This window comes from Neosynechococcus sphagnicola sy1, from assembly GCF_000775285.1.
Taxonomy (GTDB): domain Bacteria; phylum Cyanobacteriota; class Cyanobacteriia; order Neosynechococcales; family Neosynechococcaceae; genus Neosynechococcus; species Neosynechococcus sphagnicola.
The window spans coordinates 1-115,343 of the sequence record NZ_JJML01000008.1 but is presented as its reverse complement, the minus strand read 5'-3'; the positions used below and the strand labels follow the sequence as shown (position 1 = coordinate 115,343).

Genomic DNA, 115,343 nt, shown 5'->3' with positions numbered 1-115,343 from the left:
TGCAATGCAGCCGTAGCGTTCCACCAGAGATTGTAAGGCCTGAAACGCCCAATCGGTGGGTTGGATATCTGAGAGTTGGGAAACAGAGGTTACCTGCGCCATGGGCTGGGTATCTGCCCACAACGACCCAATCGGTGCTGCCGTAGCAGAGGGGATGGGTGGAACGGGTGCCACCTGCAAGGGCTGGCTTGGCACTGAAGTAGCTACCGATGCGACTGGAGCTTCCATTGCAGCAGGAGCCACTGCATCACGTTCCGGGGTCGCCGCCCCACTGTCAGTTGCGGACAGGAGCAGGGTGCTGACCCCAAGCATTAATGGCGATACCAGAAAACAACACCGAAGGAAAAGACTCATAAAGTTACCTCACACCTCATAAAACACAAACAAATCTGCAATCTCACCCCTGTTCGGGAGTGCAACCATGGATGCTGACCTTGAGTGATGGTTGATCGCCTCCCTGGGGTCGCCAACATGGGAATGACAAAAATCATCATGCTTGAATTTGGCTATTTATCGCCCTGATCACCAGCCTCAGTTCCCAAAAAACAGTGCTGGGGAGGATTTGTCAAAAGACAATGGGTCAAACTACAGGGATCGGCGGCATGCCTGCAATGAAGGTAAGGGAACTGAGGGCAATTACGATCCCCCCTATGACATCGGTCGTATCAGTCCAGTCATCTCTCTACTTATTGATAATAATTGACAATAGATAACTTTAGAAGATATACTCTGTTCGTTTTGAATTTGTCAAGAATATCTCTCAATTAGGGAAAAGCTTGCGCGATCGCGAGGAATGTCATGATGTTGGGTCGTCCTTCCCCGGAAATAGGCAACCATTGGAATCGCAGACAACTGCTGAGAACGGGTCTTGCTGGGGTCGCGATCGCGGGAGGCATGGCAGCTTGTCAACGGCTGCAAACTAACTCCACGGTCAAGATTCCGGCACTTCCAACGGAGGCACCCCCGACTACTGGGATGATCAGTCCGCTGCAAATGCTGCGGGAGTTTGACTATGGCACTGTCAAGCAGGAACAGGGGCGGAGGATTCGAGAGTTTCGGATCACTGCTGGTACGGGAGTCCTGCAACTCAATAGTGTTGTGAGCTTTAATACCTGGAATTTTAACGGTCGGGTGCCGGGGCCAGCCCTGCGGGCGCGGTCAGGCGATCGCGTGCGGGTGATCTTTCTGAACCACGGGGGGCACTCTCACTCCCTCCATTTCCATGGTGTTCACCGAGCTGAGATGGATGGGGTGCGCCCGGTTCGCAATGGTAACGCCACCATTTATGAGTTTGATGCCGAGCCCTTTGGGGTACATCTCTACCACTGCCATGTTGCCCCCGTCAGTCGCCATATCAGTAAGGGATTGTATGGGCTATTTATTATTGACCCTCTCCAGGATCGTCCACCCGCCGATGAGTTAGTCCTGATTATGGCGGGATATGACCTCAACAACGATCAGCACAACGAGCTCTACGCCTTTAATGGGGTACCCAATTACTATATGCGCTACCCAATTCCCATCCAGCAGGATCAATTGGTGCGTCTCTATCTCCTGAATATGATTGAGTTCGATGTTGCAGCAACCTTCCACCTTCACGCCAACCTATTTCAGGTTTATCCCACGGGCAGAACCCTGATTCCTAGAGAGGAAACCGATGTGATTACCATGGGCACTGCCGAGCGACATATTCTGGAGTTTCAGTATCGATTTCCCGGTCGGTATATGTTTCATCCCCACCAAGACGCGATCGCTGAAGCAGGTTGTATGGGGGCTTTTCAGGTTGTGTCCTGACCGACAGCGACTGAGGCCAAGGGCTCAGAGATGGTCAATCCCAGCACCCTAGTACCCGACACTTAACGCCATAAGATTTTTAATTGCAATGACAAAGAAAATTTTTTGGCAGATATTGACAGTTTTTCCAGCAGACCCCACAATAATGTAGCAGCACTTAATAAGAATAATTAGCAATTATGTGAGAATCCTTTTAACCCAGATAGGAGCATTCATCACCGTAGCCCATTAAAACTTCCTGGCCTCCAATGGCTCCCCTTCTTTCCCCATCCCCTCGCCCATGATCACTCGTTTTTTTATGCTCTGATGATTGCAACCACCAGCTTGGTTGCCCTGGCTTCCTGCAGTTCGGCACCCCCCACTGCCGAGCGTCCATCTACTCCCGTTGCTAGCTCCACAACAATGCCGATGGCAGGCCATTCGAGTCACGGCCAACTGATTAATCTCAACACGGCAATTCTTTCAGCCTTGGACAAGCTAGAGGCAAAGCTTGGCATTCCCGCCCTCTCTAACCGCATTCAGGCGAGCCGTCCCTATGCCAGTATCGATGAACTGGTTTCCAAGCACGTCTTGACTCAAGCCCAATTTGACCAGATCAAAGATATGGTGACGGTCGAAGATATTGAACTCACGGGGGAAGCCAAAGATATTGACTATTTTGTCAAGCTGGGACTGATGAAGGGGCACCTGTTGGTGGCCAAAGAATTGTTGGATCTGGGCAAACCTCAGCAAGCTGAACCCCATATTGGCCACCCGGTGGAAGAAATCTATGTCGATGTGGAAGAACAACTCCAGGAGCGGGGGGTACCTGAGTTCAAAACTACATTGGTGCATTTACAGGACTTGGTGAAGTCTAAGCCCAATGATCCCCAGGTTGCGGTTCAGTATCAGGCTGCGATGAAGGCCGTTGACCAGGCGATCGCAGCCCTACCGATAGCACAACGCCAATCCCCAGTCTTGGTGCTGCAAGTGATCAATGGCTTATTAGATACCGCCAGTTCTGAATATACAGCTGCCATCTCTAACCATAAAATTACTGAGGCGATTGAATACCAAGATTCCCGAGGGTTTGTCACCTATGCCCAGATGTTGCTGACAGAAATTGCAGCCCCCCTGCAAAAAGCTAGCCCCCAAACCCAGGCCAAACTCCAAGCCCAGTTGACCGCCCTGGCAAAGACATGGCCAGCACCGCTGCCTCCGGCAACCCCAGTGCAGACACCCGAGGCTGTGACCAGTCAAATTAAGGCCCTTGAGCAAGTCAGCCAGACGGTCACAGCTGCTAAACCTGCGTCCTAACTCACCCTACTATTCATCCTCCCCCGCAATGAACTGGAGTGCCGCCCTACCTACCTTCGTCATTACCCTCCGAGAAGGGGTGGAAGCTGCCCTTGTCGTAGGCATTGTCCTTGCTTACCTGAAGCGAGTCGGTCGCAGTCAACTCCATCTCTGGGTTTGGGCGGGGGTGGGAGTAGGCATTGCCACCAGTGCCATGGTGGGGGTGGGCCTGAGTCAACTGGTGCAAGGCTTGGGTAGCGCCAGTCAACAATATGGCCCCGTGGTGGAGCCGTTGTTGGAGGGACTGTTCAGTGTCCTGGCGATCGCCCTGTTGACCTGGATGCTCGTTTGGATGACCCAACAGAGTCGCTTTCTTAAAAGTCAGGTGGAGGGCGCGGTTGGCAAATCCCTGCAACGGCAGACCCGGCAGTGGGGGATTTTTATCCTGATCTGGGTGGCGGTGCTGCGAGAAGGGTTTGAAGCTGTTTTGTTTATTACCGCCAAGCTCCAGGAAGGAGTGGTTCCGGCCCTAGGGGCGATCGCAGGGGTATCAGCGGCGGCAGTTATTGGCATTGCGCTCTTTAGGCTAGGTATTCGGATTGATATCCGGCAGTTTTTCTATGGCATGGGAATTCTGCTGCTACTGATTGTGGCTGGTCTCGTCGTCACAGCCCTAGGACTCTTTGACACCGCCCTTTCCACCCTGGCTCACCTGGATCGCAAGTCAGAAGCCCTGTGCTTTTTCTACGAACGGTTTTCTAAACAGCCCGCCTGCATTCTCGGTCCGATGGTCTGGAATACCAGCAAAATCCTGCCAGCGGATCGATTTCCAGGAATTCTTTTCAGCGCCTTCTTTGGTTACACCGATACCCTGTATGTTGTGCAGTTCATTGCCTACCTTGGCTTTCTCCTGGCAGCGGGGAGTCTCTATTTCCGGAGTCTGGGCAAAAGACCGGAGAGTGGCAGGCTGGTGCATCCCCGCGTGGAATAAAGGCTTCCGTCTAGATCAGCAATTGTGACTTTACCCGAGCAGCGTCAACACTCCCCACATCCCCAAGGTTGGAGGTAACAAGTTGGTTGAGAAGATGGTTACCTACAGCCCTGCCTACACCCTCGTCCCCACCTACGAATGCTTCAATCGGTGTACCTACTGTAACTTTCGCACCGATCCGGGGCAGAGTCCCTGGGTAACCCGAGCGCAGGCACAGCAAACCCTGGAAAGCTTACACCATCAAGGTGTGATTGAAATTCTGATCCTGAGTGGGGAAGTTCATCCCCAAAGTCCCCGCCGCCCTGCTTGGTTCCAGCATCTATATCAGCTCTGTGAACTCGCACTCTCCCTGGGGTTTCTCCCCCATACCAACGCTGGCCCCCTGCGTTACGACGAAATGGCTCGGATGCGAACGGTGAATGTCTCCATGGGGTTGATGCTGGAACAACTTACCCCCCACCTCCTGGCAACCGTGCATCGCCATGCCCCGAGTAAGCAACCAGAGCGACGGCTGCAACAACTCCACTGGGCAGGAGAACTCAAAATTCCCTTTACCACCGGGCTTCTTTTGGGGATTGGGGAAACTGACGATGATCGCCTAGAAACACTGACGGCGATCGCAGACATCCATCAACGCTGGGGGCATATCCAGGAAGTGATTCTGCAACCCCACAGTCCCGGACAACAACAATCCTGGCCGGGAGAGGCTTTTGGGGCAGAAAACCTCTTGGATCTGATTGCCATCGCCCGCGAGATCTTACCCGCAGACATTACCATCCAAGTCCCCCCCAATCTTGTAGAAGAGCCTACTCAGCTCCTAGCCTGTCTGGCCGCAGGTGCCAGAGATTTAGGCGGCATCAGCCCCCACGATGAAGTTAATCCCGACTATCCCCACCCACAACCAAAGTTACTCGGCGATCGTCTGGGGCAACAGGGATGGCACCTCACCCCCCGCTTACCAATTTACCCACAGTATGATGCTTGGCTGCCGCTGCCCTTGCAGAAACGGGTCAATGACCAGCGCCAAGCCCTGATCAGCTCCCATATTCTGGCTTTACATCCCGCAGCATCAGGGCAGCAACCGCCGCTTGGGGAGAAATTTCCCCCGCCAATAGCCGCACCACCTGATAAGAAATTGGCACAGTAATGTTGGGCTCAGAGGTCAACTGCATCAACACCCGACTGGTATTAATGCCCTCTGCGGTTCCTTGAAGATGGCTTAAAATTTGGGCCAGATCCTGACCCTGGGCGAGCTGGTACCCAATTTGATAATTACGACTCAAGGGGCTATTACAAGTTGCTAGCAAATCTCCTAAACCGGATAAGCCCTGGAAGGTAGCGGCCTGTGCTCCCCAATAGGTGCCAACTCGAATCATTTCCGCCAACCCCCGTGTCACCAAGGCGGCCTTGGCATTGGTTCCCAATTGCAGCCCATCACAAGTGCCCGCCGCGATCGCAATCACATTTTTCAGGGTGCCACCCAGTTCTACTCCCAAGGGATCTGGGTTGGTGTAAACCCGAAAACTGGTGGAAGTAAACGCGCTCTGCACCGTGGTTGCCGCTGCCATGTTGGTACTGGCGACCACGGTGGCAGCGGGGAGACCCTGCTGAATTTCCTTGGCTAAATTTGGGCCAGAGAGAACAACAACGCCCTGGTGGGGGAATGCTGCCTGCCAGAGTTGGGATGGGGTAACGAGGGCATGGGCATTGAAAGCAGGTGTCGGGAGATCCGCAATATCTAAGCCCTTGGTCGCCGTTACCAGGATCGTTTGGAGAGAGATCGTCCGTGACTGGAGTTCCTGAATCAGCGATCCGCACCCCCCCCCATGGCCACGGCTGAAACCACCAGATCGGCGCTGTCGAGGACACTGTCTAAGCTTTCAGGACTCCGACGCGACCATACCCTGACACAGTGACCATTTTGAGTTGCCAACCCCGCGAGGGTTGAACCCCAGGCACCGCCACCCAGCACTGTAATCGTCAAAGATCCGCCCGTCGAAGATTGGGCCTGTGGTTTCACCGGAGTCAACTCATCGGACATGGCAAAGTTTCGTCCCATCCCTTAGCGAGGATAGTTGACCATCAACTCCCGCACCTGCTCTGCATGGTAAGAACTCCGGGTCAGGGGGGAGGCCACTACCTGCAAAAAACCCAGGGACTCGCCCCATTGTTGCCAAGTTGCAAACTGTTCTGGGGGAATAAAATCCGTCACCGGGAGATGCTTAGCACTGGGTTGCAGGTACTGCCCAATGGTGAGAACATCACAGTTGACCCCGCGTAAATCCTGCATCACCGCTCGGACTTCAGCGTTGGTTTCCCCCAGACCGACCATAATCCCAGACTTAGCGTAAACAGCGGGAGCCAATTGCCGTGTCTGACGCAGTAGTTCCAGCGATCGCCCATAGTCTCCCTGGGGTCGTACCCGCCGATAGAGCCGGGGAACCGTTTCGGTATTGTGGTTTAAGACATCGGGTCGCGCCTGAAGAATGGTTGCTAGGGATTGCCAATTCCCACATAAATCTGGAATCAAGACCTCAATGGTGGTTTGGGGTGAGGTCGCCCGCACAGATTCAATACAACGGACAAACTGGGAAGCACCTCCGTCCGGCAGATCATCCCGATTCACAGCCGTGATGACCACATGATTCAACTTCAGCCGCTGCACCGCTGCTGCCAAACGCTGGGGTTCAGTGGCATCTGGCGGTTGAGGCTTTTTCTCAAAGTCAATATCACAGTAAGGACAGGCACGGGTACAAGCAGGTCCCATAATCAAAAAGGTTGCAGTTCCCAGGTTGAAGCATTCTCCAATATTGGGGCAAGAAGCCTCTTCACAAACAGTGTTTAGAGCCAAATCTCGGAGAATCTCTTTGACGCTCCCCACCCGCTCCCACTGAGGGGCTTTCACCCGTAACCATGCTGGCTTAACCGTCACGTTTCAGTCCTGGTATGTGAATGACCTCTGAATTATTGTACAAGCTTGCCCCTGCTTCCCCTTGAGACTGTCTTTCTAGGGGGCAGTTCTTGGAGATGCCTGATGCTGATGCTCCCTTCCCTCATCCCTGAAACACTTGGGGATAGGCTTGCCAAACTTGGGTCACAAACTGCATCAACTGCTGGTGAGTGCTGGCAGGCAAAATCGGACAAGACTTGTTTTGATACAGAACACAGAGGAGGGGTAAAACTTCTGTATCCAACGCCGATCGCATCAGTGCCGTCGGCCAGATCAGGTCAGCATCTTGGCGTAGATCATACATCTGAGCTTGACTCCCAGGCGCAGAGGGAATCGCTAGTAGCAAGGGTCGAACCCAACACATCGGTCGGGATTCTAGAGGCTGGACAACCTCTGCATACAGACAAACCCTAGCGTGCTCTAGGCAAACAATCTGGCGTGGTTGAAAATCAGACTCAAAATCCATCGGCGCGTCCTTGCAACCGTCGGGGGTGCTGTTGCCATTCTAGCGAAAGGACTTATAGGGTAAGTTGGAGAACCTGCTTGTCTGCCAGAATCGGCGGTTGAGCATCTGAGAAGTTTCTAAGCTACCTGAGGATCGCTATCTATGCGGAGCCCAGATGGTCGCTTGGGGCAGCAGCATCTTTGATAGTTGCATGATCGGGTGAAGCAGGATAGCTTACTCTCCGCCATCCGTAAAGATGATAAAGTCACTGCGAACCCAACCTGTAGCCTGGGACTGCAAATAGCGAATGTTACACCAGTTGAAATCGCTCCCCGAAGTGTCTTGATCTGATCCACAGCGGAGTCCTTCAACTTTGTCCCCTGGAAGCCCATAGTGAGGTGAACTGGAACGGATCGCGATCCACTCCCCCGATCCCTAGGATCAACTCTGATCAACGCACATTGCCGAATAGATATTTCTTCAATGGTTTGAAAGGATGACCTTCTGCTTCCGGATCCTGACTCCATCGATAAAATTCAATGAAATTTAAACGCAACCCGTGAATGGTGCCAGCCATCAGGCAGAGGACAAAGTTCATGGTATGACCGAGCAACAAAATCAAAAACGCTATCAGCATGCCAATTTCCCCGGTTTTCGCCATATCTCCTGCCAATTGGTTAAAGGTAACCGCCAGATAGGTACTCGATAGCCCAAGGGCAAATAAGCGGAGGTAACTCAGAACATCCCCAAAGATTTTAGAGATGTCGGTTAAGCCATGTAAACCTCCCAACAGCCAGTGCAGAATACCTTTGGGGGTAAGGGGCCCCGGATGGGTAAAGCAAAAGACGCTGACCAGACCCACTCCTAAGGCCCAGGAACCCACCATTGCCAATTGGGCTTCTGGTAACAGGAATCGAAATAACCAGGCACCGTATCCCCCCACAACCACCAGAATCCAGCCTAAGTGGACACCCACCGCAGGTCTTCCCCACTTTTGATAGACACTGATGGCATTGGCAATGCTGACATGGAGCGCCCCGATACCAATGGAAAAAGCCATGAGTTCGCTGAGTTTATCCAGGTCTGGCTTGAAAATGGCAATGTGATCGAGCCAACTGCCTTTCGCGGCCTCAATGCCAAAATACTCTCCAGCTAAGAGGCCATAGATGGTAGAACTGGCGGCTAGCGCAACCATCAACAGCCACAACTGCCGTTGACCCGATTGCAGCAAGCGGGGTCGCAGAAACAGGGCGATCGCCGTTAGCACCAGTCCATACCCCGCATCCGCCAGAATTAAGCCAAAGAATAGGACAAAACTGACGAAAACCATCGCCGATGGATCCCAGCCCCCGTAGGCGGGCATGCCATAAATCTGAATCAGGCTCTCCCCGGCAGCAAACCCGGAACGATTCTCCAAGTAAGTCGGAGGGGAGTCATCCGGGGAGGGAGTAGTGGTCTCTATGGCAAACCCTAGCTTTTCCCCTAGGGCCATGACTTCCGATAACCGATGGACGGGGCACCATCCTTGCAGGGCAAACAGTCCCGCTTCGTCATAGGTGTGGTGGGTGGCCTCTAGCAACTCGGTGGCATTGAGGGCATCCGTTAGGTAGTCCCGCAGGGCATTGGCAAAGCGAGTGGCACCAATGCGGCGCGTCTCCAGATTCTCCAGACTATCGTCCACATCTTCTAGCCGTTCCTGCAGTTGACCCAAGGAGCGATCTGGAAGCTGTAACGCCGGGAAGGGCAGGCTGGGAAGTTCCGGATGAATTACAACCACGTAGCGGTAGCGTGAGTCCTGCCTGACGACTTTGTAGGCATACTCAGTTTTGGCCAATTGTCGAAACTGGCGGAGGTTAAGTTGGTAAAAGAAAAATTGTAGTCCACCCAAGGCTTCTGGGTTCGGCAGGTGAAACTTTCCCCACACTTTGAGCTGACTAATTTGACCCACAAGGCGATCGCGCTCGTCCATGAGGGCTTCGCTGTCTGCCTTCAGCTTCAGGATGCGCTCGACCTGCTGCTGTGGATTGAAGTGTCCGAGATGGCGGGCGGGGCGCTGACTCTGGGGGCAGTCTTCTAGATATCGCACGGCTAACCGGGTATCTTTGAACGGATCAGGCAGCGGAGGATGGGTGTTCTCGGGGGTCAGATCAATCAGGTGCATGACCCCCAAAGACTGGAGTTCAGCGAGTACCTGAATTTTCTGATCCTCGGTACCGAGGATTGTGACCCGCTTTAAGGCTCCGATCGCCATGGCTAACCCTCTTCTGCAATAAACATCGGCTCTGTTGGATTCGACAGAGCGGCCTGATTGGCCACAAAGGCTTTTTCTAGTTTTGCTTTGGCCAACTTAGACCGTGCCACCGCCGTCCGTTCCGCATCAGACAGGAACAAGCGAATGGTTCGCATATTTTCTTTGGCATCTGGGATCAGAACTTTTTCAAACAGGTTAATTCGCTGGGTGACTTTCCGCAGTGCCTGGTCGATCAGGTGAACCCTTTCTTCGAGGACGCTAACTTCGAGCCGCATCCGCGCCACCTGTTGCAAGGCTTCCACCAGGGCATCCACCCAGGCTGGGGAACCCAGGCGGGTGTAAGGTCGCAGGTGAAAATGAATTTCCCCTAAGGCCGGAACTCTCAATCCTGCTAGGTTTTCCTGATGACGTTCCCACCCCACGAGGGTCACCAATCCAGACAGTTCCAGGGGGGTACTGCTCAACAACGCCACCCAATTCTGCAATTGCTGATGTTGCACTGCTAGTTTTTGCTGCGCCTTCCCCAGCTGCTGCCTTGCCCGATTGACTTCAAGCAGCAGCTGCGTCTTTTTCAGTTCTAAGGAAGGTAAAAACTTCTCGTAGATATCAATCTGATCTTTTTGAGCTTTCAGCGCCCCTTTGTTAAATGCAATCTTAGCCATTGTGTTTAGAGAGTTTGGGAAGGGGATGCAGCAGGTCGCCGAACGACATCGGCTTAAACAACCGTGGCCACCGGGGTTGACTCAACCCAGTCTGGATCAGCGGTATCCCTGATCTGTGAGACGACATCTTCCTCCTGGACAGGCAACGGATGGGGAAAATACTTGTTGATCAAATCTTCCTTCATCAGCAATTCATCTGGTTCAAAGCACTCTGCCATCGTCTTCCAACCCAGCTCTAAAGCTGCTTCTAAGGCAATGTTGACGTTAAAGTCCATGAACCGCTCTTTAAACAACTGCCCAAAGCGCAGCAGTTTTTGGTCGGCTTCACTTAACTCAAAGGCTAGGGATTGCTTCTTCTGGGCTTCCTTGGCCCCCGCATAGAGACGGATCATCGTATTGGCCACCGCCCCGTGATCTTCCCGGGTTTTTTTGCCGATCACCAATTGCTTCAGCCGCGACAGGGAGCCAAAGGGATCAATGATGCGATCGTGGAGATAAAACTGTCCTTCGGTGATGAAGCCCGTATTGTCAGGCACGGGGTGGGTGACATCATCTCCCGGCATGGTAGTCACCGTCAGAATTGTCACAGAACCCGCCCCTTTAAAGTCACAGGCGCGTTCGTAGCGAAACGCCAAGGTCGAGTATAGATCCCCCATATAGCCCCGGTTAGAGGGGATTTGATCCATGGCGATGCCAATTTCCTTGAGGCCATCTGCGTAGGCGGTCATATCAGTCATCAGCACCAGCACCCGCTTGCTATCTTCGACGGCAAAGCGTTCTGCCACCGCCAAGGCAATATCCGGGGTGAGAATCCGTTCGACCACCGCATCGGCGGCCAAGTTGACAAACATGACGGTGCGGGAGAACACCCCTTGGCTTTGAAAGGTGTTCGAAAAGTAATAGTAATCGTCAAAGGTCAAGCCCATACCCGCAAACACGATGATATCGGCATCGGCTTGAATGCCAATTCTCGCCAGAAGCTCGTTAAAGGGTTCCCCCGCCACGGTGAAGATGGGAATTTTCTGACTCTCCACCAGACAGTTAAAGACATCAATCATGGGAATGTTGGTGCGGATCAACCGACTAGCCAAGAGCCGCATCCAGGGATTGATCGAGGGACCGGCAATCTCGACCTGTTGATCCATGGATAAATCAGGTCCCCCATCGATCGGTTGCCCAGCTCCGTTAAACACCCGCCCCAAAATGTTGTCACTGAAAATCACCTGCATCGGGTGTCCCAGAAAGCGGACGGTGGCTCCCGTTGAGATTCCCTGACCGCCACTAAAAACTTGGAGGGAAACCAAATCTCCCTGTAATCGAATCACTTGAGCAGAGGAAACGGTTCCACTAGGGTTGCGGAGGAGGGCAAGTTCACCGTAGCGGATGCCCTTGGCTTTGATTTTAACGATGTCTCCGTTGATCTCTAGAATGCCCTTATGTTCAATCATTATGCCCTTACTCGGATTGAAGAAATTTAATGATCTATCAAAGCTGTGGGTGCAGGCAGTACTCGATGGCCATACATCCTAACCTTACTTGACAGCCTGAAGATTTAAGTAAGCCGACCCGGAGATCGCTTGGCTCAGGAGCCGTTCAATATCCTGGTGATATCGTTGATAGTCCACAGAGTCTAAGACAGAATAATTGAGGTTTTTGAACAAGCTGGTCAGCTTGACGAAGAAGTTATAAACCTCGGGTTTGCTGTCCAGCTTCAGCTCTGACTCAATGACTTTAAAGACTAAGGCAAAGCTGCGTACCTGACGAGCTTGCGGCGTAGAAGCGTCAGTCTCGTCAAAGGCATCTTGTTGTAGGTAAACCGTATCGAGAAACAGGGCTTTCTGGTAGAGAATGTAGTCTGTAAGCGGGATGCCTTCTTCCCCTGTGACTTGCATCATTTGATTGATGCTATCTCCAGTTCGCAGCAAGGCGAGACACTGCTTGACTTGACTGACCCAGTTAGGAGACAAATGGGCCTGGAAGTAGTCTGCCAGTTGATCTAAATAGCGAGACCAGGAGATCAGTGGCTCGATCGCCGGATAGGCACGCCGATAGGCACGGTTATAGGTCAGTCCCAAAAATACCTTGACGGTGGAGATCGTCGATTGGGTGACGGGTTCCTCAAAGTTGCCCCCTGCGGGAGAGACATTACCAATAATGCTCAAACTCCCGACGGAATTGTCTCGGGTTCGCAGCACACCAGCCCGTTCATACATCCCCTTAATGCGGGAATCCAGGTAGGCCGGAAAGGCTTCTTCCCCTGGTATTTCTTCTAACCGCCCCGAAATTTCCCGTAACGCCTGAGCCCATCGACTGGTGGAATCAGCCAACAGTAATACCTGTAACCCCATTTGGCGATAGTATTCCCCCAGGGTGATGCCGGTATAAATGGAGGCTTCTCTGGCGGCTACGGGCATACTGGAGGTGTTGCAAATAATCACGGTTCGCTCCATCAGGGGCCGTCCGGTTTGGGGATCGAGCAAGGTGGGAAACTCTGTCAAGGTTTCAACCACTTCCCCCGCGCGCTCTCCACAGGCCACAATAATGACGACATCCACCTCCGAATGCTTGGCAATCAGCTGTTGCAACACCGTTTTGCCTGCCCCAAAAGGCCCAGGGACACAGGCGGTTCCACCTTTGGCGAGGGGAAAGAAGGTGTCAATAATCCGAATTGTAGTCACCAGTGGTTCACTGGGATAGAGGCGTTCGACTAGCCGTTGATCTTGCATCCACTTGGTAAGGGGGCGTTTAACGGCCCACTGCTGCATCATCGATAGGTGGATCGAATGTCCCTGGTCATCGTGCAAATGGACGACGGGTTCTTCGATGCGAAAGCTGCCAGCTTGGGTAAAGGTCACCGTTAATGGCACGGACTGTTCAAACGGCACCATGATCTTGTGAGGTATCGGTCCCTCCATGACAACGCCCAATACATCCCCCGCTTGCACCCGATCTCCCACCTTAACGGAGGGATTAAAGGTCCAGCGGCGATGGCGGTCTAGCGGATCTAAGTAGACCCCTCGAGGCAGAAAGAATCCGTGGGTCTGGGCCAGATCAGCCAAGGGGTTTTGTAACCCATCAAACACACGACCTAACAAGCCAGGTCCCAATTCCACTGAGAGCAAACTGCCGGTGCAGCGGATGCGATCGCCGACGCGCACACCCTTGACATCCTCAAAGACCTGCATATCTGCCCGGTTGCCCTGAATGCGGATCACTTCTGCTTTGAGTTGCTGGTCACCGACCTGTAAGTATGCGACTTCGTTTTTGATCAGATAACCCTGCTCTAGCTCTAGCGTGACGACGTTGGCATTCACACCAACCACCCGCGAGTGAGCTTCACTACTGCCAGCAGTTTTAACGGGACTGACTTCACTAACCATCTCAGTGATTTCCAAACATTGCGTTGTTACAATCTATCGTGATTCGAGAGTGCCTAAGTTACCTGCAGCACTTCGTTGACTAGCTGATCAAAGCGTTCTTGCCCTGCAACTGCATCCACTTGGCTCCAACGACGGAGAATATCCCACTTGCCTAGGTAAGCAGCTACCGCCTCAAAGGTAAAGGGTTCCATTTGCACCAGATCCACAAAACACTGCCACCGTACCTGATCAACGCGGCGTTCTAGCTCTAGCACCTGTCCCTGTTCCAGGTGTTCTCGCACCTCTGGCAGCCACTGAAATCGTCCCGCCAAACTAAAATCGGGGTGTTGCCAGTTCCGCCGGATGTGGGCCGCAACTTCACCCGATGGCAAAATCGGCTCTTTGTTTGCCAGCCGTTGCCGAAGTGCCGAGACCACGACCAGGATATTGACATCGCTTTCCAGTAGGTTCTGGAGTTGAGGATGGATCAGCTGGCGTCTGACTTCCTCAATCAGCTGCACAACTTGGGAATCGCTATAACTCGTGATCGAGTAAAGTTGCTCGTGAAAGTTAATCATTGCCCCTAGCTGTTCTTGGTCTTCGAGGGACAATCCCCGGAGCCGAGACCTCAACACACTGCCACTAATGGGTAGCCGATTTAAATTAAAATCGTTGCTCAGAAACGGGAGGCTGGAGATCAAGCCGTAGTAGTGGAAGCTCATTCAGACGTAACCCTCTAACACAGCTCGGAAGCGAGGGAGCAAATACTGTTTCAGCAAGGTTGCCACCGCCTCATCGGTGAGATCGACGGTTACCTGCTCACCCTCAACGTGTACCTTAAATCCATGAAATATCTCATGACTGGGAACAAAATGGATGCCTTTCCCTAGGCCTTCCTGACTCAGGGATAAAATAAAGCTGGAGAGAGCAGCCTCGGTTGCAGATTCAGATCCAGGATTGGAGGAGAGCACCTCAAGGGGCTGATCGGGGGGGTATGGTTTGCAGCTGTCGCCCACAGATCTCCAGCAGCAGTTTCTGTAAAAACTCCTCTCGGTTAAACTCAGCACTGACTTGCCGACCTAAAACTTCCTGAAACAGCCCAGAAATTTGATTTTTCAGCGAAATCAAGACATCACGGGATGCTAAACGTAGCGCCTCCTGCCCCACAGTTTTGTTACGAATTGCTTCTTCACGGGCTTGTTTGCGAATCAACTCCGCTTCTTGTTGCGCTTCTGCTAATATTTTTCGAGATTTAGCATGAGCTTCTTCGACTAACTGGTTGGCCTGCTTTTGTCCGGCTGCTAGTCCTTGATCTTTGAGGCGATCGATCAAAGCCTGCACCCCTTGTTCTTTGGGTGGTTCTGGGGGGATGTCGCTGCGGTAGCTCATAGGGCTTCCTTTCTAGTCGGTTCTGAGGTAACTGGAGAAAACTTCACTCCATCAAGTTATACCAACTCTTTCGATGGTTGTGTTAGATCAAGTACCGACGACTTTCGCCTGCTCTTAACTGATCGCACCTCGGGGCAACTTTCCTGCAACGACAGTGTGACTTTCCTATGACATTTAAAAGGAACCCATAGGAGAAGAGTTGACTTAGTATCTAAATTTTCAAAATTGTGGTATAAGACCTAAGAATATATTTGAGAGATTCGGTGTTTTTCTCCTACAACAGCCGAAGCTTAACTTTTGTAGTAAACTCTCTCATGGTGACGAATCTAACTGCTGCTCCAATGCACGGTAGGGAACCTTGACTCTGATTTTCATCAGTGGGTTTAACCTTAAAGACAGGCGATCGTTTACTTTATAAGTAAATTCGTTTAATGATTTACTGATGTCAGAAATTGCCCACACTTTACTCATACATAGCGTTACATCAGTCTCACAAATAACCCTCTATATCTTCAACACGAGGCGGTGAATGGATCGAATTTTAATTGGCTTGGCTTACTTGGGATTATTTTCCACCGTTTCTTTAAGTGCGATCGGTAGCATTATTGGCTGCGCTAAAAGTGGCGTTGCTGCCATCGGAGCGATGCAGGAAACAGAAGCAGGGCACGGCAAATTTTTAGGGGTCGCAGCCCTGCCTTCGACCCACGCGATTCTCGGCATTGTTTTAATGTTTATTTTGCAGCAAAAAACGTCAGCTGAAACTGGAGCCGGGGTTTTTGCCATCGGTTTGTTTGCAGGGGTGGCGTTGCTGATGTGTGGTTCCTACCAGGGCAATTGCTGTGCCATGGCAATCAACGCCTCCAAGAGCAAGCCAGAAATTTTTGGTAAGTCTCTGGCACCTGCTGGCATTGTGGAAGGGTTTGCCGTATTTGTTTTCGTTATGGCGTTAGTTTTGAGTCAAAGTTTGATCATGGGATCAAAGTAGCCCTAGGTTCCTGAGTTATCCCAGATAGGTTCATCCTCGTCCCTGTGGTGTTGGTGCTCCAGCCGAGGAGTTCTCCAACGACCCGCTGCAGCAGCGGTGGATCGATCGAACGTCTGGGTATGATGGATTCATTTCCCGTTTTTTTCAACTTGAATGTCTTTAAAGTCCTCTCGATGGGTTCGGCTGGCGATCGCACTGCCCCTAGTCTTGTTGGCAGGAGATTTACTCCTAGATTGGGCGGTTTTGTTATGGATTGATAGCACCTGGTTTACTGAACTCGGATATTTCCAAGCTTGGCGGATTGGGTGGTTAGCACCCTGGATCGTTTGGCTGGTAGTTTGGGTGCTGCTGCTGCCGGTGATCGGTATTCCTATTCACCTGGCCTGGGTCGGAGAAAAGCAGGGTTGGCGACGGGGAATCGTCCTCCTCTTCAGTGCCGGCATGGCAGGGTTGGCTGCAACTCAATGGTTTACGATCCTGACCTGGCTGAACCAGGTACCCGTGGGTACCACTGAGCCGGTTTTTGGCCATGACATTGGCTTCTACCTCTTTAGCTTGCCGATGTGGCAGTTCCTCCAGGGGTGGTCTCTGGGTCTTGGGGTGCTGATTTTTGGGTTGGTGGGAGTGATTTACTATCGCCGATCTACCTTGTTAGCAATGCTGCCTGCCATTCCTGTCCTCATGGCGGCTCAACGCCACCTGTTATTCTTGGGGGGCGGTTTGTTTCTGCTCTTGGCATGGGGGCATTGGTTGAGCCGTTACAGTTTGCTTTACTCAACCCGTGGCTCTTTTGCCGGTGCCAACTATACCGATATTCAGTTTCAACTTCCCGCCAATACCTTTCTGGTCGGGGTCTGTATCGTCAGTGCGATCGCCTGCGGTTGGCTATCGATGCGCAAACCTAACTTAGTGGTGGTCAAAACTGCCACTGGCGACTCCTTACAGTGGGATTGGCGTCGTCTCTCTCCCCTCTTGGTGCTGTTAGCAGGGTATGGATTGAGTTCCTTTCTAGTGGGTGGGGTACTGCCGGCAGCCGTCCAGAAGCTCATTGTTTTACCAAATGAGTTAGAACGCGACCGTCCTTACATCGAAAAAAACTATTGAATTCACCCGCCAAGGCTTCAATTTAGGCCAGGTAGACATTCAGTCCTTCACCGTGGGTAATACCCTGAAGGCGGATGCCTTACAAAAGTATGCGGCGACGTTGAGGAATATTCGCCTTTGGGATAGTGAACCATTGCTCCAGGCCTATCGCCAATTGCAGGAAATTCGCCCTTACTACCAGTTCCCGTCGGTTGATATTGATCGGTATACCATTGACGGGACCCTCAGGCAGGTGATGCATTCAGCACGGGAGTTGGATTTCTCCTTAGTGCCGGAACGGGCTCAAACCTGGGTGAATCGACACTTCTTTTATACGCACGGCTACGGCATTACCCTGAGTCCAGTCAACGTGGTGACGCGGGTGGGTCTGCCGGATTTCTTTATTAAAGATATCCCACCTCGGGCGGTGAATGCCGCAGTCCAGAAAGCAATCCCAATCCAAAATTCAGCAATTTATTATGGGGAATTAACAGATACGGATGTCTATGTTAATACCAAGGCATTGGAGCTAGATTACCCACAGGCCGAAGAAAATATTTATGGCAGCTACCAAGGGACTGGGGGAATGCCCGTTGGCCAGTTTTGGCAACGGTTGCTCTATGCCTGGTACTTTCGAGACTCTCGCATCTTACTTAGCGATGAGTTTACACCCGCTAGTAAGCTCCTGTTGCGGCGGCAAATTGTCACGCGGGTGAAGACTATTGCTCCATTTTTAAAGTATGATCGCGACCCCTACATGGTGGCAACGGAGGGGAATCTCTACTGGGTGCTGGATGCCTACACCACCAGCGATCGCTACCCTTACTCCGAACCCGCTCCCCCTCCCAACAGTTTCAATTACATTCGCAACTCCGTCAAAGTTGTTGTAGATGCCTATCATGGCAGCGTTGATTTCTACATCGCTGACCCCAAAGATGCCATCGTCCAGACCTACCACCGTCTGTACCCGACGCTCTTCAAACCGCTCGAGAAGATGCCGATCTCCTTGCGACAGCACCTGCGGTATCCCATTGATCTCTTCCAGGTGCAGACCCAGCAATATGCAACCTACCACATGACTGATCCCCAGGTGTTCTATAACAAAGAAGACCCCTGGCAGATTCCTCAAGAGGCTCGACCCCATCGGAATGCTCTGTCGCCTAGTCAGGATTCCTCCCTCAATCAAGACTCATCTCTATGGCTTTCCAAGGCAGCTCAAACTGGAGGGTTGCAATCCATGGAGCCCTATTACTTAATTCTCGAACTTTCAACCTTAAGAAACGCTGCCCACCCCGGAACGTCAACTACAACCACTCAACCGGCAGAGTTTGTGCTGCTGACACCCTTCACCCCAGCCAACAAACAAAATTTAATTGCCTGGATGGCAGCACGGTGTGATGGTGAAGAGTATGGGAAGCTTTTGGTGTATGAATTCTCTCGACAGAGCTTAGTATTCGGTCCACAACAGGTAGAGGCACGAATTAATCAAAATCCCCTGATTGCTCAGCAACTCTCACTGTGGAATCAACAAGGTTCTCGTGTTAACCGTGGCAGTATGCTGATCATTCCCGTTGGAGACTCGCTGTTATACGTGCAGCCACTTTATTTGGAGGCCGAAGACAGTCGCTTGCCTGAGCTAACCCGGGTCATTTTGGCCTACGAAGACCGAGTTGTTATGCAACCAACATTTGAAGACGCTTTCAGGGATTTGTTTGCTGAAGAGCCTCAAAAAGATCCGCCCATGCAGGAGGTTAAATAACCCATATTGAGCGATATAGCGTTCTCACTGCTATGCAGTAGATTCTGGCGGAAGAACCCAGGATTCAGAATCACAAAACCCTTCTATATTCTGAATCCTGGCTCCTGAATTCTAATCCAGGAGCTGCACCCCACTCATTGGGGAATTTCTATATAGCCATTCCCACTCCAGTGGGATACAATCATAGAGAGAAGGTAGGAGATAAAATATTTAGAACCGATACACCTCCTTGCCATGAAAGCCTATTCGGTCGATCTACGCCAGAAAATTATCGACACCTACAACAGCGAGAGCATCTCTCAACGAAAGCTAGCGAAGCGCTTTCGAGTCGCCTTAAGCTTCATCTACAAACTGCTCAAGCAATATCGACAGAGTGGGGACATTGCCCCTAAAGTTCGCACGCTCCAAACCCCCACTAAACTTAATGAACCTCAACTCCAAGTTTTAAAACAGCTTGTAGAAGCCAATAATGATGCCACCCTAGAGGAGCTTCGCGATCAACTGGAGCAAGCAACTGGGGTCAGGATAGGACGCTCAACCACCGCTCGGATGCTCCAGAGGCTTCAAATTACCCTAAAAAAACGCTTCACCCCAGTGAAAAAGAAAGTGAGGCCGTGCAGCTAGAGCGGTTTGACTATTGGCAGATCATTCGAGCTTTTGATCCCAAGAACCTGATTTTTATTGATGAATCGGGAGTCAACCTCTGCCTGAACCGCTTACTTGCCCGTGCCCTTAAAGGGCAAAGAGCCAGAGGAAATCGTCCTTCCAACCGAGGCAAAAATGTCTCGGTGATTGGGGCTTTATCCCTTAAAGGTGTGATTGCCCAAGTGAGCCTGTTAGGGTCTACTGATGGACTCACCTTTGAAGCGTTCATTGCTCAGCGATTAGTGCCGCAGTTATGGCCGGGAGCCTGTGTCTTGATGGATAATTGCTCGATTCATAGGGGAGCTGAGATCAGAGCTTTAATTGAACAAGCGGGAGCTACTTTGATTTATTTACCCCGCTATTCTCCTGATTTTTCCCCCATTGAAAATGCCTGGACTAAAATCAAGCAGATTTTACGATCGATCAAGGCTCGTAATTATCCTGACCTCGCCTTGGCTCTTGAATCGGCTTTCAACCAAATCTCTCTTGAGAACATTCGTAACTGGTTCTCTCATTGTTGCTGCTGTATCTCATTAGAGTAGGAATGGCTATAAGACAAATAATTGTCTTTTAAACTCCTTCAACTGGATATCTGGCTTTCTTCCAGGCAGGTAATCCACCTATCAGTTCGGCAACGTGTTCATAACCTGCCTTGCGAAGATGAGATGCGGCTTTGGCAGTTTGTTCATCTGTCTCGCCGTAAACATAAATGTCACGAATCAGCTCAAGGCTAGCAAGCGCCCGCTCAACAAGTTCGTCCATGGGCATTGCAATGGCTCCCATGATGCGGGTTGCGTTGTAGGCATTTCTATCCCTGACATCAACAATGGTCAGAGCTGGCTCCCCCCAATCAAGTCGATCTTTGAGCGCACTCACCCGTGACTTATCCTGGATGAGTTCAGGAATGGGAATGAACCGGAAGAATTTGAACATGTTTCTCTACCTGTATTGCTAATTGAGTCGGAGCATGAATGAATTTCTGAATATTGGAGACTTCAAGCTGTCTTCCCCATTTCACCTCTCCTGCAAACCCCAGAGGTGCAGAACGCCCTGACCATCAAACTACTAAATCAGGACGAGCGTCATCCAGATTCAATTTCCACTCTTGTTTCAGCAGCTCTCGATACATCGCTTCCCGCATCATCATCAGCTGGTTCTGTTCAATTAAGAACTCTTGAGCTTGTTCACGGGACATTTGCTTGACTAGATCAGCAAAACTTCTGAGCCTAAATTCTTGTTCTAAGGTGAGTTCCATGATCTGATCCATAGTGACCTCTGATGCCCCCATTTGAGCGAAATCTTTCCGATTGATGCTGTCAGGACTAACCCAGAGCCTAATGTAATGATCCTTGGAAACCGGGTTCCAGGACTAGGTCTGTCGCTTTGTTGCTTTATGTAAATTATTGTAGCAAATTATTTACATTTTGTTGACACTTTTATTTCGTTGTGGATATGGCTGGCTTGGGTCGAGGGTCAGAGATCCAGCGAAGGCGACGCAGTTAAGGGCACAATCTGCAGCGCGACAAAATTCAAGCGGGTTCTTCGCAGCATCTCTTAATAATCTATGAAGGGGTGAAACGCTTGCGGTATCTTGATCAAACAGTGGCCTTTTCATTAACCCGTGTTGAATATGACTGCGGTGCAACCTCACCTGAAAGCTAGGGCTTTAAAATCATCCAGTCGCCGTCCTGCCAAAGAACTCTGTAGCGAGTGTGGACTGTGTGACACCTATTACATCCACTACGTCAAAACAGCCTGTGCCTTTCTCAACCAGCAAGTTGCAGAGCTAGAGGCCCAAGCCCACGGTCGCAGCCGCAACTTGGAGCACCCTGATGACTGGTACTTCGGAGTCCATCAACAGATGGTGGCCGCCCGGAAAACTGACCCGATTCCAGGGGCGCAGTGGACAGGAATTGTCAGCAGCATTGCCATTCAGATGCTGAATCGAGGGCAAGTCGAAGGGGTCGTTTGTGTCCAAAATACCGACACCGATCGCTTTCAACCCCAGCCTATCCTGGCGAGAACCCCGGAAGAAATCTTGGCAGCACGGGTAAACAAGCCCACCCTCTCTCCCAACCTGTCGGTGCTGGAACAGATTGAGCAATCGGGGATGAAGCGGTTACTCGTCATCGGGGTTGGCTGTCAGATTCAAGCCCTGCGAGCAGTGGAACAGCAGCTGGGTCTAGAAAAGCTCTATGTATTGGGGACACCCTGCGTCGACAACGTTACCCGTGCTGGATTGCAGAAATTCCTGGAAACCACCAGCCGTTCGCCGGAGACAGTGGTGCACTACGAGTTTATGCAGGACTTCCGCGTCCACTTTAAACACGAAGATGGTTCCGTCGAAACCGTCCCCTTCTTTGGGTTGAAAACCAATCAACTCAAGGATGTGTTTGCTCCGTCTTGTATGACCTGCTTTGACTATGTAAATTCCCTGGCGGATTTGGTGGTGGGTTATATGGGCGCTCCCTTTGGCTGGCAATGGATTGTTGTTCGCAATCAACGGGGGCAGGAGATGTTAGATCTGGTTCAAGATCAGTTAGAGACGCAGCCAGTGGTGTCTCAGGGCGATCGCCGTCAGGCTGTCCAGCAAAGTATTCCTGCCTATGACCAAGGGGTTACCTTACCGATGTGGGCAGCGCGGTTGATGGGGGTGGTGATTGAAAAAATTGGCCCCAAAGGATTGGAATATGCTCGGTTTTCGATTGATTCTCACTTCACCCGTAACTATCTGTATGTTAAACGCCACTATCCAGAAAAATTGGCAGCCCATGTGCCTGACTATGCCCAGCGGATTGTGTCCCAGTACAAACTGCCTGAGTAGTCATGATTCTGTGATTGTTTGCCGATCCCGAAGGGGAGTAAACACCCTGTCACCGCAGTAAACTGGAGATCAACTAGCAATATCAACCCTGGCTCCACAGGGGGAGTTCTCATCCGGCAATTCTGATGGACGCTCATACCTTCAACAGCGACGTTACCTCTTGTCCCTTCTGTCGGCGAGTCAGTACGGCTCACCCCAATCAAGTTCTGAGCGGACTCCTTGTGTGTCCTTCCTGTCAGCAGCATCTGGTGGTGAGCTGGAGTGGACACTATGTGCGTGATCCCTTTACCTTCAGACGCTTAGCACCGGAACGGATGTTACGCCGACAGAGTCAGCCCTTTGTGCGCCTGTTAAGGGATTTTGGCTTCACCCGGAACACCTCCCTCCTCACTTTTGCAAGTGGCACCTTGTTTTTAGGTCTTGTGGCGGCTGTTTGTGGGGGCTGGGTGACCTTCCGAAACCCATTGCCCTCCTTGGGATCTCCGCAACCCGAACCCAGTTCTCTGGTACATCCTGCCCTATAGCGACCCCAAGTCAGACCTGGTCTCCCCACAATAAAACCCCCAGAGGAGTGAGCTGGAGGCAGGATGGTGTGAGGAGTCAACTCACCAAATGCGTCTAGCTTGACAGGTGGTTGTTGCAGCAGGATGACGTAACGATGGCAATTGTGTACGGATTGACCTCGATCGCGATCGCTGAACTGATGCAGCCCACCTCAACTTACAAACTCTTCTCTCCCCATTCCCGATGTCTGAGTTCCTAGACGCCCGACAATACGCCCCTGCCACCCAACGCAATCGCCTACCGATTTTGGAGATCCTGTTACAAGTCTTGCCACCCACGGGCACCGTTCTAGAAATTTCCAGTGGCACCGGAGAACATGCCGTCTTCTTTGCCCCTCGCCTGCATCCTCGCAAGTGGCTGCCCTCAGACCCCAATCCCCTTGCCCTCGCCAGCATTGCGGCCTGGCGGGAACATTGCCCTGGAGAGCACCTGTATCCCCCGATCGCCCTTGATGTCCACAACCCAGTTTGGCCGCTGGAACGGGATCACGCCTCCGAGGATTTGTCAGGGATAATCCCTGAACCCATTGTGGCGATGGTCAACATTAATATGATTCATATTGCCCCGTGGTCAGCGTGTTTAGGCTTAATGGCAGGGGCGCAGCGGATTTTACCCCCAGGTGGCATTCTCTACCTATATGGCCCATTTAAGCAGGGGGGGTCGACATACCGCTCCCAGCAATGCAGCCTTTGATGAAAGTCTACAGATGCAAAATCCAGCTTGGGGCATCCGGGATCTGGAAGCTGTGGTAGCCATTGCCCAAACGCATCAGCTCTCCCTCCTCCAGACCTATGCCATGCCAGCGAATAATTTGTCCGTGGTCTTTCAATTATTACCAGGGTAATGCCAAGGCATGAAGCCTCCCGCCTGCATCCATTACCGGGCTAGCAACTCCAGCTGGAAAAGCCTGAGATGCGAGGAATCCAAAAGGCAGGCGTTAGGAGTTCGTTCCATTCTGCCTTCCGACTCCCGGCACCTTCCCCTTTCTCAATCCAAGGTTTCCCCTTGACGCTGCTGCCTATCACAACCATCAGTTAAGCTGTAGTCGGTGATAGACAACTCCCCTAGACTGACATCTACCATCAGATTTGGTGACTATCTGCTGTCAGCCATGATTTACTGCTGAGGCTGACGACTCGGTGAAAGCGATGATTTTGTCCGGCGACTGTGTCCTTTACACCCGATCATTCTTGCCATGTCAGACTCCCTAACCCAGAATTTAGATCCAACAACGGTTGCCTGGCATGGGATCTCTGAAGATCAGGCGGTGGAAAAGCTTCAGGGCGATCGCACCCAGGGCTTGACGACGGATCAGGTGACGGCAAGGCTGCAACGTTACGGCAGGAATGAACTGCAAGAGACCGGGGGGCGTAGCTCCCTAGAAATCCTTTGGGATCAGTTCAAAAACGTGATGCTGTTGATGTTGATTGCCGTTGCGGTGATTTCAGCTGGTCTAGATATTCGCGAGGCGATCGCTGAGGGCAAACCGATGTTTCCCAAGGATGCCATTGCCATTCTGGTGGTGGTGTTGCTCAACGGTTTGCTGGGCTATCTGCAAGAAAGTGGCGCTGAAAAGGCACTGGCTGCCCTTAAGAGCCTATCTTCCGGCAGTGTGCGGCTGATTCGAGGCGGCAGACCCATCGAAGTCTCTGCGAAGGAAGTGGTGCCGGGAGATGTGATGCTTTTAGAGGCGGGGGTGAAAATTGCTGCCGATGGGCGGTTGTTGGAGGCTGCCAACCTGCAAATTCGGGAAGCTGCTTTAACGGGAGAAGCGATCGCTGTTAACAAAGAGGCGGATTTGGTCCTACCCGACTCCACCGAACTGGGCGATCGCATTAACCTGGTATTCACCGGCACCGAAGTCGTACAGGGGCGTGCCACCGTCTTAGTCACTAGCACGGGGATGGCGACAGAACTGGGGAAAATTGCCACCGACCTCCAGGCCGTTGAGTCAGAACCCACCCCGCTGCAAAAGCGCATGACCCAATTGGGGAACATCCTCGTCCTAGGGGCATTGGCCTTGGTGGTGATCGTCGTGACGGCTGGCACCCTCCATACCCCGGAGAACTTTGAAGATTTGGTGCAGGTGTCCCTGAGCATGGCAGTGGCGGTTGTCCCAGAAGGGTTGCCGGCGGTGATTACCGTTACCCTTGCCTTGGGTACCCAGCGCATGGTTCGCCGCAACGCCCTGATTCGGCGGTTGCCTGCGGTGGAAACCCTGGGGTCTGTGACCACTATCTGCTCCGATAAGACGGGCACCCTGACCCAAAACAAAATGGTGGTGCAGGCAATTTTCACCGATCAGCATCAGCTGCAAGTCACCGGAGAAGGCTACACCCCTACGGGTGAGTTCCTCAGTAGCGCTGCCTCCCAATGCCTTCTGCCTGCTGAACAACCCGAATTGCAAGCGCTCTTACTGGCGTGTGTTCTGTGCAATGATGCCATTTTGCAGCGTGAGAATGGGCAGTGGCAGGTTCTGGGTGACCCCACAGAAGGAGCGCTCCTGACTCTGGCGGGTAAGGCAGGGTTGGAACAAGCGCAACAAGCCAGTCACTTCCCTCGGGTGGCGGAGTTTCCCTTTTCCTCAGAACGTAAGCGCATGAGTGTGATTGTCCAGGAGGGTCAGGGGCCCACCTACCGGATGTTCACCAAAGGCTCCCCAGAATTGACCCTAGAGCGCTGCACCCAGATTCAGGTAGGCGATCGCCCCCACCCCCTGACGGAGAAACAGCGATCGCAGATTCTGGCAGAGAATAACCACCTAGCAAGTCGGGGGCTACGGGTCTTGGGTTTTGCCAGTCAAGCCTTAGGGGCAATTCCCCCCGAGCACTCGGAAGATAGCAGTGAACAGAACTTAACCTGGCTCGGTTTGGTGGGAATGCTGGATGCCCCCCGTCCGGAAGTCCGCGAGGCGGTGCGTCGTTGTCGCATCGCTGGGATTCGTCCAGTGATGATAACGGGCGACCATCAACTCACTGCCTGGGCGATCGCCGAGGATCTGGGCATTGTCCACCCAGGGGATCGCACCCTCACCGGCCGGGAACTGGAACAATTGAGTCCAGCAGAGTTAGAAGCCCTGGTGACGGAGGTGAGTGTCTATGCCCGTGTCTCCCCGGAACACAAATTACGCATTGTCCAGGCACTCCAGCGGCGAGGTCATGTGGTGGCGATGACGGGGGATGGGGTGAATGATGCCCCCGCCTTAAAACAAGCAGATATTGGCGTGGCCATGGGCATTACCGGCACCGATGTCAGTAAAGAGGCCAGCGATATGATTCTGCTGGACGATAACTTTGCCACCATCATTGCCGCCACCGAAGAGGGTCGGGTTGTCTACACTAATATCCGGCGGTTTATTCGCTATATCCTGGGCAGTAACATTGGGGAAGTCTTGACCATCGCCTCTGCGCCGCTGTTAGGACTAGGAGGTGTGCCCCTGTCCCCTCTACAAATCCTGTGGATGAACCTAGTCACCGATGGAATTCCTGCCTTGGGGCTAGCGGTAGAACCAGGACGCCCCAGTGTGATGCAACACCCCCCCAAAAATCCCAAGGAAAGTATCTTTGCCAGAGGATTGGGATCGTACATGATTCGGATTGGGCTGGTGCTGGCTATGATCTCGATCGTGCTAATGGTGTGGAGCTATCACTACACGGCGCAAGTGCAGTCTGATCTATTAGATCGCGATCGCTGGAAAACCATGGTGTTTACCACCCTGTGTTTGTCCCAGATGGGCCATGCGATCGCCATTCGTTCCAACCTCCGATTGGCGGTAGAAATTAATCAACTGTCCAATCCCTGGATTTTGAGTTCCGTCGCGGTGACTTTGATCTTGCAACTGCTGCTGATTTATGTGGCACCGCTCCGGAGCTTCTTTGGCACCCACTACCTGTCGCTGCTAGAGCTGTTGATCTGCCTTGGCTTTAGTTCCCTGCTATTTGTCTGGATTGAACTGGAGAAACTGGTGATTCGCTGGTATCTATCACGACACTAGGGGTCTCCCCCTCCTCCCTGTTGAATCCATGGATTAGCCTATGTTTTGGTACGATGGTGAACTCCATACTGGAACCACCCTGTCGCTGCCCCTCCAAGATCCTGGCTTGATCTACGGTGCCACCCTTTTTACTACCTTGCGGGTCTATGGGCTGCAACTGGATCATCCCCTGACCCTCTGGCAACTCCACTGCCAGCGACTACAACGGAGCCTGGAAGCCTTTGGTTGGCAACCCCCCCAATTGGCAGCGACTGCGGCAGGGAGCTGAAACACTGGTACCGGTTTTCCCCGTCCTCAGAATCGTCCTCTTTCCCGATGGGCGAGAATGGATTACCGGACGTGCCTTACCCGCCGATCTAGGACTTCGGCAACAACAGGGAATTACAGCCTGGGTGGCCACCCCTACCCCTTCGCTGGCGGGGCATCGCTCACTCCCGGATCACAAAACTGGGAATTATCTGGCACCCTGGTTGGTCAGACAACAGGCACAGCAACGGGGAGCCCAGGAAGCGATTCTGGTGGATGCGGTCGGCAATTGGCTGGAAACCACGACGGGGAATCTCTGGGGCTGGGGGGCTGGGCAGTGGTGGACACCCCCCCTGAGTAGCGGCATCCTACCGGGGGTGGTGCGGGGACAACTGATCTCGTGGTTGACAAGGCACAATGAAAGAGTCGGGGAAATTCCCTGGGATCCTGACTGGGTAGAAACTCTAGAGGCGATCGCTTACACCAATAGCGTCGTGGAGCTGGTACCCTTTCACCGGATTCTCAGTCCACACCCCCGCAGCTATCCTGGGAATCACCCCTGCTGGGAAGCCCTCCGTCATGTTTTCCAGAGGGGGGATACCCAGAGATTCTGAGGATAGGTTAACATTAGTTAACATGATTAAAAGATCCTGATCCAAAACCCTTAGCGAGGATAAAACCCGGTGAATAAGCGGTGGAGAAATGCGGGACTGTATGCTCTTTTGGCGATTGTTGTCATTGCCTTGGCAACGGCATTTTTTGACAGCAAGCCTCCCAGCCGGGAAACCTGGAAATACAGTCAGTTCATTCAAGAAGTAGAAGGCAAGAAAGTTGAGAAGGTTCGCATCAGCGCCGATCGCACCCGCGCCATTGTCAAGGCGCAAGATGGCAGCGATGTGCTGGTGAACCTCCCCCCCAGTGACCCTGATTTGATCAACATCCTCACCCGCAACAACGTTGATATTTCAGTGTTGCCCCAGAGTGACGAGAGTTTTTGGCTTAGAGCCCTGAGTAGCCTCTTCTTTCCTGTTTTGTTGTTGGTGGGTCTGTTTTTCCTGCTGCGACGTGCCCAGAGTGGGCCGGGTAGTCAGGCTATGAACTTTGGTAAGTCCAAAGCCAGGGTGCAGATGGAACCCCAAACCCAGGTGACCTTTGGCGATGTAGCTGGGATTGATCAAGCCAAGCTGGAGCTGGCAGAGGTTGTAGACTTCTTGAAGAATGCAGACCGCTTCACCGCTGTCGGAGCCAAGATCCCCAAAGGCGTGTTGTTGGTCGGCCCCCCAGGAACCGGAAAAACCCTCCTCGCTAAAGCGGTAGCTGGAGAAGCGGGGGTGCCCTTCTTCTCAATTTCCGGCTCCGAATTTGTGGAAATGTTTGTCGGGGTGGGTGCCTCACGGGTACGGGATCTGTTTGAACAGGCCAAGCAAAATGCTCCGTGTATTGTCTTTATTGATGAAATTGATGCCGTGGGTCGTCAACGGGGAGCTGGCTTAGGCGGGGGGAATGATGAGCGGGAACAAACCCTGAACCAATTGCTCACCGAGATGGATGGCTTCGAGGGCAACACGGGCATCATTATCATTGCTGCTACTAACCGCCCCGATGTTCTGGATTCAGCTCTCCTACGTCCCGGTCGTTTTGACCGTCAAGTGGTGGTCGATCGCCCCGATTATGCTGGACGATTGGAAATTCTGCGGGTACATGCCCGTGGGAAGACCCTGGGGCAGGATGTTGATGTCGAACGAATTGCCCGCCGTACCCCTGGGTTCACCGGGGCTGATCTCTCGAATCTGTTGAACGAAGCAGCGATTCTGGCTGCTCGGCGGAACCTGACGGAAATCTCCATGGATGAGGTCAACGATGCCATTGATCGAGTACTGGCGGGACCTGAGAAGAAAGACCGGGTGATGAGCGAACGCCGCAAGGCTTTGGTTGCCTACCATGAAGCCGGTCACGCCCTGGTGGGAGCACTGATGCCTGACTATGATCCCGTCCAGAAAATTAGCATCATTCCTCGCGGCAGAGCCGGGGGACTTACCTGGTTTACCCCCAATGAAGATCGGATGGATGCGGGTTTGTTCTCCCGCTCCTATCTGCAAAATCAGATGGCAGTAGCATTGGGTGGCCGGATTTCGGAAGAAATTATCTTCGGTGAAGAAGAGGTGACCACGGGAGCCTCCAATGACTTGCAGCAGGTGGCACGGGTTGCTCGACAAATGGTGACCCGCTTTGGCATGAGCGATCGCCTGGGGCCAGTTGCCCTAGGGCGTCAGCAAGGCAACATGTTCCTGGGGCGAGACATTGCTGCGGAGCGTGACTTCTCAGAAGAAACGGCTGCCGCCATTGATGATGAGGTTCACGAACTGGTAGATCAAGCCTACCACCGGGCAAAGGCAGTTCTGATCAACAACCGTCATGTCCTGGATCGGCTGGCTCAACTGCTGATTGAGAAAGAAACCGTTGATGCTGAGGAGTTGCAGGAATTACTGGCAACCAGTGATGTGCGCATGGCTGCATTTGCCTAGTCCATACCCTGAAAACTCATATTTGGGGGTGAGAGATCCATCACCCCTTTTTTGTTCCTGAAGCTCACTAAAACCCCATGGTAACTGTATCCCAACCCTCAACTGTGGACTCCTTGACATTCCTGACCTGGGACTGGCAGGGGCATAAAATTCAATACACCGTGCAGGGAACTGGGAAGCCCTTGGTGTTAATTCATGGCTTTGGTGCGGCGATCGGGCACTGGCGGCAGAATATCCCCGTCCTATCTGCCGCCGGGTACCAAGTCTTTGCCCTCGATCTCCTGGGGTTTGGGGGATCGGATAAGCCCGCCATCGACTATTCCCTGGATTTGTGGGCATCTTTGCTGCGAGATTTTTGGCAAGGGCAGATCCAGCAACCCACCGTCTTCATTGGCAATTCCATTGGGGCGCTCCTGAGTTTGATGCTGATGACCGAGACCCCTGAGATCGCCGCTGGGGGGGTGTTAATTAATGCTGCGGGTGGATTGAATCATCGTCCCCAGGAGCTGAATCTCCCCCTCCGGATCGTTATGGGGGCATTTACCCGCCTCGTCAGTTCACCGTTTATTGGCGGTTTCCTATTTAATCGGATTCGCCAGCCGGCCCGAATTCGGGCTACCCTGCACCAAGTGTATGGCAATGCCACCGCTGTTACCGATGAATTGGTTGATTTGATCTATCAACCCGCCTGCGATCCAGGGGCACAACAAGTTTTTGCATCGATTCTCAGCGCTCCTCCTGGCCCTGCTCCTGGAGAACTGTTGCCCCACCTCCAGCGACCTTTGTTAGTGCTCTGGGGCGATGCAGATCCCTGGACTCCCATTGCTGGAGCGAGCATTTATCAACGGGCGCAAGCCCAAGGACAGTCGATTCGGGTGGTGTCCATTCCTGGCGCTGGTCATTGCCCCCACGATGAAGATCCAGCCCAAGTGAATGCGCTGATCCTAGAGTGGCTCCAAGACACCAAACTCTGGGACTCCCTGCCGTCTCAAGATCGCTGATAGGCCATACCGGGTAACGGGATGATCAGGCCCAATAGCTCTAGCTGCACCAGGGCACTGGACACCACGCTGGTTGGCAAACTTGTCTGCTGCACAATTTGATCAAACAACGTCGATTCGGGGGCGATCGCGGTTAATACCTGTTGTAATTCTGGTTCCAAATCAGGGATTAGGGTTGCCGTAATAACCGTTGGAGTGGGATCTGGATCGAGCTGCGGCATAGAACCCAATTGTTCCAATAGGTAACCTTCGCCGAGAATTACCTGGGCTCCCCGACTGAGCAAGCCTAGACATCCCTGCGATCGCGGATTATCGAGGGAGCCAGGGAGCACATAAACATCCCGGTTGTAGTCGTTTGCCAAATGGGCCGTAATCAACGCCCCCGATTTCGAGGGGGCTTCCAGCACGATGACTGCACGACTTAGGGCTGCAATCACACGGTTACGTCGGGGGAAATGACCTCGTTCCGGTGGAGTGCCAGCGGGGTATTCGCTTAGTACTAAACCCTGACCCAGGATCTGCTCATACAGCCGTTGATTTCGCGGCGGATAAATCACATCGACCCCAGTCCCCAGCACTGCCAGGGTACGACCTCCAACTTCCAGACACCCCGAATGAGCCTCTGTATCAATACCCTCCGCCATCCCCGAAACAATGGTGAACCCCCGCTGGGCCAAAGCGATACTAATTCGGCGGGTCCAGCGCTTGCCATAATCGGAGGGATCGCGAGTACCCACCATGGCCACGGTTGGGATCACCCCTTGATTTTCTTCCCGTACCACCACACCCCGATAGTACAGAAGGGGCGGAGGATCGGGGATCTCTAACAGTAACCGCGGGTAGTCCCGATCAAAGGGAGTCCAGAAGTCAGGATTCGCTTCGAGATGCTGCTCAAGGCACTGGGCTGGATCACGACGGGCACGCTCCATCAGCACCGTTTCAATGGTCTGTACCCCAAAGCCTGAAATCGCAGATAACGCCAGAGCGTCAGCATTCCAGGCTACGGACAGGTGGCCGAAATGTTGTTGCAGTCGCTTCAAAGAAACTGCCCCAATCCCAGGGATTTGCGACCAAGAAACCCAGAATGCACGCTCTTCTAGCTGAGGCATGGAATGATAAAAATTACCTTGAAAACGTACTGGGGATCAAACCCTTTCTTTGGGGTGAGGCAAAAAATATTCGTCTAGATGCTATTTGCTTTCTCCCAGGGTGTCAAGAATGGGCTGAGGATCGCTGGGTAGATTTTGAGGTCTCTCTGTCTAGTGGGACAGTGGAATACGGGCAGGAATCAGGAGCAAGTCACCTAACTGTTGGATTCCGCTCCAACGTTTCTGTTCCTGCTGAAGTGAATATCCGGTATCTTTTTGAAGATTCTGAAGCCAAGAAATTCCTATGGGAAAATCGATCTATTTTGCCGCCCCCCTATTCTCTAAAGCAGAAAAAGATTTTAATCTCAGTCTAGCGATCGCCCTTCATCATCCAAACTGGCAGATCTTCTTACCTCAAACTGAATGTGCCGGGAGTCATGAGGCCATTTTTCACACCTGTGTAAAAGGTGTCGAGGAGGCTGACCTGTTGCTAGCTATCTTAGATGGAGCAGATGCCGATTCAGGGACGTGTTGGGAGATCGGCTATGCCTTTGCGCGACGGATTCCAATTGTGGGTCTGAGAACCGATTTTCGCGGCACGGGGGATAGCGGTGCCTTGAATCTGATGCTGAAGTATGCCTGTACGACTTTAATCCTTACCGATGGGGCGGCAACTATCTCCGAGATTGCTCAACCGTTAATGACAGCACTGATGACGTTGCTTCACCTCCCAGAGCCAGCCCATTCCCGCGATCGCCCCGATCCCTTCCCCAGCCCAAGAGGGGATTCAGAACCTTAGTTGGGCAAGGGCATCAGGGCAGCGCCAGCAGAAGCAGCGGATTCAATCTATGATCGGGTAGCTGCCCACGAGGTTTTCTGAATCACTTCAACCCATTGGTAAATTCACTATGAGGATCGTTTTAGCAACTACGGCTCCGGTTATGGCTGCTGCCCCCAACGTTACCCTCGAAAAATCGAGTCAAGTTACGAGCAAACGCTATCCCAACTACAAGGTGATCGTGTTAAATGATGACTTCAACACCTTTCAGCACGTTGCTGAGTGCCTAATGAAATACATCCCATGCATGACTAGCGATCGCGCCTGGGATCTAACCAACCAGGTGCACCATGAAGGGCAAGCCATTGTCTGGGTTGGGCCTCAAGAACAAGCTGAACTCTATCACCAGCTCTTAAGTCGTGCGGATCTGACCATGGCTCCTCTGGAAGCCGCCTAGGCAATTAATTTGGATGAGCGATCGCGGCTAAAACCATGAAGCACTGGTTTAGTGCTGAGAACTTGAGCAGATGCAAGACTCAAAGGGAAGGTGTCAGGATCATTAAACCACCAGGGATACATTCAACTGTAATCGGGGTAGTACCAATGATTTCTCCATCCACCACTACTTTTTGTGGCGGAGTTGTCGTCACCTGCAAAGCTTTCGTCCGGCCATGAAACACATTGGGGTGCTCCGGGCTGGTTTTGACAAGGGCAGCACTGAACATGGATAACAAGGTTGTGACGGCATGTAGCTTACTTTCAACCGTTGTAATGGTGACATCCAACAGACCATCGTCAAAAATCACAGCTCCACCTCCCTGAGCGAGGACGGAGGTCGGTGGAGCAGCATTGGCAATGGTAATCGCCATTGCCTGAACGTAATGGATTTGCCCCTCCACCGCAATCTCGGCGTTAAAGACCTGTTGCTCATTCATCATCTGCCAGCCCGCCATCAGATAGGCCATCATCCCCCACTGATTTTTCAGCTCTCGATTGGCCCTTTCAATGGTTTCAGCTTCATACCCAATCCCAGCCAAGAGCACCATTGGCAAGCCATTACACTGGGCTGCATCAACGGTACGAGTCTGTCCCGCCAAAATGACTTGACAAGCACTACGAATTGGCATCAATGTCGGGAGTCCCAACGCAACAGAGAACGCGTTAGCAGTGCCACGCGGAATAATTCCCAAGGGAATGCCCGTACCGATCAAAGCACCAGCCACAGCTGAAACCGTGCCATCGCCACCTGCCGCAATGATGATATCTGCATGGCTGTCAATGGCCTGTTGGACGAACCGTACTGGGTTAATCTCTGGCGTTGTCAGATGAATCTGCAAATTCAGGTGCGGTTCAAGCAACTGCTGAATCAAAGCCAGTTCTTGCTCCGCAATGCCCTGACCGGCAACCGGATTAAAAATCAGATGGGCAACCTGTTTTTGAGTGAGCCCCACGGCAATCATCTCAGCAGTTGCCAGGTTAGTTGCCAGGGGAATATTGTGAATATTGCAAACCCGCAGGAACCCCCGCAGCTCTGGTTCATGGGTTTGAGCCTTGAGGACATCTACCAGAAAAATAACTGCGGTTACCTTGCCAGAAACCACTTCAGCGAGAATCTGCCCATCCCCCCCCAAGGCCCCGGACAACATCTTGACAACAGGAAGCCCGGTTGCTGCCTGGATGCGTTCCCCTGTGTTCCTGGTTGCAATCAAGCGATAACGTTTGAGCAGGGGGAGATGTTGTTTGGCAAAATTAACAATTTCTTCTTTGCGGCTGTCGTGAGCAATGAGGGCGATCGTTGCTGGCATGGAGGAATCTCAACACAGGTTCTTAGCCTCGCAGGAGAACGTCTGAGGGCAAACAAATCTGATTATCACCCTGAATCCGAATTAGCCCCCGCTGTCGGAGTTTACCCATGAGGCGAGTCACCGTTACTCGGGTTGACCCAATTGCACTACCAATTTGGGCATGGGTCAACGCCCAAGGAAGAGCACTGCCGTTCTCACAGGGTTCCCCATATTCTTCAATCAGCAGCGTCAGAAAACCCAGGAGGCGGTCAATAGTCCGCCGTTGTCCCAAGGTACTGAGCCAGAGGAGCTTGCGTTGGTGTTGGTAGCGGAAGGCATCCAAGACTTCTCGACGAAAATGGGGCCAGTTATCCAGGTCATGCCAGTACATCCACAACACAGTGGTTTGATCAACATGGGCATAGCTTTGCAACGTAAAGGGGGATTGGGCAACAATTTCAAAGGGTTGTCCAGCGCCGACAAAGCCCAAAAAGGCTTCCTCGGGTGTGGTGCGACCCAGACGGGAAGCACTACTGGAGGTAGCGCTCACCTGGGAAATGCCCACCAATCGTACCGAGCCTCGCTGCACTAAATAGAGAAGTCCGGGACGCACCGGGATTTTCTCGTCTTTGTTAAAGGTGCGGCAACGATAGCGTTCTTGCGCCCAGTCCAGAATCCGCTGCCAGGTGAGGAATGGGCGAGAGGGTTCGGAGTTTGAGGAAGGGATTGAGTACATAGTCAGAGTTGAAGACATATATTGGGAAAACTGAGACTTTCCTCAGCCTGTCTAGCAAGACAACGCTGTGCGTGTGCATCAACTTCAGAAATCACACAGATACCTGACAAAATAGATACCTTTACTAGTTATACGCCCTAATTCAGGTCTAGAGGTAGTTATAAACACATAGGTTTTTTTGAAAAGCAACCCTTGACACGGCATTATTTCTGAAATACTCAACATTGAGTTTTCCCTCACCAAGAAAAAACTATTACTGCGGTGCGCCAGCTAACTTTCCGTGGATGCTCTCTCTGTCTCCCAATCCTCTCTTCTCGGACTCAAATCTCAGCTACTCCAACGGTTGGCAGTAGTCCTTGAGAACCATCTGTCTCAGCAGCCCCACCCCAGCAAGCTTCTAAGCGCGGATAGGGCTTGGCAGTGGGTTACAAAGCCCTATCCCCAGACTCAAGACTGGCAAGGGGGCTACTATCGGTCTGCGATCGCCCATCTCCTCGCCCAAGTCTGGCAACAACCGCCCCTGGAAATAGCTCAACAAATCGTAACTATTTTCAACCAGGCTCAACTCTCTGATCCGGTTTCCGGCGATGGTCATGGGCGTAGCCACTCCTCAGTCCCTAGATTGCTCTCGGAGCATCGCAAACTGTCTATGGGTGAGGCGTTCAAACTCCATGGGGATGTGGCAGCACGATTGCAGGCAACTCTGACGGCTCCCGGATTGGCAACTTGGCTGCACCAATGTCTAGCCACCTTGCCCCACTGGCACGGGGGACAACCCAGTGTGTTGACACCATCTTACCTACCACCCCCTAGGCAACTCCAAGTGCAGTATGCCCATGCTCGTTGCTGTGCGCTCCTGCGCTTGGCTGCATTGGAGGGATTGGTAGCCTATAGCCAGCCCTGGAGCGATTATCCATCAAGGCTGCAACTGACAACCTCCATCCCCTGGTTGGATCCTCAACAGCAACTTTGGCTGAGCCATCCTGCTGAATCGCACCTGCTAGCCCAGTTAGTCTTGATCATGGATGCCATTGACTCTGGAAGTCCGCCTCGCCGTTGCACGAATTCCCTAATACAACTGGTTGAGGCTTTTGAGTCCTGCGATCGCGCCTGTCAGATCTGGGGGGAACCGTCCAGTAAGACCTCGACACTGGCACTAAATCGTTTGGGATTGGTCGCGATCACCCAGGCAGTGCTGCGGTTTTTCCTGGAAGGATATCTGGGCTTGATTGCCCCCTGGGAACTTTGATGCAACAGCTTCTATGACGGGGAGATAACTTTTTTTGTGAACAGGGGGTGACAAATTGATGAGCGTTCAGATATAGTAATAGGCGTGTGAGGAGCGAACCAGTGAGGACACCGAGACGAAACACGGCAAGTCGTCGGTGTCCTTTCTGATTTTAAAGATAGCCATTGCCCAAAGCTTTGGGATGACATGTCAGGTAGCCGCTTAAAATGGGCATTTTGCAGCCTGACAATGTCTGAAGCTGTGTCATCATTGCTATATTTTCATGGTTCCCAGTTCCTAGCGGTCAAAACCACCGACGCTACAGTAGGAACGTTTTGATCGCAGCTGCTACTCCATCTTCTTCTACGGTTGGGGCGACCCACTGAGCCACCGATTGCACAGACAGGGGAGCACTGCCCATGGCAATCCCCATTCCCGCATAGGTGAGCATCTCTAGATCGTTCCAATTGTCCCCCACCGCCATCACGTGTTGAGGCTGAATGCCCAGTAACTCTTCGGCCAAATAGCGCACCGCTGTTCCCTTATTGACTTTGGGGTTTGCCGCTTCAAAAAAGGTCGGAACTGACTTGGTTAAGTAAAGGTCTGTGGGAGCATAGCGTTGGCGCAGAGTCTGTAACAGGTCTTCAATCAGATCCACATCATGACTGAGGGCGAGAACCTTCGTAGGTTGATCCCGCAACACTGGGCGCAGATCTCCCACGGGGATTGGGGTCACCGCAGAACGGGCCGCATAGTCTAGGGTTTCGGGGGTCAACTCTCGCACATAGAGCTGGTCTCCCACATAAAAATGTACCGAAAGCTGCGATCGCAGATGGGGCTGTTCAAAATAGTCCAACAGCTGGTGGGCTAAAACCTCAGGAACCGCCCAATGCCGATGCACAGTCTCGGTCACCGGGTCACGAATCAGGGCACCTTGGTAAGCCACCAAGGGCAAGGGGGAGGCAATGGCTTGGTGAAACCGGAGGGCAGAGCAGTACATACGACCCGTAGCGATCGCCACGGAAATTCCCTTGGCCTGCACCGCCTGAATTGCCTCCAAAACGGGTTGGCTCACTTGATTAGACTCTCCCGCAATCGTGCCGTCAATATCCAGGACTAGGAGTTGAATATCGAGGGAGTCCGGCTGGATTACGGCGGGGGGACACAAGGAAGCGGCAGAGATCTCCTGCATGCTCTTTCCTGAAGGTTTTTCACCTATGAGCGTAGCAGGCTCTGCCGCCGGATAGCAGTTCAAGGGTCAGGCTGAGTCGAGTATCCATTGTCAATCAGCGACTTGCTAATTCCCTACTTTGGTATAGGTGTCGCTGTTGGGGCCACGATAGTAGGTATTGTTAGGCCCGCGGAAATAGTCAACGTTGGGACCGTTGTAATAGCCGACATTGGAACCCTGGTAGAGCGTCCGGTTGGGGCCGTTGTAATAGTCCACATTGGGACCGTTGTAGACGGTGCGGTTGGGGCCACTGTAGTAGTTCCGATCCTGCCCAGCCGGAACTTGGGTGAAGGTGTCGCTGTTGGGGCCACGATAGTAGGTATTGTTAGACCCGCGGACATAGTCAACGTTGGGACCGTTGTAATAGCTGACATTGGGACCCTGGTAATGGGTACGGTTGGGACCGTTGTAATAGTTGACATTGGGGCCCTGATAGGAGGTGCGGAAGGGACCACTGTTGTAGTTCCGATCCTGTCCAGCCTGAGCTGCTGGTGCAGCGATCGCCGCCAGAGACATAGCTGCTGCCAGCAGCAGTGCAGTTGAGGTAAGCTTCAGCATAGTTGAAATTCCCCACGTAACGTTACCAGTCTATTAGACATCGCTGATCTCCTGAAAGTTCATCGCCCCGATTAAAATTAAGGGGAAGCATAACCCGTTATCGCCACGAACAAGCCGACATTCTTGAACCGCAGCTTCTGGACGCTCTTGAGGTGTGAAACAATAACCATTGGACAAACCTGTCCATCCCAGTTGTGGTTTCTCAAGCATTGTGAAACTCAGACTGAGCAGGCTGGATGTTGCCATGCTGGGAGAGGGCTGGTGCCAGAGACTATCCTGCCACCGATACAGTTTAGACAGCCCGCTGATGCAAATGAGCCAGCCGAAAAACTCGAGACCGTGCTCAATCGACTGGTGATCAAAACCTGTCAGTCCCCCCCCAACAGTCTCGAACGTCGCCAGGGACTGACCCAAATGATTCGGCTGATCAGTCAGTCGGGGCGGCTGTGGCATCATTCATCCCCTTACTACGAAGATGCACTGCAACAGACCTGGCTCTATCTCTGCCGTAATCTCTGTGAGTCTACCACTGGGCCTTGCTTTGACCCTGAACGCGGTAAACTCTTGAGATGGCTCAATGCCTACCTGAGATGGCGAATTAGCGATTTTTACAATCAGGCTTCTCAGGATCACTCCTCGGAACCAACGCCTCGACCGCTGGACAACTTTGAATCCGCCAACCCCATCGAAACCTTAGCGGCGGCTCCGGATCTCCCACCGATGATCGAGATCACCCAAGACTGGGTGGAGGAAGACCCCCAACAGGAATTGCAGATTCATCTGGACCATCACCCCACGATTACCTGCCAGTTTTTGATTTTACATCGTCTGCCCCCTGCAACCACATGGCGACAGCTTTCTGAGGATTTGGGAGTGCCCATGTCCACCTTAAGCAGCTTTTATCAGCGACAATGTTTGCCCCGGCTGCGTAAGTTTGGTGAAAACCACCGATACATACAATAGGACACTCAATAATCGGGGTAAATGCTAATGAATTCCATCCATGATTTTGCTTTGCCACTGCCCATTATCAAAAAGGCACGGCAATTCGCCCAGACCTTTGCTGCTGACCAGCCAGATCCGCAAAAATCTGAACAGGTGTACTATAACACCCTCGCGGTTTGGGTGATGCGAGACTATCTGCAACTATTAGCCATTGATACGGATCTAGAATCGGGGGATAGCTGGAACCCTATGATCCGCTGCTGTAGTGATGTAGCGGATCTGGTGGTCACGGGGTTGGGACGGCTTGAGTGTCGCCCTCTGTGGACGGATCAGCCAACTTGCCCCGTTCCCCCCGAGGTTTGGGAAGACCGCCTGGGGTATGTGATCGTCCACATCGACCCTTCCCAACGGCAGGCTGCGATTTTAGGGTTTACCCAAACCGCAGGGGTTGAGGAGTTGTCCCTCAGCCAATTACAACCCGTCGAAAGCTGTGTTGCCTACTTGCATCACCTCCAAGGTGCCGCCGATCTCGGTGTCCAACCTCCGATGGAGGCTCGGCCGTTGGTGCAGCTGGGGCAATGGCTACAGGGACAGTTTGACGCAACCTGGCAGGAGATCGCCGCCTTAATGGACGGCCATCCAGCCTTCAGCTTTCGGGGATTAGAGGGCCTGGAATTGTCCCCCCGATAGTTTGGCAGAAACCGGCGTGCGGCGTGCCAAGATGGTCAACCTCAAGATGCGATTGGGAGATCTAGCGGTAATCTTAATTGTAGAAATTAGATTGCCGGTATTCATGCCCCTCCCAACCCCCGAGTCCACTCGCAGAAGCATTCGCCTCCAAGTTCACCCAGGGGCTAACTCGCTGTTTTTACCCGCAGATTTGCAACTGGCCGTGGTTGATGCATCAGGTAACGTATTTCTCCAAGCCTGCTCCAGAAGCATTGATAACTATATCCAACTGCAATTTGCTGGCTCGGTGGGGGAGATCTTCAATGTTCAAGTGAACTGGAAGGGAACGAACTTTATCGAGTCATTTGTAATCTAGTCTCCGGCGGGTAAGGGGCGATCGCGATGACAAAGTTAGTGGTCTTCAAAATCGGTGAAGGCAGCTTTGAGCTGGGATTCCCGGTGACGCTGCAGATGGGGGAAAGCGGGGAGCATCCATTTCTGGAAATCACCGGTCGCTTTCCCCCCATGCCCGAACTGCCTCCTCTCTATGCTCAGTGGCAGACATCGTATCGCAACCTAGGGTGGGGTTTACGTCTAGACGCTACCCCCCGCCCAAGTCACCAACATTTCTTTTTTAGGAGACTGTCAGCACCACGCAGCGATGCTGCTGGCCGCACTCAACCAGTGGCTCAGTGGGGCAGAACTGCAACCAATACGAGAAAAACTGCTGGAGAAACTCCTGGCAACCGAGCCCATTCAGATGGTCTTGCAAACCGCTGATCCCCTGCTACAACGCCTGCCCTGGCATCGATGGTCCTTGCTAGAGCGCTATACCCAGATGGAACTCGCCTTGAGTCATCCCACGTTTGAGCGCCCAGAGCGGTGCTGGCAACCCCGCAGCACCGTGAAAATTCTGGCAATTCTGGGGAACAGTGAGGCCATTGATGTTCAGGCAGACCGCAAGTTACTGGAGCAACTCCCCAACGCCACGGTCAAATTCCTGGTTGAACCCAACTTACGGGATATTACGGATCAACTCTGGGAAGCTGGCTGGGACATCTTATTTTTTGCCGGGCATAGCTCCCGACCCGATCAAGCTGGCTCCGGACGGATCTTTGTCAATCCCAGGGAACATCTGACGCTAGATCAACTGAAATACGCCTTGCGTAAGGCCATTGAGGGCGGATTGGTGCTGGCAATTTTTAACTCCTGTGATGGCTTGGGACTGGTGCCCAATTTACTAGAACTGCCCATTCCCCAGCTGATTGTGATGCGCGAGCCGGTTCCTGACCGGGTTGCCCAAGCATTTTTACAGTATTTTCTCAAAGCTTTTTCTGGGGGAAAATCCCTCTATTTAGCCGTGCGTGAAGCGCGACAACGCCTCCAGGGCTTGGAAAATCAGTTTCCCTGTGCCACTTGGTTACCGGTAATTTTCCAGAATCTGGCCGAACACCCCCCCACCTGGCAGAGCCTCCAAACCCATGGACAAGCACCTCTACGACCCCAGCTGCACTTCTGGCAGCGAGGGGCAATGAGCTTGAGCATCACCCTGGTTATCTTGCTGCTGCGGCAAGTGGGGCTATTACAAACCTGGGAGCTGAATGCCTATGACCAGTTCCTGCGCCTGCGGCCTGCGGAACGCCCGGATTCTCGCCTGCTCGTGGTCACGATCACAGAAGCAGATATCCAGGCTCAACAATCTGAGCGGCCACGGGGATCGCTCTCGGATCGCTCCCTGTTAAAGGTGTTGAGGACAATAGTCCCCTATCAGCCCCGCGTGATTGGCCTGGATGTGTACCGGGATTTCCCCACCGATCTTGAAAATCAGCCCTTGATCCGACAACTGCACCAGAATCAACATCTGATTGCCGTCTGCAAAACCAGTGCTCCAGAGTTAGAAGATCCAGGAGTGGCACCGCCTCCAGAAATTTCTCCCGATCGCCTGGGGTTTAGTGATTTTGTCCCCGATGCCGATGATATTCTGCGGCGACAATTACTGACGATGATACCAGCACCAGCATCCCGTTGTGCCTCTGGATATGCCTTTAACTTACAACTCGCATTGCGCTACTTGGCCGCCATGGGCATTCCCCCCCGGTTGACCCCCGACCACAAATTACAGTTGGGTTCGGTGATCATCCAACCCCTGAATCCCCAGTCTGGGGGCTACCAGGGACTCGATACTGGCGGTAGCCAAATCTTACTCAATTACCGATCCCTCCCAGACCCAGCCGCGATCGCTCCCCAGGTGACTCTGAAGGATCTCTTCTCTGGACAGGTCGATCTCCAGCGCTTCCACAACCGTATTGTGCTGATTGGAGTCACGGCTCCCAGTCCGAACGACTACTGGGGAACCCCCTATCTTGATGCCAAGGGAAATCGTCTCCATCTACCGGGGGTAATTGTTCAGGCCCATCTCGTCAGTCAAATTCTCAGTGCTGTTTTAGATCGGCGATCGCTGCTATGGGTGTGGCCGGAGCCTCTAGAAATGGCTTGGATCGGGGGCTGGGCAGTTTTAACAGCCATCCTGATCTCGGGAACCCGCTGGCGGGTTGGCTTACTGCGCGGGGCGATCGCTGTCTTCAGTCTCTGGGGTCTCTGTTTTGGTCTGTTTTTGATGGGGGGTTGGGTACCCTGGGTACCCGCAGCCCTTGCTAGTATCCTTACGGGGAGTGTGGTGTTATTTCTAGCCAACTACGGTTTCCACAATCATCGGTAACCCCTAAAATTTAAATATATTTGTTAGGGGTCATCATTTCCCTGTTTCGGTATGAAGCTTACCTTCCCCGTATTTCTGCTAATGGCGGCTGGGTTGATAGTGCCTCTGCGGGTTGAGAGTCAGCCTTCCCGATCGGTTGACAGGGTGATCCAAACAATACAGCTAAGGTCGGGGCAGTCTGGAGGAGAGTCCCCCACAACCCTCCAACCCCGATCGTCAGCCTTGAAGTTTGTGCTCCCGTCCCTACCCGAGGATCAAGGAGCGCCCAGTGGACGGCGGCGTGGCGGTGCCAGTCGTGGGGGCTGTCTGGTGAGCGATCCAGCTTTGACGGCCTTGGTGCCAGCCATGCCCCAGCCGCCGCAGTCGCCGCCGACCGTGGTCGTGGCGGCGACAGAGCAGGTGGGGGGACTCACCCTCACCCCCTATCCCAGCTTTTGGTTCTATCTCCCCGTGGCGCTGCAACCGGAGGATGGGGTGGAATTTGTGCTCCAAGATGCCCAGGATAACGTCATCTACCGCAAGATCCTCAAAGGAACCGCAGTGGTTCCCGGTCTGATGCAGGTGTCTCTCCCCACCACCGTTGCCTCCCTCAGCTTGGGAACACGTTACCAGTGGTTTTTTACGATCTACTGTGGTGACCAGACCCCCGCGAGCTTTATGTCTGTCAATGGTTGGATTCAGCGAGTGCCGCCCAATCAGGCTTTATTACAACAGTTAGCCGTTGCTAGCCCTCAGCAGCAGGTGGAGATCTATGCCCAACAGGGGCTGTGGTTTGATGCCCTGACCTTACTTGCAGAGCTGCGGATCCAGAACCCCCAGGATGGAGTCTGGATGCAGGATTGGCAGGGACTCCTCGAATCTGTAGGACTAGGGACGATCGCCCCAGTCCCCCTGATCCCAGAGACAGCGGCGATCGCCACCACTTCCTACAACCAATTGCCCAGGAGAACAAATCCAGCCCAATAGGCAGGGTGGCGAAAGTCTGGACTTTTCAAGAGTTGTAGCTGCGCGTGGCGAAGCGCTGCGGCTTTCGACATCCCCTGTCCTAATCCCTGGTAAAAAGATTGAATCAGCAAGGCACTGGATTGATCGTCGGCATACCAGAGGGAGGCCAAGGTACTGCGTGCCCCAGCCCGCAGGGCAATCCCCGCCAGTCCCAGGGCTGCCCGTCGATCCCCTGCTGCGGTTTTGCAGGCACTGAGAACTAACAGTTGGATCGCTGTTTGACGGCGATCCGTCGCTAAAAATAGTTCGTGCAATTCATTGACATTAATCCGTCGATCCCAGGCTAGGAGGAAGGTATCTGCCGATCTAGAACTGAACTGACCGTGGGTGGCAAGATGGACAATCGAGAAGGGGTGGGCATTAAATTGCTGCTGGAGATTGGCGACGGTAAACGCCTGGTTCAACAGGGTACGACCCGGCATGATTGATTGAATTGCCCTCAGTTCTTGCCCTACGTAGGGTAGAGCTGCAAAGCCTTGCCGCGCCTCCGTGAGACCACCCTTCAGGACTTGTAAAGGCTGCTGCGCTAGGGGTGCCATATCGAGGAGCTGGAGACCTGGAGCGCGAGCAATCCTATACCTTTCCACAAGGTAGTGTCGACCATCGTAGAGGGCTGCCATGGGCAAATTGCGCAGGGAGCCATCCATGACAAAGGCAAGGGTCTCCACCTGATACTGGGCTAACATGGCTTCGGCAGGGCGGATCAACCAGTCATAGACCTGGCGGGCAAGGGCTTTCCCCTCTGGAGTGGTATAAGGGCGAGTCAGTTGCTGTTGTAACTGTTCGAGAATCTTCTCCACCTGACCAGGGGGGAGGGACACCGAGTAGTGCTGCAACTCCAGTTGCCGGGGCAATTTCAGAATTACCTCCAGATGGTCTGCCAAAATGATCGGGTAAACAACAGCGGCAGCGGGGTCTACCTGATCGACAACCTGATCCAGCAGGATCGGGTTAGCAGAGACACAGGCAGCTCGATAAAAATTATCTAACTCCGCCAGTTGCAGGGCTTCAATGGTGCTGCGAGCTTGTCGCAGATCGGCCTGGGTAGGAGTTCCCATTTGCAACAGCAGCATCACCAACTGCCGATAAACTGGTTCCACACTCTGACGAAAGGAGAATTGCACTGCGGGGTTCATGGCGACCAAGTCGCCGCGAATGGTCTGGAGCGACTGTAAGGCAGCTTCATAGGCGGCGATCGCCCCTGTGCGATCGCCCTGAGCCTTGAGAATCCGACCCAGCTGCCATTGCCAGCGGTAGGCCAGATCTGGACTAAACTGCAGGATTTGTAACGCCTGCTGGGTGAGGTGTTGAGCCGATTGCCATTGCTGGGTGTGCTCATACACCATGGCCAGAGAACCCAGGGCAAAGGACTGCGATCGTGGATCTTCCAAGGCTTGAGCCTGCTGCACAGCGGTTGCCAAAATTTGAGCGATCGCAGTCCAGGGGGAGAGCCAGCTAGGGASGGGGGGGGTCTTGCAGGCGGCGGCGGATCAAGCTCTGGGCAAGGTTAACCATGCCATCGGTGGCGTCACGACTGGGGGGCAGCTTCAGCAACGCTGCTTGGAGCTGCGGCCACTGTTGATCAACAGTGGCCCATTGCCCTAGATCGACGCTTAAACTCAGGGAATTGAGTTGTGCCTGAGCTTGTAACGGGGACGAGGGGGGGGTCTGTGGTTGCAGCCTGCTGATAGAGGGCTAAGGCCGATGAGACATTGGCTTGGGCACGAGCGGTATTACCTAGACTCAACAATGCCGCCGCGATCGCGGGGGAATTCTCCAACCTACGGGCGATCGCCAAACTCCGCTCCAGGGTTTGCTGGGCTAAATGGGGATCCCCGATGACCCCCAGGGTATCCCCCAAACTCCGCAAGGCAACAGCTGTGATCAATGACTGCGGCTGCTGTTGCAGGGTTTGGTTAAGCTGTTGCAGCAGGGTCATTGCCTGGTGATAGAGCCCGAGGGCACGGAGTGCCTGCGCCTGGTTAAGGCGACTGCGGATCATCCCCACCGTGTCCTGGGCCTGAGTATAGGCTGCGGTGGCCTGTTGCCAGGTTGTGAGTGCGGCTTCATAGTGCCCCTGGCGAAACTGCAAACTTCCCTGAGTGTTCCAAACCCGAGCTAAAACCAGGGCAACGGTGGGCTGGGAGCCTTGTACCTGGGCTGGGAGCAATTTTAAACTCCTCACGATCGCTTGGTTTGCTGCTGCGAATTGTCCCAATTCCTGATAGGCCAAGGCTAGATTCCCCAGCACCATTGCCTGATTCAAGAGGTCATCCTGTTGCTGATACTGCTGGAGTGCCTGCTGCCAGATGGTAATGGCGAGACTCAACTGTCCAGCGGTAAACGCTGCATTGCCAGCTTCCACCTGGGGAACAGCAGCGAATTGCGCTCGGGGGGATCTCCCAGCTCGCGATCGCGAGCTGTCCCCTCACTACCTGCCCAACGAAACTGCAGCAAAATGCCAGACTGAAGGGGAGCCAGAACCGCAGGAGCTGCTTCCAGATTTGCCGGAGTTGATGGGACTGACCATCACGCATGGGAGCCTCGAACCGTTGTCAAAAGGGATTCACAACCACGGAAAAGTACAAACCATCATCCTGGAGGGTTCGGGTCAACGGGGTGTCTAGCGCCACCAAGGGAATCCCCCGACTCTAAGCGCACCAGCACGCGATCGCTCCACTGCCACCGCACGCCCATGCCCACGGCCGCCAAGAAATTGGGGTTGGGATTTGCCCGTCCCCCACTGTTCCAAGCTCTCCCTACCTCTAGAAAAGGAGTCCACTGTAACAAGCCTCGTCCGTGGGTCGTTCGATAGATCGGGACACGCAATTCTGCTGAGGCAAAGGCTCCGTTATCCGTCAGCAGTGCATCCTGACGGTAACCCCGCACACTCTCCAGTCCCCCCAAACCATACTGTTCCAGGGGAACAAGGGGGCGGTTCGCCAGTTGCAAATCCGATCGGAGCAAAACGAGCGTATCCGGCCTGATTTGCAGCACCCACTGGGACTGTCCACGCCAAACAATAAATTGCCCATCGGGGGGAGTCTCTTGCAGCGTTGCATCCAGAACTCCCAAGCCCACACTGAGTTCAGAACGAGCAGCAAAAACAGAGTCTTGTCCCCGTTGTGTCCACTCTTGAAAACAGTTCACCACCAACAGACGGGTGTGTCCCTGTTCATCGGCACCCGGAGACAGGGGAAAGGGAATTCCCAAAATGAAAGTCTCAGATGCTTGGTGAGACACACCGACACCCAGTGCCACCTCGCGTTCAGGGGTCAAAATCACTGGTTGGCGAAAGCTGAGATCCAGCTCCTGCAAGTTGCCACGAATGTCCAGTTCTGCAAAAGGGGGTTCAATTACCTGACTCCAGGTACGGTCATAGCGCACCCGGAAGGTTCCATTGTGGGCATTAACCGGGAGGGCATAGGCAACATTGACTTCATTGCTGCCATCGGTGTTGGTATAGGCAACCCGGATGCTATCTCCCTGCCCCAGCAAATCTGCTTGCACCAGCGCCAGCCCCCGTTGATTGCCCCCCGACCAAGGGTGAGCGACCATTATCAAAGGTCAATTCAGCATCAAAGGCTGGAGCCTCAGTAATCTTGACCTCCAAAACACTCTTGCCTGGATGGGCACTGGCCGTCAGATTCGCAGACAAACTCGCAATCAAAGGATTCAGTTGGAGCAATTGTAAAGCTGCAAACACCTGGTGTACATTCAGTGGTATCTTGGCTCCCAGGGCTAAACGACTGCGGATATAGTTCGGGTTCAGCCTGTGGGTTCCGGTAATTTGAATCGATTCTAGTGTGCCTTCAATCACTTGAATCTTCACGATCCCGGCTGTAATCACCTGTCCCGATGGAATCAAGGCTCCTGTCGTGATGTAACCAGCTTGGATATAGTGCTGGGTTACGGCTGCGGCAGCCTGCTGTAGCTCGGCAAATGAAATCGGATGCCCCGTGAAAGCAGCGGTCACTTGGGCGAGATCTTCGGGGGTAAAAACTGTGCTCCCCATGACTTCAAACCGCTTAACAGTGATACTGCCAGGAACGGAGGGCTTTGGTTCTGGTGCTTCGGATGGGGGTAATAGTTGTAAAAGAGTCTCCGGTGGTGGCAGAGATGGGGTGGGTACAGCGGGTTCCAGCGGCAGGTTAGGCCGGGTCAGCAACGGGTCAAGTTGCTGCGGGACAGCCTCGTGAAACGGTTCGATGCGTGAGGGATTTGTCTGTGCCCAAAGCGGTTGCGAAGGGAATAGACCCAGGAACAGACCCAGGAGCAACCTACGTCTGCAATGGCGGTATCCCATATTAGTGCAGACAAACAACAGAGGTCAGCCAAGGATTCCCATCAGTAGCAGGATAGGGAGTAGAGGTCAGGACAACATTGCCTTGAGAGTTTATCACCCAGCCTTGAGCAGCCACAATCTGCTCAGATTGGGGCTGGGTAATGCTAGGAAAGGAGATAGGCCGTCCTGCTCGATTGCCCTCATGGGTGGCTACAGGCGTTCCTAGATCCTGGAGCAGACTATGCTCCACCATTGGCTGATCGGGGCTCTCGGGAACACCGCCGCGCCCCGTCACATAAAATTCACTGGGGGTTCTCCCTCGCAGTCCGGCACAGGTGGGATCAACCAAACCTGAAATATCCTCCACCGTTGCAGGTAGGGCAACCAGACCCGCTTCGGGGGGTTGTTCCAGCTGATTAACCTCCACCGTCCCGGCAATGCCCAACTGCGTACTGGCACTAATGAAGCTGTCGGGAGACAGAAAAACCCCCCGGGCTACTACCCGAATATTGCCCCCCTGACCCTCAAAGGCCTGGGCTGTAATCAAGCTCCGATCCAAGGCCACAATATTCTGAGCTTGAATCGAAATATTCCCCCCATTTCCCCTCGATCCGGCCAGTCCAGCGGTGGTGGAAATATCGCTGCGGTTACGCATCAACAACAAATCTTGCACCTCTAACTGAATATTGCCTCCCTCTCCAGAGGCCGATTGGGCAGAAATCCGCCCTTGATTGCTTAGCAGAATTTCCTTAGCGGAGATCCTTAAATTACCTGCGTCCCCAGCACCCAAATCACTCACCGAGATTTCCGAACCATTCAGGATCTGCAAATTGCCCGTCTGGATGAAAATATTGCCGCCATTGGCAACGGAATTAGGCTGGGCAATGGCGGCAATCAAGGATGCTGCATCCAAGATGAGTTGGGGAGTCGTGATGTCAATATTGCCAGCGATTCCCCCCCCCCTGGGTACCTGGCTGTCATCGTGCCATGATCCAGGATCACAGCCTCAGAGGCTCTGACGATCAAGTACCCCCCCCGTCCCGTCACGGTTGAAGAAGTAAATGCAACCGGTGTCGATTCCGTGGACACCCTACCCCCCATCCAAGATCGAAAGCCGGGGGGTATTGATCGTAATGCTGCCAGCATCACCACTGCCTGCTGTCCCAGCAAAGAGCGTACTGAGGAGCAATTGGCCACTCTGGTTCCGTGTCCCGCCCGTAATCTCGACTTGGGCCGGGGCATTGATAATCAGATTGCCGCCTCGACCGCTGCCCAATGTGGTTGTGGTAATTTGTGAACCATCACGAACGGTGAGGGATGGGGTGTTAATGATTAAATTCCCCCCAGGTCCAGCTCCCAGAGCTAGCACAATCATGCTCCCTCCACCCTGACTGCCCGAGAGTTCCACGGACTGCGACCCATTGATCAGCAGACTGTTAGCGGGCTGATCACTCAAGTTAGCCGCGATGATTTCCGTGCCCTCGTTAATCTTGATGTGTTGACCCTGTAACTGAATTTCTCCACTCGGCAACGGCTGTCCTAGGGTCAGACTACTACTGACATCAATCACAGAAGTAATCAGCGATGTCTGCTCCTGACGCTGTGTAATTTGAATATCTCGAAAGGCTGAAACCCCTCCATAGCTAAAGCTCCAGCCCTGCGCTTCAGGCTGCAGACTCACCAGGGCATTGCTACCAACACTCCCCAACTCTACCCGACCGCTGGGCGCGGTGATATTGCCCCCCTCCAGCAGGATCTCACCCCCAATCAATGCCAGGGTCTCACCGGGATCAACCTCAAGTCCCCCCGGTTCCCCGGCAAAATTGGGAGAGATCGGGTTAATGGCTTGGGACCGCTGGATAATGGCTCCGGGGTTGTCTCCAAATTGCAACCCAATGGGCAGGCTGACGGTGAGTAATGGCGAAACTTGGGGATCCCGCGCACTATATCGCGTACCATCAGCAAACTGAATCTGGCTGGCCGTGGAACCGACAAAAGAACCCCGCAGATCCAGGCTGGCTCTAGGCCCAAATAGAATCCCATTGGGGTTGATCAAAAATAGGTTCGCGGTGCCCAAAACCCCTAAAGTTCCCTGAATGTTAGAGATACTCGTGCCCGTAACGCGACTGAAGATATTGCTTACCCCGCTGGGATTGGTGAAATAGGCTGCACGCCCCGAGGCAATATTAAAGTCCAGAAAGCTATGGAACAAGTTGCCACCACGGATTGCCCCTCCATCAATCCGATCGCCCATCTGGTTGTTGAAGGAAACATTGGGGACAACAACCGACTGCTCCGCTCCCAAAGTTGAGTCAGGGGTGATTTGAGCACTGGCAGCCTGAATGCATCCGTTGCTCTGACTCGTGGCCAACCCAAAAACTACTAGACAGCTGATAAAATTTCTGGGGTTTTGACAGCACCGCACCATATTAATCTGCCTTCCCAGGGATGACTCTGCTTGTATTAAATGGGATGGAGCTTCCATAAAACAACCCCCTAGTCTGCACTAAGGGGTCGGGGAAGCAGAAAAATCGACGATTTAGCAAACCAGACAGCAGGTTTTGGGTGGGAAAGGACAGCCTGGGCAATAAAAGGTACAAGCTGCAACCAGGAAACTCTTACCAGGCTGGTTTGGTAGGGTCAGATAATCTGTAGAAACCCACCCACTCCCCCCAGAAGGAGTGGTAATCGCTGCCCAGTGCTTGCCCGGATCTAAGGTTCTGGCAGCGATCAAGGTCCCGTTAGGGATGGTGCCCACAACGGGAGCATTGAGATTGCTACTGGCCCGAATATTCAAAGGCCGACCTGCGGTTTCGACTCGCAGTGAGAGCGGCTGACAACTCTTCTTGGGAGCAGGTGCAGTCTGCGACGAAGGTAGGGGCGTTGCCACCACTACTGCAGAGGTCATTGAGACTCCAGTCAGGGTAAGAGAGGTAAAAGCAGCAGAAACAAGTATCCCCTTCAGATAATTCATGATGATTACCTATGTTGAGTTGAAGTTTTGTTGAGTTGAAGTGTTGAGTTCAAGCGTGTGAATTGAGAAAACCATAAATGATTTAACTAGTTTGAACTGTACGCTAAAAAACACAAATTCAACGGATTTCTTAGAAAAAATCTAAAATTGTCTGGCACTCAAGTAATTGAAAATTTCTACCTGGTATCAGCAGTTTTTCCGGTTTTTACGCAATTTTTAACAAAAATTAACTATAAGCCCAAAAGCTTTATGGGAAAGCTTTTGAAGCCAATTTTATCGCCAGTATTTCATTTGATCTAATGCACCTTGGTTTAAATTAAATCTCGTGACCAAAATTTAGATCCCCAGAATTTAATTCAAACTGTATTAATATAAATAAATTGAATAAAATTTTGGAATTACGGTAGATATGCGGAATTTCATGACCTCTCTAAACCAATGACTGTTATGGAAAATCTCTATGATTTGCAGATACAATTCTAGTCATTATGAATCTTGATGCTTTAGAGGATGTTTTAAAAGGGTCGGCTTGAGCCTCAAATACGACTCAGTGGTGCAATCTAAAATCCATAAACCCTGATTCTGTCGTAGCGGTCTCTAGGTGGTCTGAGTGGTTGGATACACCCAGGAAGACTTTTAAAACATCCTCTTAGAGTCTGTTTCCAAAGAAAGAAGAAGTTGCAAGTTAGAAGCAAACCTCGTGAGTGAAGCTGAAGTCAGCACTCAATTCTAACAAGATGCTTCGCAAAGAGTATCCCAGCGACTTAACTGATGCCGAGTGGAAGGTGATAGAACCCTTGCTCCCTGCTGAATCAGCAATTGGCCATCCGAGAGAAGTTGACTTTCGTGAAATTGTTAATGCCATATTCTACGTGCAACGAGAGGGCTGTACTTGGCGAGGGTTGCCAAGCGACTTTCCACCCTGGCAAACGGTCTATAACTATCTACGACATTGGCAGAGATTAGGCATCTGGCAACAGTCCATGACCAGTTGAGAATCCAACTTCGGCAAGCGACTGGCAAGACAACTCAGGCAAGCGCTGCTATCCTCGATTCTCAATCCGTCAAAACGACGGACAAAAGGGGGAGGTCTACGGCTACGACGCAGGGAAAAAGGTTAAAGGACGGAAGCGATTTATCCTCGTCGATACCTTAGGTTTGCTGATTGCAGTGGTTGTTATCGAGGCCAGTTGTCCAGAGCGCTTAGGCGGGGCAGCTGTGGTCTTCGAAGCGAGCGAGGCTGCTACTGAGCATCTCAGCAATGTCTGGGTAGACCAGGGATTTATTGGAGCCAATTTTGCTCGGGTCGTCAACCAATTAACTGGGGCTGAGGTTGAAGTGATTTGTCGTCATAGCGCTGAATTTGAGATTTTACCCAAACCATGGATTGCGGAGCGAACGTTTGCCTGGTGGAATTCCTGCCGACGTTTGAGCAAGGACTACGAAGTAATGTCTACGCAGGGCTGGCAAAGTTAGCTGGGTCTTGATCCCGACGATGTGGAACTGGAATCGGTGTACCTTGTCCAGCCCCAACTAAGGCAGCAGTTTTTTCCAGTGCTTCCCGTAGCCGTTTAGCCGCGTAAATAGACATATCCCGAGGGACACAAATGCGATCGCGTAAATAACGCAACGCCGAGTCAGATCCCATGGGTGGGGTGCAGACTTCCCCGGTGATCATCAAGGTCAGCGCACAACGCAGGGCTACCTCAAAGAGGTGGTCATCGGCGGGATTCACCCGAATCAGGTTGTTGCGGTGCTTGATCACTCGGGAGAGGGCTTCCCCTCGGGAATTGTCTGGCTCTGGGTAGGTGGCATCGGGCAACCCACTCCATGGGCCGTTATCAACCCGTGCCTTATTCAGAAGCATTTGAGGCTCACCATTTTCCCAGCAGCCTCCCATCTGGGGTGGTAAGTCATGGGCGTGGGTATGGAAGTCACTCTGGGTGCCGCGATAGGTGGGTCGGCTTTCCATGGCATCAAACCAGTCCGATAAGTGAGGGTTTTCTTCTCGCAGCGAGTAGCCCTTGTAGTAGTAGAGACTGGCATTCATCCGCTCGACATAGGGGGTGAAGATCACATCGACGGTGCTGAATTCTTCCAGAAAATAGGAACCGCAGGTACGGGCTAGGGCTGTCTCAACCTGGCCGACGACAGCTGTAAATTGTTGCCGCTGGCGTTGCTCTTGCTGGGGTGACCCTGTGGGATAGCAGAGCCAATTACACCACGCTCTAAACAGGAGTCGTTCCAGTCGCCGCAGGGGAATCACCGTGGGGTCTTCCATGCCCTGTCCCAGGGGCGCAAATACCTGTTCCAGAGCCATGAGAATGTCATCGCTTTCCGTGATCAGGTGTCCGTCTAAGGCGATCGCAGGTAACATGCCGGAGGGCACCATGCGTTTGTACCAGCTCTCTTTTTCCCCATAGCAAAACATCGTTACTTTTTCGATGCGGTAGGGGATCTGTTTTTCCTCCAGCCACAGCCAGACTTTCTGGCAATAAGGGCACCACGCATGGTGATCACGGTAAAGCGTCAGCCTGACCTCCGCTTCAGTGTGACCGAAGAGGCGCAACCGAGCTTGGGCATTGGTGGGGCCATTGACCGGATCAACTTGCAAGGCTGTGAGTGCTTCTAGGTCTGTCCAGCTGAGGGGCGCACGGGTCATGGGGGCGGGGATCCTGAATGATCTCAAGGTGATTATCTGAGAACGGCACTGCAACCTCGGGGGCTTTGACACCCGGTGCATTCCCCCCGGATTTAACGTTGGGGACTCCCGGTCAACTATGCACCCAGGTTCCCAGGCTCATGGCAGCCGGAGATACCGTGATGGTTCCAGCAATCCAGAGACTGAGTCTCGTAGAACATTAAGCCCTTCCTCACGGCTGAAATGTGGCAGTTAACCCTTCCTACTTGAGGAGATTGTTCAGTAGGCTGGAAATCAAGGTCAGTACCACCGAACCCAAGAGGGCGGGAATAAAGCCTTCCACCTTAAATCCGGGGGTGACGCTACCCACAATCCAAAAGGTCAGCGCATTGACCACAAACAAAAATAATCCCAGGGTGATAATCGTCAACGGCAGGGTTAACACCACTAAGATGGGTTTGACGATGGCATTGGCTAAGCCTAAGACAATCGCCGCGATCGCCGCTGGAATCACTCCACTGACCACTAATCCCGGAACCAGTTTGGCGGTGATCAGCAACGAGAATGCAGAGATAAGCCAAGTCAGTAAGAAGTTCGACATTTTTGGCGGGGGTTTTAAACTAGGATCTTAGCTAGTGGGTGGCGCTTGATGGGAGGATAGTCCCTCTGTGTCCCCACCCTAGCACATCGTCCAGCCTCCCGAAGCCATCGTCTCCTTCCCTCAACCTCCATGCAATTTTCTGGTTCGCTGCGCTTCCTACTGACAGGGTTACTGGTGATTGTCCTCCTGCTGGGAGTCCCTCCAGTTCTGGCTGCGGATTTCCCTCCTCCTCTTTCTTTTAGTAACGCCGAGCTTTCTCGTCGGGACTTTTCTGGACAGAGTTTACCCACCGCCGAGTTTTCCAATGCCAATCTGGAATTTGCCAACTTTGCCGGTGCTGACCTGCGCGGCGCGGTGTTAAGTGGCTCAACCATGACCAAGGTGAATTTACAGGGGGCAGATTTGTCCAACGCTATGGTGGATCAGGTGAACTTGCAGGGAGGGAATTTAGAGGACGCGGTGTTGAGTGGGTCGATTTTGCTGAGAACGTTATTTACAGGGGCAAAGATCACCGGGGCAGATTTTAGCGATGCGATTTTGGATGGAGCCCAATTAAAAAGCCTCTGTCAACAAGCCAGTGGGGTCAACTCCAAGACCGGGGTGGCAACCAGGGACTCCTTAGGGTGTGGCTGAGCGGATGAGCTTCCTGCAGCGAGTCGGTGTAATTGGCGGGGGACAACTCGCCGGGATGATGGCAGCGATCGCTCCCTCCCTGGGAATTGAGCTGGTGGTTCAAACCCCCGATGCCAGCGATCCAGCCGTGGCTGGGGCATCTCACACCATTTTGGCGGCGATCGCAGATAGGGAAGCCACGGCAGCATTGGCAACCTACTGTGAGGTGATCACCTTTGAAAATGAATTTATTGATCTCGAAGCTCTCTCTGCCTTAGCGGCTCACGGGGGTTTGCTTTCGCCCCAGTCTCACAGCCCTGGACCCCCCTCCTAGACAAGTACCAGCAACGTTGTTTTCTCCAGCAACTGGGTCTGCCGGTTCCCGCCGTTTTTTACCCTGGACTATCGGGGGAGAAGCCCTGGTAACACCCTTTACCCCCACCTTTCCGGTGGTTTTCAAGGCCCGACGCTGCGGCTACGATGGTCAAGGCACCTTGATCTTTCCCGACCAGGCGGCATTGGATCTGGCGTGGAGTCAGCATCAAGACCCCAGTAAAGCTTGGTTGACGGCACCTCTGATTGAAGCTTTCATTCCCTTTGAACGAGAACTGGCAGTGATTGCCGCCCGATCGGTAATGGGGGAAGTGGTGGTGTATCCCGTCGTTGAAACCCAGCAACATCAACAGGTCTGTCGCCGGGTATTGGTACCTGCCGATCTGCCGCCTCAAGTGATTCAAACGGCTCAAGCGATCGCCCAAACCCTCCTGACCGCACTGGAGGCCGTTGGTGTCTTTGGCATTGAATTCTTCTACACCGCTGAGGGCAAACTGCTGGTTAATGAGATCTCACCCCGCACCCATAATTCCGGTCACTACACCCTCGATGCCTGTGAGACCTCCCAGTTTGAGCAACACCTGCGAGCCGTGAGTCAGCTACCCCTGGGAAGTCCGGCTCTGAAATGTCCGGGAGCCGTGATGGTCAACCTCCTGGGCTATGAATATGCCAAAAGTGACTACTGGCTCAATCGGCAAGCCCTAGCAGCCATGCCTCAGACCTTTGTCCATTGGTATGGGAAAACGGAATCCCGTCCAGGGCGCAAGTTGGGCCATGTGACCGTGCTCCTCGACCAGGCATGTCGTGCCCAAGCCCTAGCGATCGCTGACCAGATCGAGTCTGTTTGGTATGGCAAAATAACTAATTCTGATCTTTAACAGCTGATCTGAGTAAAATGGGGGGGAGGTATGCTGCAATGTTGGTGACTGCCAATATTGTTTTTTGATCTATACCCTTTTCATCGGGAACGATCCCAGGCTGGCAGCAGTAGACCGGGCCAGTACCCGGAAACTTTAACCCAGCACGACAGTTCCCTCCTGGTTTTTACCAGGTCAAAAACTGAGGTAAGACGGCGTTGCGGTTGCCTTAACCGAATCAAGATACATGTTACAAAATGGTCTCGATGCGGACTTAGTAAAGTAAACTTCAGAAACACTTAGCACGGTTCTGGTGGGGATCAGCCATCAGAGGAAACGGGGAAAGTTTGGTGCAAGCCCAACGCTGTCCCGCAACTGTGAAAGAGCTGCTCCTTGGCGCTCTTCAGCCAGAATGCCCGCCGCTGCTTCTACCATGCTCCACTCATCTGCGAGGTATAAGATGACGGCTCAATCTCCGATTTCGACTCAGCAACAGGTTCGGCGCTGGACGCTCTCAACGCCTGTCCAAGCGACCCTCTACCTCTCGCTCTGTTCCCTCACACTCTGGACGCTCTACTTCACGACGTATCCGCCCATTCATGACCAGTTTCATTCCCTGCGTCATCATACCTTGCTGGTGGGTTGTCATTAAGGGCTGGCTATTTCCAACAGGTGTGGTGAAAGTTCAGGGTTAAGTAATGTCAAAATTCAAGTTCTCTGTTCTCATCAGTGCGGCTTGCCTGATGGGTATATTTTTCTATGGGTTGGTAGGGGTTTCTCAGTCTTCCCCACCGTCTGTGCGACTGACCACAATGCCCTCTGTCCAACAGATAATGCCGTTTGAAGCCGAGGCCACCAGCCCCCAGACTCCGGTACAGTTGACCCTGCAAGCAGTGGACGGGGCAGGTCATGCCCTGGAGAATGTCAATCTGCATCTGCAAATTTTGACGCCCAATCCAACGCCCTGGTTGACAACGGATTTCCCCATGGTGGAAGGTACTGAGCTGCTAGAAATGACAGCGATCGCCCCCCAAGGGATCTTAACCCTTCAGCAAATGTTACCGATTCGGGGGACTTACCAATTGCGGGTGCAAGCCACCCCAATCGTCCCCCATGCCTTTACCCCGATCGCCCAAACCCTAACCTTCTCTGTGTCGGAGAACTGGGTAAAGTATCGCAACTTTGCCATTCTAGCGGTGAGTTTTATTGATGGTCGGCCTCCGGGGGGGGCTGGGGTCATCGGAGAGCGATCCGCAATCCAGCCGGGAGCAATCGCGCCGCAATCCGTGCGGCTATTGCTGAGTGGGGCTATTGTGGTGGCGATCGCAGCCCTGCTCTGGATCAACATCAGCGCCGAACTGGCTCCATCCCCCCATTCGATGGCTATGTCACACGACATGGGAATGTCCCACGACATGGAAGTGCCGCCTGCGGTTGAGATCCCCACCCAGGCTCGATCTCAGGGATGGGAAATGCACCTCTCCGGCGATAGCCATGCCAGAGTCGGCCAACCCGCTCATTTACAAGTACAAGTGATGGACACCCAAACCCATCAACCCGCCACCGATGTGCTGTTGCGGATCACAACCACCCAACTGGAAAATCACTGGATTGCCTTTGCCTATGAAGGGATTCCAGATCCCCAGGGACAATTTGTCTGGCAGCAACAATTTTTTGATGGGGCTGCTCACCAAGTTACCGTGGAGGCAGCTCCCCAGGTAGGGGCAGAGCGGCAATTTCGCCCCTTTCAAGTGGGGCAGATCCTGGAAGTGGAGGGGGTAGCACCACCCCTGCGGGTGCGGATCATCACTCTCATCTACCTCACCACGCTGGTGGGGCTGGGGGTATTGCTGGGATTTCAATTACGACGGTGGCAACCCGGTCTGTCCTCGGCGCAGCAGTAAAACTTCTCCCCTCTCCATGGCCATGACTGCGGATAAGCACTAGATCTCTGGTCGGGGCTGATCTAGCATAGCTCTGTTGTCACTGTCAGCCAGATCTCCTGTGCAGCACGTAGATTTTTACGAGGGGCGATGGTCAACGATGCGACCTAGCTCTCCGCCCAAGACTGCTCTCCGAGCCTCGGGGAGGGGATATGCGCATTGATATTGTCACCTTGTTTCCTGATTTTTTTAGTTCCCCCCTGACTTCGGGACTCTTGGGGAAAGCCCTGACGAAGCAAATCGCAGTGGTTTTCCTGACAAACCCCCGTGACTTCACCACGGATAAACACCATCGGGTGGATGATGAACCCTATGGCGGGGGGGTTGGGAATGCTGATGAAGCCAGAGCCGATTTTTGCCGCAGTGGCATCCCTCCCCAGCCTCTCCCCCCGGGCTGGTGTTGTTGATGACACCCCAAGGGGAACCCCTAAAGCAAGAGCTGTTAAAGGAATTTGCCAGTAACTACGAGCAACTGGTGATTATCTGTGGTCACTACGAAGGCGTGGACGAGCGGGTGCTCCATCTAGTGGATCGGGAAGTTTCCCTGGGAGATTTTGTGCTCACCTGCGGTGAGATTCCAGCTCTGGCACTGATGAATGGCGTGGTGCGGCTGTTACCCGGCACAGTGGGGAAGGAAGCGTCTTTAAAAGCTGAAAGCTTTGAAGCTGGACTATTGGATTATCCCCAGTACACCCGACCCCCTGTGTTTCAGGGGTGGGCGGTGCCGGAGGTGCTCCTCTCAGGCAACCATGGGGCGATCGCCCAGTGGCGGGCTGAACAACAACACCACCGTACCCGCGATCGCCGACCGGATCTGTGGGCAGCATGGTTAGATGATCAACAACCCGGTTCCAACTCCTAAACGTTTCCCGTCAACGGTAGCGCTGAAATCCCTATGCTTGAAGCAGTTGAAAACGGCATTACCAGGCTGAAAAACCATCCCGCAGATCTGCAAGCCTTTCTAGAGGCGCTGCACCCAGCAGTACCACCCCCGTGGGGGATCGGCAAGGTGGCAAGCTACATTCCCGAACTGGCGAAGGTGAACCCTGACTTGTTCAGCATTTGCCTGGTGACGGTGGATGGGCAGGTGTTTGAGGTGGGGGATTTTCAACAACTCTTCACCATTCAGTCGATTTCGAAGGTCTTTGTTCATGGGCTTGCCCTCGAAGATCATGGGCGGGATTACTTGCTCACCAAGGTGGGTGTGGAGCCCACGGGGGATGCCTTCAATGCCATTATTTTGGATGAACATTCCAAGCGTCCCTATAATCCAATGGTCAATGCCGGGGCGATCGCCACGACGAGTCTGATTCAGGGCCAGGGGCCAGCGGAACGACTCAACCGCCTGCTGTCAATGTTTCGGCGCTATATCGGCCATGATGTTTACTTAGATGGAGCGGTGTTTGTCTCTGAACGCACCTCCGGACATCGCAATCGCGCCATGGCCCATCTCATGCTGAATTTCGGCATGATCGACGAACCAATTGAAGAATCCCTGGATTTGTACTTTCAGCAATGTTCGGTCATGGTCACCTGTCGAGATTTGGCCGTTATGGCTGCTACTCTGGCCAATCATGGTGTCAATCCACTCACAGGGGAGCGGGCGATCGCAGGTCAGTATATCAAAGATATCCTCAGTGTCATGTACACCTGTGGCATGTATAACTTTGCCGGGGAGTGGGCCTACCAAATCGGTCTTCCCGCCAAAAGTGGAGTCTGTGGTGGCATTATTGCCATCGTCCCGAATTTAATGGGCATTGGGGTGTTCTCGCCCCCCCTGGATCAGCGGGGCAACAGTGTCCGAGGGGTCAAGGTCTGTCAAGCCCTCTCCCAAGAGTTTGAGCTGAACCTGTTTGATCTCCTGCGACAGCAACTGCACCCGTTCTAGCAACGCTTCTGGTATGCCATCGCCTCCGGTCAAACTTTAACAGACGCTTAGAACCAGCAGCTCTTTCCCTATGCACCGCTCCTCCATGAGTCAGTCCGATATTTTAGATGCCACTGTGGTGTTGCAGGGCTTAACTCAAGATCAAGTCACTCAGCAACGGGCCGCTGGTTTAGGGAATGATGTCAGGCTGCAAACCAGCCGCCCCTATCGACAAATCCTGAAGGAAAATATTTTCACCTTCATCAACGCCGCGTTTTTTTAGCATTTGCCTCGTGTTTCTATTTCTGGGGCGGGTCGGGGATGCCCTGTTGGTGGTGGTGGTGATCTTTGGGGGGGCATTAGTTAACATTGTTCAAGAAATTTGGGCCAAGAAAAAACTAGATGAAATCGCCCTGCTGCACCGCCCCCAAGCCACGGTAATTCGGGAGGGTGAGGAGCTAACGGTTGATCCGGTCGCCTTGGTGGTGGGGGATTTGCTCCCCCTGCGACCGGGAGATCAAATTTTAGTCGATGGTCAGGTGGTGGGGGAAAAGCGGATGGAGGTCGATGAGTCCCTGCTGACAGGAGAATCGGATTTAATTCCCAAAGAGAAGGGCGATGGAGTCTATTCAGGGAGTTTTTGCGTCAGCGGCAGTGGCTACTACCGAGCCGAGAAGGTCGGTACGGCTACCACCGCCTATCAGTTAACTGACCGGAGCCCGAGCCTATCGCCAAATGCAGACCCCACTCCAGCAAGAGATTAACCTGGTGATTCGGGGTTTTTTTTTAGTTGATTGCTTGTTTCCTCTGGATTTTAGTGGGGATTAGCTTTGTCAGTCGGGTGCATTCCCTGAACGATGTGGTGCAGCGGGTAGCGGTGATTGCTGGACTAGTACCCGCAGGCTTATTGTTGGCCATTACCCTGGCCTACGGTTTGGGAGCCGTGCGGATGTTGGGACAGAATGTGTTGATCCAACAGGCCAATGCAGTGGAGTCCTTGAGCAATATCAATGTATTGTGCCTAGACAAAACTGGCACCTTGACAACCAATCAAATCCACTTACAAACCGTCCTGGCCCTTGATCTGCCCGAAGCCGAACTCTTGGCAATCCTGGGGGATTATGCAGCCACGACCCAGAGTGGCAACCGCACCAGTGAGGCGATCGCCGCTGTCTGTCCAGGTCAAGTGCGCCCGATCGCGGCAGAAGTTTCCTTCTCCTCGGCGCGAAAATGGAGTGCTTTGGCGTTTGACCATCCCGATTACCCCGGCAGTTATGTCCTGGGAGCCCCAGAAATTCTGGCAGCCGTCACCCCTTTGATCGCAACCCTGCAACCCCAGATTCAGGCTGGAACCGAACAGGGGTTGCGGGTCTTGTTGTTTGCCCATCACCCAGGAGAACTGGCGATCGCCGACCCACCTGAATTACCAACGCCCCTGACGCCCCTGGGAATTCTGATCTTTGGCGATACCCTGCGTCCCGAAGCGAAAGCCACCCTGGATGGGTTTGCCCGTGCGGGTATTGAGGTCAAAATTATTTCCGGGGACAATCCCCAAACCGTTGCCGCCCTGGCTCGACAGGCTGGACTCCAGTCTGACATCAAGGTGGTTTCCGGTCAGGAGCTTGCCCAGATGGATCCGGCAGAATTTGCCCAAGTGGCTCAAACCAGTACGATCTTTGGGCGAATTACCCCCGATCAGAAGGCACGGCTGGTGCGCTGTCTTCGGGACTCCGGGCGCTATGTCGCTATGACGGGGGATGGGGTCAATGATGTGCTGTCGTTGAAACAAGCCAATCTGGCGATCGCCATGGAAAGTGGCAGCAAAGCCACCCGTGGGGTTGCGGATATTGTGTTGCTCAATGACTCCTTTGCCGCCTTACCCCGAGCCTTTCTCGAAGGTCAACGGATTCGCAATGGGGTACAGGATGCGATGAAACTGTTTATGGTACGCGGTTTGTGTGTCACCCTGCTGATTTTTGCCACGGCGGTGGTCACCGATAGCTTTCCCCTGGAAAATAAGCAAAGTGCCATCATTGCCCTGATTGGGGTCGGCTTCCCCACCATGTTCATTCCCGTCTGGGCGACACCAGGTGCCCTACCCCGACGCAGCATGGTGCGCTCGATGTTGCATTTCATTGTCCCGGCCAGTCTCAGTCTGGCCTTGGTATCGTTACTGATCTATTTGCTCTATCTAGTGGTAGCGGTGCTCGATCTCCCTCCTGAGGCCGAACTCACCGATGTCGATCTGGCAATTCCCCGCACCGCCCTGGTGACGATTTTGATCATGGGGCAACTGCTGCTAATCCCCTTTCTCAAGCCGCCAACGACCGCCTGGGTGGGGGGAGAGCCCCTGAGTGGTGATTGGCGCTATGCCATGGTTGCGGTTGTGCTCCTAGGGGGCTACTTTGTGATTGTTGCGGTTCCGGCTTTTCGTCAATTTTTTGAATTGTCTCGCTTAAGTAACTTCAGTTATCTCTTTATTGGCTGCGTGGCTTTAGAGTGGTGCTTGATTTTGCGTCTCATCTGGCGTACTCGATTTTTAGATCATTTTCTGGGAGTTGATCTCGATTGAGCCAGAGGACGCGACAACCAGTGGATGACTTAAGTTCTGGATGGCAGGGAGAGGAATCACAGATGGCTGACAACGATGGTTTATCCACTAGCAGTGCCAATGGGAAACGGCCATGAATCAGTTACCTCCCACCGCTGCAACGCCCTCAATCCCCCAGTTGTCTCAGAATTACTCCGTCAGTATCTGGGAAGGCATCGCCATTACTGCGGGTGCTGTGGCGCTTGTCATGGTGGCTCTCATGGGGTTGGGAATGAAAGCAGTGCGCTATGCCTTTGATCCACGGCGGGCCGAGGCGATCGCCCAAAGCATGATCAGCTACCAGATCCCACCCAGCTCCACCGGTATCTTTGGGGTCAACATTGGGGGTCTGAAAGTGGCAATGGTGATTAGTAGCAACCCTGATCAAGCAGATACTGAACCCGCAGCCACCGCCCTCTTGATTGTGAAAGCGCCCGTAGATGACCCTGGGAGTGAAGAGCATCCCTGGAAACTCACCGATTACGCCCTCTCCTTTTCTGAAGATTACCCGAGCGAGAGCCAGTTTCAGGTAGATACCGCCCAAACCACATCCCTGTCCTTTTGCGGTCAGTCGGTGCAGGTACTGCAACAGTTTGGCACCCTGACCCTGGTCAATTCCAACCGTGAGGTGGCTGCTGTCCGCTACGAAGCTGCAACTATTTTCAACAATAGTCAGCGCTTGGTGGTACTGATGACCACGGGGCCACAAGCCGAAAAAAACGCTGCCGCCGTCTTCCAGTCGCTTCAGTGCAAAATCTAAGTCCTGATTTTCCAGAATCCATCCTCAAGGGTTAGCGTCAATCCAGTTCATCTGAAATTTACTGAGAAAAAACTCTCAATAGAGATTGACAAAATTTGTCAATAAATTTATAGTGATTTTCAGTGTTCTTCTCTCTTTACAAGGATCGGCAGATGGGGTCAGTGAGCTAGACGCAGGCTGACCCCATTTTTTCTTTTGAGCACCCCAATGAATGGACGGCTGCAAATGGGGGGAGCTTGCTGATCACCATTGCAGATAAGCAGCTTCAGACCCTTGCTCCCGGCGAACTTTGCTATCTTGCTCAAACCAGGCAATCACCTGAGGGGTGGTTAAGTTTTCGATAGGGATCTGATTTTCCTGGGCGATATGTTTCAACAACTTCAGCGACGACAGGGTCAACCGGGTCAAAAACTTTTCATGGGAGGACAGTAGGGCTGCATCCACCTGAGCCGACTGATCTAAGGTTAAAAATTGCTCGGAGGGAGGTTGGGGAATGGTCATAAGTTCAATCTTAGGAACGAGCGCAGGACTCGGAGAGCGATTCAGGGGTAGCATCCACAGGTTGCTGACTCAGTTGCTCTAACACGGTGAGGAGTTCGCGCTCAAAGGCTACCTGGGCGCGGTTGGTGCGCCCCCCCGACATAAACGGAAGCCTTCGTGCTTCAGTGCCCAGACTTGGGAGTGGGAGATGTAGCTCATGATCACCCCTAACATTAACAACCCAAACCCCAGATAAACAATAGGAACTCCTGGATCAGCTTTAATTTGCAGTCCGGTACTGCCCACCAGATCGGCGATCGCTAAGGTCACCCCTTCCACATCCGTGGACATGCCCTTCCGCACCGTTGATACTAACTTCCCGGTACTGTCATAGACCAGTAGCATTCCCTGTAAATCCCTGGCAATCAGGGAGACCCCCGTGCTCATATCGGGTTTGGTGGGCACCCAGGTTCCCCAGAGTCGCCCCCTGCCTTCGGTGGGTAAGGATGCCATGGGGATCTGCAAGATCGGACTGTTGTTGATCTTCACCTGTACCGCTGCGATCGCCCAATCTGCCTGGTAAAACGTAACGCCCTGGTACTTCAAGGGCTGATTCACATGGATCGTTTGGCGATCCACTTCCTGCCCTTGGGGGTCGAGAACGGATAGATCGGAGTAAAACTGATCAATCACCCCATCAGGGGTATAGTCAATCCAGAAGCGGTTCACCTTCACCGACCAATCCTGGGGCATCTGGGCTTGAGACCAAGGCCCCGCATCCACAATATTCTTCACCTGAAAGGTGTCGCCACTGGGAATCATCTCCTGGGCCACAAATCCGGTCATAGCTCCCCAAATGGCCCCCACCAAGATGATCAACATACTGGCATGGACGACAATCGGCCCGATCCGTCCCACCAGTCCTTTGTGGGCATAGAGAGAACTCCCCTCTTGAAAAATCCGGTATCGACGCTGCCGCAACAGGGGAACTAAATCGGCTAAGGAACCCGTTGTCAGTTCAGCACTCAGGGCTAGCTTCCGAAATTGGCGGGGCTGAGTATAAAAGTTCCAGGTGCGGGAAAACCAGCGCAGCGCAATCATCTGACGGGTAAAGGTACAGGCCGTGAGGCTGGAACCAAACAAAATCAGCAGCGATAAAAACCACCAGGTGCGATAGACGTGATCCAGCCCCAGTAACAACAACACTTTCCAGGTGAGGAAGCCAAAGAGAGCCGGATGTTCGGGGTAATTCGCCTCATAGAAAGCCGCCGCCTGTCCCTGCTCAATGACGGTACCGGAGATGCTCAATAGGGCGATCGCCAATAACAATCCAATGGCGAGGCGCAGATTTGCCAGCAGGGGCAACAGCTCTCGTCGCAGAAATTTTTGGGGAATGTTCAGGACTGTGGATAGGTTAAGTAGCAAGGTGTTTTGGATCTTGAGGATCGGCTCAGGTCTGTGAATATTCTACAACTCGACCCCAGAGCCTTAAATCTAAGAGATGGGGTGCTGGCACTCATAGCAAATTTAGGGGATCGACATCCAGGGTAAGGCTAACCGTAGGAGGGCACAGGGTGCGTAATTGGGTCAAATCACTCAAAATCGCCTCTGGTAAGGGCTGGAAGGACTTCAGCAAAATTTGCCAACGAAAGCGACGAGCGACCCGCATCACTTGGGCGGGAGCGGGTCCCAGAATTTCAAACCCCTCATGGGCCGCTTGCACCACCTGGAGTGCCCTCGCAAGTTCCTCTGCGGTTGCCTCCACGACCTCAGCATCCGTACTACTAAAGCGCAGTAAGATTAACTGTCCATAGGGTGGGTAGTGAAGTCCCTGGCGTTGCTGGAGTTCCGCCTGCATGAAGGCAAGATAGTCATGGCGCTGAACGGCTTGAATCACCGGATGGTCAGGGGTATAGGTCTGAAGAATCACGCGACCTGGATCATCCCCCCCGTCCTGCCCGACCCGCGACCTGGGTCAGGGTTTGGGCAGCGCGTTCATTGGCACGGTAGTCTGACAAATGCAACAACCCATCGGCGGCAACCACCCCCACGAGGGTCACCTGGGGCAAATCAATACCTTTGGTGAGCATTTGAGTCCCCACCAGTAAATCGGCTTCCCCCTGGGCAAAGCGGCTCAGCAGTGCCCTGTGAGATCCTTTAGTGCGGGTGGTATCGCTGTCGAATCGCAGCCATCGCAACTGGGGAAACTGGCGTGTGAGTTCCTGGGTGACGCGCTGGGTGCCGCTGCCAAAATGCTTCAAATAAGGAGAGCTACAACTGGGGCATTCGGGGGGGATGGCGCTGACTAAAGTTGCAGTAGTGACAACGCAATAACGGCTGGGCCTGTTCGTGAGTCCAATGGTAAGACAGGGAGACATCACAATTGGGGCAGTCGAGCACGTTACCGCAACTGCGGCAAGAGACAAAGGTGCTATGCCCCCGCCGGTGGATAAATAGGATGCCTTGCTGCTGTTTGGTTGACAGATCTCGTAAGGCTGACTGGAGGGCACGGCTAAAAATTGAGTGATTCCCTTGGTGCAATTCCTCCCGCATATCAATGATCTCTACAGGGGGGAGGGGGCGGGCGTAAATCCGTTCTGGGAGGGCGAGGTAATAGGGGGGCAGGGAACCCCCCTGGGTTTCGCCATAATTCTGGGTGACGGCTTGGGTGCTGATCCAGGTTTCCAGGCAGGGGGTCGCAGACCCGAGAATCAGGGGACAGTGACTTAAGGCTGCTCGCCACTGGGCAATGGTTCGGGCATGGTAACAGGGAGCTGGAGAGTCTTGCTTAAAACTGGTGTCGTGTTCTTCATCCAGAATGATCAAACCCAGTCGGGGTAGGGGAGCAAAGACCGCCGATCGGGTGCCAATAACCACCTGGGGATGGCTACAGAGCATTTGTCGCCAGGTATCGTAGCGCTCTCCTTCCGATAAGGCGCTGTGGTATACACAGACTTGATTGCCAAACCGGGCGCGAAAGCGATCGGTGAGTTCGGGGGGTGAGGCCGATTTCTGGCACCAAAACCAGGACAGAATCTCCCCGTTGGAGAATCGGGGCGATCGCTTGGAGATAGACTTCCGTTTTACCCGATCCAGTGACCCCATGGAGTAGAACCTGAGCTGCCCCAGAGAGTTGGGCGATCGCCGTCACCGCCACCGTTTGATCGGCTGTCAGCATTTGGGGATGATCGGGAACGGAGACAGCGCCGACTTCACCTCGGAGAACTTCCTGGGATTGAATCACCACCCAGCCCTGCTGCGCCAGCTTTTTTAAAGGTGCCCGTACTGGTGCGGCACCGTTGCAACAGGTCACTGAGCCATAATTCCCCGCCCTGTCCCTGGAGCACCTGCAACACCTCTTGCTGCCGAGGGCTGAGTTGGGTCATGGCATAGCCCGGTGTTGTCACCAGGGTGACGGCCTGACGTTGCTTCGGGCGCACCGAGGTCGGGGGTTCTAGATAGCTCTCCACCCAGCCCCGTTGCTGAAGTTCACGCAACCCGCGCGGGGCGGCGGGCACCTGTTGTTGCAGATAACGCCAGGAATAATCCCCCGCCGCTTGTTGCTGGAGCAGCCCTAGGAGTTGTTGGGCAGGGGCACTGAGGGGGAGTTCGGCGGTGGGGGAGGGAGGGGAGGGGATGAGTCGAATCCGCCGCTGCGATCGCCCCAAAAGTCCTGGGGGCAGCGCCACGCGAATCACGGCTATTAACGGGGTGAGGTAATACTGAGCCACCTGTTCCAGCAACGCCCAGTAGTGACTGGGAAAGAAGGCTGGGGTAATCACCTCTTCGACGGGTCGCACCCGATCAGGGGGCAGATCGGAAGGTAACTGAGCGAGGCAACGAATTGCGATCGCCCCCACCTGTTGGGCGCCAAAGGGGACGCTGAGAATATCACCGGGCTGCACCACCTGGTCGGGTTGCAGGCTGTAGGTGTAGAGTCCCTGTGCCCCTGGACAGTCCACTAAGACCTCGACCCAATGACTGCCTGTCATCAACGCTGGGGGTAGGGAGTCTGGAAGACCATCAGGGGGCGATGCTCGGAGAGCGGTCTTTGACCATCCCAAGGGAGAGGCATCTGCTTAATAACGAGGAATCGTTGGATCAACCCTGAGGGAATAGGCGTCAATGCCCCCCACCAAATTTTTGACCTGGGTAAATCCCTGCTGCACTAACCACTGGCACATCTGAGCTGAACGCATCCCATGGTGGCAGATGACAATGGTTTCAGCGTGGGGGTCTAGGCGCGTTGATAGGGTGTCCGACCACTGAGGGAACTGACTCAGGGGCCAATTCTCAAACCCCTCAAGGTGGGCGATCTCAACTTCTTGGGGTTCCCGAACATCTAACAGTTGGATGCCCGCAGCAGACTGAGTCTGTAAGTAATATCTCAACGCTTCGACAGTGATTTCCGAGAAAGCTGGGTCTATAGGTTTTAGAGACATAGGTTTAGCATCGATTCTGAGTATGAACCTATCATCGTAGGGTTAGGAACCAGATTGGGGGACAGCTGGCGAAGCCGCCTGACTGGCTTTGCGATAGAGGGCACTGTGGGGCAGAACCCGCAATACCTCTGAAATTGTGGTCACCCCGGAGGTCACCTTCAAAATTGCCGCCTTGCGGAAGGAATCGTAGTTACGTTCTTGCAAATAGCGATTGAGCTGGGTAATCGTGCCTTCATAGATGATTTGTCGCACCATTTCATCGACATCCAGTAACTCAATAATGGCCTCCCGCCCTAAAAAGCCCGAGTTGAAGCAGCGAGCACAGCCTTGGCCTTTGCGCCAAGTCATGGGATTGGCCTGTTCGCGAGCCAGACCCAGTACCTTCAAGTCATTGTCGCTGGGTTGATAGGGTTGGGTACAGTGGGGGCAAATTTTCCGCACCAGACGTTGCGCCACAATTCCCAACAAGGCATCGCTGATCAGACCGGGGTCAGGGCCAATGTCTTTGAGACGGGGAATCGCGCTGATGGCATCATTGGTGTGGAGGGTGGTCAATACCAGGTGTCCGGTGAGCGCTGCCCGAACCGCAGTTTCGGCGGTTTCATGATCCCGAACTTCCCCTACCATGATAATGTCAGGGTCTTGACGGAGAATTGCCCGTAAGCCCACAGCAAAAGTCATACCCGCCAGTTCATTCACCTGGGTCTGGGTAATTCGGGGGAGAATATACTCCACCGGATCTTCCACAGTTACGACATTCACATGTTCCTGGGCGATCGCCTGCAAACTGGTATAGAGGGTACTGGTTTTCCCCGATCCCGTCGGGCCTGTAAAGATGATCATCCCTTGGGGTTGACTGAGCCAGCGCTGGTAAATAGCCAGAGTTTTCTGGGAAAACCCCAATTCCGCCATACTGGCGAAAGGGTTTTCCCGGGGTAAGAGCCGAATTACCGCCTTTTCCCCCCCAACGCAGGGGAGTGTACTCACCCGCATATCAAGTCCTAAGTCTCCATCCTGCCCAGCAGTGTACTTGGCACCAATCCGGGCATCTTGGGGACGACGACTCTCAGCAATGTCCATATCTGACATTACCTTTAGGGCAACCACGGCACGACGGCTGACCTCAGGGGGCAAGATAGTAATATTCCGCAGAATCCCATCAATGCGGTAACGCACTAACAGCCCATCGGGTTGCGGTTCCAGGTGAATGTCACTGGCCCGATTCCGCAGTGCTCCTGAGATGATGGTACGAATCCGGCCAATCTGGTCAACCGCCTTCGAGAGGTAAATCTCCGTGACCTCACCAATATCTTCTTGCTCCACTTCCCCCGTCAGGGGGTTGACCAGGGGATCGGCGCTAATGCGATGGTGATCGAGCTTTTGGGTGTGGAACCAATTACGGAAGCTCTTATCCGAAACCGGAATGATCTTAATGTCGGTGAACACCCGATTACTTAAGTCTTTGATGGCCTCCGGCAGCAGCTTCCCAGGGCTACCCAGGTAGTAACAGTTACGCCACAACAAGAGCGGTAGCAAGGGAGGCAAGTTGTTGCGATCCGGAAACTCCCGTAGGAATCGACTGGTCACATCCTGATCTAGCAGTTCCAGATTGACGTTGCCGTCGCCATCGACTAGCAAATGGATGGCTTCTTCACAGCTAATTTCACGATTTTTAAGGCGCTGCCAAACGGAAAGAATCGGAGTGGTTGCTTGCATGGAGATCGCCGAAGTAAAACTGAACAGGCAGAAGTGGAGTCAACAACGAGGGAACGGGAACCTGAATCGGTTGAGTATCAATCGACTCCTAACATACTGTCATAACTTCGCCATTGGGGAAATTGACAGCATCCTGCAACAAAAAGTGCTGACAATCTGCCTGAAATTGCCAGCACTCCTTACTTCAATGAACCGAAATCAACCCAATTTTAGACAAAACGCCCTGTGGAGTTGATGCGGCGGATACCAATCACAGAAGGACGAGGGGGGCCATTGAGGTTGCCCTCGATATTGCTGGGCCAATTACTCCCCTGGGGCACATTGCGGTTTTGGGTAAACAGTGTGCCGTTGAGATCCAGCATTGGGATATCCCGATTCAAGACCGTTGTCGATCCAATCAAACAATCCTCACTCGGGTGCTGTACCGAAATAATCAGGGTGTCACCGCCAACAAAGGTTGGGCCAGTCATCTCACAGCGATTCGGGCCTTGGGCAAAGGGCACCATTTTCCCAGCATCGGGACCCGTGGTGGGAATAAAGAACATCCAGTTGCTGCCAAACACCCCAACCAGTGTGCTGACATCCCCAGTTTTGGCGTGATCAATGGTCGTTGGTATATTGGGAGAGCCCACGGAGAAACCATTTTGCAGATCCGTGGACATATCCGTTACCCCCCAGATATTGCCTTGGGGATCGAAGACCAGATTGTCTACGTTGGCAAACCCTGCCCCGGCAATGGAGCCAGCCTCACCGCCTTGAACAAAGCGTTGCCATCTAAAGGTGAGTCCGGTGCTGTCAGTACTGTCTTCAATGATTTTGTAGAGTCCCCCCGACTGCTGGGTGCCGTTGATGCCAGAGAAGGTCTTGGAAACCTGGAAGACATGGGAATCAGGATAGCCATCGCTCCCCGGTGCCCCATCGGTGTAGGAGATGAAAACTTCACGGGGATTACGGGGATTGACCTCGATGTCTTCGGGACGAGCGGTGGGGGTGCCCCCCGCTAGATTGGCTGCCAGGAAAGCATCGGAGAGAATGGCTCCCTGACTGGTGTAATAGTCGGACAGGAAGACACTGCCCAGCTGCCTTGGTGCCAGCTTTGGTTTTGTAGCTGTCAATCACCTGAGCTTCTGTGAGGGCACCAGCCCCTGTCACCGTCACCACCAGGGAACCGCCATCTCCCACTTGACCAGCGATGCCATCGCGTTTGGGGAGCCGGGTATTGCCGCCCCGCGAGACAGAACCCAGGGCAGCCAATTCAATAGCCCCTAAAACCGAAGGAGTTGCGGGGTTTACAGGCGAATTGAGGGAGAGGAGGATCCAGCGTCCTGTGCCATTGGCATTGAACTGAGCCACGTAGAGCTTTCCTTTGGCAAAGAGGCTACTGTTGGCTTTGTCCGTGGGGGTGACGACTTGATTGGTACTGACGTATTTCCAAGTGTGCCCCCCCCGACGGTCATCCCCCATGTAGGCGACCAGCTTCTTCCCTGGCTCAACCCGCATGGCGATGTTCTCATGACGGAAGCGACCAAGGGCGGTGTGCTTGCGAGGGCGGAAGTTGGGGTTTGCTGGATCAATTTCGGTCAACCAGCCATATTTTTCACCCACTAGACCAAATTCAGCCCCACTGGTGCCGCTGATATAGCTGGTTTGGGTGCCGTTGGGTAATACGCCTTCCTGGACGCCCATAAAAAACAAGCTGCTGCCTTGAAAGTTTTCTTCGGCGGAGAGGATGGTGCCCCAGGGGGTGGTGCCACCAGAGCAGTTGTAGGCGGTGCCGATAATTTTATTTCCCAAGCCATCGCTACTGAGATTAAACACTTCAGTAGCTGCGGGGCCAGTACTAACCAAATAGTTATTATCTCCCTGCTGATAGGAGTGACTTCCCCAAGCAGTGACGGATTGATAACCGTCGGTGCGTCCTGCATTGATCCCCAACCCTGAAAGACCATGAATGCGGCGGTTTTTGGCATCTCGAACCACCGTATAGCGGCGCTGGGGATTGCGGCGGGAGATCCGGAGAATCGAGCCTCCTTGGTTGTAGTAAAACTCACCCATGAGGAAGCGGCGATCGCTGGGACTCAGGGCAGAGACAGACGCCCCTGTAGGCAGACTGAAACCCAGGACGGCTAGGTCGGTTGTGGGGGTGTTGGCCAAACCTGCCCCCTGACCGGGGGAGACGGAGGACATAGGGTAGCTCACATACTCGTGGTTGACCCAAAGATAGCCCTCATCCGCCCCACTGCCAATGGGCACAAAGCCTGTGTAGTCAGCGTTATAGCCAAAGTAGTCCTCGGGGTTGGGAAACAGGCGATCGCCCCAACGAGCAATGATATAGCGCTCATATTCCGGGGGGACTACCACATCATCTTGCACCGTGTAGCTGGTGAGTTGGACATTGTTCGACGGCGGCAGGATTGACCCTTGTTGATTGATATCCGTCGGCAAAAAACTCGGGCGTTGCTGATAGATGGGCAGGGGGTGGGGTAAGCGCACCGGAGTAAAGGAAAGGGGGACACTTTGGGCTGTTGCAACCCCAGCCCCACCCAAGAGCTGGTTGCTGGCTACTGGTTCTAGGAGCGCGGCAGCGGTGCCAGCCCCAAAGAACACCAGTAATTGTCGACGACTTAGATTAGACATGAGGTTCTCTCTTTAGGTAATCACAACGACCCATCGGTTCTCGAAATCAAGACAAGCGTGAACGCACTACGTCAATCACCCAAAAATCTGGTAATGGATCGAGATGATCTACCAGACATCGATCAAGACTTGCAGCAGTAATGCCCTTGATTAGCACCCAACTCGACATACCAAAGCCGTGAGGCAAGAACCAGGACTTTTTGCAGTGCCCTTAAACAGTCAAGGGACTGATGCCACTGACCAGTGACCTCAAAAGCCCACCAATTTATCAACATTTCAAGACGAAAATATACCGTCTTAAAATTAAGGCTAGTTAAACACTTGGTTAATTCAGTTACTACTCCCAGCGATTGTGACCTCTCAGGAATTCCTGAAACATACGCTACATCTGACAAACAGCAAGTTCGCTGAATTTTTGATCGCGATCGCAACTTTAATCTGCTGCCAAGATCTGACCCTCCATCAAGGGAGAGTTAAGGGAAATTGCACGTGATTCATTTAGCACAAAATAGTGATCATTAACAAGAAAAACTCCCTCTGAGATAGATAATTCTCAGAGGGATAATGCAGAGGTTTAGTCGTCTCGGAAGGCAGGATCATTGACAAGGGAAGTACCAGGAGCAGCCGGAGAACTTGGAATTGGGCTGGCGATCGCCCCACCGAGTTGGGCTGGTTGGTAGGAGTTCACAAAACCCAGCAAAACTTTGGCAATGGTAAACCGCTGGGTCCACTGCTGCACCACGGGAAGTTTTTTCCAGTCACTGCGGGACACTTTCAGCAACAGTAACAGTGCTTCTTGGCCGTTGCGTTCACCAATCACTTGTAGATTCACCTCTGTCACTTGGGCATTTTTGACAAAGGTATTTTTAACGATCTGTGCAGTAATAATCTCAGCCTGCCGAAGGAATTGATCAAAACTCTGACCCTGAGAAACAGGCAGTCTATATTCCAGCTTCAATCCTTCGGCATTAACCGGAAGACTGTAGATTCCGAGAGAGAAGATCGGTATCCAAATGCTGAGGAAGGTCCATTGATGCTGTCTGAAAAACTGAAATATTTGCATCGTTGCAGTGCTGGATTGTTGAAGCTTTTCTATACAATTCTCTTGATACTTACAGAACCGCTGAATGAAACCCCGGTGATATAGAGTACCGTGGGCTGTTCCAGTATGGTTGTTTTCTAGCAAACACTGTAATGCCCCCTTTAAAGCCCCTGATTGACAGTAACTTACCGTGGCTAAGTGACGACTGGGGCTAGGATTGCATCCGGTTGTAGACTGAGGGAGCAATATTTGTACTCAAGTTGTCATACGAGTTAGGAATTATCTGCTTCAGGGGAGAAGAGTGTGGGTGAGCGAATCGGTGGACTAGGGTGGTCGGGGGGTGGGAGTGATGCTGACATTCCAGACCGCTGGCGTCGCAGCAACAGAGGTAACTGCCATTCAACTTAATCCCACTAACAATGGCATCAGTATTCGCCTTAACCTCCAGGGCGAAAGCCAGGAATCGCCCCAGGTTTCTATGGGTGCCCAGGGAAATCGTTGGATAGCTGACATTACAAATGTGCAGCTACGCCTACCGGGGGACGGCGGATTTCGCCAAGCCAATCCTGCCCCAGGAGTTGCCTCAGTCGCCCTGACACCCCTGACGGCGACCAGTGTCCGCTTAGTGGTCACAGGGGAGGGGGGGAGCCTTACAGGGAAGCCTGACCCAACTCAATAGCACGGGTGTCACCTTTCATCTCCATCCGATGACGGGTGCGTCTGCAGCAGAACCCTCCACGCCTCCCAATCTGGGCAATCCAGCACTGCCAACGGTCACACCTGCCCCTGAATTGCGGCGCAACTCCACGGTGAACCAGAATGGGCCGCCAGTCTTCAGCCCCAAACCCAATGCCTTGCCACCCCTGTTGCCCCGTGCCGTGGCTCCCCCSGTCGGTGACTTGGCAGTCTCTGCTGTGGATGCCACCGCTGTCCCTGTGAATCTCGGAAGCAATGAGCGCATTGCCCGCCTGGTCTTGCGGGACACCCCTGCCAGGGATGTCCTAGCGTTATTGGTGCGGGCTGCCGGATTAAACTTTGCCTATTCTGGGGAAGGGTCAGAAGCCCTTCCGGGTCAGCCGCCGCCCCCCGGTGCTGGTAACCCAGAGGGGCCGAGGATTTCCATTGATATTGAGGATGAGTCGATCCAGAATGGTTTTCAACCACATCTTGCACATCAGTAATCTGGAAGCCAATCGCGTCGGGCGCACGGTTTTTGTGGGGCCAAAGTTGCCCAATCTAGCGCGGGATGTGGTGGTACGGACCCTGCGTCTGAATCAGGTAACCGTGGGGGTCGCCCTCAACTTTCTGGTGGCCATGGGGGCTGAAAGCGCCATCAGTCGAGAACGGCAGGTAACCACCGTCAATGCGTTACCCGTGGGAGCGGCTGTGAACCCAGGGGATAATAATGGCGGCAATATTCCAGGAACCGTCCCCGGAAGCGTCACTTCCACCACGGTGACCGAAACCAAGATTGAGACCCAGCGGATTAGCTACCAGGACTCGCAACCGTTGCTGCGGGGAATGCAGGCCATTGGCGACGAACGCACCAACTCCATTACCCTCATCGGTTCTCCCCGCAACATTGCGATCGCCACCAATCAACTGGTGCAACTCGATACCCGGCGTCGCCAAGTAGTGGTCAACGTCCGGATCGTGGATGTGAACCTCCTGGCGATGAACGATAGCACCAGCAGTTTTTTCCTTCGGTGTCAATGACAGCTTTTTTTGTCAACGATGGCGGCACAGCAGTCCTCAACTTTGGGGGCACCACGCCCCCCACCGCAACCACCACCACCAGCAGTGTGGTCAGCCCCCCTGTGATTGCCAATCCCTATGTCAATGGTCAACCGTTTATATCGCCCTTTGCCTCTGGAACCCTGCCTTCCCAGGGCACGCCACCCCTAGGAGAAGGAGGAAACCCCCTGGCTCCTGGAGTCACCAGTTTCTCTCCCGGATCGACCACCTTTGCCGCTGGCTCCTCGACCCCGATTGTCACTCCCTCCTCCGTCACCTTTGGACTACCTAGCTTTTTCCAATATCCCACGCGATTTCTCTCCCAGTTACAAGCCCAAGTGCAGAGTGGCAATGCCAAGATTCTCACTGACCCGACCCTCACCGTGCAGGAGGGACAGACGGCGGTGGTCAACCTCACCCAGGAAGTCTTCGGCGGCTTCCAAATTCGCCAAGAGACCACCGCAACTGGCTCCATTGGCACCAGTCTGCAAAGTCGGGAACCGATCATCAAACAGGCGGGACTGACCCTGTCCATTAAGGTAGATCGCATTGATGACAATGGCTTTGTTTCTCTTTCGGTTGCCCCCACGGTTTCGGCTCCCTCCGGTTCCCAAATTACTCCGGATGGGGTGATTACCCTGCTCTCCCAGCGCAGCCTCACCTCTGGTCAAATTCGCCTGCGAGATAACCAAACCCTGATCTTGTCTGGAATCATTCAGGAGTCAGATCGGGTCGCGGTCTCCAAAGTGCCGATTCTGGGCGATATTCCCCTCTTGGGAGCCCTGTTTCGGCAAACCAGTAAGACCAACCAGCGACAGGAAGTGATTGTTCTCCTGACACCCCAAGTGGTAGATGATTCCGATCGGGCAACGTTTGGGTATGGTTATACCCCAAGTCCCAATGCGAACCGCATCATCCAGCGCGATCGCGTCCTCAACCCCAGCCGCCCTTAACTGACGCCCCCTTGGCAGTGGCAGTCGTGAACGTGCCAAGATCAAGCCATTGCTGTTACCCCTTTGCTATGCCGGAACTGTCCCTCTCCATTGCCCAGCACTACCACGAACGTACCAAGTACGATCCCCAAACCCTGGCGGCTAAAAGTCAGGGTCTGGATTGGGATCAGCAGCCCAGTCCTTTCAAGGATTACAAGCTCGGAACTCCCATTAATTTAAAGCCCTACCTGACGGATCATCAGGCCGGGGTAGATCGATGACCTGGCCACAGTCTGGTGGCAACGATTATCTCGCCTGTTATTTTGCAGTTATGGTCTGACCGCTCGGATACCAACGATCAGCGGGGAGCCGCTCTACCTGCGGGCAGCCCCCTCTGCGGGAGGACTCTATCCAGCGGAAGTCTATCTGCTCTCCAGGGGCACCCCGCACCTGCCGCCAGGGCTGTATCACTATCAACCGAAAACCCACACCCTGCTTCACTTTTGGGACAGTGAGGTCTGGTCAGGTTTACAAGCGGCTTGTTTTCACCATCCGGCTCTGGAACCCACCCAGTTCGCGATCGCCACGACCGCGATTTTCTACCGTTCTGCATGGCGCTATCAAGACCGAGCCTATCGCCGCATTTGCCTCGACACCGGCCATCTCCTGGGCAATATTGAGTTAGCCAGTGCCATCAATGGTTTTTGTCCCCACTTAATTGCCGGCTTTGCCGATGCTGCCGTGAACCAGCTACTCTATCTGGATGCCGAACAGGAAGGTGTCTTCACAGTTCTAGCCCTCTCAGAGATGCAGCAGCAGCCACCGTCCCAGCCAGCGTTGCCGACGGTACTCCCTTCCGCCACCCAAACCAACTACCCCCTGCTGCCAGAGGGAGCCTTACTCAGCTATCTGCACCAGCAGACTCAGATCAGTCTCGACAGTCTGCCCCGTTGGGGAGAGGGGGACAGCCTCCCAACCCCTGATGACACATACAATTTCCCCTTTTGTCTCAAGGTAGCCATGGCTACCCAGCCCATCCCCTGGGGTGACCACCTCGGTGATCTGGAGCAAACGATCTTGAAGCGGCGATCGACCCGAGCCTATAACGGGTTATCCCTGACCCTAGAAGAGCTTCAATCCCTCCTGGACTTCACCTATCAACCCCAGCACTACCAGGCGCAGGGTCTGAACCCTGAACCAGACTACTGTGACCTGAATTTGATTCAGACCTTTCTTGCCGTCTCTGCGGTTACGGGTTTAGACGCGGGATGCTATTACTACGCGCCCCAGGCTCAGGAACTGCGGCAGATCCGGTTCAAGAACTTCCGCCAAGACCTCTACTACCTGTGTTTAGGGCAAGAACTCGGGCGGGATGCCGGGGTGGTCTTATTTCACACCGCTGATTTGTCCGCCGCAGTGACGCAGTATGGCGATCGTGCCTATCGCTATTTGCATCTAGATGCGGGGCATTTGGGGCAGCGCCTCAATCTGGCCGCGTTGCACTTGGGTTTGGGAGTTAGCGGCATTGGGGGCTTCTTTGATAATCAGGTGAACGAAGTTCTGGGAATTCCCGTGGATGAGGCCGTTCTCTACATCACCACCCTGGGACGACCTCGATAACACCGTCGCCAGCGGCCTAAAAGGCAGCATTGGTCTCTGTTAACTGGGGCAGACTAACCACAAAGCGATACCCAGAGGCCGATGATCCTTGAATTGTGATTGTGCCGCCATGCAGTTCGACAAGATGTCGGCTCAGGGATAGACCCAAGAGTTCTCTTGAGGTTTCCATTTGAGTCATAAGAGATGGGGTGATAGTCATGGGCGTAGCTGCTTCACTGGAGCGAGGCCAATCACCGGACGGCTCCGATAATCTATCTCGCTCGAAGTGGTTCGAGGAGGCGTTCAAGTTCCCCTCTTCCCCCTCCGTTATCTGGCTCCCTAAGAACGGGTAGTAGGGATGTAATTCTGTATAGGGAAAGCCCTCACCTAGCCAAGGGTGGGATGCCCAGACGGCAATATTTAACCCCTGCCCTTTGCGAGAGACATGAATCCGCACACTACTCCCAGAGTTGGCCGATTGAATGACGCTAAAAATCAAGTGGTAGAGAATTTGTCTGACCTTATCTTTGTCGAGTAGCCAGATGCGAGGCCCAGGTTCAATACTGAGGCGAATTTCCTGCTCACGATGACTGGCCGTCTGTTGTAGGGTATTGATCGACTGCTGACAGAGCATTTCAATATCCGTTGCCATCAGGTTCAATATTGGCCCTTGATCATCCAGTTCACTCAAGCTGAGAATCTCGTCTACCAAGGCCACCAGCCCTTGCCCACTTTGATAGATCACGTCCATGTATTCCCGTTGTTTGCTGGTCAGGGGACCATAGATTTCCTGGCGGAGAACGCTGGCCATGCCCATCACGGGGGTCAGGGGGTTACGCAACTCCCGAACCAAATAGGTCAGGAGTTCAAATTTCACTAAACTACAGGGGCACCGATCCGACGATTCCGAGACTGAGGTGGGGTGGGGGATGGCTGGGAGCGGATCTGGATTGGGGGAACTGGCAACCTCATGCAACAGATGGCTGCGCTCAAACTCGCTCATAGACCAGCGACCCATGACTTCCAAGAACGCAATTTCCTGGGTTGTGAACTCTCTGGGTTTGAGATCCATCACTTCCAGGGTGCCCAGGCACTGTCCCGTGGCAGTGATCAGGGGAACTCCCAGATAGGCTCGAATGCCATACTGTTGTACCAACAAACTGCTGGCAAACAGTGGATGGGTAAAGGTATTGTTGATCACCAGAGACTGATGACTATCCACGACATAGGTGCCAAAGGATTCTAGCCGGGGCAGTTGGCGATCGCTGGCCAATTGGTTCATGAGGCCTACCCGAGACAATCCCACGGTTGACTTAAAGCAATGGGCATGTTGACTAAAAAAACCCCAAGATACAGATGGGAACGTTGAGGACATGGGCTGCTGTCTGCGTTGCTTCCTCGAAAATTGTCACACTACCAGCTTCCAGCAGCCCCAATTTGAGGAGGGCATGGGTTCTTTGCTGCTCCCGTGCAGTGGGGGTCAACCCATCCAAGCGGCAGAAGAGTCCATTCTCAGGATTCATGATCACAACCTTTATCCCCACTTAAGTAATGCTGCCACTGGGTTTCTGCATTGGAAGTTTGCCCAAAACCTGTTGGAGGATGCCTAAAAAGGCAATTGCGAGGCTGATCCATGATTTCAAGGTGAGGCGGCTTCGCTGACAGGGGGCTTGCTGCACCTGGAAAATATACGGCTTAGCCATCTTCCCAGACCACCTTCGGTGTTTTCTTCGCAAAAGACTTCACGTAACAACGACCCATCAAACTTTAGCGTTCCCCCTTATCAGACTCAGCAAACACAGTCACGAGAGTCTTTTAAGCGGTGCTCAGGGTTTTTGCTGGTTTTAGACGCATCACTTCATGTTTGAACGAATCTACCAGTTTTTTGAGATTAATTCTCAACCACAGAGCTTGAATCTCAATTGTGTCCAGTTTAGCGGCTCAACACGCCCCACGCTCCGTCTTTTTGTCGGCAGGACTTCACAGGGGCTTGATGCCACCCAGGAAGAGCCATATCGGGGATATTACCGAAGGCTACGGAGGCGCTAGGTATGTCCGGCTCAGATTTCTGCCGCGGCAGCTAGTACACTGTCAACCTTGAGTTGATGGCTAAAGAAGTTTACGGAGGGGTATTTTTTGAGGGGTTTTCAACCCCTCAAAAAATACTTGACAGACCCCTAGGCTCGGCAGTTCCGTAGCTGAACCATGGATTTTTCTGTAAAACCTTAACGGATGACCCGTAGGAATACGTTAGAATTATTGAGGTTTCTTTACCAGAATTTCGTCCTCTAGGTTGAGGAAAAATGGTTAAGAAATAGTTGCCTATCCCCCTTACTCCAGTAGGTTTTATGACACTTCCCATTCGCAATGTTGCCATCATTGCCCACGTCGATCACGGCAAAACTACCTTGGTCGATGCCCTCTTGAAACAGTCTGGCGCATTTCGAGACGGTGAAGACGTGCCGGATTGTGTCATGGACTCCAATACCCTGGAGCGGGAGCGAGGCATTACGATTCTGTCTAAGAATACAGCCGTTCACTACAAAAATGTGCTGATTAACATTGTCGATACCCCAGGTCACGCCGATTTCGGTGGGGAAGTCGAGCGGGTATTGGGCATGGTCGAAGGTTGTTTACTGATTGTGGATGCCAATGAAGGGCCAATGCCCCAGACACGCTTTGTGCTGAAGAAGGCTCTGGAAAAAGGGTTGCGTCCGATCCTGGTAGTAAACAAAATTGATCGACCCCAGGCCGATCCCCACCGTGCCATTGATAAAGTTCTGGATCTGTTCCTGGAGCTGGGAGCTGATGATGCTCAATGCGAATTCCCTTACCTGTTTGCCTCAGGTTTGGCAGGGTTTGCCAAAGACGGCTTAGAGGATGAAAGTGTGGACATGCAGCCCCTCTTTGAAGCGGTTCTCCGCCATGTTCCCCCACCCATCGGAGATCTCAACAAGCCACTGCAACTCCAGGTAACCACGCTGGACTACTCCGACTACCTGGGTCGAATTGTCATTGGCAAAATCCACAATGGCAAGATTCAAATGGGGCAACAGGCCGCCTTGGTAAAAGAGACGGGGGAAATCGTTAAGGGCAAGATTACCAAGCTCATGGGCTTTGAAGGCTTGAAGCGGGTGGATCTAGAAACCGCCTCCGCTGGCAATATTGTAGCGGTGGCTGGATTTGCTGATGCCAATATCGGCGAAACCGTGACCTGTCCCAACGAACCCCAAGCCCTGCCTCTGATTAAGGTGGATGAGCCGACCTTGCAGATGACCTTTTCGGTCAATGACTCCCCCTTTGCAGGTCAAGAGGGCACCTTTGTCACCTCCCGACAATTGCGCGATCGCCTACAGCGAGAATTGGAAACCAATGTGGCGCTGCGGGTGGAAGAGACCGACTCCCCTGACAAGTTTCAGGTTTCTGGGCGGGGTGAGTTGCACCTAGGGATCTTGATTGAGACCATGCGGCGGGAAGGATATGAATTTCAAGTGTCCCAACCCCAGGTGATCTATCGGGAAGTCAAAGGTCAGCCCTGTGAACCTTACGAGTATCTGGTACTCGATATTCCCGAAGAAAGCGTCGGCAGCTGTATTGAACGGCTGGGGCAGCGGCGGGGGGAAATGCAAGATATGCGCATCGGAGCCAGTGGTCGTTCCCAGCTGGAGTTTGTGATCCCGGCTCGGGGGTTGGTGGGTGTCCGGGGTGAGTTTATGCGCCTGACCCGGGGCGAAGGGATTCTCAACCATAGTTTTCTCGATTACCGTCCCCTTGGCGGTGACATTGAAGCCCGTCGCAACGGGGTGCTGATTTCCTTTGAAGAGGGGGTTTGCCACCTTCTATGCGATGAAGAACGCCGAAGATCGGGGAGCATTTTTCATTACCCCAGGAGTACGGGTTTATAAAGGGATGATTGTAGGCGAACATAATCGCTCCCAAGATCTGGAACTGAATGTTTGTAAAACGAAGCAATTGACCAACCATCGGGCTTCGGGAGGGGAAGAACTGGTGCAGTTGCAAGCCCCGATTGATATGAGTCTGGAGCGAGCCCTGGAGTACATTGGTCCCGATGAACTGGTGGAAGTCACCCCCCAATCGATTCGCTTACGGAAGGTGGCAAAGAAGTTGGTGAAGCGTTGAATCCGCGGCGGCTCCTGAGTTTCCAGTCGGGGATCGGATTGCCATGAAGCTAGCAGCATCCATCGCGGAGTGGCTAGAAACCCATTGGGCCAACCCTGCCTACAGCGGTTGGCTACTGTTGAGTCTGGCGATCTTTTTCTTTGGTGCTGCTACGAACACCTTGGCGGGGTGGCTGTACGTGTTAAGTGGGGTGATCGTGGGTCTGTTGGTTCTGGGTGCTATCCTGCCCCTGCGGACGCTCCGAGCCTTACGCATCCAGCGATCGCCCATCGCCCCCGTCAGTGCTGGAGAAGACCTGACCCTGGAAGTCACCCTCCACAACCCCACCGCCCATCCCAAAACCTTATTCCAGGTGCAAGATCGGCTGCCCTATGTCCTGGGTGCACCGGCTCAAACCGTCTTGGAGGTGCTTGCTCCCCAGGGACAATACGCTTGGCGATATTGCCAACCCACCAGCCGAAGAGGTATCTACCGTTGGCAAACCCTGGAACTCCGAACCGGCTCTCCCCTGGGTTTGTTCTGGTGTCGGCGTTCCCAGGCAGTCCCAGCCATGGCGGTGGTCTACCCCACGGTGTTGACCTTGACCCACTGTCCCTTGGTGGACGAGCTGGGTCAGGATATCAGTCCCCAGTTTTTTAGCCGCGATCGCCGCTCTGAAACAACAACGGAAGGGATTACCCGTTCCCTGCGTCCCTACCGCTGGGGAGACTCCACCCGGCTGATTCATTGGCGCAGTAGTGCCCGCAAAGGGGAGTTGCAAGTGCGAGAACTGGAAGTATTTACCGGGGGACAAGAACTGGTCATTGGTTTGGATAGTACTGCTACCTGGGAGGCCGAGGCCTTTGAACAGGCGGTGGTTGCAGCGGCCTCTCTCTATTTCTATGCCCATCGCCACAACTTACAGACCCAACTCTGGACCGCTAGTACGGGTCTGGTGGCGGGCAATCGCCCGGTTCTGGAAGCCCTGGCAGCTGTGAATTCCCAAGAAACTAGCAGCGGGTCAGCTCTGCCCCGATTCCCCCTGGTATGGCTGACCCCAACGACCCTTCAGCTGGCAACCTTGCCTTCTGGGAGTCGGTGGGTGCTGTGGTCAGCTGCTGCTCAGCCCTCACCATCCCCTGCCAAAATAGATTCAGAGGTGCCTGCGGCGATTAACCCCCATTACCCAGGATTGATCATCAGACCCGATCAGTCCCTCCAGATTCAGTTGCAAGCCCCGCTACACCGCACAGACTATTCCTCTGCCAACCTTAGCACCCCGGAACAAGACAAGCCAGGGCAGGCGTGAGATGGCGATCTTAAGCTCGTGTATAGCGATGCTTGACCCCTGCCGGGAAATACTCTGGGTCTCCCAGGGCGGTTAAGGTGATCTGGGGCATCTGGTAGGGGACTGGTACGTAGTTGGCAAATTCGCTGTTCAACCGTTGCAATTGGCTACAAATGGAGACCGCGATCGCCTGCTGTTTCTCAGGAGAAGCCGTCACCCCCGGTGCCAACTCGACCACGACGGATAGCCAGGGATTGTGATCCTGATCCGCCCGGATCTGCATCACAAATTTCCCCGTCACCCAGTCTTGAATCGGCGGTTGCTCCAAACCTACGGTGACATTCTCTGGATAAAGATTGGCACCAAAGTAAGAGATGGCAAAGTGCGATCGCCCAAAAACATAGACAAAGGGCAGGGGATGGATGCCCCGATCCCCCTGTAAGACTGTCCGAGGATCAAACCCCCACTGACTCAGTTGTTGCAGCATTGTCTCAAAGGCAATCACTCCACCGTGATCAGCGATGTGATAGCGCACCAGGGGAATGCCATTGTCGCCAGAAAACAACAGGCTGCCGTCCTGGACCTCAAAGAAGCGGCTGAGGGGGTCATACTGCACCAGGGTGGGCAAGCGAGCCTCCCCAAACAGAGTGTGAGCTAGATCAGGACGGCGGGCTAAAAAGCGCCGGATACAGATACTCAGGGGGGTTTCGTTGCCTAACACCCCGGCATCCGCGGTGCCATAGAGGGAGGCACTGTCATTACAGGGCTGCAGGGAACCCAGGCGATCGCCCACTAAAGTGCGCCACTCTTCACTAAAGACTTCCCCGGCAAACACCAACTTCACTGCGTACTGCGACCAAGGCACTCCCTGGGCCAGTCCCGTATCAATTACGTCCTTGAGAAACGGTGGATAGCCCAATAGCACCACCTGCTCAAAGGCGGGAGCCAGAGCCTGCACCACTCGCAGGATTTCTGTTTTGTTGCTACCAGGAGTAATCACTGTCAGGGGATATCCTTTACTAGCGAGGTAGCGACAGCAATTGGTCGTAAACATGCCCCCCACCCAGGTTCCCAAGGTAAAACACACCACCGCCAAGGTGCGTCGGGTATCTGCTTGAAAGCTATCGTGGAAAATTTGCTCAAAGCGAGGGGCAATCTGCAACTCATCGGCGACAAAGCGGGGCCAAAAGGTCGGTTGTCCCGTGGAGCCAGAGGAGACGGCAATGAAATCACAGCTAGAGAGCTGACCATGATAGCAAAGCTCAGCTAGGGAATAGCGCTGGAGATAGTTTTGCTTGGTAATCAGTGGCAATTGTTGGAAGTCAGCCCAGGTTTGAATCGTCGCAGGCTGCACCCCCTGCTGCCGCAAAAAATCATGGTAGGCTGGAACCTCTGCTGCCACTCGTTGGTAGAGCTGGAGGACAGCCTGCTCTGGATCCTGTTGTTGGCAAACCTGGAGTTGTGCCGTCAACGGAGTGTTGAGGAACTGTTCCAGAGCCGTGAGCGATCGCTGCTGCTGACTCAGCATTAGAGAATGGTTACCTGTTCAATCAAATGATCAACCACCAAGCGCTCCGCCACCCCGCTGGGAGGCAAGCAATAAACAGCACTGCCGTTGGCGTAGACCAGGGTGCCATCCGCTGCTAGATCAAAGGCTAGCACCCCTTCGCTGAGAACTTCAGGTTGCTGTGCTGGTCGTTGCCGCACCAGTTGCCAAGAACGGGGAACTAAGGCCGGAGCATCGGCTTCCCCAAAGCGATTGCGGCGGGCTGCCTGTTCCGCATCAATTAAATTCCCCCACACCATCATCTGTTTCACATCCATGGGCTGGGGCTGGCCAGCGGTCATTAAAGGCTTACCCGTGTAGCGCAGGGTAAAGAAATTGATCCACTGAAAGATAGCATACAAAAACCACAGGGGCATCATCACAATATCGAGGAGTGTCCGCAGCAAGCCGGAGCGCCGATGCAGCGGACGGTATGGGCGACGAATATAGTACAGGGTGCCATCGGAGGTTAGCTGTGGCCCCAGGAGATCAAACTGTGGGTCTGCGAGCAAAGTGGTGATCTGCTGACGGTCTAGATCGAGTTTTTCAATGGTGAAGGGGGCTTGATCCCGAATATAGCCATTGCGATCGCGCCCAATTCCAGCGGATTGATAGACCAGCACCCGTGCCGCACCGGCAACCCAATGGGGGGCTAGATCCACCGAATCTCCTTCAGTAATCTCAAAAGGTCGGGAACCCTGAATTGGCATTGTGGCAATATTCACCGCTCCCGTGCGATGGCTAATCGCACAGGCGAGCAAGGGCTGCTGACTATGTAAATCCAGGTGTCGTACCGTAAAGTCAGAGGTGTGGAAAAGACGCTGCTCACTGAGGCTGGCCTGATCCAGAGAGAAAATTCCCCCCACCTCACCCGCTTCTAAGGCGTAAAACAATTTGCCTTCAGCGCTTCGACAGAGATTTGTAAAGGCCACTTGGGGAGTGGCGTCCTCTGTTTGATTGAGTTTTCGCAGCCCCCGTGTGGAGACAAAACTTTCAATCAGTCCCTGACTTTTCCAGGCGTTGCGACGCTGACTTTGGAGAACTCGTTCCTGTAAAGCTCGCCCAAATTCACTGTCAATCACCTGAACGGGGGTGCCATTAACCTTTAAGTGGAGCTTGCCACGGGCGATGTAGGCAATGTTCAACGACATTGGCAGACTGCCTTATGCATCCAGAATTTTCAGCTCATCGTACCATTCACCGCTAAACTCTGCTCAGGCTGATGGGGCAACTCTGCATCGTTGCCTGCCTTCTTGTCCCCTATCCCTTTGGGGTTAGTTGTGATGCCGTCAGTCGCCAAGCTCTAAGAACTTCCGCGACCGTCCAGGCTTGGGCAATACAGCCCCGAGGCCGCAGGGGAACATCGCCATCAAAAATCTCGCTGAGGCTGCCGATACCATGGCTCCAGAGCTGATTTGCCATCGGTTCCAGGAAGGTACGAGCTAGGAACGGATCTGCATAGACCTTGAGGTGGGCTTGGACAAAGGGACCGAGTAACCATCCCCAAACGGTTCCCTGGTGGTATGCAGCATCCCTTTGCTGGGAATTGCCTTGGTAAACGCCTTGATATTGGGGTTCGTTAGCAGCCAGCGATCGCAATCCGTGGGAGGTGAGTAAGGTTTGTCCACACACGTCCACCACTTGGCGTTGTTGGTTAACCGTCAGGGGACTTTCCAGGGCGACGGCCAAAATTTGATTGGGGCGCAGAGCCGGATCATGTCCCGTGGAACCATCCAAGACATCATAACAGTACTGGGTAGTGGGATTCCAGAAGCGGCCAAAACCAGTCAGAGCGCGATCGCCCAACTGCTGATAGCGATCGCCAGGTAGACCGAGTTCCTGAGCAAAAGCCTCCATGGTGCGCAGAGCGTTGTACCAGAGGGCATTAATTTCGATGGGTTTACCCATCCGGGGTGTCACCACCCACTCCCCCACCTTGGCATCCATCCAGGTTAACTGCACCCCAGGCTCTCCGGCGTAGAGCAACCCATCTGTAGGATCAAGCTGGATATGATAGCGAGTGCCCTGACAATGCCAATCCACGATCTCAGCTAACACCGGGAATAGCTCCTGGAGCAGTTGCTGATCGTGAGTGGCCTGGTGATAGGCTCGAATCGCTTCAAAGTACCAGAGGGTAGCATCCACCGTGTTGTACTCCGGAACCTCCCCAGCATCAGGGAAGCGATTTGGCAACATCCCTTGATCGACATATTGGGCAAAGGTACGCAGAATGGAGCGGGCTACCACCGGACGTCCGGTGGTCAGGGTTAAACCGGTCAGGCTAATCATCGTATCCCTCCCCCAATCTCCAAACCAGTGATATCCTGCAATCACAGATTGACCCTCCGAGCGATCGGGCTGGGGACGGCTGACAATAAATTGATCCGCAGCCAGCACCAACTGATTCACCCACTCAGAGGCTGTGATTCCGCCCAAAGTTTGGTGCCAGCGGTTCAGCAACCCTTGTTCATAAGCTTGCTGCGCTTTCAGCATCGCTGACCCGTCCAAGGAAGGTTGGGACTGGGTGCTGGCAACCACCGTGACCACATCACCGGGATGGAGGGTCACTTGAAAGGTCGCGGCATGCAGGTGATCTTCCTGGGCATCTAGCCCCCGCTGCCTCTCCATGACCCGATCATAGTTGCGATACCAGGTATGGGCAGGGGTCACCTCAGCCTCAGCACTCAGCAGGTACAGGGGAGCCGCCCCTGGAAATGCGATGATCTGCTGCCCTTGAGGCACTGGATTCACCGCCATGTGCCAGGTGTCTCCATGGGTACTGCCGTGGTAGTCACGGTAGTTCACCATCGCCTTGAGGGTGAGATGAAGCGGCTGAGTCCCACGGCGAAGTTGGTAGTGAATATAGGTGGTGTTTGCACCCTGCTGCATCCAGATGCGTTTTTCTAGCAGGGCATCGGCACAGGCAAGGTGCCACACAGGAATCGTGCCTTCGAGGAAGAAGCGCTCGATCTGGCGATAACCGTCGGGACTGATACCCCCACCTGCCCAGCGATTGGTTGATAGGGGATAGCACTGCTCCCCATACTGGGCGGTTTCATCGAGTTGGGAGAGTAGCAGCGTCCGCCCCAAGGGAGGGGTGAGGGCTGCCATTAATAACCCGTGATAGCGACGGGTGAGCAAACCAGCAATGGTTCCAGACGCGAAGCCCCCAATGCCATTGGTAACCAGCCACTCTCGGGTTTCGGCAATACCCAGTTCACCACAAATCTCTCGCCCAAAACTGACCAAAACTGCCCCCTGTATCGATCGCTACGAGGTTAGATGCGTTACTATGTTAGTCCTGCGCGGTGGATGTTCTGCTTACCCTGCCAAGGGAAATAGGCTATCAGCTAATAGAGGCAGCCATCCCCTACCGACCGGAATGGCTCATTCAAACAGTCCGTCGTCAAGCGGAAGATATTATGGATCGCGGTAAAGCCGTGGCTTATCAGACCGCCGTAGAATGGTTGCGTCAAGCGCGGACAGCCTATATGCGGACAGCCTATATTCAGTCTGGGCAGCAAGCTGAATGGCAGTGTTATCGCGCCCAGTTGATGTCTACCCATGGCCGCAAATACAAACTGATGGGATTGATCAAGGCAGGGAATTTAGAGTAGCCCGACGCTCCAGAGGATTTTTGTTTTGAGCTGCTGATTTTACAGTTTGGTCAATTCTTTTAAACCTTGTCTCTGGACGTTTGGCACTATCAATCCAAAAAAGAATATGTTTCTTGGTTGAATTATTGAATGCCTCAAAATTCTTTTTAGCTGTTCCATCTGTTTCGAGAGCTTGCGTTAAATCTGTTGGCATGATTAATGCTTCAATCGCATCTAACGCAGTCCAGGAACCATCTTGTTTAGCGGTGTTAATTTTTTCAATGCCTGCTTCAGTCATTAAACCTTGCTCAATCAGTTGTTCTATATATTGTTTATTTAACTTTGACCATACACTTTTAGGTTTTCTAGGTGTAAAGATTTGCTGATATCGTTCTTGATCCAATGTTTTAACCTTACTGTCAATCCAGCCAAAGCATAAGGCTTCCATAACTGCTTCACTGTATTGAACACTGGGTTTACCACTTTTGACTTTGTAATAAATTAACCAGATGCCAGGGGAGATCAGATGATGCTCTGCCAACCATTCTCGCCATAGGTTGCGATCGCTGGCATAAACAGTTTCTATCTGGTCATCAAATTTCGGCATCACAGAAGGTGGTAAACGGTTTTCAAGTTAAATTCCAGAATTTCCAAGCATTCGGATGCAGTCCCCACCGACTCGTAAACATTCCCAACCCCATCATCACCATTCCCTAAACAGGCTAGCAGGGAGCATAGAGGTTGAGGATTGAGCCAAGGGGTACGGGAATCGCCCCCATTTACGTGTGCAGGAACCGAACCACCTGGATCCCAGGGCGCTGTTAGCCTAAAAGTGTGCTCAGATCTCATTCCCCATGATACTGGGCACGGTAGATTTCAAGGAGATCAGAGAGTATGGCACTGATTCGTTGGCAACCCTTCCGTGAAGTCGAAACCCTGCAACGGGAGATGAATCGTCTATTTGACACCCTCGCCCCTGGTACGGATGGCATTACCTTTGCCCCCTCCGCTGAGATTGAAGATACGCCAGAAGCACTTCATCTGAGCTTAGAGGTACCGGGGATGGAAACCAAAGATCTAGACATCCAAGTCAGCGCTGACACGGTTTCTGTCAGTGGCGAACGCAAGTCTGAAAGCCGGACCGAAGAAAACGGACTCTTCCGCACGGAGTTCCGGTACGGTCGCTTCCAACGGGTAATTCCACTGCCAGCACGGGTGCAAAATACTGCTGTTGAAGCTGAATACAAGGATGGCATCCTGCGACTGACCCTGCCGAAAGCAGAGGAAGATCGAAACAAAGTGGTGAAAGTAGCGGTGTCTTAGCACCGATCAACTGGCTGTGAGGCTAGACTAACAGCCGCTCATAGAGGAGATATAGCCATTGCCACAAACTTTTTTGTGGCAATGGCGTGTCAGGCAGTTTCCCAGAATCGGGGTCAGACAGTCTGATTCGGGTTCTAATCTGTCTGACCAGCGCTACTATATATCGCCTTGAGGCTGCGGCGGCTCAAGGGAGAAAGTTCAGGGTAGGATAGTTTATTGACAAAGTTCTTGCTCTGAATGATTTTTCCCAGAATCTTTATTTAAACTTTTTATAGAGTTAAGGAACGAATCGACGCACAATGGCTGCAACTGACTTCAAGGATTACTATGCCATTTTGGGTGTCGGTAAGACCGCCCATATGGATGAAATCAAACAAGCGTATCGGCGGCTGGCACGCAAGTATCATCCTGATATGAATCCGGGAGATCAGGAAGCTGAGACCCAATTTAAAACAGTTAATGAAGCCTACGAAGTCCTTTCCGATCCAGAAAAGCGACAAAAGTACGATCAATTTGGGCGCTACTGGAAGCAAGCGGATCAGGGGGGAACCCCTTGGTCGTCCCAGCCAGGAGCGGGGGTGGATTTTGAGAATCTGGAGTTTGGTCAGTATGCCAACTTCGACGAGTTCATCAATCAGTTATTAGGGCGCTTTGGAAGTCCCGGCCCCAGCCCTGGTCAACGGAGTCACGCCTACCGCACTCCGCAGCCTACGGGTTCAGGGTTTGGGGGCTTCTCTGGGTATGAAGATCGCATGGGCATCTCGGTGCTGGATCGGGAAGCCTCCCTGGCCCTTAGCCTCGCGGAAGCCTTTCATGGGGTGCAAAAGCGCCTAGATTTGGGTAATGAGAGTATTGAAGTTCGCATTCCCCCCGGAGCCAAACCGGGAAGTCGAATTCGAGTGCGTGGCAAGGGCGCATCAGATCCATACACTCATCAACGCGGAGATTTATACCTGATGGTGCAGATTCAGCCCCATGCCTTTTTCCAATTTGAGGCTGACACCCTGGTTTGTGAAGTCCCCATTACCCCTGACGAAGCCGTCTTGGGCGCGCAAGTGGAGATCCCAACGCCAGATGGCATAGTGAAAATGCAGGTTCCAGCCGGAATTCGTTCGGGTCAATCTCTGCGGTTACGCGGGAAGGGCTGGCCGCGTCCCAAAGATGGACGGGGAGATCAACTGGTACGGATTGTGATTCTGGCTCCCAAGGAATTAAGTTCTGTTGAACGAGTAGCCTACGAAACCATCCAGGCGAATCGCACCTTTCACCCTCGGACTCATCTGAAACAGATCCACCTTTGATTGCTAGGATGGGGGCGATCGCAATCCCCCTCATGAACCCTTGAGTACACCGTCAATGGAGCTAGGTGTGACTAGCCCGCCCCCCCTGGCAACAGCGGGTCGGTCATCAGCGAGACTGGATTTGGCGAGGTTGGCAAACTCGTTACACCTACATCCGTTCGCCGCAACCGAGTGCATCTGCCCCGCCTATCATCCTGGTGCATGGTTTTGGAGCTTCCCTGGGACACTGGCGGCATAACCTGCCGGTTTTGGGGCAGCATCATCTAGTTTATGCCTTAGATCTTCTAGGTTTTGGCGGATCTGAGAAGGTTCAGACTGCGTACCAGGTCGCACTCTGGGGGGAGCAAGTTTATGACTTTTGGCAGACGTTTATTCGCCAACCCGTGGTTCTGGTGGGTAACTCTCTAGGCTCCCTCGTCTGTTTAGAGGTGGCCGCTACCCATCCGGAAATAGTTGCTGGGGTGGCCATGCTGAATCTCCCCGATGCATCGGTGCTGACATCAACGTGGCCCCAGTGGTGTCAACGGGCGATCGCCCCGGTGAATTATGTCCTGCGCCCTGTTCTCCATCTTTTGGGTAGCTTGCTGACCCTACCCCCCATTTTCAACCCCTTCTTTGGCTGGATTCGCCAACCTGCGATCATCGGCTTTTGGGCCAAACAAGCCTACACCAACCCCGAAGCTGTCACGGATGAACTGGTTGAGATTCTCTCGGCTCCTGCCTATGATCGGGGAGCTGCCCGTGCTCTAGCAGCCATGACCCAATCTCGTTCCTCAGATCCAGCGGCGGCGGCTACGGTGCGCTTACCTCGGTTACAGATGCCCTTATTGCTGATTTGGGGACAGCAGGATCGACTGGTACCCTCCACCCTGGCACCCCTCTTTTGCCGTTATAACGCCCAACTTCAACTCGTGGAACTGGCAACGGTCGGACACTGTCCCCACGATGAATCTCCAGAACAGGTGAATCAGTTACTACTTAACTGGATGGCAACCCATTGGGGGGCCAGTGGCGGCGATAGGTCTCAAAGCGGTAGCCCGAGCAACTTACTTGGTTGACCAAGGTAAATTCTTTGCCCAACAACGCTTCATAGTCGGGGAAAAAGGTATCCCCACGGTGGGTTCCTTCTACCAAGGTTAGATCTAGGGTATCGGCAACCGGTAGCGCTGCGGTGTAGAGGGCTGCGCCTCCAACAATGAAGATCTTGTCTGCATCCTTTGCCAGTTGTAACGCCTCATCTAGGGAAGCAGCCAACTGTAGCTCCGTCCCCACCGATGTACAGGACGGGGACAAGGTTTCTGGCGTTAAGGAGGTGGAGACCACAATATTACGACGCTGGGGCAGGGGACACCTTTCAAGATCCAATTCCCAGGTGTGGCGTCCCATAATCACGGTGTGCCCGAGGGTGAGTTGTTGAAATCTCTGGGAGTCCTCGGGTAGACACCAGGGGACTTTACCCTGGCTGCCGATGACCCGGTTACCCACAGCCAGGGCGGCAATGATGATCACTTCGGGAGATGGATGGGGTGGGGGGAGAGTCATAACCGTTCATTCTCGGCGATCGCGAAGGAGGTGGCAGGATTCAGAGAGCAACCTGGGATATTTGTCAGAATAGAGTCAAGGCTTGGCATCAGAAACGATACAAAGCTGAGAAAAAGCCAAGAGCTTCCACGACAACGAAATGGGGAAGCAAATCATTCCGGTATAAAGGACAGGAGCCAGCATGGATAATAATAATCTACTCAAGCAGCTACTCATGATTGGCATTGGCACCACCTCCCTCGTTGCCGATAAATTGCGGGCAGTTAGCGACGAGTGGGTTCGGGAAGGAAAACTCAACCCTGAGCAGGCTAAAGCTTTTGTCGATGATTTGATGCAGCAACTCAAGACTGAATCTGGGAATTTGGAATTCCAAGTCCAACGGCAATTACGGGATGTCTTGCAAGAATTAGGGGTACCCCGACAGGCAGAAATGGATGAGCTGCGGGGCCGGATTGACCGTCTAGAGCGCCAGGTTCGGGATCTGGAAAATAAGTTGTGGCGTTAAGGGAGGTTGGCGGTTTCCAAGCTCGGAGCATTGCCGCCTGATTGCTATACCTCTCGCTCAACGAGGATGATGTTTTCAGTCACTTGTTCAAAGGTGTCATCATGACTGATGACAAATAACTGCCGAAAGTTGCGAATCTGAGCGATCGCAGCGGCTAATTGTTCGCGCCGCACCCGATCCATATTGGTGGTAGGTTCATCAAAGAAGGCAATATCAATATTGGCGAGCACCTTCAGTAAGGCCAAGCGCACCGCCAGAGCTGCACACATCTGTTCCCCCCCAGACAGGTTAATAAACCGGCGGGTGTGGGCGGCTTCTCGCACCAAAATTTCATAATCCCCCGTCCATTCCAGGGAGACATTGGGGCGATTCAGTAACTCGCGAAACAATTTATCAGCTTCCCAAGAGATCTGACGCACATAGCGTTCTGTCATCCGAGGCCCGGCTTCTTTATAGGCTTTGCGAGCAAATTGAATGAACTGGGCAATGGTTTCGGCTTCCTGGAGTTGTGCCTGGGTGCGATCGCAGGTCTGAGCCAGGGTATGTAGATGGGCTAGTTGGGAGGCTAATTCCGCTAAGAGTTTCTGCTTTTCGGGTAATCCTCCTCCGAGGTGTTGCACCTGATCGCGGGTCTGGTTATAGGTGGTTTCTACCGTGTGAGCTTGCTGAGGATCATACTGCTGCAATTGACGCTCACAGTCGGTTTGAAGCTGATCGCGATCCTGGGTCAGTGTTTGGAGGGTTTGAATCGCTGCCGCCAAGTCAGACTGCCGTTCTGGGAGTTGATTTGCTTCTGGCTGCGCCTGTAAATAGGCTTCATAGCCCGACCGATGTTGCTGCCGCAATTCTCGCTGCTGCTGCAATTGCGCCTCCAAGCCTGCAAAGGTTGCCAACTGGATTGCTAGCTCCGTGAGGGTCTGCTCTAGATGGCGCTGGGTTTGGGTCAACTGCACGTGGGTGCTTTGAAGCTGGGGCTGCTGTTGCAGTTGGGTGGTGAGGATTTGCCCGCGACTGCGGGGATTGTCCAAGTCTGCTAGGGCGGTGAGCAAGTGTGATCGCTGTTGCTGCCAAAGGGGTTCTGGCTCCAGTTCCCTGGCAATGGCCTGCAACCGGGCTTGCTGGGTCTCCAGTTCTAGTTGCCACTGGGATTGTTGGGAAACTTTCAGGGCTAAGGTCTGAAATTCAACCCGCTGTTGATAAGTGATCTCAAGCTGTTGCTGAAGATCTTGCAACTGGCGATCGAGGTGCAGGGGATCGGTTTGTTGCCCCAGATCCGACAGCAGGGTTTGCAAACGGGCCAGTACCTGACGATGTAAGGTTACCCCAGACTGGAGCAACGCCTGGAGGCGGGGAATAGCATCAGTGACGCCTAAAGGGAGGGATTGCCGCAGCTGTTCCAGGGTTTCTAGGGCTACAGCCACCTGTTCTTGATGGTGATCGCAGTCTGGAGTGGACTGAGCCAGCATTTGTTGTAAGTCTGCCTCAACGGCTTGGGCAGCCTGAAGACGGCTGATCTGGGCTTGCAGCCGATCCCGCTGGTGTTCTTGATCGGGAATTGCTCGTAGGACGGCTTCAAGGGCTTGAATACGGCTAATTTCCGGGGCGATCGCCGCCAGATTGGTTTGCAGCCGAGGGATGGTTTGCAGGAGCGTTTGCTGCTCCTGCTTCAAGGGTAGTAAGGATTGTAATTGTTCCTCTAGAGCCAGTTGTTGCTGTTCCAGTTCTGCTTGCTGCTGTATCAGAGGTTGTAATTGGGCAATCTGCTCTTGAGCTGCCGAGAACGCCTCTAGTTGCACCGTCACTCGTGTCAGTTCCTGTTGCTGGGCGCTTAGGCGTTGCTGCTGCTCGTGGCGTTGTTGCAGCAACCGTTGTTGCTCTTGGCGCTGTTGCTCTAGGTGTTGGCTCGTCGTCTCTGCTTGGAGAAATTGGGTGTAGCTGTCGCCTTGGGCAGCACAGATTTGCACCGCTTGTTGCGATCGCTGGACGGCCTGCTCCAGTAATTGTTGATGCTGATGTTGGGCATTGATTTGAGCCTGGAGGGTCTGTAACTGGGTTTCCAGCCCTCGGATCTGTTGCTGCTGTACCGTCAGTTGGTCTTTTTGGGTTTGTAACTGCACCAGTTGGGTCTGAAGCTGTTGCAGCTGGGCAGTGTCCTGGGCGATCGCCGCTGCCTGGGTTTGATGGCGCTGTTGCAGATCCGGCAACGCCAGTAAATCCCGCTGATAGCGACCCATCTCTGCCTTCAGATCCCGCACCTGGGTTTCGGCAAATTTTTCCAGTTGCAGGGAGTCCTTGGCAACTTGACGATATTCTTCCACCTTCAAGATCACATCAAAAAATCCGGCGGCGTTCTTCCGCCGCCTTGAGAAAATCAGCGGTCAAGGTGCCTTGGGGAATGCCAATGGTGTTGGCAAACAGTTTCGCCAGATCGGTGCCGGGAGCCACCCCTAACTGCTGTCGTAGCCAGGGCATCACCTCGTCATCAATTCGGGCATACTCCAGCTTTGCCTGTACCTGGGGATCATAAATGGTATAACCCGCACGGGTACAACGGCTGACTTCATAGGTGCGGTCATCACTGGCAATCAGCCGCACGGTCACCTGAGCACTTTTAGCCCCGTTGTAGATCAGGTCTTCCTTGCGATACGCCCCCGTGTAGTTAAACAACACCCAGGCGATCGCCTCCAGAATGCTGGTTTTTCCAGCACCATTTTCGCCACAAATGGCATTGGTGCCGGGTTGAAATTCAAACTGGCGATCGCGGTGGGACTTAAAGTGCCTGAGACTGACCGAGAGAATTTCCATAAATTGCTAGATCTGCCCGCAGAAAGTCAATAAATTGCCGTGCCGTCCGCCCTGAGCGGCCATTGTGCCGGGTTGCCCATTGCAGGGCGCGATCGGTCAGTTCTGGGGAACTCAGAGGAATCTCGGCTTGGGCTGCCAAGTGCTGCACCATCCTCAGGTAGGTGGTCTGATCCGCCGGGATAAAGGTCAGGGTGAGGCCAAAGCGATCGCTCAGGGAGAGCTTCTCCTGTACCGTATCCCAAGCATGGACTTCTTCGCCTTCTTGGGGTCGGGGGCGATCGCCCAAAAACTCTCGAATCAAGTGGCGGCGGTTAGAGGTGGCATAGACCACCAGATTCTGGGGCCGTGCCGTCAGACTCCCCTCCAGGACAACTTTAAGAGCTTTATAGGCCGCTTCATCGGCTTCAAAGGAGAGGTCATCCACAAATAAAATAAACTTCTGGGGTAGATCCCGTACCCGATTGGCGATGGCACTCAGGTCTTGAAGATCAGACTTCGCCACTTCAATCAACCGTAGGGGGCGATCGCGGTAATGATTCAGCAGTCCCTTAATCAGGGATGATTTTCCAGATCCCCGACTGCCATAGAGGAGAACGTGCAAGGCCGGATAACCTGCTAGCAAAAATTCGGTATTCTTCAGCAGTGCCTGCTGCTGCGCTTCATAGCCAACCAGTTCGTCCAGAGAACTCCCATCGGCATGGGCAATGCCCACCAGTTGACCCCCCGTGCCAGCGCAATGCCCGATAGTCAGCCACCAATCCAGTCCCCTGCTGGCGGTAGTAAGCAGCTAGAGCCGCCGTTCCTGCAGCCCAATCCTCCAGATTCTGGAACGGTGCGGCTGTTAAGGATGACTGCGACGGCCAAACGACGGGGGCGATGGTCAAAGACCGGCCTCTGGCCATCGCCCCACCGCTGAGGGCTTGCACCCACAGGCTCAATTGATCTCCAGAACAAACATAGAGTTGTTGCAACTGTTGGAGATCATGGCGGACAGCCGCAACCAAAGGTTGGGGGAGGTGAGCGAACTCAACTTGCTGAGCCATGAGGCTGAAGGGGTTCTCCGTTTTGAGCAGGGTCTGGAGCAGATACTCCTGCCAACTTTGACCCCGTTGAGCCAAGGCATAGAACCATTGCCCATAGGCGTGTAAGCAGTTGATGCCATCCTTTGTCGGCTGACTCAACGCCTGCAATAGCTGTTGGAAAGCAGTTCCCACCTCCCCACTGAGGACGGCTTGATAGATCAACAGGGATGCTATCCGGGCTTGTAAGCGTTGAACTTCAGCCGTGATCTCCTGGGCTAACTCCGTCATGGGGAAGTCCGGTCGCGAATCCGCTGTCATTGTGACATGCTGTTCTGAGTTTGACCAACTATGGCGGTTCTCTGTTTCCGCTGCTAGCACTGGCGTTCCGAAGGTCAGGGGCTAAAGCCCTAGGGGTCTGAACCCAATGAACTGGAGACATGGCTGCACATCTGGGTCAATTGTCTAAAACTGGCGATGGCATTCCTGGATCAGTTCGACTTCAATATCGGCGATCGCCCGCACCCGCCCTGCTAGATACATCGCTGCATACTCATCGGTGAAACAGGTATCCGACCCCATGGATCCAAAAATTGAGTACTGCTTTGCACTTAATTAAAGATCGAACCCCACCAATCTCACTTTCCAAATCTTCAAGTAAATCATGGACAACTAAAACTACCTGATGCAGGGAGCACTGAGGATAATCTACCAGATGATGTCCCAGCTAAGGATGGGGGCAACTGATCCAAGTGGGTGATGCAAGATCGCCAAAGAACTTCTAGAATATCCCTGCTAGCCTGCCTACTCTCAGGGGGCTGATCCCTTAAGTACTCCTGATTTTAGAGCTGGAAGCGATCCTGGAATTGGCCAGACTGTAAACTGACCTGATTCCCTGCCTGACTTAAAGCCAACCGCCAGAGCCTTGCCGATGCCAGCTGATCTGACACAATTCACCCAGGGTTCTCGCGTCAAGCCCCTGATTTTGTTTTCCACCGTTTTGATGCTGCTGGTAGCGTGTCGCCCCCCCGAGTGGTGGCCCTCCCCCCGGAGCTGGGGTACCAGTGAAACTTGTAACGATTGCCTCCGGAACCATCACGGAGAGTTCCGAATATGTCGCCTCCTTGCAATCCCGCCGCTCGGTGACGCTCTTGCCCCAAGTGTCTGGAAATGTCACCAAAATTTTGGTGCGATCGGGGGATCGGGTTGCCGCCCAAGCCCCCCTGATTCAAATTGACCCAGCTCGACAGGCAGCATCCGTTGCCAGTTTCAATGCCGCCGCCGCCTCCGACAGCGCCAACCTTACCGCTGCCAGTGACACCCTGAGATCGCTACAAGCCCAGCGCTCTGCCAAGGTGGCAAATTTGAAATTCAGTCAATCTCAGTTCCAGCGCTACACAACTCTCTATGCCGATGGAGCGGTGACGAAGCAAGATTTGGATGATTTTACCAACCGTCTCCAGGCTGCCCAGTCTGATCTGGATGCCCTAGATCAGCAGATTCGGGCCCAACAGTCAGCCGTTGCCAGTGCGGCACGGGTGGTTCAAGAAGGCCGGGCAAATGTTCAGGAGCAGCAAGTTCAGTTGAACTACTACGCCATTACCGCTCCCTTTGCCGGGATCGTGGGGGATATTCCGGTCAAAATTGGCGACTATGTGACGACGGCTACCCGCCTGACTACGGTGACCCAGAACCAGCCCCTAGAGGTTTATGTCTCGATCCCGATTGAGTATGCGCCGCAACTGCGCTCCGGCACCCTGGTGCAGTTAATGGATGGCAACAAACAGGTGACGGGGGCGGCTCGGGTATTCTTTATTTCACCCAAAGTGGATAACAACACCCAAACCGTCTTAGTGAAAGCACTTTACGACAATACGGGCGATCGCCTACGAGCCGACCAGTACGTGCAGGTGAGAGTGGTTTGGAATCAACGACCGGGGGTGCTGATCCCCACTTCAGCCGTCACCAATATTGCGGGGCAGAACTTTGTGTTTGTCGCCCAGGCTTCCCCCTCCCACTCACAAAAGCTCGTCGCCCGCCAAAAACCCGTGAAATTAGGCACGATTGAAGGCAATCAATATCAAGTGCTTCAGGGGTTGCAGCCCGGAGAGAAGCTCGTGATCTCCGGAATTCAGAAACTCGCCGATCAGGTACCCCTGGCCCCAGAATCTTAGCGGCCTGTCTCCTTAGCACTGACTCATTCAGCCCATTGCGTGTCCCGTCTCTCCTCCAGGACTCTCCATGTTTGTCAACTTCTTCATCAAGCGCCCTGTCTTTGCGACGGTTTGCTCCTTGCTGATCATTCTGGTGGGCATGGTGGCGCTGCCAACGCTGCCCGTTGAGTACTACCCCGATGTCACCCCACCCACCGTCAACGTGACGGCGAACTACCCCGGTGCCAGTGCAGAAGTGGTCGAAACGGGGGTGACGTCGATCCTGGAGCGGCAAATTAATGGTGTCGAAGGAATGCAATATATTGCTTCCAGCAGTGCCAGTGATGGTTCCAGCACCATCACGGTGACCTTTGACCAGTCAAGGGATAAGGATATAGCCGCCGTAGATGTACAGAACCGGGTGTCGGTTGTCCAGTCCCAACTCCCCGCAGAGGTGAATCAAACCGGGGTGTCGGTGAGCAAGGCCTCCGCTGGCGGCAGTTTTGTCTTGGCAATCGGTCTCTATTCCGAGGCCAACCAATTTGACCCGCTGTTTCTCAGTAACTATGCCGACCTGTATTTAGTAGACCCGATTAAGCGGTTACCAGGGGTCGGTGAGGTACAGTTGTTTGGCGAACGCCGTTATGCCATGCGTCTCTGGCTCGATCCAGCTCGGTTATCCAGTCGGGGGTTAACGCCCCAGGATGTCGTCGATGCTCTGGAAGAGCAAAATCTCCAGGTTGGTGCGGGACAAATTGGTCAGCCCCCAGCTCCCTCCGGTCAAGCCTACCAAATTAATGTGCAGGCCATGAGTCGCCTCAAGGGAGCCGATGAGTTTGGGGACATTGTGATCAAAACCGCTGCTGACGGGAACTTGGTGCGAGTTCGGGATGTGGGTCGTGCTGAACTGGGTGCCCAAGACTACAGCACCACCCTGCGGTTTCGCGGCCAGGAGGGCATTGGCATTGGGGTGTCTCAATTAACGGGGAGTAACGCCTTGCAAGTGGCCCATGAGGTCAAGCAAGCCCTAGAGAAGTTGAGCCAACAGTTTCCGCCTGGGATGAAGTATCAGGTTGCCTTTGATACGACGCTGGCGGTGGAGGAATCCATTCGTGAGGTGGTGATTACCCTGGCAACCGCGATCGCCCTCGTGGTGCTGGTAATTTTCCTGTTTCTCCAGGATTGGCGCACAACGTTAATCCCAGCAATCACGATTCCAGTGGCGTTGATCGGCACCTTTGCCTTAATTAAAGCCTTTAACTTTTCCGTCAATAGTCTCACCCTGTTTGGATTAATTTTGGCAACGGGGGGGGTGGTGGATGATGCCATCGTGGTCGTGGAAAATGTCACCCGCCTGATGGAGGAAAAGCACCTCAATCCCCTGGAAGCCACCATTGAGTCGATGGCAGAGGTGACGGGGGCGGTGGTTGCTACTTCCCTGGTGCTGATGGCGGTCTTTATCCCGGTGGCCTTTTTCCCAGGGGTCACGGGTCGTCTGTACCAGCAATTCGCCTTGACGATCGCCTTTTCCATCGGCCTCTCCACCTTCAATGCCTTAACCCTGACCCCGGCCTTGTCCGCCCTGTTATTGCGTCCAGGGCAGCAATCTCGCAACTGGTTCTTTAACGGCATTAACTGGGGGATTGCCCAAAGCCGTCGGGGCTACGATCGCTCTTTGCAGGCATTGGTGCGGTTTAAGGGGGCGGTACTGGTGCTCTTTGCCCTCTCTCTGGGCTGTACCTACTGGTTGTTTACGATCGTCCCCAGCGGCTTTGTCCCCGATGAAGACCAGGGATATTTTGTCACGATTGTCCAGTCCCCCCAAGGCGTTTCCCTGGAGTACACCAACAAGGTGCTGAAACAGGTGGAAAAGGATCTCCTGGCGTTGCCAGAAACTACTGGCACCTTCGCGATCGCCGGATTTAGCTTTTTCGGTAATGGCCCCGACAAGGGCATTGTCTTTACTACCCTCAAACCCTGGTCTGAACGACCGGACAAACCCGTGGAGGCCATTATTGGCCAGGTCATGGGATCTTTTTCCACGATCTCTGAGGCCCTCGTGTTTTCAGGGAATCCGCCCACCATTCAGGTGGGAAGTAGTTTGGGTGGCTTTGACTTACAAATTCAGGATCAGGGCAATCTGGGGTTGAAAACCTTGTTTGAAGCCACCACAGAACTGACTCAAAAAGCCAACACCATCCCTGGCTTGATGCGGGTAAATACCCCCTTTGCCATCAACTCACCGAAGTTGTTAATCGAAGTCGACCGCAACCGAGCACTGGCGCTTCAGGTAAACCTCCAAGATGTGTTTAACACGCTGCAAATTTATCTCGGTTCTCAGTATGTCAATGACTTTGACCTCTTTGCCCGCACCTATCGGGTGATTGTGCAGGCTGATCAGCAATTTCGCGCCAGTCCCGCCGATTTACAGCGACTCTATGTGCGCTCTGATCAAGATCAGATGATTCCCCTCAGCAACCTGGTCACGGTTACTTCGACTACGGGGCCTCAGATTATTAACCACTACAACCTGTTTCGTTCCGCCCAGGTGACGGGTTCGGCAGCCCCCGGTATCAGTTCTGGGCAGGCGATCCAGACCGTGGAAAAACTAGCTCAAGAGACCCTCCCCCGAGGCATGGGCTATTCCTGGACTGGCTTATCTTTAGAGGAGGTCAAGTCAGGGGGGCAAGCACCGCTGATCTTTGGTCTGGGATTGATTATTGTGTTTCTGGTACTGGCTGCCCAATACGAAAGTTATATCGATCCCCTGATCATCATCATGTCGGTGCCGCTGGCAGTGCTGGGAGCTTTGGGGGCTCAGTTTTTCCGAGGATTGCCCAATGATGTTTACGGTCAAATTGGTTTGGTGATGCTGATTGGGCTGGCGAGTAAAAATGCGATTTTGATTGTTGAGTTCGCCAACCAGATGCGGGATCAGGGATTATCAACGGTGAAGGCAGCCCTGCAAGCCTCTCAGGAACGACTGCGCCCGATTTTGATGACCGCGATTTCCTTTGTAGTCGGGGTCTTCCCCCTCGCGATCGCCACCGGAGCAGGGGCCAATGCCCGCATTTCTCTCGGAACAACCATTCTCGGCGGTATGTTTGTCTCAACCTTCCTGAGCCTGTTTGTGGTGCCGATTGTTTACATTGTGGTGAACACCATTCGCACCCGGCTACAGACCCGCCACCCCCAGACCACTCTATTGCCCCCAGAGGAATAACTCCTAGTCAGTTAATGCTTGAGAGACCCTGAGGAGAGTAACCAGCGGAGTAGGGCGGTGGGAGACCTTGGCAAAGGTTAAGGATCAATTCACGTCTATCGATTCCACCGGGTACCACAATCACCATGGACGATCCAGGAGCCATCAGTCTCAGAAGCGGATTAAAATCTCAAGGGTGACAGCCGTCGATCCGGTCACCCAGACCTACCTTGCCTGAAGTAGGATAGGTGCTAACCACCGCTCGGCTGCAATGGATGATCTCGACTCCCTTGCGAATGGAGCGTCAGAGTAAAATCTCTACCATCCCTCTCTGAGCTTCTCCACATGGAATGGCACATTAGTGATGCCCAAAGTCTCGCCATTATTGATCAGGAAATTGGAGACCATACATTTTCTCCTGCTGAGTATGAAATTGTCCGTTGCGTGGTTTATGCCACGGCTGACTTTGAGTACAAATCCTTAATTCGCTTTTCAGAGCAAGCGTTGCAATCCGGTGCTGCTGCTCTGGCTGCCCGCACCACCATTATTGTCGATGTGCCGATGGTGCATGCGGGGATCTTACCTCTGCTGGAGCAGACCTTTGTGAATCCGGTCTACTGTGCAACGGAGATTGCCACCCGTCCCCAGAGAGGTAAAACCCAGGCATCCTGGGGTCTTGAAACCCTAGCTCGCCACTACCCAGAAGCAATTTTTGTCATTGGTCAAGCCCAGACAGCCCTGTTCAGCCTGCTGAACATGATTGAAGCCGAAGAGGTGAAGCCAACCCTGGTCATTGCCACCCCCGTCTGGGTTTGTGGATGCCGAAACTACCAAGTCGCGGCTGCAAGAAACCCTGGTTGCCCATATTCGGATTGAGGGTCGTAAAGGCAGTCCCGTGGTGGCAAGTGCCATCTTCAATGGCTTAGTCGAGTTATCTTGGCAAGCCTATGGTCAGGATGGTAAGGCTGTTTATCCAAAAGCCTAGCCTTCAGATTCAACGGCAGAACGGCGAGGGGATTTGGCAGAACGTCCCCTCCGGGTCTGCTTTTGCGGCGGTCGCGATCGCAACTGACCGCTGACTTCGACAAAGGTATCCCGACGCAGATAAGGGTAGTCACTCACCCAGAGCTTGTAGTCTGGCAGGTAAATGTCCGCCGTTTTGGCAATGCGACCGAGGTCAGGATCGTTGGATAACAGTAAAGTTTCCGCCACCTGTCCAGGGGCGATCGCCTGATGTCCCCGTCGCACCGGTACCTGAAGCCGGGTGGAGAACCCTGCTGGATCGCCAATTTCTAGATTGAGGCGGCGTTCTCGATTTTCGACAATCACCAGTTCACCCCGCTTGTTGACGGTTTCCTCAGTGCCGATCAGCTCCTCAGTAATATAAACATCTAGGATTTCACCCCGCCAAAACCCTGCATAGGGATACTTACGGTAACTGGCATTGCGCAAACTTGCCCCGAGAATCGGAGCCCATAACCAGTAGGACAAGGAGACAATCCCTAAACTTAACGGCAGGAACTTAAAGTCTGGGCCCAGGACGTTACTGAAGAACAACGCCACCACAATGCCCACCACTGAAATCAGCAGTCGTCGCAGCAGGTCGGCCACCTTTCCCCAGCAATAAAGGTACTGGGTACCCGTTGCCAGAAACGGGATCAGCACTTCAAATTTCTTGCGGGTGATGGGGATCAACATAATTTCGGTCTGCATGCCACAGCATCGCCATCCCATGAGCCTAGCATTGTCATCTGTTGCTTGCCTACCGCTTACAAAACCTCCCGTCCCAGGTAGGGTTGCAAGACCTTGGGGATCTGGATGGTGCCATCGGGCTGCTGGTAATTTTCCAGAATTGCTGCCATGGTACGCCCCACTGCCAACCCAGAACCGTTCAGGGTATGGACAAACTGAGTTCCCTTTTGCCCTGAGGCTTTAAACCGGATATTGCCGCGACGAGCCTGAAAATCTCCAAAATTAGAGCAACTGGAAATCTCCCGATAGGTGCCAGCCGAGGGCAGCCAGACTTCCAAGTCATAGCACTTCGCGGCTGAGAAACCTAAATCTCCCGTACACAGTTCAATCACCCGGTAGGGGAGCTGGAGGGCTTGTAAAATGGCTTCCGCATCCCGCACCAGGGTTTGATGTTCAGCCTCAGAGGTTTGAGGGTGAACAAACTTCACCAGTTCCACCTTATTAAACTGATGCAGACGAATCAGGCCCCGGGTATCCCGGCCATAGCTGCCAGCCTCACGGCGAAAACAGGGAGTGTAGGCACAGTGGTAAATCGGCAGGTCGGTCGCTGCCAGAATTTCATCGCGATAGAGATTGGTAACGGGTACCTCAGCCGTTGGCACTAACCACAAATCATCCTGGGCACACTGAAAGCTTTCTTCGGCAAATTTAGGCAGCTGGCCGGTGGCCGTGAGCGAGGTCGAATTCACCAACAGTGGGGGCATGATTTCAATGTAACCTGCCTGTACCTGGCGATCGAGCATCAACTGGATCAACGCCCGCTCTAGCGCTGCTCCCTTACCGACCAGGGTGACAAAGCGACTCTGGGCAACTTTCACCGAGCGCTCAAAGTTTAAAATTCCCAGTTGTTCTCCGATTTCCCAGTGGGGCAAAATCCCTGGGTCAGGGGGACGGAATTCATCGCCCCAGCGCCGAACTTCGACATTTTCGGTTTCATTGCAGCCAAGGGGGGTAGAGGGACTGGGTAAATTGGGAAAGGTTAACAGCAGGGTCTCAAGGTGAGCCTTCAGTTGCTTCTCTTGGGGTTCCAGGTTGCTGATCTGCGCTTTGATCTGGTTGCCAGCATCTTTCAGGGCTTGAACTTCGGCTCCCTGGGGGTCAGCCCCTGCTTTTATTTCCTGGGCCACCCGTTTACCTATCTCATTGCCACGGGCTTGCAGCTGGGTACGTTCTTTTTCTAAGTCTCGCTGTTGGCGATCAAGGTCTAGCAGCGGTTGGATCGGGTAATCCCCCCGACAGTTGAGGCGTTTCTGGACGACATCTGGATGCTCCCGTAATTGTTTGAGGTCAAGCACAGCAGTGGTGGGATATGTCTAAATTGGCTATCACAGAAATTATCAGGCATCCTGTGTGGGAGTGGTTGCAGTTTATGCTCCTGTGCTGCCAAGGAGAATGGGTTCAAGGTCAAAATCGTGCGCTTTCCCACAGCTGCTCAGATACACTGAGAAGGCTAAGAATGCTCAGATCCTTGTGAATGTTTCTATGGCTGCTGCTTCTCTGAATCCCCCGATCTCTCCTCCCGCTGCAACGGTCTATGATGCCATCGTGATTGGTTCAGGGATTGGCGGTCTGGTGACGGCAACTCAATTAGCCGCCAAAGGTGGGCGGGTATTAGTCCTAGAACGATATTTGATTCCTGGGGGCAGTGGAGGCTATTTCGAGCGTCAAGTGCCCGACCCCCTATCTGGTGAACTGGCACACTACCGCTTTGATGTCGGTGCTTCCATGATTTTTGGTTTTGGCACGGAGGGCACGACCAATCTCCTGACCCGAGCCTTGCAGGCGGTCAACGTCAGCCTGGAGACGATTCCCGACCCGGTACAAATTCATTACCATCTGCCGGATAGATTGGACTTAAAAGTCCATCGTAATTATGAGAATTTTTTACAAGAGTTGGATCAGTATTTCCCTGAGGAGCGACAGGGAATTCGTCAGTTCTATGACGAGTGTTGGCGGGTCTTCCATTGCTTGAATGCCATGGAACTCCTCTCCCTGGAAGAACCCCGTTATTTGCTGCGCGTTTTTTTTCAGCATCCCCTGGCCTGTCTGGGATTGGTGAAGTACTTACCCCAAAATGTGGGTGAGATTGCCCGTCGCTATATCCATAACCCCGTGTTGCTGAAGTTTATTGACATGGAGTGCTACTGCTGGTCGGTGGTGCCTGCGGATCGAACACCCATGATTAATGCAGGCATGGTGTTCAGCGATCGCCACTATGGGGGTATTAACTATCCCAAGGGGGGGAGTGGGTCAAATTGCTCAAAAGCTGGTGGAAGGCCTAGAAAAAGCCGGAGGCCACATTGAGTATCAAGCCCGAGTCACCGAGATTTTACTGGAGGATGGACGGGCGGTGGGCGTCCAAGTGGCTTCCGGCAAAACCTATCGTGCCCGCCGGGTGATCTCCAACGCCACCCGCTGGGATACCTTTGAAAAATTGCTGCCCTCAAAACCACTGCCGCGTGCAGAACAGCAATGGCAACAACGCTATCAGAAATCTCCCAGCTTCTTGAGTTTGCACTTAGGGGTTAAGGCAACGGCAGTTCCCCCCGAAACCGAGTGTCACCACATCCTGCTGGAGGATTGGGCACGGATGGAAGACCCAGAAGCAACTTTGTTTGTTTCCATTCCCACCTTGCTAGACCCAGATTTAGCTCCCCCCGATCACCATATTATTCATGCCTTTACCCCCAGTTGGCTGGCGGATTGGCAAGGGTTATCTCCCCGAGCCTACGAGCAGAAAAAAGAAGAGACAGCTGCCCGCATCGTTGAACGTCTGCAAAAGATTGTGCCCAACTTGGCCGCCCTCTTGGACTATCAGGAAGTGGGAACCCCCCGCACCCACCGTCGTTTTTTAGGACGAGTTGATGGCACCTACGGCCCCATTCCCCAGCGAAAATTACCGGGATTACTGAGAATGCCCTTCAACCGCACCGCAATTCCCGGTCTCTATTGTGTTGGGGACAGTACCTTCCCAGGACAAGGCTTAAACGCAGTGGCATTTTCTGGCTTCGCCTGCGCCCATCGTATTGCCGTTGATTTAGGTTTGTAACACCGTGCCTACCGACGAGTGTTAATTCCAAGATCCAGTTTTAAGATTTTTACTATTGTGCCTTGATCTGACTCGGCCATATCAGCAAACCTGCCCCAAACTTCTTCAGAGGCAATTGTGAGACCTGCATCCCCCCTGCGTCACCCAACATCCCCCCGTGCGTCCGGGTTCACGGCCATCGCCACCATCGCCAGCCAGTTCACCCAGTTGGTCGTCCGCTGGCGACTCTTGTGGATGATCCTGCTGGCTTCTCTGTTGCTGTCTGGATGTGTACAGTATGATGTGGGGATTAAGTTTGATCACCCCAACCAAGGGGCTATTGTCCAACATCTGCGGCTGGGGGAACAGTTGGGCAGTGGGGCTACGGCACAAAAACTGGTTACGGGATCTAGAGCAGCGTACACACAGTTTCCGAGGCAGCGTCCAGCACCTCAATCCCCAAGAACTGGTTGTCACTATTCCCTTCGCCACTCCTACAGAACTGGAAACCCGGTTTAATCAATTCTTCCTGCCGTTGAGTGCCGATAGCACCCCTCAGTCCCCAGCGGTCGGGGCAACCTTGCCCCACTTACCCTCCCATCTCAGCCTCCACCAAAGTAATTTCCTATGGGTGGTGCGGAATCACCTCAGCTATGACCTGGATCTGCGATCGCTGGGAGTAGTGTCTGCCCAGGGAGAAGTTTTGATCAGCCCCAGTGCCCTTGTGGCCTTGGAATTTCACCTGCAAACCCCCTGGGGAGCCCGAGAGGTGCATTCCAAAGGAGCTATGGCGGCACGGGTTGACTCGTCGGGAGCATTGAGCTGGGTCTTAGCACCGGGCAGCACGCACCATTTGGAAGCCGTCTTTTGGCTACCTAGCCCTTTGGGTATTGGTACGACAGTCATTGTATTATTTGTGATCGGTGGTTACTACTGGAAGGAGCGAGGATTAAAGATCAGCCGCCCGCCCTCACTCCCTGACTCAGTTCCCACCACGTCGCGTTAAGCACCCTCGCTCTAGTTTCGACGCGAACTTATAGCCCTGGTGTGTCAATAGCGGTAGCTTGTGATTTCTGTAAGGACAACATAAATTTCAGTGACATTACTTGATACAAGGGGTACACAAAGTCACTGAAAGTGCTATACTTTCCACAATTACTGGTAGTAAGACATACAATATTATTGGTGACATACTGAGGTATATCTCTGCTTCAAGTAGTGGTCGCTCAAGAAAATGCTTCTACCATGTCTTCTGACTGGCAGATTCAGCCTTAGTCATTGAAAGCTATACCGACTTGAGGAGTAGTGATTTCTCAGTTGGGTTGCTAGTTAGCGTTTGTGATCATAACCCTTTGAAAAACTAGTAAGTTATACCGAACTTTCTGAATATATAGCTTTGACGCTAAGGCTGATATTCGTTTTATGAATTCATTCTCGTAGTTGGCGCTGTTACCCTATCAAGGGTGCCAGTGTTTTTGTGGAGTCAGTTCCGCTACTGTACTGAAGTTTTATTCACCAATACGTGCATCAGAGCGATCGCACACGGAGTTATTTTATGGGCAGTGGGTCAGGTGAGTACGGTCAACCTGGAATTCACGGAGCAGGTGAGGCGGCAAAATCACCAAATTCAAAAGCATCGGATTCAAGGCGAATCAGCGCTGATCAGGTCTTTCAATTGATTGACCGAATCTTGCCCTTTGAGGGATGTCTTTATCACCAAGTGGTGCCGCTTTCGGTTGAAGGCAGTCGCATTAATTTAGGCATGGTCAATCCCAACGATGCGGAAGCACTGGCCTACGTCCGGCAGATTTTGGCTTACTTGCGATGTTCCCTCGTACCCAGGCAGATTTCACTGCAAACCCACAGTACATTGCTCTCAGCCTATCTCACCCATTCAGGGAAGCAACATCCAGATGCTCATCCCCCTAGTGCTCTCAGCAAGAAACCTGCATCGGCTGTTCCCCCAGTCCCTACTGCTCCGCCACCCCCTACTCCGCCTAAAGCCCCTCCAACCGACCGCTTTCGCCGCGATGCTAGCAGCCAGTCAACCCTGATTCTGGAGAACTCCGCCCAAGAGGATAATGCAATTGGCACCCCCCCAGTGCCAGAGGAAGAACCTAGCTCCAGTCCCCTCTACGATACGGTTCATATTGCCTTTCCTAAACCTCCCCAGGCCAAAACACCCCCAGCCCAGGTGCCTCCTCCAGTTGCACCATCGGCTACTAAACCGCCAGCCACTAAATTGTCACCAGCTGCCAAAGCCCCCCCTCCCCCCCTCCCTGCCAAGGCCGAGCCTCAAGGGGAGTCCTCTCCACCCCTGACGCTGGAAATTAACGCGGTACATATTTCCAGTCCCATGAGGCTGTTGGCTATGTTGCCGCCCTATAACCTCATGCAGGAGCTATTAGCTAGAGCCGCATCAGGGGGCATTGGTCGGATATTTTTTGAACTCCAACAATTCCATGGACGCATCCTCTGGAGCCAGGATGGTGTCTTACAGTCTGTTATGGAACCTGTAGATCCCACCATCTATCAGGGAGCGATCACGGAACTGAAACGACTGCATAACCTGCCTTTACAACCTGTGCAGAAGCCAGTGGTGGTTGAGATTGAGCGTTTTTATCAGCAGACACGTTTGGTACTGCGGTTACAAGTCAAACCAGGAGCCTATGGTGAAGAGGCCAATCTTCAGGTGCTGCGAGGAGTGGCGCTGCAATTTCATCAACAGCAGCAACTGACAAACCTCAGCCGCGAGGCATTGAGCCTGACCGAACAGTTACAGCGCAAGCTGAATCAAATTCATAAGCACATTCTTACCGATCAAATTCCAGAGCCTGCACAAGCCAATATGATGTCCACCCTTACCCAGTTGCTCACTACAATCAACCAGCAAATTCAAGAGCTGGATGTCTTGAGCAAGCTCTAAGAGCTAAATCTGATGCGATCGCCTCCTGAGCAGCCATAACTGTTGACTCCGTTCGACTTTTGAACTAGCGTCAATTAGGCTGGAAGTACAACCCAGTCACGGCTTGAGAGGAACTGCATGAGGGAAGGGTTGAAAACGTTTTCTCCATCAATCTGTCAATGGATTGCAGGGAGCATCACAGGCTGTTTACTCAGCTTGATTCCAGCACAACTGAGCCTTAGTCTGCCATTATCTCCAGGCGATCGCATCAAGGTTTCAATTCCAGAGGGCGAAGATTTCAGCGGCATTTTTGCAGTCAACCTCGATGGCAACCTCGAGATCCCTTACCTGCCGCCTCTCCCCGCATCTGGTTTGGAACCAGCCCAGGTACAGCAAAATCTAGCCCAGACTTTGATTCAGGGAGGATTTTTTCAGCCCTTGTTTCTGCGGGTGAGCGTCAAAGTTGTCAACTGGGCACCGGTGCAGGTGAATGTTGCAGGAGCCGTTTTTGACCCCGGACGGGTCTTGATTAACGACCCCAGTCCTGAAGCATTAGCAGCCCGTCAGTCAACGAATCAAGTCACAGGAGATTATCCCCCGGAGCGTTTTTTAACGGCGGCCATCCGCATTGCCGGAGGGATCACCCCCACCGCCGATATTCATGCCATCCGACTCATCCGGAACGGGCAGGAACAGCAAGTAGATCTGTCAGGAATTTTTACCGGAACACCCGTCGAAGACATTCCCCTGATTGCGGGGGATCAAGTCATCGTACCGGAAAGCAACCGCTTTCGTGCCGAACTCGCTCGTCCCTCCCAAATCACAATTCAGGGAGTGCGGGTGTATATTTCTAACTTAACCGTTCCCGCTACTAGTAATTCCAACTCCTCCATTAATAAGGATGCAACAGGTTTTGTATATGGCTCCCGTTTATCCCAGGCTGTGATCTCTGGGAACTGTGCCGGGGGCACCCGAACAACTAATGCAAATCGTCACGCCGTGCTGGTGAGAACAGACCGCCAAACCGGTAAGACAACCATTGTCGATCGCCCAATTGAGGAGGTTTTAAGACAGTCCAGTAATGATGCCGATAACCCCTTACTGATGCCAAATGATGGGGTTGCTTGTTACGATTCTAGGCTAATCAATACGAAGGGAGTCTTTGAGTTCATCAATACCATTTTCACCCCGTTTCTGCTCTTGCGGGACATTCTACGATGACTGAACCCATTACACTTCCAAGTGCCTCTCCCCAAGTCACCAGAGTTTCTCGCAGGTGGAACCACTATTTATTATTGGGTTTGGTCATCAACACCGTCATCTGGAGTCTAGCTCTGATCTATTTGCGAGTTGCTCGACCGTCCTACGTGAGTGAATGGGCATTGATCCTCCCTGGTGCGGGGCAAGGAGTCAATGTTAGCTTTCCCAATATTGGACAGGCTTCCTCATCCACCACTTCTCCCTTTGGAAGCTATTCTGCGGCAGACCCCCGAGCCAACTACCGTTATATTGCCGGTAGTGAAGAGGTGCTAGCTGCTGCCGCTGCTTCCTTGAAAATGACACCAGAAGCCTTTGATCAACCTCGGATCAAACTGCTCGATAACACAACGATTATGCAGTTTCAGATCAAAGGACACACCCCTGCGGAAGCCCAAAAGAAGTCCTACGCCCTCTATGATGCCCTCATTCAAAGGCTGAATGCCCTGCGAGTCCAAGAAGTCATTGATCGTGACCTTGGAACTCAAGCCTCATTACATGCTGCCCAAGCGAAGTTAAAAGTAGCCCAACAACGGCTCTCTCAGTTCAAAGTCAGCTCTGGCTTAAGTTCATCAGATCAGGTCGGCAACCTCTCTACCAACATTGAACAACTGCGGAGGCTCCGAGTAGAACTCGTTGCCCAGAAGCAACAAACAGAAGATCGCCTGAGACAACTCTCAACCACCTTAGGACTGACCCCCCAACAGGCCGCTGCTGCCTTTATTCTTAAGTCAGACGAGCGTTTCCAGTTAAGTTTGAAAGATTACAGTACAGCCAGTGCCACTCTTGCAGTTCTTCTCTCAAAGTGGGGGCCGAATCATCCCCAAGTAGTCAAAGAACGAGCCAAGCAACAGTCTGCACAACAAGCATTACTCGGGCGCAGTCGCACCCTGCTCGGTTATCCTCTCAGCCAAAAAGCGTTGGATGACTTACAACTCAACACCACAGATGTAGGGTCAGCTCAAGAAAGTTTATTTCGGGATCTTGTAACACTGAGAGCCGATCAGCGGGGGCTAGCTGCCCAGGTGGCTTCCCTCGATCAACAAATTGCCCAACTGGAAGCTCAATTTAGATCCTTGTCTGCAAAAGAATTTGTCATGGATAATCTGAAGCGAGATGTGCAAATTTCGGAGACGGTGTTTGCCTCGACCCTGGCACAACTCGATTTAGGCAAGTCCGATATTTTTGCCGCCTACCCCTTGGTACAGTTGTTGGCAGTTCCCAGCTTACCCACCGAACCTGCTTCGCCTAAAACCTTATTCGTCCTCGTGGGGGCTGGCTTCTCCTCAGTGCTGGTGACAGGAGGGTTGGTGTCGCTATGGTGGCGTCGGCGTCATCTGTCAACCTTGCCACCGATCTCTCAACCCTTGCTGGTGAGCCAGAACGAGATCCTGGGTAAGGCTCTCCCACCTCCCCCTCCCCAGATGTCAATACAATCCTTTCAGCTGCTGAAACCTTGATGAGGCATTACAGGCGGTGAAACCTGAGAACTTTCCTGAGCGAATGGTCTGGTATAGCCTTCTCGGTACCTATGGTTTCTATCTGCTTGGGGGTTTATATCTCGTCGGTTCTCTTCTGGGATGGATTTTATTGCTCTACCTGATCAAAAAGTGGTGGAATCAAACGCCAACCACTCCATTCGAGCAAACTATTCGAGTCCCCTGGGTCATTTGGGTTTGGATTGGGGGCATGATGACCATGGAAATTGCTCTGATTATGGGGCACCTGGACTTTAATCTCGAGCTCAGCCTCTTGATTAAATCTTCCATTGGTTGGGCAAAAGGCTGGGCACTCCTGGCACTAATGCCATTAGCTGGGTGTTTAAATATCAGACCGGCATTACTTTATCGGGCAGCCTGTATTGTCAGCCTTCATACCCTGCTGCTGTTGCCCCTATTTATCTTGGCCTATGCCCTTCACTTACCTGAAACGGTCTATGTGTCGCCATTAAAGTTTGTCGGGGGGCCAGGACCCGATTTTTTTGAATTCCGTTTGTACGAAATTGATCCGGAGAATGGATTGCCGCGATGGCGTTTATTTACCCCCTGGGCACCAGCGTTGGGTCTGATGGGAAATGTCTATTTCTTCCTGGCGCTGCAAGAAGCAAATCGTCGCTGGAAATGGATCGGTATTGCCGGATCAATTTTAATGTGTACGATTTGTGCCTCTCGATTAGCGGTACTTTGTATTCCTCTGGTGTTGGTTCTCCTCTGGCTATTGACCCATTGGAAGCGTCCCCTGGTCTTGTTTAGCCTGGGGTTCATCAGTTTTATTTTGGGCCTGATCGTCCCAACGCTGATGCAGTTGTTGGCATCATTTCAAGCAGGATTTAGAGCGGTTCGAGAAAATTCCTCGCGAGTCCGAGATGCTTTAGGACGTATTGCCCTCGATCGCTGGTGGAATGAAGCCCCCATTTGGGGACATGGTGTTGTCGAGCCAGGGCTGCATTCCGTTGAATTTATGCCCATTGGTTCCCACCACACTTGGTATGGACTGTTGTTTGTCAAAGGGGTAGTCGGACTTTTGGGGCTAGCGCTACCCATCAGTTGTAGCGGCGTCGATCTGATGTTCAAGATTGAGACCCATCCATCGGCTCGGGCGGGGCTGGCGATGTTAATGATTTTGGTTATCTACACCTTTGGTGAGAATTTAGAAATTCTCGCCTATCTGTTCTGGCCGGCTTTGCTGATGATTGGCATTGCGCATCAGGACAAGTCAACAACCCCACCGACAAGCGGATGGGGCTTGTGATTCAAGTTCCCATTTCTGGGCAGACCACAATAGGCTGATTGACCGCAGCCCTGAGCTTGAGAAAATCCTCACGAATGTTTATCGCAGCGTTGTAATCCGCATGGCATTCATACCCACACTTCTTGCAGCGAAATTCAACCTGAGATGGGCGATTACCTCTCTCAATGTGTCCACATTGACTGCATTTCTGCGAGGTATAACGCGGGTCAACAAAGCCCACATTCACGCCTCTAGCTTCGGCTTTGTAGGTCACGAATGCTTGGAGCTGAACAAAGCTCCATCCATGCAATCTGCGACGTTGAGCCTTCCTCATCTTGGCTCTACCACGAATATTTGTGAGGTCTTCAAAAACCAATGTTGCACCGGACTGAACAGACTGAGCCAGCCGCTTACTCAGCACATGGTCACAGTCTTTTCTGAAACGTCTCTGTCTGCCCGACAACTTTTTCAGATGCCGTTTAGCGGACTTCGTGCCTTTAGATTGCAGTCTCCGACGCAACTCAAATGTTCTATCTTCTATATCCTTCCAGTGGTCAGAACCATACTTGCTTCCCTTGCTGTCAACCGCAGGAGAAGCGATACCCAAATCCACGCCAACAACCTCATCAGTTGCAATTACTTCTGGAGTTTCAATCTCCATGACAACGTGCAACCACCATCGTCCTTTCCGGTCTTGCAGCAAGTCTGCACTGGTGTTTTTCCAGTTCAGGTATTGCCGATAGTATTCAGCCACCTCAAAGATCAGTTTTACCCGTCCATTGAGGCTGAGAATCGTCAATTCCGAGCGGTCAAACCAGACCGTGTAAGACCGTGCATCGTACCGAATTGGGCAACGTTTCGAGGCTGGACAACTAACCGTCTTGCCCTTCTTTTTCAGGCTCTTAGCCGATTTCAAAGCTTCAGTTGCTTTGACTCTAGCGGCACAGACCAATTGAGCAGGCAAGCCAGTCATAGCGCGATGGTCGTAGTAGGTTGCTTTGTGCAGTTCTACGCCATTTGCCAATTCGTTTTCCCATCCATGCTTGCACACGGCATTAAACGACCAGGTGTATTGCTCAATCGTTTGAGACAGCACCTTAGCCGTTTCGATGTCGGGTTGAAGTTGGATACGAATCGTTCTTTGCATACACATGTTATACATTCATATATAGCATTTTTCACTCTTGTGAGGCGTAGTAGCAACAGTGAGTGAACCAATTTTTGAGGTTTTCCAAAGATACTTGAGAAAAAGCGTCTTCAATGGCATTAGCGAGATCGGGATAGCTGCGTGCCCCAATCGTCCGCAAAATATTTTTAATCTTTGAGAAGCAATTTTCTATCGGTGAAAAGTCTGGAGAATAGGGAGGTAAATAAATCAACTTAGCACCCACGTCCTCAATCAGCTTTCTGATCGTGTCATGGTTGTGTATCGAGTAGTTATCCATAATCACACAAGCTCCTTTCCAAAGTTTCGGAACCAGGTGGCGAGCAATGAAGGCTTCAAAGGTCAAACCATCGGTTGAACCGACGATACTTACGTTAGTGACAACGGTTTTGAGGCTGATTGCACTGATTGTAGAGACTCGTTTACCTCGCTTGCTGGGGCGCTTACCCCGTGCTCTTTACCTTTAGGGGCACGAGCATGTAACCGGGTGAGGGCTAAATCAACCCCAAATTCATCAATGAAGATCAGATCTTGGGCTAGAATACCCCGCACTAACTGCCAAAACTCAAATCGCTTTTG

The 115,343-nt window shown here is 53.2% G+C and carries 86 protein-coding genes, 1 other RNA gene, 19 pseudogenes and 1 riboswitch (1 of these 107 running past the window's edge); of the genes and pseudogenes, 54 read left to right on the top strand and 52 right to left on the bottom strand.

Annotated elements, in window-relative coordinates:
- Positions 1 to 354, bottom strand: partial view of an iron uptake porin gene (locus DO97_RS04900; protein ID WP_036531451.1) — the start only. It extends 1,383 nt beyond the left edge of the window; only the first 354 of its 1,737 coding nucleotides appear in the window; its start codon is at positions 352 to 354; the stop codon falls past the left edge of the window.
- Positions 355 to 801: 447 nt separating this feature from the next.
- Here DO97_RS04900 and DO97_RS04890 point away from each other — a divergent pair, with 447 nt between their 5' ends.
- From DO97_RS04890 to cofG, 4 genes are all read left to right on the top strand, one after another.
- Positions 802 to 1,794 carry a multicopper oxidase domain-containing protein gene (locus DO97_RS04890; protein ID WP_052128400.1) on the top strand — a complete coding sequence of 331 codons (993 nt, stop codon included), beginning with the start codon at positions 802 to 804 and terminating at the stop codon, positions 1,792 to 1,794.
- A 306-nt stretch (positions 1,795 to 2,100) separates the two neighbouring features.
- Positions 2,101 to 3,090 carry a ComEA family DNA-binding protein gene (locus DO97_RS04885; protein ID WP_036531448.1) on the top strand — a complete coding sequence of 330 codons (990 nt, stop codon included), beginning with the start codon at positions 2,101 to 2,103 and terminating at the stop codon, positions 3,088 to 3,090.
- A 28-nt stretch (positions 3,091 to 3,118) separates the two neighbouring features.
- Entirely contained in the window at positions 3,119 to 4,060 is a 942-nt protein-coding gene (locus tag DO97_RS04880) for an FTR1 family iron permease (protein WP_036531447.1), read from the top strand.
- Positions 4,061 to 4,154: 94 nt separating this feature from the next.
- Positions 4,155 to 5,207 carry a 7,8-didemethyl-8-hydroxy-5-deazariboflavin synthase subunit CofG gene (cofG, locus tag DO97_RS04875; protein ID WP_081980625.1) on the top strand — a complete coding sequence of 351 codons (1,053 nt, stop codon included), beginning with the start codon at positions 4,155 to 4,157 and terminating at the stop codon, positions 5,205 to 5,207.
- Here the strand turns inward: cofG and DO97_RS04870 are convergent.
- The 10 genes and pseudogenes from DO97_RS04870 to DO97_RS04825 form a co-directional block, all read right to left on the bottom strand.
- Positions 5,095 to 6,101: pseudogene (locus DO97_RS04870) on the bottom strand (NAD(P)H-dependent glycerol-3-phosphate dehydrogenase). The gene cofG and the pseudogene DO97_RS04870 sit on opposite strands and share 113 nt — an antisense overlap.
- Positions 6,102 to 6,122: 21 nt before the next feature.
- Positions 6,123 to 6,992: a lipoyl synthase gene (gene lipA / locus DO97_RS04865; protein WP_036531445.1), complete on the bottom strand. Its 870-nt coding sequence runs from the start codon at positions 6,990 to 6,992 to the stop codon at positions 6,123 to 6,125.
- 121 nt (positions 6,993 to 7,113) lie between these two features.
- A complete protein-coding gene (locus tag DO97_RS04860) occupies positions 7,114 to 7,476 on the bottom strand; it encodes a hypothetical protein (protein ID WP_036531444.1) in 363 nt (120 codons plus the stop codon).
- 430 nt (positions 7,477 to 7,906) lie between these two features.
- Positions 7,907 to 9,706 (bottom strand): V-type ATP synthase subunit I, encoded by a 1,800-nt coding sequence (locus DO97_RS04855; protein ID WP_036531443.1) that lies wholly within the window; start codon positions 9,704 to 9,706, stop codon positions 7,907 to 7,909.
- 2 nt (positions 9,707 to 9,708) lie between these two features.
- Positions 9,709 to 10,368 carry a V-type ATP synthase subunit D gene (locus DO97_RS04850; protein WP_052128399.1) on the bottom strand — a complete coding sequence of 220 codons (660 nt, stop codon included), beginning with the start codon at positions 10,366 to 10,368 and terminating at the stop codon, positions 9,709 to 9,711.
- Between the two features lie 53 nt (positions 10,369 to 10,421).
- Entirely contained in the window at positions 10,422 to 11,816 is a 1,395-nt protein-coding gene (locus tag DO97_RS04845) for a V-type ATP synthase subunit B (protein ID WP_036531442.1), read from the bottom strand.
- A gap of 84 nt (positions 11,817 to 11,900) precedes the next feature.
- A complete protein-coding gene (locus DO97_RS04840; RefSeq protein ID WP_036531441.1) occupies positions 11,901 to 13,748 on the bottom strand; it encodes a V-type ATP synthase subunit A in 1,848 nt (615 codons plus the stop codon).
- Between the two features lie 53 nt (positions 13,749 to 13,801).
- Complete coding sequence (locus DO97_RS20660) at positions 13,802 to 14,449, bottom strand: DUF2764 family protein (RefSeq protein WP_052128398.1); 648 nt, start codon at positions 14,447 to 14,449, stop codon at positions 13,802 to 13,804.
- A complete protein-coding gene (locus DO97_RS04830) occupies positions 14,450 to 14,698 on the bottom strand; it encodes a hypothetical protein (protein ID WP_036531439.1) in 249 nt (82 codons plus the stop codon).
- 1 nt (position 14,699) lies between these two features.
- A complete protein-coding gene (locus DO97_RS04825) occupies positions 14,700 to 15,116 on the bottom strand; it encodes a hypothetical protein (RefSeq protein WP_036531437.1) in 417 nt (138 codons plus the stop codon).
- Between the two features lie 529 nt (positions 15,117 to 15,645).
- On the opposite strand from DO97_RS04825, the gene DO97_RS04820 reads away from it, so the two are divergent.
- The 4 genes and pseudogenes from DO97_RS04820 (at position 15,646) to DO97_RS22915 (ending at position 20,130) form a co-directional block, all read left to right on the top strand.
- A complete protein-coding gene (locus DO97_RS04820) occupies positions 15,646 to 16,101 on the top strand; it encodes an ATP synthase subunit C (protein ID WP_036531436.1) in 456 nt (151 codons plus the stop codon).
- A gap of 153 nt (positions 16,102 to 16,254) precedes the next feature.
- The gene (locus DO97_RS23715) at positions 16,255 to 17,205 is read left to right on the top strand and encodes a UPF0182 family protein (protein WP_052128397.1); all 951 of its coding nucleotides are present in this window, start codon (positions 16,255 to 16,257) and stop codon (positions 17,203 to 17,205) included.
- A gap of 52 nt (positions 17,206 to 17,257) precedes the next feature.
- A complete protein-coding gene (locus DO97_RS23710) occupies positions 17,258 to 18,943 on the top strand; it encodes a UPF0182 family protein (protein WP_052128396.1) in 1,686 nt (561 codons plus the stop codon).
- Positions 18,944 to 19,177: 234 nt separating this feature from the next.
- Positions 19,178 to 20,130, top strand: a pseudogene (locus DO97_RS22915) (IS630 family transposase).
- A gap of 28 nt (positions 20,131 to 20,158) precedes the next feature.
- On the opposite strand, the gene DO97_RS04800 reads toward DO97_RS22915, so the two are convergent.
- Positions 20,159 to 20,521, bottom strand: coding sequence for a rhodanese-like domain-containing protein (locus DO97_RS04800; protein ID WP_036531431.1), 363 nt, complete (start codon positions 20,519 to 20,521; stop codon positions 20,159 to 20,161).
- 124 nt (positions 20,522 to 20,645) lie between these two features.
- Positions 20,646 to 20,855: an NblA/ycf18 family protein gene (locus tag DO97_RS04795; protein ID WP_036531430.1), complete on the bottom strand. Its 210-nt coding sequence runs from the start codon at positions 20,853 to 20,855 to the stop codon at positions 20,646 to 20,648.
- A gap of 363 nt (positions 20,856 to 21,218) precedes the next feature.
- Here DO97_RS04795 and DO97_RS04790 point away from each other — a divergent pair, with 363 nt between their 5' ends.
- The 7 genes and pseudogenes from DO97_RS04790 (at position 21,219) to DO97_RS04760 (ending at position 30,742) form a co-directional block, all read left to right on the top strand.
- On the top strand, positions 21,219 to 22,412 hold the full coding sequence (locus DO97_RS04790) for a Coenzyme F420 hydrogenase/dehydrogenase, beta subunit C-terminal domain (RefSeq protein ID WP_036531516.1): 1,194 nt from the start codon (positions 21,219 to 21,221) through the stop codon (positions 22,410 to 22,412).
- A 125-nt stretch (positions 22,413 to 22,537) separates the two neighbouring features.
- Positions 22,538 to 22,936, top strand: coding sequence for a hypothetical protein (locus tag DO97_RS04785; protein WP_036531428.1), 399 nt, complete (start codon positions 22,538 to 22,540; stop codon positions 22,934 to 22,936).
- 223 nt (positions 22,937 to 23,159) lie between these two features.
- Positions 23,160 to 23,820, top strand: a pseudogene (locus DO97_RS04780) (DUF938 domain-containing protein).
- 351 nt (positions 23,821 to 24,171) lie between these two features.
- Positions 24,172 to 26,970, top strand: coding sequence for a cation-translocating P-type ATPase (locus tag DO97_RS04775; protein ID WP_036531426.1), 2,799 nt, complete (start codon positions 24,172 to 24,174; stop codon positions 26,968 to 26,970).
- A 40-nt stretch (positions 26,971 to 27,010) separates the two neighbouring features.
- A pseudogene (locus DO97_RS04770) lies at positions 27,011 to 27,830 on the top strand (aminotransferase class IV).
- Positions 27,831 to 27,899: 69 nt separating this feature from the next.
- Positions 27,900 to 29,741 (top strand): ATP-dependent zinc metalloprotease FtsH3, encoded by a 1,842-nt coding sequence (ftsH3, locus tag DO97_RS04765; protein ID WP_036531425.1) that lies wholly within the window; start codon positions 27,900 to 27,902, stop codon positions 29,739 to 29,741.
- Positions 29,742 to 29,818: 77 nt separating this feature from the next.
- The gene (locus DO97_RS04760) at positions 29,819 to 30,742 is read left to right on the top strand and encodes an alpha/beta fold hydrolase (protein ID WP_052128395.1); all 924 of its coding nucleotides are present in this window, start codon (positions 29,819 to 29,821) and stop codon (positions 30,740 to 30,742) included.
- On the opposite strand, the gene dprA is transcribed toward DO97_RS04760, so the two are convergent.
- Positions 30,730 to 31,851, bottom strand: a complete 1,122-nt coding sequence (gene dprA, locus DO97_RS04755; protein WP_036531424.1) for a DNA-processing protein DprA — start codon at positions 31,849 to 31,851, stop codon at positions 30,730 to 30,732. The genes DO97_RS04760 and dprA overlap by 13 nt on opposite strands.
- On the opposite strand from dprA, the gene DO97_RS24905 reads away from it, so the two are divergent.
- The 3 genes from DO97_RS24905 (at position 31,827) to clpS (ending at position 33,065) form a co-directional block, all read left to right on the top strand.
- Positions 31,827 to 32,204 carry a hypothetical protein gene (locus tag DO97_RS24905; RefSeq protein ID WP_204368489.1) on the top strand — a complete coding sequence of 126 codons (378 nt, stop codon included), beginning with the start codon at positions 31,827 to 31,829 and terminating at the stop codon, positions 32,202 to 32,204. The genes dprA and DO97_RS24905 overlap by 25 nt on opposite strands.
- The gene (locus DO97_RS04750; protein WP_052128394.1) at positions 32,135 to 32,629 is read left to right on the top strand and encodes a nucleoside 2-deoxyribosyltransferase; all 495 of its coding nucleotides are present in this window, start codon (positions 32,135 to 32,137) and stop codon (positions 32,627 to 32,629) included. The genes DO97_RS24905 and DO97_RS04750 overlap by 70 nt, the downstream gene beginning before the upstream one ends.
- Positions 32,630 to 32,738: 109 nt before the next feature.
- A complete protein-coding gene (clpS, locus tag DO97_RS04745) occupies positions 32,739 to 33,065 on the top strand; it encodes an ATP-dependent Clp protease adapter ClpS (protein ID WP_036531422.1) in 327 nt (108 codons plus the stop codon).
- Positions 33,066 to 33,144: 79 nt separating this feature from the next.
- On the opposite strand, the gene mgsA is transcribed toward clpS, so the two are convergent.
- Together mgsA and DO97_RS04735 are read right to left on the bottom strand one after the other, a co-directional pair.
- Positions 33,145 to 34,413, bottom strand: coding sequence for a methylglyoxal synthase (mgsA, locus tag DO97_RS04740; protein ID WP_036531421.1), 1,269 nt, complete (start codon positions 34,411 to 34,413; stop codon positions 33,145 to 33,147).
- 22 nt (positions 34,414 to 34,435) lie between these two features.
- Positions 34,436 to 35,128 carry a Crp/Fnr family transcriptional regulator gene (locus tag DO97_RS04735; RefSeq protein ID WP_036531513.1) on the bottom strand — a complete coding sequence of 231 codons (693 nt, stop codon included), beginning with the start codon at positions 35,126 to 35,128 and terminating at the stop codon, positions 34,436 to 34,438.
- Between the two features lie 280 nt (positions 35,129 to 35,408).
- Here DO97_RS04735 and DO97_RS20650 point away from each other — a divergent pair, with 280 nt between their 5' ends.
- Complete coding sequence (locus DO97_RS20650) at positions 35,409 to 36,377, top strand: DALR anticodon-binding domain-containing protein (RefSeq protein WP_052128393.1); 969 nt, start codon at positions 35,409 to 35,411, stop codon at positions 36,375 to 36,377.
- Between the two features lie 298 nt (positions 36,378 to 36,675).
- On the opposite strand, the gene DO97_RS04725 is transcribed toward DO97_RS20650, so the two are convergent.
- The 3 genes from DO97_RS04725 to DO97_RS23705 all read right to left on the bottom strand — a co-directional run bounded on the left by DO97_RS04725 (position 36,676) and on the right by DO97_RS23705 (position 38,391).
- Complete coding sequence (locus tag DO97_RS04725) at positions 36,676 to 37,548, bottom strand: Cof-type HAD-IIB family hydrolase (RefSeq protein WP_036531419.1); 873 nt, start codon at positions 37,546 to 37,548, stop codon at positions 36,676 to 36,678.
- 105 nt (positions 37,549 to 37,653) lie between these two features.
- Positions 37,654 to 38,145, bottom strand: coding sequence for a hypothetical protein (locus DO97_RS04720; protein ID WP_036531418.1), 492 nt, complete (start codon positions 38,143 to 38,145; stop codon positions 37,654 to 37,656).
- Between the two features lie 33 nt (positions 38,146 to 38,178).
- Positions 38,179 to 38,391: a hypothetical protein gene (locus DO97_RS23705; protein ID WP_162182942.1), complete on the bottom strand. Its 213-nt coding sequence runs from the start codon at positions 38,389 to 38,391 to the stop codon at positions 38,179 to 38,181.
- 15 nt (positions 38,392 to 38,406) lie between these two features.
- On the opposite strand from DO97_RS23705, the gene DO97_RS04715 reads away from it, so the two are divergent.
- From DO97_RS04715 to DO97_RS04700, 5 genes are all read left to right on the top strand, one after another.
- A complete protein-coding gene (locus DO97_RS04715; protein ID WP_239651455.1) occupies positions 38,407 to 39,108 on the top strand; it encodes a sigma-70 family RNA polymerase sigma factor in 702 nt (233 codons plus the stop codon).
- 27 nt (positions 39,109 to 39,135) lie between these two features.
- Positions 39,136 to 39,780, top strand: coding sequence for a DUF1822 family protein (locus DO97_RS22910; RefSeq protein WP_052128392.1), 645 nt, complete (start codon positions 39,136 to 39,138; stop codon positions 39,778 to 39,780).
- Position 39,781: 1 nt separating this feature from the next.
- On the top strand, positions 39,782 to 40,135 hold the full coding sequence (locus DO97_RS22905; protein ID WP_052128391.1) for a DUF1822 family protein: 354 nt from the start codon (positions 39,782 to 39,784) through the stop codon (positions 40,133 to 40,135).
- A gap of 285 nt (positions 40,136 to 40,420) precedes the next feature.
- Positions 40,421 to 42,478: a CHASE2 domain-containing protein gene (locus DO97_RS04705; protein ID WP_204368481.1), complete on the top strand. Its 2,058-nt coding sequence runs from the start codon at positions 40,421 to 40,423 to the stop codon at positions 42,476 to 42,478.
- 51 nt (positions 42,479 to 42,529) lie between these two features.
- On the top strand, positions 42,530 to 43,444 hold the full coding sequence (locus tag DO97_RS04700) for a DUF928 domain-containing protein (protein ID WP_081980623.1): 915 nt from the start codon (positions 42,530 to 42,532) through the stop codon (positions 43,442 to 43,444).
- On the opposite strand, the gene DO97_RS20635 is transcribed toward DO97_RS04700, so the two are convergent.
- From DO97_RS20635 to DO97_RS04675, 7 genes are all read right to left on the bottom strand, one after another.
- On the bottom strand, positions 43,405 to 44,904 hold the full coding sequence (locus DO97_RS20635; RefSeq protein ID WP_052128389.1) for a CHAT domain-containing protein: 1,500 nt from the start codon (positions 44,902 to 44,904) through the stop codon (positions 43,405 to 43,407). The two genes, DO97_RS04700 and DO97_RS20635, sit on opposite strands and share 40 nt — an antisense overlap.
- A 161-nt stretch (positions 44,905 to 45,065) precedes the next feature.
- Complete coding sequence (locus tag DO97_RS20630; protein WP_052128388.1) at positions 45,066 to 45,848, bottom strand: tetratricopeptide repeat protein; 783 nt, start codon at positions 45,846 to 45,848, stop codon at positions 45,066 to 45,068.
- Between the two features lie 227 nt (positions 45,849 to 46,075).
- Positions 46,076 to 47,041 (bottom strand): ShlB/FhaC/HecB family hemolysin secretion/activation protein, encoded by a 966-nt coding sequence (locus DO97_RS24900; RefSeq protein ID WP_204368480.1) that lies wholly within the window; start codon positions 47,039 to 47,041, stop codon positions 46,076 to 46,078.
- Entirely contained in the window at positions 46,962 to 47,651 is a 690-nt protein-coding gene (locus tag DO97_RS24895; protein WP_204368479.1) for a POTRA domain-containing protein, read from the bottom strand. The genes DO97_RS24900 and DO97_RS24895 overlap by 80 nt, the downstream gene beginning before the upstream one ends.
- A 139-nt stretch (positions 47,652 to 47,790) precedes the next feature.
- Positions 47,791 to 48,681 carry an S-layer family protein gene (locus DO97_RS04685; RefSeq protein WP_036531416.1) on the bottom strand — a complete coding sequence of 297 codons (891 nt, stop codon included), beginning with the start codon at positions 48,679 to 48,681 and terminating at the stop codon, positions 47,791 to 47,793.
- 177 nt (positions 48,682 to 48,858) lie between these two features.
- Positions 48,859 to 50,139, bottom strand: coding sequence for a filamentous hemagglutinin N-terminal domain-containing protein (locus DO97_RS04680; RefSeq protein ID WP_162182941.1), 1,281 nt, complete (start codon positions 50,137 to 50,139; stop codon positions 48,859 to 48,861).
- 168 nt (positions 50,140 to 50,307) lie between these two features.
- The gene (locus DO97_RS04675) at positions 50,308 to 50,676 is read right to left on the bottom strand and encodes an SH3 domain-containing protein (RefSeq protein ID WP_036531413.1); all 369 of its coding nucleotides are present in this window, start codon (positions 50,674 to 50,676) and stop codon (positions 50,308 to 50,310) included.
- Between the two features lie 803 nt (positions 50,677 to 51,479).
- Here DO97_RS04675 and DO97_RS30765 point away from each other — a divergent pair.
- Positions 51,480 to 52,191: pseudogene (locus DO97_RS30765) on the top strand (IS5 family transposase); the annotation flags it as partial.
- 4 nt (positions 52,192 to 52,195) lie between these two features.
- Here the strand turns inward: DO97_RS30765 and DO97_RS04660 are convergent.
- Complete coding sequence (locus DO97_RS04660; RefSeq protein ID WP_036531411.1) at positions 52,196 to 53,404, bottom strand: glutathione S-transferase family protein; 1,209 nt, start codon at positions 53,402 to 53,404, stop codon at positions 52,196 to 52,198.
- A gap of 241 nt (positions 53,405 to 53,645) precedes the next feature.
- Positions 53,646 to 53,984 carry a phage holin family protein gene (locus DO97_RS04655; protein ID WP_036531409.1) on the bottom strand — a complete coding sequence of 113 codons (339 nt, stop codon included), beginning with the start codon at positions 53,982 to 53,984 and terminating at the stop codon, positions 53,646 to 53,648.
- Between the two features lie 129 nt (positions 53,985 to 54,113).
- Between DO97_RS04655 and DO97_RS04650 the strand changes: the two genes are divergently transcribed.
- The 11 genes and pseudogenes from DO97_RS04650 (at position 54,114) to DO97_RS04615 (ending at position 62,946) form a co-directional block, all read left to right on the top strand.
- Positions 54,114 to 54,617: a pentapeptide repeat-containing protein gene (locus DO97_RS04650; RefSeq protein ID WP_036531408.1), complete on the top strand. Its 504-nt coding sequence runs from the start codon at positions 54,114 to 54,116 to the stop codon at positions 54,615 to 54,617.
- Positions 54,618 to 54,621: 4 nt separating this feature from the next.
- Positions 54,622 to 55,807 (top strand): annotated as a pseudogene (locus DO97_RS04645) (5-(carboxyamino)imidazole ribonucleotide synthase).
- Positions 55,808 to 55,834: 27 nt separating this feature from the next.
- Positions 55,835 to 56,017, top strand: a non-coding RNA gene (gene ssrS / locus DO97_RS21945) — 6S RNA.
- A 57-nt stretch (positions 56,018 to 56,074) separates the two neighbouring features.
- Positions 56,075 to 56,225: riboswitch (cobalamin riboswitch) on the top strand.
- Between the two features lie 21 nt (positions 56,226 to 56,246).
- Positions 56,247 to 56,438 carry a CbtB-domain containing protein gene (locus DO97_RS04640; protein ID WP_036531406.1) on the top strand — a complete coding sequence of 64 codons (192 nt, stop codon included), beginning with the start codon at positions 56,247 to 56,249 and terminating at the stop codon, positions 56,436 to 56,438.
- 46 nt (positions 56,439 to 56,484) lie between these two features.
- Positions 56,485 to 57,690 (top strand): hypothetical protein, encoded by a 1,206-nt coding sequence (locus tag DO97_RS04635; RefSeq protein ID WP_036531404.1) that lies wholly within the window; start codon positions 56,485 to 56,487, stop codon positions 57,688 to 57,690.
- Positions 57,691 to 57,881: 191 nt separating this feature from the next.
- Positions 57,882 to 58,591, top strand: a pseudogene (gene trmD / locus DO97_RS30760) (tRNA (guanosine(37)-N1)-methyltransferase TrmD).
- 141 nt (positions 58,592 to 58,732) lie between these two features.
- A pseudogene (gene glsA, locus DO97_RS04625) lies at positions 58,733 to 59,617 on the top strand (glutaminase A); the annotation flags it as partial.
- Positions 59,618 to 59,687: 70 nt separating this feature from the next.
- Positions 59,688 to 59,879 carry a hypothetical protein gene (locus tag DO97_RS25895; protein WP_239651452.1) on the top strand — a complete coding sequence of 64 codons (192 nt, stop codon included), beginning with the start codon at positions 59,688 to 59,690 and terminating at the stop codon, positions 59,877 to 59,879.
- A 10-nt stretch (positions 59,880 to 59,889) separates the two neighbouring features.
- Positions 59,890 to 60,360, top strand: a complete 471-nt coding sequence (locus DO97_RS25890) for a P-type ATPase actuator domain-containing protein (RefSeq protein ID WP_239651451.1) — start codon at positions 59,890 to 59,892, stop codon at positions 60,358 to 60,360.
- 26 nt (positions 60,361 to 60,386) lie between these two features.
- Positions 60,387 to 62,168, top strand: a complete 1,782-nt coding sequence (locus DO97_RS04620; RefSeq protein WP_239651450.1) for an HAD-IC family P-type ATPase — start codon at positions 60,387 to 60,389, stop codon at positions 62,166 to 62,168.
- 112 nt (positions 62,169 to 62,280) lie between these two features.
- On the top strand, positions 62,281 to 62,946 hold the full coding sequence (locus DO97_RS04615; protein WP_036531403.1) for a hypothetical protein: 666 nt from the start codon (positions 62,281 to 62,283) through the stop codon (positions 62,944 to 62,946).
- Positions 62,947 to 63,189: 243 nt separating this feature from the next.
- Here DO97_RS04615 and DO97_RS04610 read toward each other — a convergent pair whose 3' ends face one another.
- From DO97_RS04610 to DO97_RS04580, 7 genes and pseudogenes are all read right to left on the bottom strand, one after another.
- Positions 63,190 to 63,447: a hypothetical protein gene (locus DO97_RS04610; protein ID WP_036531402.1), complete on the bottom strand. Its 258-nt coding sequence runs from the start codon at positions 63,445 to 63,447 to the stop codon at positions 63,190 to 63,192.
- Between the two features lie 10 nt (positions 63,448 to 63,457).
- Positions 63,458 to 64,863, bottom strand: a pseudogene (locus tag DO97_RS04605) (cytochrome c biogenesis protein).
- Between the two features lie 79 nt (positions 64,864 to 64,942).
- Positions 64,943 to 67,418, bottom strand: a pseudogene (priA, locus tag DO97_RS30755) (primosomal protein N').
- An 87-nt stretch (positions 67,419 to 67,505) separates the two neighbouring features.
- Positions 67,506 to 67,868 carry a rhodanese-like domain-containing protein gene (locus DO97_RS04595; RefSeq protein WP_036531401.1) on the bottom strand — a complete coding sequence of 121 codons (363 nt, stop codon included), beginning with the start codon at positions 67,866 to 67,868 and terminating at the stop codon, positions 67,506 to 67,508.
- Positions 67,869 to 67,910: 42 nt separating this feature from the next.
- Positions 67,911 to 69,584 (bottom strand): GspE/PulE family protein, encoded by a 1,674-nt coding sequence (locus DO97_RS04590; protein WP_036531400.1) that lies wholly within the window; start codon positions 69,582 to 69,584, stop codon positions 67,911 to 67,913.
- A gap of 209 nt (positions 69,585 to 69,793) precedes the next feature.
- Positions 69,794 to 72,221 (bottom strand): annotated as a pseudogene (locus tag DO97_RS04585) (PhoX family protein).
- A 574-nt stretch (positions 72,222 to 72,795) separates the two neighbouring features.
- Positions 72,796 to 73,284, bottom strand: coding sequence for a hypothetical protein (locus DO97_RS04580; protein WP_036531399.1), 489 nt, complete (start codon positions 73,282 to 73,284; stop codon positions 72,796 to 72,798).
- 328 nt (positions 73,285 to 73,612) lie between these two features.
- Between DO97_RS04580 and DO97_RS30750 the strand changes: the two are divergent.
- Together DO97_RS30750 and DO97_RS04570 are read left to right on the top strand one after the other, a co-directional pair.
- Positions 73,613 to 75,950: pseudogene (locus DO97_RS30750) on the top strand (AMIN domain-containing protein).
- A gap of 68 nt (positions 75,951 to 76,018) precedes the next feature.
- Positions 76,019 to 77,549 (top strand): annotated as a pseudogene (locus DO97_RS04570) (SagB/ThcOx family dehydrogenase).
- Between the two features lie 16 nt (positions 77,550 to 77,565).
- Here DO97_RS04570 and DO97_RS04565 read toward each other — a convergent pair.
- From DO97_RS04565 to DO97_RS23680, 3 genes are read right to left on the bottom strand one after another with little or no spacing between them, the layout of a single operon-like run.
- A complete protein-coding gene (locus tag DO97_RS04565) occupies positions 77,566 to 78,810 on the bottom strand; it encodes a GAF domain-containing sensor histidine kinase (protein ID WP_239651449.1) in 1,245 nt (414 codons plus the stop codon).
- Positions 78,811 to 78,862: 52 nt separating this feature from the next.
- Positions 78,863 to 79,051, bottom strand: a complete 189-nt coding sequence (locus DO97_RS25880) for a hypothetical protein (protein WP_239651448.1) — start codon at positions 79,049 to 79,051, stop codon at positions 78,863 to 78,865.
- Between the two features lie 21 nt (positions 79,052 to 79,072).
- Complete coding sequence (locus DO97_RS23680) at positions 79,073 to 79,231, bottom strand: hypothetical protein (protein WP_156120440.1); 159 nt, start codon at positions 79,229 to 79,231, stop codon at positions 79,073 to 79,075.
- 645 nt (positions 79,232 to 79,876) lie between these two features.
- On the opposite strand from DO97_RS23680, the pseudogene typA reads away from it, so the two are divergent.
- Both typA and DO97_RS04555 read left to right on the top strand, forming a co-directional pair.
- A pseudogene (typA, locus tag DO97_RS04560) lies at positions 79,877 to 81,668 on the top strand (translational GTPase TypA).
- 43 nt (positions 81,669 to 81,711) lie between these two features.
- Positions 81,712 to 82,956 (top strand): DUF58 domain-containing protein, encoded by a 1,245-nt coding sequence (locus tag DO97_RS04555; RefSeq protein WP_052128382.1) that lies wholly within the window; start codon positions 81,712 to 81,714, stop codon positions 82,954 to 82,956.
- Positions 82,957 to 82,966: 10 nt separating this feature from the next.
- Here DO97_RS04555 and DO97_RS04550 read toward each other — a convergent pair whose 3' ends face one another.
- The 3 genes from DO97_RS04550 to DO97_RS04540 form a co-directional block, all read right to left on the bottom strand.
- Positions 82,967 to 84,463 (bottom strand): phenylacetate--CoA ligase family protein, encoded by a 1,497-nt coding sequence (locus tag DO97_RS04550; protein WP_036531398.1) that lies wholly within the window; start codon positions 84,461 to 84,463, stop codon positions 82,967 to 82,969.
- On the bottom strand, positions 84,463 to 85,632 hold the full coding sequence (locus DO97_RS04545; RefSeq protein ID WP_036531397.1) for a TolB-like translocation protein: 1,170 nt from the start codon (positions 85,630 to 85,632) through the stop codon (positions 84,463 to 84,465). The genes DO97_RS04550 and DO97_RS04545 overlap by 1 nt, the downstream gene beginning before the upstream one ends.
- A gap of 109 nt (positions 85,633 to 85,741) precedes the next feature.
- Entirely contained in the window at positions 85,742 to 87,730 is a 1,989-nt protein-coding gene (locus DO97_RS04540) for an amylo-alpha-1,6-glucosidase (RefSeq protein ID WP_204368477.1), read from the bottom strand.
- A 59-nt stretch (positions 87,731 to 87,789) separates the two neighbouring features.
- On the opposite strand from DO97_RS04540, the gene DO97_RS04535 reads away from it, so the two are divergent.
- Positions 87,790 to 88,098 carry a hypothetical protein gene (locus DO97_RS04535; RefSeq protein WP_036531395.1) on the top strand — a complete coding sequence of 103 codons (309 nt, stop codon included), beginning with the start codon at positions 87,790 to 87,792 and terminating at the stop codon, positions 88,096 to 88,098.
- Here DO97_RS04535 and DO97_RS04530 read toward each other — a convergent pair.
- The gene (locus DO97_RS04530; protein ID WP_036531394.1) at positions 88,076 to 88,684 is read right to left on the bottom strand and encodes a YdeI/OmpD-associated family protein; all 609 of its coding nucleotides are present in this window, start codon (positions 88,682 to 88,684) and stop codon (positions 88,076 to 88,078) included. The two genes, DO97_RS04535 and DO97_RS04530, sit on opposite strands and share 23 nt — an antisense overlap.
- A gap of 287 nt (positions 88,685 to 88,971) precedes the next feature.
- Between DO97_RS04530 and DO97_RS04525 the strand changes: the two genes are divergently transcribed.
- From DO97_RS04525 to DO97_RS04515, 3 genes are all read left to right on the top strand, one after another.
- On the top strand, positions 88,972 to 89,400 hold the full coding sequence (locus DO97_RS04525; protein ID WP_036531392.1) for an Hsp20/alpha crystallin family protein: 429 nt from the start codon (positions 88,972 to 88,974) through the stop codon (positions 89,398 to 89,400).
- Between the two features lie 299 nt (positions 89,401 to 89,699).
- The gene (locus tag DO97_RS04520; protein ID WP_036531391.1) at positions 89,700 to 90,701 is read left to right on the top strand and encodes a DnaJ C-terminal domain-containing protein; all 1,002 of its coding nucleotides are present in this window, start codon (positions 89,700 to 89,702) and stop codon (positions 90,699 to 90,701) included.
- Positions 90,702 to 90,820: 119 nt separating this feature from the next.
- Complete coding sequence (locus DO97_RS04515) at positions 90,821 to 91,759, top strand: alpha/beta fold hydrolase (RefSeq protein WP_052128381.1); 939 nt, start codon at positions 90,821 to 90,823, stop codon at positions 91,757 to 91,759.
- Here the strand turns inward: DO97_RS04515 and DO97_RS04510 are convergent.
- Positions 91,680 to 92,243 (bottom strand): dihydrofolate reductase, encoded by a 564-nt coding sequence (locus DO97_RS04510; RefSeq protein WP_036531389.1) that lies wholly within the window; start codon positions 92,241 to 92,243, stop codon positions 91,680 to 91,682. The genes DO97_RS04515 and DO97_RS04510 overlap by 80 nt on opposite strands.
- A 181-nt stretch (positions 92,244 to 92,424) precedes the next feature.
- On the opposite strand from DO97_RS04510, the gene DO97_RS04505 reads away from it, so the two are divergent.
- On the top strand, positions 92,425 to 92,748 hold the full coding sequence (locus DO97_RS04505; RefSeq protein WP_036531387.1) for a phasin family protein: 324 nt from the start codon (positions 92,425 to 92,427) through the stop codon (positions 92,746 to 92,748).
- Between the two features lie 44 nt (positions 92,749 to 92,792).
- Here the strand turns inward: DO97_RS04505 and DO97_RS04500 are convergent, their stop codons facing one another.
- The 4 genes and pseudogenes from DO97_RS04500 to DO97_RS30740 all read right to left on the bottom strand — a co-directional run.
- On the bottom strand, positions 92,793 to 95,078 hold the full coding sequence (locus DO97_RS04500) for a hypothetical protein (RefSeq protein WP_052128380.1): 2,286 nt from the start codon (positions 95,076 to 95,078) through the stop codon (positions 92,793 to 92,795).
- A 1-nt stretch (position 95,079) separates the two neighbouring features.
- On the bottom strand, positions 95,080 to 95,553 hold the full coding sequence (locus tag DO97_RS22890) for an AAA family ATPase (protein ID WP_052128379.1): 474 nt from the start codon (positions 95,551 to 95,553) through the stop codon (positions 95,080 to 95,082).
- Positions 95,519 to 96,863 (bottom strand): annotated as a pseudogene (locus DO97_RS30745) (ATP-binding protein). The gene DO97_RS22890 and the pseudogene DO97_RS30745 overlap by 35 nt, the downstream one beginning before the upstream one ends.
- 177 nt (positions 96,864 to 97,040) lie before the next feature.
- Positions 97,041 to 97,187, bottom strand: a pseudogene (locus DO97_RS30740) (GAF domain-containing protein); the annotation flags it as partial.
- Between the two features lie 449 nt (positions 97,188 to 97,636).
- Here DO97_RS30740 and DO97_RS04490 point away from each other — a divergent pair.
- The 3 genes and pseudogenes from DO97_RS04490 (at position 97,637) to DO97_RS04480 (ending at position 102,912) form a co-directional block, all read left to right on the top strand.
- Complete coding sequence (locus DO97_RS04490) at positions 97,637 to 98,746, top strand: efflux RND transporter periplasmic adaptor subunit (protein ID WP_052128378.1); 1,110 nt, start codon at positions 97,637 to 97,639, stop codon at positions 98,744 to 98,746.
- Between the two features lie 67 nt (positions 98,747 to 98,813).
- Complete coding sequence (locus DO97_RS04485) at positions 98,814 to 101,948, top strand: efflux RND transporter permease subunit (protein ID WP_036531386.1); 3,135 nt, start codon at positions 98,814 to 98,816, stop codon at positions 101,946 to 101,948.
- A 324-nt stretch (positions 101,949 to 102,272) separates the two neighbouring features.
- Positions 102,273 to 102,912 (top strand): annotated as a pseudogene (locus DO97_RS04480) (precorrin-8X methylmutase).
- On the opposite strand, the gene DO97_RS04475 reads toward DO97_RS04480, so the two are convergent.
- Entirely contained in the window at positions 102,909 to 103,640 is a 732-nt protein-coding gene (locus DO97_RS04475; RefSeq protein ID WP_193365053.1) for a phosphate ABC transporter permease, read from the bottom strand. The pseudogene DO97_RS04480 and the gene DO97_RS04475 overlap by 4 nt on opposite strands.
- Before the next feature lie 56 nt (positions 103,641 to 103,696).
- On the bottom strand, positions 103,697 to 104,974 hold the full coding sequence (gene serS, locus DO97_RS04470) for a serine--tRNA ligase (protein ID WP_036531384.1): 1,278 nt from the start codon (positions 104,972 to 104,974) through the stop codon (positions 103,697 to 103,699).
- Positions 104,975 to 105,161: 187 nt separating this feature from the next.
- Between serS and crtH the strand changes: the two are divergent.
- From crtH to DO97_RS04440, 6 genes and pseudogenes are all read left to right on the top strand, one after another.
- Positions 105,162 to 106,728, top strand: a pseudogene (gene crtH, locus DO97_RS30735) (carotenoid isomerase).
- Positions 106,729 to 107,005: 277 nt separating this feature from the next.
- Positions 107,006 to 107,713, top strand: a complete 708-nt coding sequence (locus DO97_RS04460) for a DUF3153 domain-containing protein (RefSeq protein WP_081980616.1) — start codon at positions 107,006 to 107,008, stop codon at positions 107,711 to 107,713.
- A 669-nt stretch (positions 107,714 to 108,382) separates the two neighbouring features.
- Positions 108,383 to 109,633 (top strand): GspE/PulE/PilB domain-containing protein, encoded by a 1,251-nt coding sequence (locus tag DO97_RS04455; protein WP_052128375.1) that lies wholly within the window; start codon positions 108,383 to 108,385, stop codon positions 109,631 to 109,633.
- 129 nt (positions 109,634 to 109,762) lie between these two features.
- Entirely contained in the window at positions 109,763 to 110,833 is a 1,071-nt protein-coding gene (locus tag DO97_RS04450; RefSeq protein ID WP_239651446.1) for a polysaccharide biosynthesis/export family protein, read from the top strand.
- The gene (locus tag DO97_RS04445) at positions 110,830 to 112,329 is read left to right on the top strand and encodes a GumC family protein (protein WP_072016356.1); all 1,500 of its coding nucleotides are present in this window, start codon (positions 110,830 to 110,832) and stop codon (positions 112,327 to 112,329) included. The genes DO97_RS04450 and DO97_RS04445 overlap by 4 nt, the downstream gene beginning before the upstream one ends.
- Before the next feature lie 16 nt (positions 112,330 to 112,345).
- Positions 112,346 to 113,620 (top strand): capsular biosynthesis protein, encoded by a 1,275-nt coding sequence (locus tag DO97_RS04440; protein WP_052128374.1) that lies wholly within the window; start codon positions 112,346 to 112,348, stop codon positions 113,618 to 113,620.
- 1 nt (position 113,621) lies between these two features.
- Here DO97_RS04440 and DO97_RS04435 read toward each other — a convergent pair whose 3' ends face one another.
- The 3 genes and pseudogenes from DO97_RS04435 to DO97_RS24890 form a co-directional block, all read right to left on the bottom strand.
- Positions 113,622 to 114,746, bottom strand: a complete 1,125-nt coding sequence (locus DO97_RS04435; RefSeq protein ID WP_162182939.1) for an RNA-guided endonuclease InsQ/TnpB family protein — start codon at positions 114,744 to 114,746, stop codon at positions 113,622 to 113,624.
- A gap of 31 nt (positions 114,747 to 114,777) precedes the next feature.
- Positions 114,778 to 115,164 carry a transposase gene (locus tag DO97_RS04430; RefSeq protein WP_239651474.1) on the bottom strand — a complete coding sequence of 129 codons (387 nt, stop codon included), beginning with the start codon at positions 115,162 to 115,164 and terminating at the stop codon, positions 114,778 to 114,780.
- A pseudogene (locus DO97_RS24890) lies at positions 115,134 to 115,343 on the bottom strand (hypothetical protein); the annotation flags it as partial. The pseudogene DO97_RS24890 and the gene DO97_RS04430, both read right to left, overlap by 31 nt.

What these genes read in the sequence shown, in the direction of transcription:
- DO97_RS04890 (WP_052128400.1), top strand. Translation starts at nt 802, where the DNA reads ATGTTGGGTCGTCCTTCCCCGGAAATAGGCAACCATTGGAATCGCAGA.
- DO97_RS04885 (WP_036531448.1), top strand. Translation starts at nt 2,101, where the DNA reads ATGATTGCAACCACCAGCTTGGTTGCCCTGGCTTCCTGCAGTTCGGCA.
- DO97_RS04880 (WP_036531447.1), top strand. Translation starts at nt 3,119, where the DNA reads ATGAACTGGAGTGCCGCCCTACCTACCTTCGTCATTACCCTCCGAGAA.
- cofG (WP_081980625.1), top strand. Translation starts at nt 4,155, where the DNA reads ATGGTTACCTACAGCCCTGCCTACACCCTCGTCCCCACCTACGAATGC.
- DO97_RS04860 (WP_036531444.1), bottom strand. Translation starts at nt 7,476, where the DNA reads ATGGATTTTGAGTCTGATTTTCAACCACGCCAGATTGTTTGCCTAGAG.
- DO97_RS04855 (WP_036531443.1), bottom strand. Translation starts at nt 9,706, where the DNA reads ATGGCGATCGGAGCCTTAAAGCGGGTCACAATCCTCGGTACCGAGGAT.
- DO97_RS04850 (WP_052128399.1), bottom strand. Translation starts at nt 10,368, where the DNA reads ATGGCTAAGATTGCATTTAACAAAGGGGCGCTGAAAGCTCAAAAAGAT.
- DO97_RS04845 (WP_036531442.1), bottom strand. Translation starts at nt 11,816, where the DNA reads ATGATTGAACATAAGGGCATTCTAGAGATCAACGGAGACATCGTTAAA.
- DO97_RS04840 (WP_036531441.1), bottom strand. Translation starts at nt 13,748, where the DNA reads ATGGTTAGTGAAGTCAGTCCCGTTAAAACTGCTGGCAGTAGTGAAGCT.
- DO97_RS20660 (WP_052128398.1), bottom strand. Translation starts at nt 14,449, where the DNA reads ATGAGCTTCCACTACTACGGCTTGATCTCCAGCCTCCCGTTTCTGAGC.
- DO97_RS04825 (WP_036531437.1), bottom strand. Translation starts at nt 15,116, where the DNA reads ATGAGCTACCGCAGCGACATCCCCCCAGAACCACCCAAAGAACAAGGG.
- DO97_RS04820 (WP_036531436.1), top strand. Translation starts at nt 15,646, where the DNA reads ATGGATCGAATTTTAATTGGCTTGGCTTACTTGGGATTATTTTCCACC.
- DO97_RS23715 (WP_052128397.1), top strand. Translation starts at nt 16,255, where the DNA reads ATGTCTTTAAAGTCCTCTCGATGGGTTCGGCTGGCGATCGCACTGCCC.
- DO97_RS04800 (WP_036531431.1), bottom strand. Translation starts at nt 20,521, where the DNA reads ATGTTCAAATTCTTCCGGTTCATTCCCATTCCTGAACTCATCCAGGAT.
- DO97_RS04795 (WP_036531430.1), bottom strand. Translation starts at nt 20,855, where the DNA reads ATGGATCAGATCATGGAACTCACCTTAGAACAAGAATTTAGGCTCAGA.
- DO97_RS04790 (WP_036531516.1), top strand. Translation starts at nt 21,219, where the DNA reads ATGACTGCGGTGCAACCTCACCTGAAAGCTAGGGCTTTAAAATCATCC.
- DO97_RS04785 (WP_036531428.1), top strand. Translation starts at nt 22,538, where the DNA reads ATGGACGCTCATACCTTCAACAGCGACGTTACCTCTTGTCCCTTCTGT.
- DO97_RS04775 (WP_036531426.1), top strand. Translation starts at nt 24,172, where the DNA reads ATGTCAGACTCCCTAACCCAGAATTTAGATCCAACAACGGTTGCCTGG.
- DO97_RS04760 (WP_052128395.1), top strand. Translation starts at nt 29,819, where the DNA reads ATGGTAACTGTATCCCAACCCTCAACTGTGGACTCCTTGACATTCCTG.
- DO97_RS24905 (WP_204368489.1), top strand. Translation starts at nt 31,827, where the DNA reads ATGCACGCTCTTCTAGCTGAGGCATGGAATGATAAAAATTACCTTGAA.
- dprA (WP_036531424.1), bottom strand. Translation starts at nt 31,851, where the DNA reads ATGCCTCAGCTAGAAGAGCGTGCATTCTGGGTTTCTTGGTCGCAAATC.
- DO97_RS04750 (WP_052128394.1), top strand. Translation starts at nt 32,135, where the DNA reads ATGGGAAAATCGATCTATTTTGCCGCCCCCCTATTCTCTAAAGCAGAA.
- clpS (WP_036531422.1), top strand. Translation starts at nt 32,739, where the DNA reads ATGAGGATCGTTTTAGCAACTACGGCTCCGGTTATGGCTGCTGCCCCC.
- mgsA (WP_036531421.1), bottom strand. Translation starts at nt 34,413, where the DNA reads ATGCCAGCAACGATCGCCCTCATTGCTCACGACAGCCGCAAAGAAGAA.
- DO97_RS04735 (WP_036531513.1), bottom strand. Translation starts at nt 35,128, where the DNA reads ATGTACTCAATCCCTTCCTCAAACTCCGAACCCTCTCGCCCATTCCTC.
- DO97_RS04725 (WP_036531419.1), bottom strand. Translation starts at nt 37,548, where the DNA reads ATGCAGGAGATCTCTGCCGCTTCCTTGTGTCCCCCCGCCGTAATCCAG.
- DO97_RS04720 (WP_036531418.1), bottom strand. Translation starts at nt 38,145, where the DNA reads ATGCTGAAGCTTACCTCAACTGCACTGCTGCTGGCAGCAGCTATGTCT.
- DO97_RS23705 (WP_162182942.1), bottom strand. Translation starts at nt 38,391, where the DNA reads ATGGCAACATCCAGCCTGCTCAGTCTGAGTTTCACAATGCTTGAGAAA.
- DO97_RS22910 (WP_052128392.1), top strand. Translation starts at nt 39,136, where the DNA reads ATGAATTCCATCCATGATTTTGCTTTGCCACTGCCCATTATCAAAAAG.
- DO97_RS04705 (WP_204368481.1), top strand. Translation starts at nt 40,421, where the DNA reads ATGCTGCTGGCCGCACTCAACCAGTGGCTCAGTGGGGCAGAACTGCAA.
- DO97_RS04700 (WP_081980623.1), top strand. Translation starts at nt 42,530, where the DNA reads ATGAAGCTTACCTTCCCCGTATTTCTGCTAATGGCGGCTGGGTTGATA.
- DO97_RS24900 (WP_204368480.1), bottom strand. Translation starts at nt 47,041, where the DNA reads ATGGTCGCTCACCCTTGGTCGGGGGGCAATCAACGGGGGCTGGCGCTG.
- DO97_RS04675 (WP_036531413.1), bottom strand. Translation starts at nt 50,676, where the DNA reads ATGACCTCTGCAGTAGTGGTGGCAACGCCCCTACCTTCGTCGCAGACT.
- DO97_RS04660 (WP_036531411.1), bottom strand. Translation starts at nt 53,404, where the DNA reads ATGACCCGTGCGCCCCTCAGCTGGACAGACCTAGAAGCACTCACAGCC.
- DO97_RS04655 (WP_036531409.1), bottom strand. Translation starts at nt 53,984, where the DNA reads ATGTCGAACTTCTTACTGACTTGGCTTATCTCTGCATTCTCGTTGCTG.
- DO97_RS04650 (WP_036531408.1), top strand. Translation starts at nt 54,114, where the DNA reads ATGCAATTTTCTGGTTCGCTGCGCTTCCTACTGACAGGGTTACTGGTG.
- DO97_RS04640 (WP_036531406.1), top strand. Translation starts at nt 56,247, where the DNA reads ATGACGGCTCAATCTCCGATTTCGACTCAGCAACAGGTTCGGCGCTGG.
- DO97_RS04635 (WP_036531404.1), top strand. Translation starts at nt 56,485, where the DNA reads ATGTCAAAATTCAAGTTCTCTGTTCTCATCAGTGCGGCTTGCCTGATG.
- DO97_RS25895 (WP_239651452.1), top strand. Translation starts at nt 59,688, where the DNA reads ATGCACCGCTCCTCCATGAGTCAGTCCGATATTTTAGATGCCACTGTG.
- DO97_RS04615 (WP_036531403.1), top strand. Translation starts at nt 62,281, where the DNA reads ATGAATCAGTTACCTCCCACCGCTGCAACGCCCTCAATCCCCCAGTTG.
- DO97_RS04610 (WP_036531402.1), bottom strand. Translation starts at nt 63,447, where the DNA reads ATGACCATTCCCCAACCTCCCTCCGAGCAATTTTTAACCTTAGATCAG.
- DO97_RS04595 (WP_036531401.1), bottom strand. Translation starts at nt 67,868, where the DNA reads ATGTCTCTAAAACCTATAGACCCAGCTTTCTCGGAAATCACTGTCGAA.
- DO97_RS04590 (WP_036531400.1), bottom strand. Translation starts at nt 69,584, where the DNA reads ATGCAAGCAACCACTCCGATTCTTTCCGTTTGGCAGCGCCTTAAAAAT.
- DO97_RS04580 (WP_036531399.1), bottom strand. Translation starts at nt 73,284, where the DNA reads ATGCAAATATTTCAGTTTTTCAGACAGCATCAATGGACCTTCCTCAGC.
- DO97_RS04565 (WP_239651449.1), bottom strand. Translation starts at nt 78,810, where the DNA reads ATGAACCAATTGGCCAGCGATCGCCAACTGCCCCGGCTAGAATCCTTT.
- DO97_RS25880 (WP_239651448.1), bottom strand. Translation starts at nt 79,051, where the DNA reads ATGAATCCTGAGAATGGACTCTTCTGCCGCTTGGATGGGTTGACCCCC.
- DO97_RS23680 (WP_156120440.1), bottom strand. Translation starts at nt 79,231, where the DNA reads ATGGCTAAGCCGTATATTTTCCAGGTGCAGCAAGCCCCCTGTCAGCGA.
- DO97_RS04555 (WP_052128382.1), top strand. Translation starts at nt 81,712, where the DNA reads ATGAAGCTAGCAGCATCCATCGCGGAGTGGCTAGAAACCCATTGGGCC.
- DO97_RS04550 (WP_036531398.1), bottom strand. Translation starts at nt 84,463, where the DNA reads ATGCTGAGTCAGCAGCAGCGATCGCTCACGGCTCTGGAACAGTTCCTC.
- DO97_RS04545 (WP_036531397.1), bottom strand. Translation starts at nt 85,632, where the DNA reads ATGTCGTTGAACATTGCCTACATCGCCCGTGGCAAGCTCCACTTAAAG.
- DO97_RS04530 (WP_036531394.1), bottom strand. Translation starts at nt 88,684, where the DNA reads ATGCCGAAATTTGATGACCAGATAGAAACTGTTTATGCCAGCGATCGC.
- DO97_RS04525 (WP_036531392.1), top strand. Translation starts at nt 88,972, where the DNA reads ATGGCACTGATTCGTTGGCAACCCTTCCGTGAAGTCGAAACCCTGCAA.
- DO97_RS04520 (WP_036531391.1), top strand. Translation starts at nt 89,700, where the DNA reads ATGGCTGCAACTGACTTCAAGGATTACTATGCCATTTTGGGTGTCGGT.
- DO97_RS04510 (WP_036531389.1), bottom strand. Translation starts at nt 92,243, where the DNA reads ATGACTCTCCCCCCACCCCATCCATCTCCCGAAGTGATCATCATTGCC.
- DO97_RS04505 (WP_036531387.1), top strand. Translation starts at nt 92,425, where the DNA reads ATGGATAATAATAATCTACTCAAGCAGCTACTCATGATTGGCATTGGC.
- DO97_RS22890 (WP_052128379.1), bottom strand. Translation starts at nt 95,553, where the DNA reads ATGGAAATTCTCTCGGTCAGTCTCAGGCACTTTAAGTCCCACCGCGAT.
- DO97_RS04485 (WP_036531386.1), top strand. Translation starts at nt 98,814, where the DNA reads ATGTTTGTCAACTTCTTCATCAAGCGCCCTGTCTTTGCGACGGTTTGC.
- DO97_RS04475 (WP_193365053.1), bottom strand. Translation starts at nt 103,640, where the DNA reads ATGCAGACCGAAATTATGTTGATCCCCATCACCCGCAAGAAATTTGAA.
- DO97_RS04460 (WP_081980616.1), top strand. Translation starts at nt 107,006, where the DNA reads ATGATGTGGGGATTAAGTTTGATCACCCCAACCAAGGGGCTATTGTCC.
- DO97_RS04445 (WP_072016356.1), top strand. Translation starts at nt 110,830, where the DNA reads ATGACTGAACCCATTACACTTCCAAGTGCCTCTCCCCAAGTCACCAGA.
- DO97_RS04435 (WP_162182939.1), bottom strand. Translation starts at nt 114,746, where the DNA reads ATGCAAAGAACGATTCGTATCCAACTTCAACCCGACATCGAAACGGCT.